Annotated in this window: 83 protein-coding genes and 2 pseudogenes; 27 read left to right on the top strand and 58 right to left on the bottom strand. The window is 72.2% G+C overall.

Going from position 1 to position 86,306, the window contains the following annotated elements; translation table 11 throughout:
• Window positions 1-124: 124 nt before the first annotated feature.
• From V6U90_RS18745 to rfbA, 3 genes are all read right to left on the bottom strand, one after another.
• The gene (locus V6U90_RS18745) at window positions 125-316 is read right to left on the bottom strand and encodes a hypothetical protein (protein ID WP_334438011.1); all 192 of its coding nucleotides are present in this window, start codon (window positions 314-316) and stop codon (window positions 125-127) included.
• A 67-nt stretch (window positions 317-383) separates the two neighbouring features.
• Window positions 384-1,742, bottom strand: coding sequence for a Pup--protein ligase (gene pafA, locus V6U90_RS18740; protein WP_334438008.1), 1,359 nt, complete (start codon window positions 1,740-1,742; stop codon window positions 384-386).
• Between the two features lie 101 nt (window positions 1,743-1,843).
• Window positions 1,844-2,716, bottom strand: a complete 873-nt coding sequence (gene rfbA / locus V6U90_RS18735) for a glucose-1-phosphate thymidylyltransferase RfbA (protein ID WP_334438005.1) — start codon at window positions 2,714-2,716, stop codon at window positions 1,844-1,846.
• Between the two features lie 100 nt (window positions 2,717-2,816).
• On the opposite strand from rfbA, the gene rfbB reads away from it, so the two are divergent.
• Together rfbB and rfbD are read left to right on the top strand one after the other, a co-directional pair.
• Entirely contained in the window at window positions 2,817-3,929 is a 1,113-nt protein-coding gene (gene rfbB, locus V6U90_RS18730; protein ID WP_334438002.1) for a dTDP-glucose 4,6-dehydratase, read from the top strand.
• Window positions 3,926-4,846: a dTDP-4-dehydrorhamnose reductase gene (gene rfbD / locus V6U90_RS18725; protein ID WP_334438000.1), complete on the top strand. Its 921-nt coding sequence runs from the start codon at window positions 3,926-3,928 to the stop codon at window positions 4,844-4,846. The genes rfbB and rfbD overlap by 4 nt, the downstream gene beginning before the upstream one ends.
• 33 nt (window positions 4,847-4,879) lie before the next feature.
• Here the strand turns inward: rfbD and prcA are convergent, their stop codons facing one another.
• From prcA to arc, 6 genes are all read right to left on the bottom strand, one after another.
• Window positions 4,880-5,704 carry a proteasome subunit alpha gene (gene prcA, locus V6U90_RS18720; RefSeq protein ID WP_334437997.1) on the bottom strand — a complete coding sequence of 275 codons (825 nt, stop codon included), beginning with the start codon at window positions 5,702-5,704 and terminating at the stop codon, window positions 4,880-4,882.
• Between the two features lie 61 nt (window positions 5,705-5,765).
• Window positions 5,766-6,521 carry a proteasome subunit beta gene (prcB, locus tag V6U90_RS18715; RefSeq protein ID WP_334438034.1) on the bottom strand — a complete coding sequence of 252 codons (756 nt, stop codon included), beginning with the start codon at window positions 6,519-6,521 and terminating at the stop codon, window positions 5,766-5,768.
• Window positions 6,407-6,760: an endonuclease domain-containing protein gene (locus tag V6U90_RS18710; RefSeq protein ID WP_334438031.1), complete on the bottom strand. Its 354-nt coding sequence runs from the start codon at window positions 6,758-6,760 to the stop codon at window positions 6,407-6,409. Before V6U90_RS18710 ends, prcB begins: the two co-directional genes overlap by 115 nt.
• Before the next feature lie 72 nt (window positions 6,761-6,832).
• Window positions 6,833-7,048, bottom strand: a complete 216-nt coding sequence (locus tag V6U90_RS18705) for a ubiquitin-like protein Pup (RefSeq protein ID WP_074477166.1) — start codon at window positions 7,046-7,048, stop codon at window positions 6,833-6,835.
• A gap of 125 nt (window positions 7,049-7,173) precedes the next feature.
• A complete protein-coding gene (gene dop / locus V6U90_RS18700; RefSeq protein WP_442933619.1) occupies window positions 7,174-8,691 on the bottom strand; it encodes a depupylase/deamidase Dop in 1,518 nt (505 codons plus the stop codon).
• A 165-nt stretch (window positions 8,692-8,856) separates the two neighbouring features.
• Window positions 8,857-10,638, bottom strand: a complete 1,782-nt coding sequence (gene arc / locus V6U90_RS18695) for a proteasome ATPase (protein ID WP_334437988.1) — start codon at window positions 10,636-10,638, stop codon at window positions 8,857-8,859.
• Between the two features lie 166 nt (window positions 10,639-10,804).
• Between arc and V6U90_RS18690 the strand changes: the two genes are divergently transcribed.
• Window positions 10,805-11,110: a ferredoxin gene (locus V6U90_RS18690; RefSeq protein ID WP_442933621.1), complete on the top strand. Its 306-nt coding sequence runs from the start codon at window positions 10,805-10,807 to the stop codon at window positions 11,108-11,110.
• A 165-nt stretch (window positions 11,111-11,275) separates the two neighbouring features.
• Here V6U90_RS18690 and V6U90_RS18685 read toward each other — a convergent pair whose 3' ends face one another.
• From V6U90_RS18685 to V6U90_RS18670, 5 genes are all read right to left on the bottom strand, one after another.
• Window positions 11,276-11,467, bottom strand: coding sequence for a hypothetical protein (locus V6U90_RS18685; protein WP_334437985.1), 192 nt, complete (start codon window positions 11,465-11,467; stop codon window positions 11,276-11,278).
• Between the two features lie 220 nt (window positions 11,468-11,687).
• On the bottom strand, window positions 11,688-12,017 hold the full coding sequence (locus tag V6U90_RS33935) for a recombinase family protein (RefSeq protein WP_442933620.1): 330 nt from the start codon (window positions 12,015-12,017) through the stop codon (window positions 11,688-11,690).
• A gap of 28 nt (window positions 12,018-12,045) precedes the next feature.
• Complete coding sequence (locus V6U90_RS18680) at window positions 12,046-12,618, bottom strand: hypothetical protein (protein ID WP_334437983.1); 573 nt, start codon at window positions 12,616-12,618, stop codon at window positions 12,046-12,048.
• Window positions 12,619-12,637: 19 nt separating this feature from the next.
• Entirely contained in the window at window positions 12,638-13,696 is a 1,059-nt protein-coding gene (locus V6U90_RS18675; protein ID WP_334437981.1) for a tRNA (adenine-N1)-methyltransferase, read from the bottom strand.
• Window positions 13,693-14,781, bottom strand: coding sequence for a M50 family metallopeptidase (locus V6U90_RS18670; RefSeq protein ID WP_334438023.1), 1,089 nt, complete (start codon window positions 14,779-14,781; stop codon window positions 13,693-13,695). Before V6U90_RS18670 ends, V6U90_RS18675 begins: the two co-directional genes overlap by 4 nt.
• 197 nt (window positions 14,782-14,978) lie before the next feature.
• Between V6U90_RS18670 and V6U90_RS18665 the strand changes: the two genes are divergently transcribed.
• From V6U90_RS18665 to V6U90_RS18645, 5 genes are all read left to right on the top strand, one after another.
• Window positions 14,979-15,917 (top strand): RecB family exonuclease, encoded by a 939-nt coding sequence (locus V6U90_RS18665; protein ID WP_334437979.1) that lies wholly within the window; start codon window positions 14,979-14,981, stop codon window positions 15,915-15,917.
• Window positions 15,918-15,994: 77 nt separating this feature from the next.
• The gene (locus V6U90_RS18660; RefSeq protein WP_334437978.1) at window positions 15,995-17,200 is read left to right on the top strand and encodes a sensor histidine kinase; all 1,206 of its coding nucleotides are present in this window, start codon (window positions 15,995-15,997) and stop codon (window positions 17,198-17,200) included.
• A 67-nt stretch (window positions 17,201-17,267) separates the two neighbouring features.
• Window positions 17,268-17,954 carry a response regulator transcription factor gene (locus V6U90_RS18655; RefSeq protein ID WP_334437977.1) on the top strand — a complete coding sequence of 229 codons (687 nt, stop codon included), beginning with the start codon at window positions 17,268-17,270 and terminating at the stop codon, window positions 17,952-17,954.
• 262 nt (window positions 17,955-18,216) lie between these two features.
• The gene (locus tag V6U90_RS18650) at window positions 18,217-18,993 is read left to right on the top strand and encodes an ABC transporter ATP-binding protein (protein ID WP_334437975.1); all 777 of its coding nucleotides are present in this window, start codon (window positions 18,217-18,219) and stop codon (window positions 18,991-18,993) included.
• Window positions 18,993-21,542, top strand: a complete 2,550-nt coding sequence (locus tag V6U90_RS18645) for an ABC transporter permease (protein WP_334437972.1) — start codon at window positions 18,993-18,995, stop codon at window positions 21,540-21,542. Before V6U90_RS18650 ends, V6U90_RS18645 begins: the two co-directional genes overlap by 1 nt.
• 63 nt (window positions 21,543-21,605) lie before the next feature.
• Here the strand turns inward: V6U90_RS18645 and V6U90_RS18640 are convergent, their stop codons facing one another.
• On the bottom strand, window positions 21,606-22,250 hold the full coding sequence (locus tag V6U90_RS18640) for an HAD family hydrolase (RefSeq protein ID WP_334437970.1): 645 nt from the start codon (window positions 22,248-22,250) through the stop codon (window positions 21,606-21,608).
• Window positions 22,251-22,408: 158 nt separating this feature from the next.
• Here V6U90_RS18640 and V6U90_RS18635 point away from each other — a divergent pair, with 158 nt between their 5' ends.
• The gene (locus tag V6U90_RS18635; protein ID WP_334437968.1) at window positions 22,409-22,591 is read left to right on the top strand and encodes a hypothetical protein; all 183 of its coding nucleotides are present in this window, start codon (window positions 22,409-22,411) and stop codon (window positions 22,589-22,591) included.
• A gap of 65 nt (window positions 22,592-22,656) precedes the next feature.
• Here the strand turns inward: V6U90_RS18635 and V6U90_RS18630 are convergent, their stop codons facing one another.
• The 6 genes from V6U90_RS18630 to V6U90_RS18605 all read right to left on the bottom strand — a co-directional run bounded on the left by V6U90_RS18630 (window position 22,657) and on the right by V6U90_RS18605 (window position 27,704).
• Window positions 22,657-23,073 carry a CBS domain-containing protein gene (locus V6U90_RS18630; protein WP_334437966.1) on the bottom strand — a complete coding sequence of 139 codons (417 nt, stop codon included), beginning with the start codon at window positions 23,071-23,073 and terminating at the stop codon, window positions 22,657-22,659.
• Between the two features lie 169 nt (window positions 23,074-23,242).
• Entirely contained in the window at window positions 23,243-23,635 is a 393-nt protein-coding gene (locus V6U90_RS18625) for an STAS domain-containing protein (RefSeq protein WP_334437963.1), read from the bottom strand.
• Complete coding sequence (locus tag V6U90_RS18620) at window positions 23,632-23,829, bottom strand: hypothetical protein (RefSeq protein WP_334437960.1); 198 nt, start codon at window positions 23,827-23,829, stop codon at window positions 23,632-23,634. The genes V6U90_RS18625 and V6U90_RS18620 overlap by 4 nt, the downstream gene beginning before the upstream one ends.
• Window positions 23,830-23,961: 132 nt before the next feature.
• Window positions 23,962-25,629 carry a SpoIIE family protein phosphatase gene (locus V6U90_RS18615; protein ID WP_334437957.1) on the bottom strand — a complete coding sequence of 556 codons (1,668 nt, stop codon included), beginning with the start codon at window positions 25,627-25,629 and terminating at the stop codon, window positions 23,962-23,964.
• Between the two features lie 167 nt (window positions 25,630-25,796).
• The gene (gene rnhA, locus V6U90_RS18610) at window positions 25,797-26,279 is read right to left on the bottom strand and encodes a ribonuclease HI (RefSeq protein ID WP_334437954.1); all 483 of its coding nucleotides are present in this window, start codon (window positions 26,277-26,279) and stop codon (window positions 25,797-25,799) included.
• A 9-nt stretch (window positions 26,280-26,288) separates the two neighbouring features.
• The gene (locus V6U90_RS18605) at window positions 26,289-27,704 is read right to left on the bottom strand and encodes a lycopene cyclase family protein (protein WP_442933618.1); all 1,416 of its coding nucleotides are present in this window, start codon (window positions 27,702-27,704) and stop codon (window positions 26,289-26,291) included.
• A gap of 25 nt (window positions 27,705-27,729) precedes the next feature.
• Between V6U90_RS18605 and V6U90_RS18600 the strand changes: the two genes are divergently transcribed.
• Both V6U90_RS18600 and V6U90_RS18595 read left to right on the top strand, forming a co-directional pair.
• The gene (locus V6U90_RS18600; RefSeq protein WP_334437948.1) at window positions 27,730-28,146 is read left to right on the top strand and encodes a YchJ family protein; all 417 of its coding nucleotides are present in this window, start codon (window positions 27,730-27,732) and stop codon (window positions 28,144-28,146) included.
• A 94-nt stretch (window positions 28,147-28,240) separates the two neighbouring features.
• On the top strand, window positions 28,241-28,762 hold the full coding sequence (locus V6U90_RS18595; protein ID WP_334437946.1) for an NUDIX domain-containing protein: 522 nt from the start codon (window positions 28,241-28,243) through the stop codon (window positions 28,760-28,762).
• Between the two features lie 37 nt (window positions 28,763-28,799).
• Here the strand turns inward: V6U90_RS18595 and V6U90_RS18590 are convergent, their stop codons facing one another.
• Genes V6U90_RS18590 through V6U90_RS18555 form a run of 8 tightly spaced genes read right to left on the bottom strand, consistent with a single transcriptional unit; the run spans window position 28,800 to window position 40,312 of the window.
• Window positions 28,800-31,298, bottom strand: a complete 2,499-nt coding sequence (locus tag V6U90_RS18590) for a lantibiotic dehydratase (RefSeq protein ID WP_334437943.1) — start codon at window positions 31,296-31,298, stop codon at window positions 28,800-28,802.
• Window positions 31,282-33,819 carry a lantibiotic dehydratase gene (locus tag V6U90_RS18585; RefSeq protein WP_334437940.1) on the bottom strand — a complete coding sequence of 846 codons (2,538 nt, stop codon included), beginning with the start codon at window positions 33,817-33,819 and terminating at the stop codon, window positions 31,282-31,284. The genes V6U90_RS18590 and V6U90_RS18585 overlap by 17 nt, the downstream gene beginning before the upstream one ends.
• Complete coding sequence (locus V6U90_RS18580) at window positions 33,816-34,709, bottom strand: phosphotransferase family protein (protein ID WP_334437938.1); 894 nt, start codon at window positions 34,707-34,709, stop codon at window positions 33,816-33,818. The genes V6U90_RS18585 and V6U90_RS18580 overlap by 4 nt, the downstream gene beginning before the upstream one ends.
• The gene (locus tag V6U90_RS18575) at window positions 34,702-35,940 is read right to left on the bottom strand and encodes an MFS transporter (RefSeq protein WP_334437936.1); all 1,239 of its coding nucleotides are present in this window, start codon (window positions 35,938-35,940) and stop codon (window positions 34,702-34,704) included. Before V6U90_RS18575 ends, V6U90_RS18580 begins: the two co-directional genes overlap by 8 nt.
• A 4-nt stretch (window positions 35,941-35,944) precedes the next feature.
• On the bottom strand, window positions 35,945-36,853 hold the full coding sequence (locus tag V6U90_RS18570; RefSeq protein WP_334437934.1) for a PHP domain-containing protein: 909 nt from the start codon (window positions 36,851-36,853) through the stop codon (window positions 35,945-35,947).
• Complete coding sequence (locus tag V6U90_RS18565) at window positions 36,850-37,905, bottom strand: hypothetical protein (RefSeq protein ID WP_334437933.1); 1,056 nt, start codon at window positions 37,903-37,905, stop codon at window positions 36,850-36,852. The genes V6U90_RS18570 and V6U90_RS18565 overlap by 4 nt, the downstream gene beginning before the upstream one ends.
• A gap of 5 nt (window positions 37,906-37,910) precedes the next feature.
• The gene (locus V6U90_RS18560) at window positions 37,911-38,987 is read right to left on the bottom strand and encodes an arginase family protein (RefSeq protein WP_334437931.1); all 1,077 of its coding nucleotides are present in this window, start codon (window positions 38,985-38,987) and stop codon (window positions 37,911-37,913) included.
• Window positions 38,984-40,312 (bottom strand): B12-binding domain-containing radical SAM protein, encoded by a 1,329-nt coding sequence (locus V6U90_RS18555; RefSeq protein WP_334437929.1) that lies wholly within the window; start codon window positions 40,310-40,312, stop codon window positions 38,984-38,986. Before V6U90_RS18555 ends, V6U90_RS18560 begins: the two co-directional genes overlap by 4 nt.
• 446 nt (window positions 40,313-40,758) lie before the next feature.
• On the opposite strand from V6U90_RS18555, the gene V6U90_RS18550 reads away from it, so the two are divergent.
• Window positions 40,759-41,628 carry a PAC2 family protein gene (locus tag V6U90_RS18550; RefSeq protein ID WP_334437926.1) on the top strand — a complete coding sequence of 290 codons (870 nt, stop codon included), beginning with the start codon at window positions 40,759-40,761 and terminating at the stop codon, window positions 41,626-41,628.
• A gap of 167 nt (window positions 41,629-41,795) precedes the next feature.
• Here V6U90_RS18550 and V6U90_RS18545 read toward each other — a convergent pair whose 3' ends face one another.
• Window positions 41,796-42,314 (bottom strand): hypothetical protein, encoded by a 519-nt coding sequence (locus V6U90_RS18545; RefSeq protein ID WP_334437923.1) that lies wholly within the window; start codon window positions 42,312-42,314, stop codon window positions 41,796-41,798.
• 175 nt (window positions 42,315-42,489) lie between these two features.
• Here V6U90_RS18545 and V6U90_RS18540 point away from each other — a divergent pair, with 175 nt between their 5' ends.
• Window positions 42,490-43,281: a GntR family transcriptional regulator gene (locus tag V6U90_RS18540; RefSeq protein WP_334437920.1), complete on the top strand. Its 792-nt coding sequence runs from the start codon at window positions 42,490-42,492 to the stop codon at window positions 43,279-43,281.
• 15 nt (window positions 43,282-43,296) lie between these two features.
• Here the strand turns inward: V6U90_RS18540 and mshC are convergent, their stop codons facing one another.
• From mshC to V6U90_RS18510, 6 genes are all read right to left on the bottom strand, one after another.
• The gene (mshC, locus tag V6U90_RS18535) at window positions 43,297-44,535 is read right to left on the bottom strand and encodes a cysteine--1-D-myo-inosityl 2-amino-2-deoxy-alpha-D-glucopyranoside ligase (protein ID WP_334437917.1); all 1,239 of its coding nucleotides are present in this window, start codon (window positions 44,533-44,535) and stop codon (window positions 43,297-43,299) included.
• Between the two features lie 67 nt (window positions 44,536-44,602).
• On the bottom strand, window positions 44,603-45,421 hold the full coding sequence (locus V6U90_RS18530; protein ID WP_334437915.1) for an SCO1664 family protein: 819 nt from the start codon (window positions 45,419-45,421) through the stop codon (window positions 44,603-44,605).
• Window positions 45,418-45,996 carry a DUF3090 domain-containing protein gene (locus V6U90_RS18525; RefSeq protein ID WP_334437912.1) on the bottom strand — a complete coding sequence of 193 codons (579 nt, stop codon included), beginning with the start codon at window positions 45,994-45,996 and terminating at the stop codon, window positions 45,418-45,420. Before V6U90_RS18525 ends, V6U90_RS18530 begins: the two co-directional genes overlap by 4 nt.
• Window positions 45,997-46,105: 109 nt before the next feature.
• The gene (locus V6U90_RS18520; RefSeq protein WP_442933617.1) at window positions 46,106-46,807 is read right to left on the bottom strand and encodes an MSMEG_4193 family putative phosphomutase; all 702 of its coding nucleotides are present in this window, start codon (window positions 46,805-46,807) and stop codon (window positions 46,106-46,108) included.
• 117 nt (window positions 46,808-46,924) lie between these two features.
• Complete coding sequence (locus V6U90_RS18515; RefSeq protein ID WP_334437906.1) at window positions 46,925-47,761, bottom strand: undecaprenyl-diphosphate phosphatase; 837 nt, start codon at window positions 47,759-47,761, stop codon at window positions 46,925-46,927.
• Window positions 47,758-48,810, bottom strand: coding sequence for an LLM class F420-dependent oxidoreductase (locus tag V6U90_RS18510; RefSeq protein ID WP_334437903.1), 1,053 nt, complete (start codon window positions 48,808-48,810; stop codon window positions 47,758-47,760). Before V6U90_RS18510 ends, V6U90_RS18515 begins: the two co-directional genes overlap by 4 nt.
• Before the next feature lie 191 nt (window positions 48,811-49,001).
• Here V6U90_RS18510 and V6U90_RS18505 point away from each other — a divergent pair, with 191 nt between their 5' ends.
• Window positions 49,002-49,973 (top strand): aldo/keto reductase, encoded by a 972-nt coding sequence (locus tag V6U90_RS18505; protein ID WP_334437900.1) that lies wholly within the window; start codon window positions 49,002-49,004, stop codon window positions 49,971-49,973.
• Between the two features lie 222 nt (window positions 49,974-50,195).
• Window positions 50,196-50,387 carry a DUF5703 family protein gene (locus tag V6U90_RS18500; RefSeq protein ID WP_334437897.1) on the top strand — a complete coding sequence of 64 codons (192 nt, stop codon included), beginning with the start codon at window positions 50,196-50,198 and terminating at the stop codon, window positions 50,385-50,387.
• Between the two features lie 57 nt (window positions 50,388-50,444).
• Here the strand turns inward: V6U90_RS18500 and V6U90_RS18495 are convergent, their stop codons facing one another.
• Together V6U90_RS18495 and V6U90_RS18490 are read right to left on the bottom strand one after the other, a co-directional pair.
• The gene (locus V6U90_RS18495) at window positions 50,445-51,119 is read right to left on the bottom strand and encodes a hypothetical protein (RefSeq protein ID WP_334437895.1); all 675 of its coding nucleotides are present in this window, start codon (window positions 51,117-51,119) and stop codon (window positions 50,445-50,447) included.
• Window positions 51,120-51,192: 73 nt separating this feature from the next.
• Entirely contained in the window at window positions 51,193-52,521 is a 1,329-nt protein-coding gene (locus tag V6U90_RS18490; RefSeq protein WP_334437893.1) for a M20/M25/M40 family metallo-hydrolase, read from the bottom strand.
• A gap of 116 nt (window positions 52,522-52,637) precedes the next feature.
• Here V6U90_RS18490 and V6U90_RS18485 point away from each other — a divergent pair, with 116 nt between their 5' ends.
• From V6U90_RS18485 to V6U90_RS18475, 3 genes are all read left to right on the top strand, one after another.
• Window positions 52,638-53,276, top strand: coding sequence for a hemerythrin domain-containing protein (locus V6U90_RS18485; RefSeq protein ID WP_334437891.1), 639 nt, complete (start codon window positions 52,638-52,640; stop codon window positions 53,274-53,276).
• 76 nt (window positions 53,277-53,352) lie between these two features.
• Complete coding sequence (locus V6U90_RS18480) at window positions 53,353-54,339, top strand: LysR family transcriptional regulator (RefSeq protein ID WP_334437888.1); 987 nt, start codon at window positions 53,353-53,355, stop codon at window positions 54,337-54,339.
• A 45-nt stretch (window positions 54,340-54,384) separates the two neighbouring features.
• Window positions 54,385-54,621 (top strand): hypothetical protein, encoded by a 237-nt coding sequence (locus tag V6U90_RS18475; RefSeq protein WP_334437885.1) that lies wholly within the window; start codon window positions 54,385-54,387, stop codon window positions 54,619-54,621.
• 104 nt (window positions 54,622-54,725) lie between these two features.
• Here V6U90_RS18475 and V6U90_RS18470 read toward each other — a convergent pair whose 3' ends face one another.
• The 3 genes from V6U90_RS18470 to V6U90_RS18460 all read right to left on the bottom strand — a co-directional run bounded on the left by V6U90_RS18470 (window position 54,726) and on the right by V6U90_RS18460 (window position 57,874).
• Window positions 54,726-55,076: a DUF3140 domain-containing protein gene (locus V6U90_RS18470; RefSeq protein ID WP_334437882.1), complete on the bottom strand. Its 351-nt coding sequence runs from the start codon at window positions 55,074-55,076 to the stop codon at window positions 54,726-54,728.
• Window positions 55,076-55,246: a hypothetical protein gene (locus V6U90_RS18465; RefSeq protein WP_334437879.1), complete on the bottom strand. Its 171-nt coding sequence runs from the start codon at window positions 55,244-55,246 to the stop codon at window positions 55,076-55,078. The genes V6U90_RS18470 and V6U90_RS18465 overlap by 1 nt, the downstream gene beginning before the upstream one ends.
• 78 nt (window positions 55,247-55,324) lie before the next feature.
• Window positions 55,325-57,874 carry an ATP-dependent Clp protease ATP-binding subunit gene (locus tag V6U90_RS18460; protein ID WP_334437876.1) on the bottom strand — a complete coding sequence of 850 codons (2,550 nt, stop codon included), beginning with the start codon at window positions 57,872-57,874 and terminating at the stop codon, window positions 55,325-55,327.
• A gap of 87 nt (window positions 57,875-57,961) precedes the next feature.
• On the opposite strand from V6U90_RS18460, the gene V6U90_RS18455 reads away from it, so the two are divergent.
• The 5 genes from V6U90_RS18455 to V6U90_RS18435 all read left to right on the top strand — a co-directional run bounded on the left by V6U90_RS18455 (window position 57,962) and on the right by V6U90_RS18435 (window position 63,108).
• The gene (locus tag V6U90_RS18455; RefSeq protein WP_334437873.1) at window positions 57,962-58,354 is read left to right on the top strand and encodes a hypothetical protein; all 393 of its coding nucleotides are present in this window, start codon (window positions 57,962-57,964) and stop codon (window positions 58,352-58,354) included.
• A 290-nt stretch (window positions 58,355-58,644) separates the two neighbouring features.
• The gene (locus V6U90_RS18450; protein ID WP_334437871.1) at window positions 58,645-58,905 is read left to right on the top strand and encodes a hypothetical protein; all 261 of its coding nucleotides are present in this window, start codon (window positions 58,645-58,647) and stop codon (window positions 58,903-58,905) included.
• 6 nt (window positions 58,906-58,911) lie between these two features.
• Window positions 58,912-59,781 carry a hypothetical protein gene (locus tag V6U90_RS18445; protein WP_334437869.1) on the top strand — a complete coding sequence of 290 codons (870 nt, stop codon included), beginning with the start codon at window positions 58,912-58,914 and terminating at the stop codon, window positions 59,779-59,781.
• Window positions 59,774-62,449, top strand: coding sequence for an FtsK/SpoIIIE domain-containing protein (locus tag V6U90_RS18440; protein ID WP_334437867.1), 2,676 nt, complete (start codon window positions 59,774-59,776; stop codon window positions 62,447-62,449). The genes V6U90_RS18445 and V6U90_RS18440 overlap by 8 nt, the downstream gene beginning before the upstream one ends.
• Complete coding sequence (locus V6U90_RS18435) at window positions 62,446-63,108, top strand: hypothetical protein (protein ID WP_334437864.1); 663 nt, start codon at window positions 62,446-62,448, stop codon at window positions 63,106-63,108. Before V6U90_RS18440 ends, V6U90_RS18435 begins: the two co-directional genes overlap by 4 nt.
• Window positions 63,109-63,282: 174 nt before the next feature.
• Here the strand turns inward: V6U90_RS18435 and V6U90_RS18430 are convergent, their stop codons facing one another.
• The 7 genes and pseudogenes from V6U90_RS18430 to V6U90_RS18400 all read right to left on the bottom strand — a co-directional run bounded on the left by V6U90_RS18430 (window position 63,283) and on the right by V6U90_RS18400 (window position 68,816).
• A complete protein-coding gene (locus V6U90_RS18430; RefSeq protein WP_334437861.1) occupies window positions 63,283-64,605 on the bottom strand; it encodes a cupin domain-containing protein in 1,323 nt (440 codons plus the stop codon).
• Window positions 64,606-64,624: 19 nt separating this feature from the next.
• Window positions 64,625-64,846, bottom strand: a pseudogene (locus V6U90_RS18425) (hypothetical protein); the annotation flags it as partial.
• 267 nt (window positions 64,847-65,113) lie between these two features.
• Window positions 65,114-65,542 (bottom strand): DUF2267 domain-containing protein, encoded by a 429-nt coding sequence (locus V6U90_RS18420; RefSeq protein ID WP_334437857.1) that lies wholly within the window; start codon window positions 65,540-65,542, stop codon window positions 65,114-65,116.
• A 355-nt stretch (window positions 65,543-65,897) separates the two neighbouring features.
• Window positions 65,898-66,770 (bottom strand): DUF72 domain-containing protein, encoded by an 873-nt coding sequence (locus tag V6U90_RS18415; RefSeq protein ID WP_334437856.1) that lies wholly within the window; start codon window positions 66,768-66,770, stop codon window positions 65,898-65,900.
• A gap of 73 nt (window positions 66,771-66,843) precedes the next feature.
• Window positions 66,844-67,242, bottom strand: coding sequence for a TraR/DksA family transcriptional regulator (locus tag V6U90_RS18410; protein ID WP_334437853.1), 399 nt, complete (start codon window positions 67,240-67,242; stop codon window positions 66,844-66,846).
• A 124-nt stretch (window positions 67,243-67,366) separates the two neighbouring features.
• On the bottom strand, window positions 67,367-68,005 hold the full coding sequence (locus V6U90_RS18405) for a uridine kinase (RefSeq protein ID WP_334437851.1): 639 nt from the start codon (window positions 68,003-68,005) through the stop codon (window positions 67,367-67,369).
• A 211-nt stretch (window positions 68,006-68,216) separates the two neighbouring features.
• Window positions 68,217-68,816 (bottom strand): winged helix-turn-helix domain-containing protein, encoded by a 600-nt coding sequence (locus V6U90_RS18400; RefSeq protein WP_334437849.1) that lies wholly within the window; start codon window positions 68,814-68,816, stop codon window positions 68,217-68,219.
• A 193-nt stretch (window positions 68,817-69,009) separates the two neighbouring features.
• Here V6U90_RS18400 and V6U90_RS18395 point away from each other — a divergent pair, with 193 nt between their 5' ends.
• The gene (locus tag V6U90_RS18395; protein ID WP_334437846.1) at window positions 69,010-69,930 is read left to right on the top strand and encodes an AEC family transporter; all 921 of its coding nucleotides are present in this window, start codon (window positions 69,010-69,012) and stop codon (window positions 69,928-69,930) included.
• A 143-nt stretch (window positions 69,931-70,073) separates the two neighbouring features.
• Here V6U90_RS18395 and V6U90_RS18390 read toward each other — a convergent pair whose 3' ends face one another.
• The 9 genes from V6U90_RS18390 to V6U90_RS18350 form a co-directional block, all read right to left on the bottom strand.
• Window positions 70,074-70,685, bottom strand: coding sequence for a winged helix-turn-helix domain-containing protein (locus V6U90_RS18390; RefSeq protein WP_442933616.1), 612 nt, complete (start codon window positions 70,683-70,685; stop codon window positions 70,074-70,076).
• 76 nt (window positions 70,686-70,761) lie between these two features.
• The gene (locus V6U90_RS18385) at window positions 70,762-71,274 is read right to left on the bottom strand and encodes a rhodanese-like domain-containing protein (RefSeq protein WP_442933615.1); all 513 of its coding nucleotides are present in this window, start codon (window positions 71,272-71,274) and stop codon (window positions 70,762-70,764) included.
• A 152-nt stretch (window positions 71,275-71,426) separates the two neighbouring features.
• The gene (locus V6U90_RS18380; protein ID WP_334437843.1) at window positions 71,427-71,885 is read right to left on the bottom strand and encodes a cysteine dioxygenase; all 459 of its coding nucleotides are present in this window, start codon (window positions 71,883-71,885) and stop codon (window positions 71,427-71,429) included.
• A 493-nt stretch (window positions 71,886-72,378) separates the two neighbouring features.
• The gene (locus V6U90_RS18375) at window positions 72,379-74,058 is read right to left on the bottom strand and encodes an endo-1,4-beta-xylanase (protein ID WP_334437840.1); all 1,680 of its coding nucleotides are present in this window, start codon (window positions 74,056-74,058) and stop codon (window positions 72,379-72,381) included.
• A gap of 408 nt (window positions 74,059-74,466) precedes the next feature.
• On the bottom strand, window positions 74,467-75,786 hold the full coding sequence (locus V6U90_RS18370; protein ID WP_334437837.1) for an aminotransferase-like domain-containing protein: 1,320 nt from the start codon (window positions 75,784-75,786) through the stop codon (window positions 74,467-74,469).
• Between the two features lie 38 nt (window positions 75,787-75,824).
• Complete coding sequence (locus V6U90_RS18365; RefSeq protein ID WP_334437834.1) at window positions 75,825-76,967, bottom strand: alpha-hydroxy acid oxidase; 1,143 nt, start codon at window positions 76,965-76,967, stop codon at window positions 75,825-75,827.
• Window positions 76,960-77,904, bottom strand: a complete 945-nt coding sequence (locus V6U90_RS18360) for an alpha/beta hydrolase (protein ID WP_334437831.1) — start codon at window positions 77,902-77,904, stop codon at window positions 76,960-76,962. The genes V6U90_RS18365 and V6U90_RS18360 overlap by 8 nt, the downstream gene beginning before the upstream one ends.
• Before the next feature lie 15 nt (window positions 77,905-77,919).
• On the bottom strand, window positions 77,920-79,134 hold the full coding sequence (locus V6U90_RS18355; protein WP_334437828.1) for a cytochrome P450: 1,215 nt from the start codon (window positions 79,132-79,134) through the stop codon (window positions 77,920-77,922).
• 90 nt (window positions 79,135-79,224) lie between these two features.
• Entirely contained in the window at window positions 79,225-80,514 is a 1,290-nt protein-coding gene (locus V6U90_RS18350; RefSeq protein WP_334438014.1) for an SGNH/GDSL hydrolase family protein, read from the bottom strand.
• A gap of 308 nt (window positions 80,515-80,822) precedes the next feature.
• Between V6U90_RS18350 and V6U90_RS18345 the strand changes: the two genes are divergently transcribed.
• The 3 genes from V6U90_RS18345 to recD2 all read left to right on the top strand — a co-directional run bounded on the left by V6U90_RS18345 (window position 80,823) and on the right by recD2 (window position 86,033).
• Window positions 80,823-82,397: an AMP-binding protein gene (locus tag V6U90_RS18345; protein WP_334437826.1), complete on the top strand. Its 1,575-nt coding sequence runs from the start codon at window positions 80,823-80,825 to the stop codon at window positions 82,395-82,397.
• Window positions 82,394-83,731, top strand: coding sequence for an MFS transporter (locus tag V6U90_RS18340; protein WP_334437823.1), 1,338 nt, complete (start codon window positions 82,394-82,396; stop codon window positions 83,729-83,731). Before V6U90_RS18345 ends, V6U90_RS18340 begins: the two co-directional genes overlap by 4 nt.
• Window positions 83,732-83,798: 67 nt before the next feature.
• Window positions 83,799-86,033: an SF1B family DNA helicase RecD2 gene (recD2, locus tag V6U90_RS18335; protein WP_334437821.1), complete on the top strand. Its 2,235-nt coding sequence runs from the start codon at window positions 83,799-83,801 to the stop codon at window positions 86,031-86,033.
• An 11-nt stretch (window positions 86,034-86,044) separates the two neighbouring features.
• Here recD2 and V6U90_RS18330 read toward each other — a convergent pair.
• Window positions 86,045-86,306: pseudogene (locus tag V6U90_RS18330) on the bottom strand (helix-turn-helix domain-containing protein); the annotation flags it as partial.

Raw genomic sequence — 86,306 nt, 5'->3', positions numbered from 1 at the left:
GCTGTTCGAGCTGGCGGACGCGGTGCTGTGTACCACAGGGCCGGTCGTGTCACTGGCTGAACTTCGCTTTTAACCTTTGCCGGCGGTCGACGGCGCCGGGTGGACCGGCGGTCGACGAGCGGCGTCAGGCCATGAAGATCAGGGCGAGCCAGCCGCCGACCATCAGCACCAGGGCGAGCGCCAGCACCCAGGTGGGCACCTTGTACTCGCCCCGGCGGTTGCGCTCGACCTCTTCGCGGATCTTCTGCCGGCGCCGCTCGATGAAGCTCTGCCGCTCGGTGCGGCCGGAGCGGTCCGATGGTTGCGGGAACGTCATAGCTCCGCCAGCATACCGGTGCGCCGGGAGGGACCGACGGGTACCGCATCCCTCCCGGCACACCGGCTCACATGCTGGCGATCAGCCGCTCGACCCGCTCGTCGTACGCCCGGAACGGGTCCTTGCAGAGCACGGTCCGCTGGGCCTGGTCGTTGAGCTTGAGGTGCACCCAGTCGACGGTGAAATCCCGGCGCTTCTCCTGGGCGTGCCGAATGAACTCGCCGCGTAGCCGGGCCCGGGTGGTCTGCGGCGGGGTCTCCTTGGCCTCGAAGATCTCCAGGTCGGTGGCGATCCGGTCGACCTGGCCACGCCGCTCCAGCAGCCCGTAGAGCCCTCGACCGCGACGCAGGTCGTGGTAGGCGAGGTCCATCTGGGCGATTCGCGGGTGCGACAGTGGCAGGTCGTGCTTGGCCTGGTACTTCTCGATCAGCCGGAGCTTGGTGACCCAGTCGATCTCCCGGGCCACCGGTTCCAGGTCACCGGTCTCCACCGCACGCAGTACCCGGCCCCAGAGCTCCACCACCCGCTTCGCGGTCTGGTCCCCGCCCCGGCGCTCGACGAACTCGACCGCCTTGGCCAGGTACTCCTGCTGGATCTCCAGCGCGCTGACCTCCTTGCCGGAGGCGAGCCGGATCTTGCGCCGGCCGGTGACGTCGTGGGAGACCTCGCGGATGGCCCGGATCGGGTTCTCCAGGGAGAGGTCGCGCATCACCACGCCGGCCTCGATCATGCGCAGCACCAGGTCGGCGGTACCGACCTTGAGCAGCGTGGTGACCTCGTTCATGTTGGAGTCGCCGACGATGACGTGCAGCCGCCGGTAGCGTTCCGCGTCGGCGTGCGGCTCGTCGCGGGTGTTGATGATCGGCCGGCTCCGGGTGGTGGCCGAGGAGACCCCCTCCCAGATGTGCTCGGCCCGCTGCGACAGGCAGTAGACCGCGCCGCGTGGGGTCTGCAGCACCTTTCCGGCGCCACAGATCAACTGGCGGGTGACCAGGAACGGAATCAGCACGTCGGCCAGCCGGCCGAACTCGCCGTGCCGGGAGACGAGGTAGTTCTCATGGCAACCGTAGGAGTTGCCGGCCGAGTCGGTGTTGTTCTTGAACAGGTAGATCTCGCCCGCGATCCCCTCGTCGTGCAGCCGCTTCTCCGCGTCGATGAGCAGCCCCTCCAGGATCCGCTCGCCGGCCCGGTCGTGGGCGACCAGGTCGGCGACCGAGTCGCACTCGGGGGTGGCGTACTCGGGGTGGGACCCGACGTCCAGGTAGAGCCGGGCACCGTTGCGCAGGAAGACGTTGCTCGACCTCCCCCAGGACACCACCCGGCGGAAGAGGTAACGGGCGACCTCGTCGGGGGACAGCCGCCGCTGCCCGCGGTACGTGCAGGTGACGCCGTACTCGGTCTCTAGGCCGAAGATTCGCCGCTCCATGGTCTGACATTAGCCGCCCGGAGGCCTCGTTGGGCAGCGCTCGTCCGGGCGTGCCGGGCGGATCCGGCTCCGGCCCGGAACCGGGAGCGGCCAGCGGCAGGTCATCGACGCCCCTCGGCCAGCAGGTCGAGCAGATAGTTGCCGTAGCCGCTGCGGGTCAGCGGGTCGGCCAACTCAGCCAACTGACGGTCGTCGATGAGCCCGGCTCGCCAGGCCACCTCCTCCAGGCAGCCGATCTTCATACCCTGCCGTTCCTCGATGACCCGGACGAACTCGGCCGCCTGCATCATCGCGTGGAACGTCCCGGTGTCCAGCCAGGCGGTACCCCGGTCCAGCACGGTCACGGTCAACTGCCCCGCCTCCCGGTACGCCTCGTTGACCGCGGTGATCTCCAACTCGCCCCGCTCGCTCGGGGTGAGCCGGGCGGCGATCTCCACCACCCGGTTGTCGTAGAAGTACAGGCCGGGCACCACGTACCGGGACTTCGGCTTCGCCGGTTTTTCCTCAATGGACAGCACCTGCCCGGCGGCGTCGAACTCCACCACCCCGTAGGCCTGCGGGTTGGCCACCGGGTAGGCGAAGATCCGCCCGCCGACCGGCCCGCCCTGCTCGGCGAGCTGCCGGTTCAACCCGACGCCGTGGAAGATGTTGTCGCCGAGGATCAGGGCCACCGGCTCGTCGCCGATGAAGTCGGCGCCGAGCACGAACGCCTGGGCGATCCCCTCCGGTCGGGGTTGCACCGCGTAGGACAGCCGCAGGCCGTACTGGCTGCCGTCGCCGAGCAGCCGCCGGAACTGGGCCTGGTCGTCGGCGGTGGTGACGATGAGGATCTCCCGCACCCCCGACATCACCAGGGTGGAGAGCGGATAGTAGATCATCGGTTTGTCGAAGACCGGCATGAGTTGCTTCGACACGGCCCGGGTCACCGGCCACAGACGAGAGCCGGCGCCGCCGGCCAGCACGATTCCACGCACGACCCAGAGCCTAGAACCTCCCACCGGCGAACACCGCCCAGCGTGTCGAATATTTTACTCAGCGTGATTAGTGCTGTTCAGGGCGTAGACTTCCCGAGCTGTGAGGATCCTCATCACCGGCGGTGCCGGGTTCATCGGTTCGGCGTACGTCCGGATGCTGCTCGACGGCCGGGCAGCCCCCCTCGCCCCGGGCACGGTCACCGTCCTGGACAAGCTCACCTACTGCGGCAACCTGGCCAACCTGGACCCGGTACGCGACGATCCCCGACTACGGTTCGTGCACGGTGACGTCTGCGATGCCGACCTGGTCGACGAGATGGTGGCCGGCCAGGACGTGATCGTCCACTTCGCCGCCGAGTCGCACGTGGACCGGTCCATCGCCGGCGCCGCACCGTTCGTCACCACCAACGTGCTCGGCACCCAGACCCTGCTCGACGCGGCACTACGGCACGGCACCGGCCGGTTCGTGCACATCTCCACCGACGAGGTCTACGGCTCCATCGCGCACGGTTCCTGGACCGAGGAGACCCCCCTCGCACCGAACTCGCCGTACGCCGCCGCGAAGGCCGGCGCCGACCTGCTCGCCCTGGCCTACCACCGCACCCATGGCATGGACGTGGTCGTCACCCGCTGCTCGAACAACTACGGGCCCTACCAGTATCCCGAGAAGATCATCCCGCTCTTCGTCACCCGCCTGCTCGACGGCGGCACCGTCGGCCTCTACGGCGACGGCGGCAACGTCCGCGACTGGCTGCACGTCGACGACCACTGCGCCGGCATCGCCCTGGTGCAGGAGAAGGGGCGCCCCGGCGAGGTCTACCACATCGGCGGCGGCACCGAGCTGACCAACCGCGAGCTCACCGCCCGGCTGCTGGAGGCATGCGGCGCCGGCTGGGAACGGGTCGCCGCGGTCCCCGACCGCAAGGGCCACGACCGGCGCTACTCGCTGGACATCACCAAGATCCGCAACGAGCTGGGGTACGCCCCCCGCATCGATCTCGGTACCGGACTCGCCGGCACGGTCCGCTGGTACCAGGAGAACCGCACCTGGTGGGAGCCCCTGAGCGGCCGGGCCGGGGTACCCGGAGCCGGCGGCGGTACCGGAGCCGGCGGCGGTACCGGAGCCGGCGACATCACCCGGACGGCCGGAGCCGACGACATCACCCGGGCCGCTGAACCGGGCACCGCCGACACGGCCGGATCGGCCTGGTGAGCGTCCCGTCCGGTGCCACCGGCCGCTGGCTGGTCATCGGAGCCGACGGCATGCTCGGACGGGACCTGGTCGCCATCCTCACCGCCACCGGTCGACCGATCACCGCAGCCGGTCGGCGCCGCCTGGACATCACCGACCCCGACGCGGTCCGCGCCGCCGTGCAGGGCCACGAGCTGGTCATCAACGCCGCCGCCTGGACCGACGTCGACGGCGCCGAACAGCAGGAGACCACCGCCACCCGGGTCAACGGCACGGGCGTCGCGCACCTCGCCGAGAGCTGCGCGGCCACCGGTGCCCGACTCATGCACGTCTCCACCGACTACGTCTTCGCCGGTGACGCCACCGAGCCGTATCCGGAACATGCCCCGACCGCTCCGGTCAACGCCTACGGACGCAGCAAGCTCGCCGGCGAACGAGCCGTGCTGGCCCGGCTCCCGGAGCACGGCTACGTGGTCCGTACGGCATGGCTCTACGCCACGCACGGGCGCAACTTCGTCCGCACGGTCCTCCGGCTCGCCGCCGAACGGGAGCACCTCGACGTCGTCGACGACCAGGTCGGCCAGCCCACCTGGTCGTACCTGCTGGCCGGTCGGCTGGTCGAACTGGCCGGCGCTGCGGTCGCCAGCCGGGCGCCGGCCGGGATCTACCACGGCACCTGCACCGGGCAGACCAGCTGGTACGGCCTGGCCCGGGCGGTGTTCACCCTGGCCGGACTCGACCCGGAACGGATCCGGCCGGTCGGATCCGACCGGTTTCCCCGACCCGCACGCCGGCCGGCCTACAGCGTCCTGGCCCACCAGCGGTGGGCGGCCGCCGGGCTGCCGCCGCTACCGCACTGGCAGGACGCCTTGACAGCGGCACTCACCGACCGGCGGAGCGCCACCGAGGCGACCCCGCCGGCCGTGATCCCGGGCTGAGCCCGACCGCGGTGCGACCGTGATCCGAGCGGACTACTCCCCGGTCGACTCGCCGGACTTGTCCTCCAGATCCGCCGAGGCCGCCGAGACGGTGGGCTTCTCCGGACCGGTCGACGGCTGCTTGGGCTCCTCGGCCGGTGCCTCGGCGGCAGCGGTCGAGCCACCGTCCAGCAGCGCGGTCAGCGCCGCACCGGTGATCCGGCGGAACGTCCGCCCCACCCGGCGCCGGTCCAGGACCGCGACCTCCAACTGGTTGGCCGCGATGGTACGGGGTGCGCCACCCTCGCCACCGACGCTGCCCAGCGCCTCCACCGCGACCGCCATCGCCTCGGCGAGGGACATGTCGCTGCGGTGCCTGTTGCGCAGCACCCCGGTGATCGCCTCGGCCTGACCGCCCATGGCCATCCGGCCCGGCTCGTCGTTGACCGAACCGTCGTAGGTCAGCCGGTAGATCTCGTCGTCCTCCGGGGTGGCACCCACCTCGGCGACGCACATCTCCACCTCGAACGGCTTGGACTGCTCGGTGAAGATCGAGCCCAGGTTCTGCGCGTACGCGTTGGCCAGCGCCCGACCGGTCACGTCCCGCCGGTCGTAGCTGAGCCCGTTGAGGTCGGCCATCCGCACCCCGGCCCGGCGCAACGCCTCGAACTCGTTGTACCGGCCGACGGCCGCGAAGCCGATCCGGTCGTAGATCTCACTGACCTTGTGCAGGGCGCTGGAGATGTTCTCCGCGACGAAGAGCACCCCACCGGAATAGCTGAGGACCACCGCGCTACGGCCCCGGGCGATGCCCTTGCGGGCCAGCTCGGAGCGGTCGCGCATGATCTGCTCGGGCGAGGCGTAGAACTGCATGGCCACGACGGCGGTTCTCCTTAGGAGCGCGGTGCTGACGACTGCTGGCAGGTGCTGACGGGACGACTCACCCGCCCGGGTTCTCCATCCGGCCGGAGACCACGGCCTCGGCGACCGCGGCGGTCTCGGCGTCGGTGAGCCGGTGGGTGCCCTCGGCCGTCGCGGTCATCACCACCGGGTAGATCCGGCGGGTCAGGTCCGGCCCTCCGGTGGCGGTGTCATCGTCGGCGGCGTCGTAGAGCGCCTCGACCGCCAGCCGGGCCGCCTCGTCGACGCTCAGACCGGCCCGGAACCGCTTCTTGAGCGCGGACTTGGCGAACAGCGAACCGGAGCCGATCGCGTCGTAGCCGGTCTCCTCGTAGGGACCGCCGGTGACGTCGAAGCTGAAGATCCGGCCGGCGCGCTGCGGGTCGGTCGCGGCCAGGTCGTAACCGGCGAAGAGCGGGATCACCGCGAGGCCCTGCATGGCTGCGCCGAGGTTGCCCCGGATCATCGAGGCGAGCCGGTTGGCCTTGCCGTCGAGGGAGAGCATGGTGCCCTCCATCTTCTCGTAGTGCTCCAGCTCCACCTGGAACAGTCGCATCAGCTCGATGCCGATGCCGGCGGTGCCGGCGATGCCGACCAGCGAGTACGCGTCGGCCGGGTGCACCTTCTCGATGTCCCGCTGGGCGATCAGGTTGCCCATCGTGGCCCGCCGGTCACCGGCCATCACCACGCCACCGGCGGCCGAGATGGCGACAATGGTGGTCGCGTGCGGCGCGATGTCGGCGGCCATCCCCGGCGGCAACGGCCGACGGCCGGGCAGCAGCTCGGGAGCCGCGATGCGCAGAAACTCCGTGAAGGAGGACGTCCTCGCGTTGGTGAACACATCTGGTAGACGCCCGGATGGATCAAAACCCGCTGCCACGTGGTTCCTCTCAGGTACGTGATCGCCCTGGCCAGCCGCGTGTCGCTGTCACGGGACCGACCAAGACCACCGTTGCAGTTGAAGCAGAGTATCCCGCGTACCCACCCGTTGCGATGATCGTGGTCGAGGTGTTGCGGGTCCGCCGCGTCACAGATCGTGCGGACACCGCCCTACCCGGTCACGACATCAACGTGAGACATTCACCCGATCAGAATCGGGCAAAAAGCTCACTGACCGCCCTTCTGGACGTAGCCGCGCACGAACTCCTCGGCGTTCTCCTCCAGCACGGAGTCGATCTCGTCGAGCAGGTCGTCGACGTCCTCGGTGATCTCGGCGTGCCGCTCGGCGACCTCCGGGTTCGCCTCGGTCGTGACGTCCTCGATCTCCTCGCCCTGGCGCGCCTTGCCCGACTGCGACTGACCGCCACTGTCCCGAGTAGCCATCTGGTGCCTCCTCACGATCGCCTGAAAGAAACTTACCTCGCGGGAACGACGAAAACCCGCCACGCGGGTGCTCTTTCCACACGCGTGGCGGGCAGGATCGTCCGGCGGACGCCGCCGGCCGTGGCTCACCGCCCGGTCAACGCCTCCAGCAGGTCCTTGGCGCTGGCACACCGGTCGAACAGCGCGCCGACATGGGCGCGGGTGCCCCGCTCGGGCTCCATCATCGGTACCCGGACCAGCGACTCCCGACCCACGTCGAAGATGACCGAGTCCCAACTCGCGGCGACCACCTCCGAGGCGTACTGGCCCAGGCAGCGGCCCCGGAAGTAGGCCCGGGTGTCCTCTGGCGGGTCGGTCATCGCCGAGCGGACCTGCTCGTCGGTGAGCAACGTCTTCATCGCACCGCGCGCCACCAGCCGATGGTAGAGCCCCTTCTCCGGACGGACGTCGGAGTACTGCAGGTCGACCAGTTGCAGCTTGTGCGAGGCCCAGCCGAGCTTCTCCCGCTCCCGGTAGCCCTCCAACAGCCGCAGCTTCGCCACCCAGTCCAGCTCGTCGGCGCAGGACATCACGTCCCGGCCGAGCCGGTCCAGCACGCCCTCCCAGCGGTCCAGCACGTCGGCGGTGGCGTCGTCGACGTTGACGCCGTACCGCTCGTCCACAAAGGACCGGGCCCGCTCGTAGTACGCCCACTGGAGGTCCAGGGCGGTGAGGCGGCGACCGTCGCGCAGCCGGATCAGGTGGGTCAGCGACGGATCGTGGCTGACCGCGCGCAGCTCGCTGACCGGGTCCGCGATGCCCAGGTCACCGGTGAGCGTCTTTTCCTCGATCATGGTGAGGATGAGCGCGGTGGTGCCCATCTTCAGGTAGGTGGCGGTCTCCGACAGGTTCGCGTCGCCGATGATGACGTGCAGCCGACGGTACTTGTCGGCGTCGGCGTGCGGCTCGTCCCGGGTGTTGATGATCGGCCGCTTGAGGGTGGTCTCCAGACCGACCTCGACCTCGAAGAAGTCCGCCCGCTGGGAGATCTGGAACCCGGGCTGACCGCCGTCCTGTCCCATCCCGACCCGGCCGGCACCGCACACCACCTGCCGGGTGACGAAGAACGGGGTCAGGTAGGCCACGATGTCGGCGAACGGGGTCTGCCGGCGCATCAGGTAGTTCTCGTGGGCGCCGTAGCTGGCACCCTTGTTGTCGGTGTTGTTCTTGTACAGGTGGATGCGCTGCGTACCGGGGATGGTGGCGGCCCGCCGCGCGGCCTCGGCCATCACCCGCTCACCCGCCTTGTCCCAGCGGACCACGTCGAGGGGGTTGGTGACCTCGGGGGTGGAGTACTCCGGGTGGGCGTGGTCCACGTAGAGCCTCGCACCGTTGGTCAGGATGACGTTGGCCAGCCCGAGATCCTCGTCGGCGAGGGCCTCCGCCGGGTCGTACGCCGCCCCGGAGTAGGTGAACCCCCGGGCGTCGCGCAGCGGCGACTCCTCCTCGTAGTCCCAGCGCGCCCGGCCACCCTTGGTCAGCTCCGGGCGGGCTCCGTAGGCGTTGACCACCTGCGATGAGGTGACCATCGGGTTGGCACCTGCCTGGCCGGGCACGGAGATGCCGTACTCCACCTCGGTGCCCATGATCCGTCGTACGCTCACGCCGCCACCTCGCTCCGCTCCCCCACTGCCGTCGAGACTAGTCTGCGCCCGGCCCGCGGTGCCCGCGACGGGCCGCAGGGGATGGCCCGGTACGGGCGGGCGTTGGCCGGGGCTGGAGCAGGCGAGCGGGCGGCGTGGTGCCACGCCGCCCGCTCGCGCTGTCGGTCAGAGGTACTGGCCGGTGTTGCTGGCGGTCTCGATGGAACGACCGGCCTCGGTGCCCTTGCCGCCGGAGACGAGGGTACGGATGTAGACGATCCGCTCCCCCTTCTTGCCGGAGATGCGGGCCCAGTCGTCCGGGTTGGTGGTGTTGGGCAGGTCCTCGTTCTCCCGGAACTCGTCGACGCAGGAGTCGAGCAGGTGCTGCAACCGCAGCCCCTTGCGCCCGGAGGTGAGGAACTCCTTGATGGCCATCTTCTTGCCCCGGTCGACGATGTTCTGGATCATCGCGCCCGAGTTGAAGTCCTTGAAGTACAGGACCTCCTTGTCACCGTTGGCGTAGGTGACCTCCAGGAACCGGTTCTCCTCGGTCTCCGAGTACATCCGCAGCACCACTGCCTCGATCATGGCAGCGACCGTCGCCTTCGGGTCGCCACCGTGCTCGGCCAGGTCGTCCGCGGACAACGGCAGGCCGGTGAGGATGTACTTGGAGAAGATGTCCTTGGCCGCCTCGGCGTCCGGCCGCTCGATCTTGATCTTCACATCGAGCCGACCGGGACGCAGGATGGCCGGGTCGATCATGTCCTCCCGGTTGGAGGCGCCGATGACGATGACGTTCTCCAGACCCTCCACACCGTCGATCTCGCTGAGCAACTGCGGGACGATGGTGTTCTCCACGTCCGAGGAGACACCGGAGCCACGGGTCCGGAAGATGGAGTCCATCTCATCGAAGAAGACGATGACCGGGGTACCCTCCCCCGCCTTCTCCCGCGCCCGCTGGAAGATCAACCGGATGTGCCGCTCGGTCTCGCCGACGTACTTGTTGAGCAGCTCCGGACCCTTGATGTTGAGGAAGAAACTGGTGTGCTTCTCCTCGCCCCGCCGCTCGGCGATCTTCTTGGCCAACGAGTTGGCCACCGCCTTGGCGATCAGGGTCTTACCACAGCCGGGCGGACCGTAGAGCAGGATGCCCTTCGGCGGCCGGAGCTGGTGCTCGCGGAACAGGTCGGCGTGCAGGAACGGCAACTCCACCGCGTCACGGATCTGCTCGATCTGCGACTGGAGGCCACCGATGTCGGAGTAGTCGACGTCGGGCACCTCCTCCAGGACCAGCTCCTCGACCTCACTCTTCGGGATCCGCTCGTACGCGTACGCCGAACGGGGCTCGACCATGAGCGAGTCACCGGCCCGCAGCGGCGCACCGATCAGTGTCTCGGCGAGGTGCACGATGCGCTCCTCGTCGGCGTGCGACACCACCAGCGCCCGGTCACCCGGCCCACCCGAGGGGTTGTCCAGGATCTCCTTGAGCATGACCACCTCGCCGACCCGCTCGTAGCCGAGCGCGTCGACGATGTTGAGCGCGTCGTTGAGCAGGACCTCCTGCCCACGGCGCAACTCGCTGACATCCAACGAGGGCGAGACCGCCACCCGTAGCTTGCGACCACCGGTGAAGACATCCACCGTGCCGTCATCGTGCCGGGCCAGGAAGACACCGTAACCGCTCGGCGGCTGTGCCAACCGGTCGATCTCCTCCTTGAGCGTCACGATCTGCGCCCGAGCCTCCTTGAGGGTGCTCACGAGCCGTTCGTTGTTCTCGGTCAGCCGCGCCAACTGTGCCTGGGTGGCAGCCAGCCGCTCCTCGAGCTGCCGTACGTGTCGGGGGCTCTCGGTCAACTTGCGTCGCACCAGAGCGAGTTCCTCCTGCAGAAACGCGACCTGGGTGGAGAGATCGTTTGCCTCCTTCTCCCACCGTGCGGCGCGCGAATCCGCGTCGTCGCTTCGTGCCACGTCCACCTCCCCGGGGGGCTTGAACACCTCTGCCCTAACACTAGCCGTTGTGACGCCAATTCGGTCCCATGCAATGCCCTCGTCACCGAACCTTGATCGTCTCAGGGGCGCTGCCCGGGGCGGGCCGGCGACGTTCGGGTACCGTCGGTCAGTGGTCCACGAGAGTATGGGGGTGGCGATGTCGGCGCAGGTCGAGACCGATGAACTGCAGGTCTGGGTGGATCAGGACCTCTGCACCGGTGACGGACTGTGCGTGCAGTACGCCCCGGAGGTCTTCGAATTCGACGTGGACGGCCTGGCGTACGTCAAGGACAGCTCGGGCGAGTTGCTCGCCGCCCCGGGCGCCCGGGTGGACGTACCGGCCCATCTCCGGCTCGAGGTGATCGACTCCGCCCGGGAGTGCCCGGGCGAGTGCATCCACGTGGTGCGCCGTACCGACGATGTCGAGGTGGCCGGGCCGGACGCGGACTGACGCCCAACCCGAACCGGCCCCGGCCGGCAGCGCGGCGGGGAGGCCGTGGGCCTGACGACATGGGCGCAGGGCAACCAGCGCGTACAGCCGCTGGCGATCTGACGGGGCTGTCCCCGGTGCGGAACCTTCGCACCGGGGCGCTCTGCGCTCTGACCCCGGTTGACGTCAGTCCTCGTCGGTTGGGCCGGGGCGATTCTTGGCGATCCAAGCTCGAACGACCCTACCCTCCCAGACGCGGCCCATCTTCAAGGTGGCGAGCGGATCGGGGAATCCCTTGCGGCCCACGATGATCGTGGCGCGCTGTTTGCTGATTCCGCCAAGCAAATCACGGATCTCATCCAACCCAAGCAGCTCCACAATCTGACGGCATGGCCCCACGGGCACGCACCAGCCAGTACGGGGTTAGTCAACCCCTGCGGGGGTTGCCCTCGTACAACTACACGTGATGCCATGGTCAGTTGACGGACCACGGACCTGTTCTGCCTGTCTGGACGGCGACCCCGCATCGCGCGCCGTTCGATCGTTTGTCGTTGAGTGGTGTGACACGCCGACCGAAGTGCAGCTGAACTGCAAACGATCAAGGGCAGATGGACGAACTCGGTCGCTCCGGACTCCTTCGCCTCTGCGAGGGCTTCCGACGTGCGCTGGCTGATGACCTCGCGCTCCCACTCGGCAGCCGGTTGAGCTTGGCGACGACCAGGCCGTCAGCATGCCCGGCCGCAAGCTGATCGAGAGCCCACGTCAGGCCAGCACGACGGATGTGGGCACCGGTTGCGCCGTCGTCGGCAGGTGACCACACCAGGCGCCACCTGTTCGCGGCGGCTGCGTCCCGGATAGCCGTGCGCTCTGCCTCGATCCCGTAGGCCGGGCCGGACGCGGACTGACGCGCACCCGGACCGACCCGCAGTCGGCGGGGGCGTCGGCCTCCCGCCGACTCAGAGCACCGGCCGGCCGACCACCGAGGCGACCAGCCGGGCGAACTCCTCCAACCGGGCGATCTGCCCCGCTCCCCCGTCGTCGAGGGTCTTGCCGAAGCGCAGCGCGTCGTGCCGGGGCCCGGTCGGCAGGTCCTCCCCGGAGCCGGACTCGTCCAACGAACTGAGCAGCAGATACACGTCGATGCTGTCCACCCGGATCCGGCCGTTCTCGGTCCGGGTGAGCCGCCGCCGGCAGCCCACCTCGGTGACGGTCGAGACCGGCACCACCCGCAACGACGACGTCAGCGCCCCGGGCGGCCCCTCCTCCGGTGGCACGTCCTCGCCGTGCCAGAGGATCAACCGGCTGCCGTCACAGACCACGACCTCCTGCCACACCCCGTTGACCTCGTTGACGAAGCGTTCCAGAGTGAAACCCAGCACCGACGCGCCGCGCAGCACGCCCCCGAGCGCCTCCAGCGCCACGTCCGGATCCCGCAGATAGGCCCGGGCCGCCGACTCCAGGTCCTGGTAGGGCGACCAGTCCGGGAAGACCGCAGGCAGCTCGTTACCACCGAAGTCCGGCTGGGTCATGCGGGCCCGCCCGCACCGCTCATGGGGCGACCTGTTCGCCGGTCGCCGGGGCAACGGCCGCCCCCTCGGCGGCCTCCAGCGCGGCCTCGGCCGCGTCCAGGGCCGCCTCGGCCGCGTTGCCGGCCGCCTCGGCGGCGCGCCGGGCGGCCTCGGCCTCGCGCAGCACCTGCCGGCGCGCCACGTACGCCTCGGCGCCCTTGCTGGGCTTGCGGCGGCGCGGCGGCGCGGTCACCCCGGGGGCCAGCCGGCGGGTCGAGACCAGGAACGCGGTGTGCGCGATCATGCGGTGGTCGGGGCGTACCGCCAGGCCGTCGGCGTGCCAGTCCCGCACCAGCGACTCCCAGGCCCGGGGCTCGGTGAAGCCGCCCCGCTCCCGCAGCGCCTCCACCAGCTCCGACAGCTGCGGCGTGGTGGCGACATAACCGATGAACACCCCGCCCGGCAGCAACGCCCGCTCGACGAGGTCCAGGGCCTCCCACGGGGTGAGCATGTCCAGGATGATCCGGTCGAAGCCGGTCTCGGGGCAGCCGGTCACGTCCCCGGTGTGCAGGTGCCAGGCGGGGTGCGGACCACCGAAGAACGCCTCGACGTTGCGCCGGGCGATCTCGGCGAAGTCCTCCCGCAGCTCGTAGGAGTGCACCTCACCGCCGGTGCCGACGGCCCGCAGCAGGGAGCAGGTCAGGGCACCGGAGCCGGCACCGGCCTCCAGCACCTTGGCACCGGGGAAGACGTCCCCCATGGCCACGATCTGCGCGGCGTCCTTCGGGTAGATGACCTGGGCGCCCCGGGGCATGGAGAGCACGTAGTCGGCGAGCAGCGGTCGCAGGGCGAGGTACGCCGTGCCGCCGGTGGAGGTCACCACGCTGCCGTCGGGCAGCCCGATCAGGGCGTCGTGCTCCAGGGCACCCCGGTGGGTGTGGAACGCCTTACCCGGTTCCAGGGTGACCGTGTGCATCCGGCCCTTGGGGTCGGTGAGCTGGACCCGGTCACCGGGCTGGAACGGTCCCCGGCGGACCGGCAGCGGCCGGTGGTCAGCCGGTGCCCCGGTGACGGGGGCGGCAGGGGGATGTGCGGTCACGTGTTCATCTTCCGTTTGGGTTCCAGGAGCTGCGCCAGATCCGCGATGTGCAGAACGCCGACGACATCTTCGCCTGCGGTCACGAGGTACTGTGCGCCCGGGTGGGCCTGTACCGCCTCGACCACGCGTTCGCCGTCGAGTCCGACCGGCAGGCGGGGCAGGTCGGTCAGGGAACGGGCCACCGCGTCCACGGCGAGCCAGGGCCGGCGTTCGACCGGGACGGCGGCCTCGGCGACCAGATCGACCAGGGCGACCGGGCGGCCGGCGGCGTCGGCGATGCCCAGCGCGGTGGGCCCCCCGGAGCCGTCCCGCTGCCGCTGCGCCTCGGCCAGCGGGGTGCCGCTGGGCACCAGCAGCACCCGCCGGGCCAGCCGGGCGAGGTCCACCAGCGGGAACCGCCGACTGATCCGGGCGAGCCGGATGGACTGCCCGGCACCGCGCCAGAGGGTGAACGACACCAGCAGCATCAGCGGCAGGGCCAGCGGTGCGAGAACCTTCAGCACGGTCAGCAGCGCCACCACGACGGCACTGCCGACCGCCACGACCCGCCCCACCCAGCCGGCCACCTCGGTACCGAGGTGCCGGTCCCGGGTCGCCGCCCAGACACCGGCACGCAGCGCGCGCCCCCCGTCCAGCGGCAGGCCGGGCAGGCTGTTGAAGACCGCCACGATGACATTGCTCACCGCCAGCTGGAAGGCGAGCTGGTTGGCCAGCGTCCGGTCGGGCAACGCCAGGGTGGCCGCCGTCGCCGCCAGTCCCAGCACGAACGAGACCGCCGGACCGGCGAGGGAGACCAGCAGGTCGATCCGGGGGGTCGGTGCGTCGCGTTCCATCTCGGTGTAGCCGCCGAGCAGTTCCAGGGTGATCCCGCGCACGCCGATGCCGTACCGGCGGGCGGTGAGCGCGTGCCCCAGCTCATGCAGGAGCACCGAGCCGAGCAGGCAGACCACGAACCCGAAGCCGATGACGTACCCGGCGGTCGGGCTGAGGGCGAGCTGGCGGCGGACGAACTCGCCGTAGGTGACGGTGACCAGCAGGGCCAGCAGCAGCATGGAGGCGTTGAGGTACAGCGGCACCCCGAACACCCGGCCCACGGTCAGGCCGGGTCGCGGGGCGCGGTCTCGTCGGTTCCGTGGTGTCTGCTGCACCGGGTCGATGCTACGTACCGTTCCTGGACGGCTGCCGCGTACCGTTTCCCCGGTACCGACTCCGACGGGTTTCTTCGTACCGGCCCCGACGAGGCAACCGGACGGACGTCGTACCCGTGGCTTAGCCTTCGGTCATGACGGCGCAACCGGTGACCAACCAGCAGACCGCGCGGCTCGTTCCGGCCCAGCCCGGTGGGGTCGTGGCGGCGGTGCCGGCGACGGTCCGCGCGTCGCTGTCACCGTCGCGCGCCGCGGACTTCAAGACCTGCCCCCTGCTGTACCGGTTCCGCAGCCTGGACCGGCTGCCCGAGCGACCCAGCGTCGAGCAGGTCCGGGGCACGCTGGTGCACGCGGTGCTGGAGCGGCTGTTCGACCTGCCGGCGGCGCAGCGCACCCCGCAGGCCGCCGCCGACCTGGTCCCCGGGGAGTGGGAGCGCCTGGTCACCGAGCAGCCGGAGCTGGCGGAGCTGTTCACCCCGGACGATCCGGCGGCGGTCACCGAGTTCGTCGGGTCCGCGGCCGGGCTGCTGGACGGCTACTTCGCGGTGGAGGATCCGACCCGGTTGGAGCCGGCCGAGCGGGAGAGCCTGGTCTCCGCCGTGGTCGACGAGGAGTTGCTCATCCGGGGGTACCTGGACCGGCTCGACGTCGCCCCGGACGGCGCCCTGCGGGTGGTCGACTACAAGACCGGTGGCGCGCCACGGGAGGCGTTCGAGGCGCGGGCCCTGTTCCAGCTCAAGTTCTACGCCCTGGTGCTCTGGCGCACCCGGGGGGTGGTGCCCCGGGTGCTGCGGCTGCTCTACCTCAAGGACGCCGAAATCTGTGACTACTCCCCCGACGCCGACGAGTTGCAGCGCTTCGAGCGCACCGTGGTGGCACTGTGGCGGGCCATCGAGCGGGCCACCGCCGACCGGGACTTCCGGCCCCGGCCGAGCCGGCTGTGTGACTGGTGCAACCACCAGGCGCTCTGCCCGAGCTTCGGCGGCACCCCGCCGCCCTTCCCCGAGCTGGTCCCCGGCGACGTGACCCGGGACGCCCGACAGGGAGCGATCGTCCCCGGCGCGGACGAGTGACCTCCTCCCCAGGGAGGAGTGCCGGTTCGTCGGCCACGCCGATCAGGTCGGCCCGATGGTTGCCTACCGTCACTGGTGTGACGGAGAGTCGGGTGGCATGGCTGCGCACACACCCGCCCGCGGTGGACACGCTGTTCGCCGTCGGGCTGGTGCTGCTGGACGCTGTGTTCACCCTGCTGACCCCTCCGGAATACTGGCCCCGGTCGTTACCGGTCTCGTTGGGCTGGAGCGCGCTCTGCGCCGCCCCGGTGGTATTCCGCCGGCTGGCGCCGTGGGTGGCGGTGGGCGTGGCCGTGGCCACCCTCGGTCTGCCGCTGGTGCTCGGCTACGCGCCGACGACCCAGAGCCTGGCCCTCATCGTGCTGACCTACACCATGGCCGCACACCGGTCGCTGCGGGCTGCGGTGCTGGCCGCGCTGGTGCTCTGGGTACCGGTCGCGGTGGCGAACCTCCTCGCCCCGCTCGGCGGGATGCTGGAGGTCAGCCGCGGTCTGGTCCTGCTCAACAACGTGCTGATCACCCTGGTGTCGTTCTTCGTGGGCCGTACGGTGCACGCCCGGCGCGCGTCCGTGGCGGTGCTGCGGGAACGGGCCCGGGTGGCGGAGGAGAACCAGCGTGCCCTGGCCGAGCAGGCGGTGGCCGACGAACGGCGGCGGATCGCCCGGGAGCTGCACGACGTCGTCGCCCACCACCTGAGCGTGATGGGGGTGCTGGCCACCGGGGCCCGACGGGTGCTGCGGAGGGACCCGGACGCCGCCGAGGAGGCGCTGGGCACGATCGAACAAACCAGCCGGACCACCCTGCGGGAGATGCGGCGCCTGCTCGACGTGCTGCGCACCGACGCCGAACCGGCGGCGGAGTTGACCCCGCAGCCCGGCCTGGCCGGCATCGAGGCCCTCGTCGAGCAGGTCCGCGAGGCCGGACTGCCGGTGGTGTTCCGGGTCGACGGGACCCCGGGGCCGCTGGACCCGGGGGTGGCGCTGACCATCTACCGGATCGTGCAGGAGGCGCTGACCAACGCCCTCAAGCACGCCGGTCCGGCCACCGCCGAGGTCCGCCTGGGCTTCGGGGTGTACTCGCTGGTCGTCGAGGTCAGCGACACCGGACGGGGCCCGCTGCCGGCACCCGACCGGGTCGGGCACGGACTGGTCGGGATGCGGGAGCGGGTGGCCCTCTACGGTGGGAGTCTGCGGGCCGGGCCCCGTACCGGCGGCGGTTTCCGGATCCACGTGAAGCTGCCGATGGACCAGGTGGCCCCGACCGGCGAGACGGGGGCGGCGTGAGGCCGGACCGGCGCGGGGAAAGCGGGCAGCCGGGTCGGGACGGCGACGATTGGGCAGGAGATCACAGATGACCGAGGGTGACGTGCGGCAACGGCCGGTACGGCTCCTGCTCGTCGACGACCAGCCGCTGCTGCGTACCGGGTTCCGGATGGTGCTCGGCGCCGAGGAGGACCTGGACATTGTCGCCGAGGCGGGCGACGGGGTGGAGGCGGTCGACCTGGCCCGGCGGCTGCTGCCGGACGTGGTGCTGATGGACATCCGGATGCCCCGGATGGACGGGGTGGCCGCGACCCGGGCGATCGTCGACGCCCGGCTGCCGGTACGGGTGCTCATCCTGACCACCTTCGACCTCGACGAGTACGTGGTGGGCGCGCTGCGGGCGGGAGCGAGCGGGTTCCTGGCCAAGGATGTACCGGCCGAGGACCTGGTGACCGCCATCCGGACGGTGGCGGCTGGCGACGCGGTGGTCGCACCACGGATCCTCAAACGGCTGCTGGACCGGTTCGCCCAGGCGTTGCCGGATCCGGAGGCCACCCTGCCGCACGCGTTGGGCACGCTCACCGAGCGGGAACGGGAGGTCCTGGTGCAGGTCGCCCGGGGCCTGTCGAACGCGGAGATCGCCCGGGCGTTGACGGTGAGCGAGACCACCATCAAGACCCACGTCGGGCATGTGCTGACCAAGCTGGGGCTGCGCGACCGGGTGCAGGCCGTGGTGCTGGCCTACGAGTCGGGGCTGGTCCGCCCCGGCGCCTGACCGTCCGCCGGCCGCCCGTCCGGCGGTTGACCCTGACGGTACGTCAGGTCGTACGGTCGCCCATGCCGTCACGCTGGGTGACGAAAGGTGGGTCGGTTCAGGGGTGACCCTGAGTCGGTATGGGGGCCCACCCGCATGCCGAAATCCGCGTCGTGCTCCCCCGGGAGTCGGACGTTACCGGCCTGAGCAGGGCTGATGATGACACTTGTCGGCCGGCCTCTGGGTCCGGCCGGTCGAACGACGGTTGACAGAGGGGGAGCCAGTGACCGCGACGGTAGGTCGCCCGGTGGGGGCCGCAGCCCGCGCCAGCGACGTGTGGAAGGTGTACGGCAGCGGCGAGGCACAGGTGGTGGCGCTGCGCGGGGTGAGCGCCGAGTTCGAGCGGGGCCGATTCACCGCGATCATGGGTCCGTCCGGTTCCGGCAAGTCGACGCTCATGCACTGCCTGGCCGGGCTCGACACGGTGACCCGGGGCACCGTCATGATCGGCGACACGAAGGTCACCGGGCTCGGGGACGCTGGCCTGACCCGGCTGCGCCGCGACCAGGTGGGCTTCATCTTCCAGCAGTTCAACCTGCTGCCCACGCTGTCGGCGAAGGAGAACATCCTGCTGCCGCTGGCCATCGCCGGGCGCAAGCCCGATCCGGCCTGGTACGACACCGTGATCGACACGGTGGGCCTGCGGGACCGGCTCGACCACCGGCCGAACCAGCTCTCCGGCGGCCAGCAGCAGCGGGTCGCCTGTGCCCGGGCGCTGGTCTCCCGCCCGCAGGTGATCTTCGCCGACGAGCCGACCGGTAACCTCGACTCCCGCTCCGGCGCCGAGGTGCTCGGCTTCCTGCGCAACTCGGTACGCCAGCACGGCCAGACCATCGTGATGGTCACCCACGACCCGACGGCTGCCGCGTACGCCGACCGGGTGGTCTTCCTGGCCGACGGCCAGATCGTCTCCGAGCTGATCGAGCCGACCGCCGACACGGTGCTGGACACCATGAAGAAGCTCGACACGCTGCCGGCCACCACCGAGGTGGGCATCTGATGCTGCGTGCCACGCTCAAGAGCCTGCTGGCCCGCAAGGTCAGGCTGGTCCTGTCCGGGCTGGCGGTGGTCCTCGGCGTCATGTTCGTCTCCGGCGCCTTCGTCCTCACCGACACCCTCGGCCGGTCCTTCGACGCGATCTTCGCCGACGCCTACGAGGGCATCGACGTCCAGGTCGCCGCGAAACCGAAACTCGCGGTCAGCGAGACCGAAGGTGAGCAGGTGTCGCCACCGTTCCCGGCGACAGTGCTGGACCAGGTCCGCACCCTACCGGGAGTGTCCGGGGCCACCGGGTCGGTCAACGCCGCCGGCGCCCGGCTGATCGGCAGCAACGGCAAGGTGGTCACCTCGTTCGGGCCTCCGCAACTGGGCAGCAACTGGACCGGGGAGAGCGGCCTGCTCGAACTCCGCGAGGGCCGGGCCCCGCAGTCCGACGGCGAGATCGTGGTCAACGCCGCGCTCGCCAAGGCCGGCAAGGTCACCGTCGGTGACCGGGTCGGGGTGCTGACCCTGGCGCCGAAGCAGGAGTTCACCCTCGTCGGCATCTTCGGCTACAGCGGCGGCCGGGACAGCATCGGCGGGGCCAACGAGATCCACTTCACCACCCCCGTGGCGCAACGGTTGATGCTCGGCGCACCGAACACCTACAACGGCATCATCCTGACCACCGCCGATGGGGTCAGCCCGGAACAGCTCCGCGACGACGTGGCCGCCACCCTCGGCGACGGGTACGTGGTCAAGACCGGTGAGCAGCTCTCCGCCGACGCCGCCGCCGGCCTGAAGGAAGGGCTGTCGTTCTTCAACCGGATCCTGCTCGGCTTCGCCGGGGTGGCCCTGCTGGTCGGCACCTTCCTGATCCTCAACACCTTCTCGATCATCGTCGCGCAGCGCACCCGGGAACTGGCCCTGATGCGGGCCATCGGCGCCAGCAGCCGGCAGGTCATCGGCTCGGTACTGGTCGAGGCGGTCACCATCGGCCTGCTCGCCTCGGTGCTCGGGCTGGCCGCCGGCATCGGGGTGGGCGCGCTGCTGGCGTACGTCTTCGGGCAGTTCGCTGGCGGCCTCACCCTGGCCGGGCTGGGCGTACCGCCGGTCGCGGTGCTCAGCTCCTTCGGGGTGGGTCTGGTGATCACCGTGGTCGCGGCGCTGCTGCCGGCGCTGCGCGCATCGCGGATCCCGCCGATCGCGGCCATGCAGGACGTGGCCACGCCGGACCGGCCGCTGACCCGGGTCACCCTCTCCGGCGCGGTGGTGACGGCTGCCGGGGCCGGCCTGCTCGCCCTCGGCCTGTCCGGCAACGCCGGGGACAACACGCTGGTCACCATCCTCACCGGGGTGCTGCTGGCGTTCATCGGGGTGGCCCTGCTGACCCCGTTGATCAGCCGGCCGGTGGTCAGCCTGCTCGGTGGCCTGTTCTCCTGGTCGGTGCCGGGCAAGCTGGGCCGGTTGAACTCCGGTCGCAACCCGCGCCGTACCGCGATCACCGCCGCCGCGCTGATGGTCGGCATCGCGCTGGTCACCGGCGTCACCGTGATCCTCGACTCGGCCAAGGCCAGCATCGCCGGTCAGGCCGAGCAGATCATCGACGCCGAACTGGTGATCGCGGGCGAGCAGACCGGCCCGCAGACGCCGACGTTCGACCCGACGGTGGTGGACCGGGCCGCCGCGCTGCCCGGGGTGGCGGCGGTCGCCGGGCTCTACAACGACATGGCGGAGGTGGACGGGGAACGGCGGTTCGTCAACGCGGCCACCGACCTGGCGGCCGTGGGACGGATCTGGGGCGCGAAGGCCACCGCCGGCACCGTCACCACGCTCCGGCCCGACCAGGTGGCGCTGAGCGAGCCGGCCGCCAAGGAGCTGAACAAGTCGGTCGGTGACCGGATCACCGCCCAGTTCGCCCGGGGCGAGCCGCACACCTACACGGTCAGCGCGATCGTGCCGGAGGACCGGCTGCCGGGTTCGATCATGCTGCCGAAGGAGGCCGCCGCCGACTTCACCCAACCCCAGCCGTACCTGGCGCTGGTGCAGCTCACCCCGGGTACCCCGGTGGCGCAGGTGCAGCCACAGCTGGAGGAGCTGGTCAAGGACAGTCCGGAGGTGTCGGTGGCCGACCGGGCCGGATTCATCGCGCAGCAGAACGGCCAGTTCGACACCCTGCTCCAGATGATCCAGATCCTGCTCGCCCTGGCGATCGTGATCGCGGTGCTCGGCATCATCAACACGCTGGCCCTGTCGGTGCTGGAACGCACCCGCGAGCTGGGTCTGCTCCGGGCGATCGGGCTGCGCCGCGCGCAGACCATGCGGATGATCACCGTGGAGGCGGTGGTGATCTCGGTCTTCGGCGCGCTGCTCGGGGTGACCGTCGGCAGCGGGCTGGGCGCGGCCGTGGTCGAGGCGCTCAAGGACGAGGGGATCACCGACCTGGTGCTGCCCTGGGCGCAGATGGGCCTCTTCGTCGGGCTGGCCGCGCTGATCGGGGTGATCGCCGCAGTGCTGCCGGCCATCCGGGCCGCCCGGATCAACGTGCTCGGCGCGATCGCCCACGACTGAGCCGTAAGGAAGGGCCCCTTCTTATCGCTTTCGGTATAGGAGGGGGCCCTTCTTAACAACCGGTCACTGCGGGACGCCGAGCAGCGCGGCCAGCACCTCCAGGTCCACCTCGGTCAGGCTGTCCCGCTGGTGCACCCCCTCGGTCACCGGCACCGGTACCTCCGCCGGTACGGCCAGCACGGTCGCCCCGGCGGCCAGCGCACTGCTCACCCCGGTCGGCGAGTCCTCGATGGCGACACACCGCCCGATCGGTACGCCCAGCAGCCGGGCAGCGGTCAGGTACGGCTCGGGGTGCGGCTTGGCGGCGTCGACCTCGTCGCCGCAGACCACCACGTCGAAGCTGTCCCGGCCGAGGGTGTCCAGGGCCACCTCCACCAGTTGCCGGCCGCTGGAGGTGACCAGGGCGGTCGGGATCCGCGCGGCGCGTACCGCCCGCAGCAGGGCGAGCGCCCCGGGCCGCCAGCGCAGCCCGGCGCGGAACAGTTCCAGGATGCGCCGGTCGATCCAGGCGGCACTGACCGCCGGGTCACGCCACGGCTGCCCCAGGTCGTCGTGGAAAATCCGCATCGAGGCGGCCATGCTGCTGCCGATCATGGCGAGCCGGGCGGCGGTGGAGAGCGTGCCACCGTACTCCCCGGCCAGCTCACGCAACGCGACGTCCCACAGCTTTTCGCTGTCGACCAGGGTGCCGTCCATGTCGAAGAGCACGGCGGCGGGATGATGGCGGCTCAGCGGATCCTCCAGGGGTCGCTCCGGTCAGTACCGCTGATCCTGTCAACCGCACGGCCCCGACGCAGCAGCGACGACCGGCGGATGTGGCGTACGCCTCGCCGATCAGCCCAGGTCGCCGGCGTCCAGGGAGCGCCGTGGCGGGGTTCACCGGCGGCTTCCCGGGTACTGCCCGAACCATCGCGCCCACCCGGGCCGCACCGGACCACCCACCGGCGAACCGGCTACTCGCCCTGGGTACTGGCCTGGTGGACCGGCTGCGAGACGCGTTGCGCGGCCGGCCGACCAGCCGCGAGGAACTGCACGCCCGGCGCTCCTGACCGGTACACGGTGCTGGGGCCGCCCCCGGGCCGGGGGCGGCCCCAGCACCGTGCGCAGCGAACCCTCAGCGTTCGGAGATGGCGTCGATGAGGTCACCGACCGGCTCGTCCGGCAGCGCCCGGGCGACGTCGGCCACCGCCACGATGCCGACCAGGTCATGGCCGTCGATCACCGGCAACCGGCGTACCTGGTACTGGCCCATGGTCCGCAGGATCTCCCGCGCGTCGTCGTCCGCGCCGATGGTCACCGGCTTGCCCTGGGCCAGGTCACCGGCGGTCACCGCAGCCGGGTCGCGCCCCTCGGCAAGCACCTTCACCACGATGTCGCGGTCGGTCAGCATCCCCTTGAGCCGGCTGTCCGTACCGCAGATCGGCATCGAGCCGACCCCGAGCGTGGCCATCGTACGAGCGGCGTCGCGCACCGACTCGTGCTCCCCGACGCAGGTCACGTCGGCGGTCATGATCTCCCGGGCGGTCGTCATGGTATCCACCTCTTTCCCTCGACTGATGTCGTCATGGATCGTCAGCTGGACACCTACCCAGGTCGGTGCGATGAATGCGGACCTGGTGGATGTCGAGGATCCCGGATGGCGGACGTCCACCCGGAACGGACGAGGCCCCGGCGACGGGTGCAACCGCCGGGGCGGCGGTTCAGACCGCGGTCTCCCCGACAGCCCCGGAGCTGGCCTCCGCCGAACCGGTGCCGTCCACACCGGGCACCTGGCCGGCGCCGAGCAGGTCGCGGGTGCCGGTGATCTCCAGTACCCGGGCCAGTTGACCGGTCGCGCCCCGTACCGCGATCTCGCCGCCGCAGGCGGTCACTGCCGAGCGCAGCCCGATCAGCAGCGCCAACCCCACCGAGTCCGACCAGGTGATGCCGGAGACCTCCAGGATGAGCTGCCGGCAACCCGCGTCGATGAGCGCGTGCAACTGCACCCGGGCGTCGTCGACCGTGTCGTAGGTGAGCTCACCGTCCAGGCGGATCTGTGCGGTGCGGTCGCTACGCAGCAGGGGGGTGACGATCAGACCCGTGACGTCGTTCAAAGCATCCTCCGTCCTGCCGTCAGCTGCGTCTGCGTGCGCGGAAAGTCGTACAGGGCCGCAGCGTACGTGTCCAGAACCGCGTGGACGCTGGCAGATGGCACGCTCCTGGTACCCAGGATCCGGACCGTCCACGCCACGAAGTCGGTGTAGAGATCGGCGTCGTCGACGAGCAGGGCCGCGCTGAGGAAGTCCACGAGTTGCCCCGACCTCCGTCGAGAGTGGACTGTGCAGTCCGGGTCAGACCACGTCGTGGCTCGGGGAAACCGCTGTCAACGCGCGACGGAGGTCGTCCGACGTGACCGCCGACGACACGGCGGCCGGTACGGTCACGACGACCCCACCGCCCGCAGGTGCCCACGAGCCCGGCGGGCCGATTCGGCCTGGATCACCAGGGCGGCGATGTCGTCGTGTTCCCGCTCGTCCAGCCACTGCGCGGTCAGTTGCCCGACCCGTTCGGCGATGGCGGTGGGTGGCGTACCAGCGTACCCGTGCAGCCCGCTGATCAGCCGTTCCCGGCCGAAGAAGTCCGTACCGTCCGGCCCACCCCGCGCCTCGGTGACCCCGTCGCTGTGCAGGATGAACGTGTCACCGGGGGTGAGGGTGACGGTGGCCTGACCGAACCGCGCCTCGGGGAACGCGCCGACCAGGGTGCCGGCCATCGGGACCGTCTCGACCGTACCGTCGACGCGCAGCACGATCGGCGCGGGATGCCCGCCGGAGGCGACGTGCAACGCGACACCACCGGTCCGCCACTCGATCCGACCGAGCACCATGGTGGTGAACTGCCCGTCGCCGCTGGTGAGGATCGACTCGTTGAGCAGTCGGAGCAGACCCACCGGGTCCGGTTCCACCAGGCTCAGTGCCCGCATCGCCTGCCGTACCCGCCCGGTCTGCACGGCGGCCTCCACACCCTTGCCGCAGACGTCGCCGAGCACGAACTGCCACGAGTCGGCGGGCCCCGCGGCGCCCCGGGTCGGGTACACGTCGTAGAAGTCACCGCCGATGCGCAGTCGCTCCCGGGCCGACCGGTAGACCGCGCCCAACTGCACCCCGGGGACCTCGGGCAGGGCGGGCGGCATCAGGCTGGCCTGGAGCACGTCTGCGGTGTGCGCCTGTTCGGCGTAGAGCGCGGCGACCGCCAGCGCGGTGCCGGCCCGGCCGGCGAACTGCCGGATGAGGTGCGTCTCGACCGGTTCGAAGCCGGCCCGGCCCATGCCCCGGATCACCGCCAGCGCCCCGACCGGCCGGCCGTGGCCGGGCAACGGGACGAGCACCGCAGAGCCGGGCCGGCCGAAGCCTTCCGGGAGCAGCCAACCGGCCTCGGTGAGCTGGTCGGGCAGGCGTGGATCGTCGTCGGGCTCCAGCCCGGCCAGCGCCTCGGCGAGTGCCGGCACGGCGTCGAGCCCCTCCGCCGGCAGCCGGCCCGACACCGGCTCACCGTCCTCGCCGGAGTAGCGGAACCAACGCACACTGTTACGCGTCCCGGGCCGGACCATCAGGGCGCAGTCCCCGAGCGCCGGCACGGCCAGGGCGACGGCGGTGCGGGCGGTACGGTCACCGTGCAGGGAGGCGCTGAGCCGCCGGCTCGCCTCGGCGAGGAAGGCCGAACGCCACCGCTCGGCCAGCAACGCGTCGGTCCGGATGACCTGCTCGGTGACGTCACGCACATACCAGACGGTGAGCGGCCCCACGGAGACCCGCCGCCCCCGCAACCGGTGCTCATCATGGTCGACGTCGAAGGTGGCGCGGGCGGCCCGCAGCGCCTCGGCCAGCGGCCCGGGTGTCAGCACCACCTCACCCGGCCGCAACTGCGGCAGCATCCGGGTGGCCACCGTGTTGGCGGCCCGCAGCACACCGGCCTCGTCCAGGGCGAGGACCGCCTCGTCCACGCCCTCCAGCATCTCCCGCCAGAACCGCGGCGTCAGGCCGGTGGGCGCCTCCGGTGCAGGCGCCGCCGGAGAGCCCGCCCGGGCACCCTCCGTAACTGGCCGCACCCCGCTCTCCATGCGCTCCTGTCGGCTAACCACGTCCCCACCATCTCACCATCCTCCCAAGATTGCCGAACATGTGTTCCCGGCCGACGCCCGTCCGGTAACCATCCGTGCGCACCAGGTGGAGTGACCGGTCGGTGCGGCGCAGCCTCCGGGCCGGCGACGGCGGGTCAGGATGCGGCGGTGGCGGCCGGCTCGGCCCGGGCCGCCGCCAGACCCCGGTTGGCCAGGGCGTCGGCGCGCTCGTTCTCGGGATGGCCGCTGTGCCCCTTGACCCAGTGCCAGCTCACCTGGTGCGGGGCGCAGGCGGCCTCCAGCCGCTGCCACAGGTCCGCGTTCTTGACCGGCTGCCGGGCAGCGGTCAGCCACCCGTTGCGCTTCCACGCGGCGAGCCAGCCGGTGATGCCGTTGCGCAGGTAGGTGCTGTCGGTGTGCACCTGCACGGTGACCGGCCGGGTCAGGCTCTCCAGGGCCCGGATGGCGGCCATCAGCTCCATCCGGTTGTTGGTGGTCGGACCGGCTTCACCCCCGGACAGTTCCCGCTCGTGCGACCCCCAGCGCAGTACCGCACCCCACCCGCCGGGGCCGGGGTTGCCGCTACACGCCCCGTCGGTCCAGACCTGCACGACCCGAACGGTCGATGTCTCCGCCATGCCGGCAACCTACCGGTCGTCCGCGCCGGCCGGCGCCGGGTCCACGCCGTCGTCCGCGCCGGCCGACGCCGGGTCCACGCCACCCGGCCCGTCAGCGGAAGCCGGAACCGCACCACCCGGCCCGTCGGCGGGAGCCGGAACCGCACCGGAACCGGCGACCGGGCCTGCGACCACATCGGAACCGGCGACCGGGGCGGGGGTCGCACCGGCGGGCACGACGGACCGGCGCAGGCGGCCCCGGAGCCGGCCGACCGCGTCCCCGGCGGTCGCCGCGACCATCGGCAGCAGCCTGGCCGACCGCATCACCGCCAGATCCTCGGCGGGCGTGGTGGCACCGTCGAGGAAACGCAGGACCCGCTCCGCCGGGTTACGGTCGAACAGCCGCTCGAAGAACTCCGGCCCGCCGACCAGGCCCCGGTCCAGGGCACGCAGCGCGACCGCGTCCATCCACAGGTGCCGGCGGGGATAGGCGGGCCCGGGCACCGGCGGTCGCCCCTCGGCCAACGCCCGCGCCACCTGGTCGGCCTGGCGGTACATGGCGGCGAAGGTGAACCCGGTGGACGGGCGGGTGGCACCGCCGGCCGTGCCGAGGCGGACCACCCGGGGTGAGGGGCGACGCGCGAACGGCGCGTCGGTCATCGGGATCACCCCGTTCTCCACCTCCCGCACGGTCAGCGCCGCCGGGTCCAGGCCCAGCAGGTCGCGGTACCTGCCGAGCGCCTCGTCGTACTGCCGGCCGGTCAGCAACGTCGGCGAGAACTCGGTGTACTCGATCAGCGCGTACCGGTGGCTGACCGGCAGCACATAGCCGAACGACACCCCCCGGGCCGGCTGCGCGGTCCGGAAATCCATCAGAACCGCCCGGTCCGGGTCGAACGCGGGCTGCTCCGTCTCGACCCACCAGCCACGGAAGTGCTGCCACCACCTGGTCCGCCCGGGGCGTACCGGCGGGCAGGGCCGGGAGTCCAGCACCCACGAGGCCCGGACCGGCCCACCGCCGGACTCCGTGGTCCCGATGACGACCCGCTCCCCGTCGTCGTCGAGGGACCGGACCGTGGCGTGGATGCGCCGGACCCCGAGTCGCCGTTCCGCCTCGGCGGCGCGGTCGTAGACCGGCGCGGAGCGGAGCATGGCGTACCGCAACGGGTGCAGGTCCAGCACCCGGCGCCCGGCACCGGTGGTCACCTCCACCTGCCGCCAACTCGCACTGAGCACCGGGTCCAGATCGTTGCCGGGCCGGCCCCAGAACGCCCACGTGCGGTCCTGCCCGCGCCGGTGCACCGGATCGATCACCGCGATCCGCCGGCCGGCGACCCCGTGCCGGTGCAGGGCGGCCAGTACGAGGGAGGCGGCACCTCCCCCACCGACCAGGGCAAGGTCGACGTCGACCGGTCCGGAGTTGGCCACCCCGCCACGGTGCCACACCCACCCGGTCGACCAGAATGGGCGGGTGGCGAAGCGGAACCTACGGCGGAGCGACGATCCGGCCCGGCCCTGCCCGTGCGGTCACGGACCGGCGTACCGGGACTGCTGTGGCCCGATGCACCAGGGCGTGACCAGCGCGGCGACGGCCGAGGCGCTGATGCGGTCGCGGTTCAGCGCGTACGCCGTCGGGGACACCTCCTACCTGCTGCGGACCTGGCACCCGGCCACCCGGCCCGGCCGGCTCACCCTCGACGCGCAGCAACGCTGGACCCGACTGGAGATCCTCGACACCGGCCGGGGTGGCCTGTTCGACACCACCGGCACCGTCGAGTTCCGGGCCCACTACCGGGACCGGGGGCAGCCGGGCATGCTGCACGAACGCAGCCGCTTCCAGCGCGCGGACGGGCAGTGGGTCTACGTCGACGGGACGCTGTCGGACTGACCGACCAACCGGCCGGAAAAGTCCTCACCTGTCCGCCGCCCGGCGGCGTGGCGGCCAACGGCGGGCAACCATGGCGGCGGTATCGTCCTGCGGCGTGACCGGCGAACTCCACTCCCACTGTTCGTACTGCGGCGGCGCCTACCCGACCACGGCCGGCTGGCCCCGCGTCTGTTCCTCCTGCGACCAGACCACCTGGCGCAATCCCTCCCCCGTCGCCGTGGCGGTCCTGCCGGTGATCACCGACTCGGGCACCGGCGTGGTGGTGCAGCGCCGCGACATCGAACCGGCCCGGGGTGAACTCGCCCTGCCCGGCGGCTTCATCGAGTACGGCGAGGACTGGCGGGACGCGCTGGTCCGTGAGCTGTGGGAGGAGACCGGCCTGACCGGCGCGGCCGAGCAGGTGCACCTGTTCGCCGTGCGCAGCGCCCCGCACGGCGGCACCATCATGATCTTCGGGGTGCTGCCGCCGCAGCGGGCCGACGACCTGCCCGCCTCGGCACCCACGGCGGAGGCGACCGAGTGGCTGGTACTCACCGAGCCGATCGAGCTGGCCTTCTCCACCCACACCGAGGTGCTCGCCGAGTTCCTGGCCACGGTACGCAGCGACCAGCGCTGACCGGGCCGCCACAGAGGTGACGGCCACCCGGTGGCCGTCACCGGGAGAACACGGTGCAGCGCAGTTCGGCGGTCCGGGCCGCACCGTCGACCCGCAGCCAGAGCTGGTCCGGTCCGGGCAGCATCTCGGAGATCTCCGCCACCCCGTCCGCCCCGGCGCCCCGGAGCAGCCGGTGGAACTGCCGGACCAGCAGCGGAGCCGTCCAGTCGACGTACACCGGCTTGGGTTCCTGCGGGAACTTGACGAAGACGTGCCGGGGCAGCCCCAGCCGCTGCCACAGCAGGGTCGCCGAGACGAACCCCCGCGCGTCGGTGGCCGCCAGTCGACGCGGTGGCCGCCAGGTGTCCAGCTCGGCGACCGGTACCCGCCAGCGGCGCCGGGTGAGCACCACCCGGCCGGTGACGATCCTCGGCAGGTACGGCAGATCCAGCGAGCTGAGCACTCCCCCGCCGAGACTGCGGGGGAAGCTGAACACGGCGGTCGGGTCGTGTCGGATGCTGGCCGCCCCGGACACCGAGGCCATCAGCCGCAGCCGGCCCGGCAACCGGGGGCTGACCAGGTCCACCCGACCGTCGCGGACGGTCAGGTGCAGGTCCCGGGGCAGCAGCACCCCCGACCGGGGGCCGGGTGCCCGGCCGGCCACCTCCAGGCGCGGCAGTGGCAGCTCCATCTGGGCAGACACCTTCGAACTGTGTGCCCGCACCACCTCGACCAGGGTCTCGTCCTGCGCGACGATCCGCCGGTAGCCGTCGAGCACCTCGGCTGCCACCTCCGGCGCGTACCGGGCCAACACCGGGGCGAACGGTCCATGGGTGAGCAGGTCCCGCACCGCGTGACAGTCACCGACCACGCCGAAGAACTCGCCGCGCCCGAACGCCTCGGCCGATTCGGCACCGAGCATCACGTCCGGGTTGCACAGCGCCGCCGGCTGCGCCGGTCCGCCGGCCAGCAGGTCCCGGACCGTGCCGGCGGGCAGGTCGTGCCGGGCGGCCCGACCGTCCCAGCCGCGTAGCAGCGCCGCCGCGAAGTCCCGCTCCGCTGCGGCCACCTCGGCGTCCACCGCGTCGCACCAGGCCGCCACCTGCGCCCGGTCGGCCAGGAACCGCTCGTGCACCGCGCCCAGCGGCACCGACCGGCCGGTACCGAACACGTCCGCCAGCCACCGGGCGAGGATGTCCCGCTCGCGCACCATCCGCAGCCGGGAACCGAGCAGCATGCTGTCGTAGACCTCGGCCAGTTCCGTCTCGACGAAGCGGGTCACCTCGCGGCCGGCCACGACGTCGGCGACCGGGCCGAGGCACTCCTCGAACAGCACCGCCCGGTCGGCGTAGTGGGCACCCGACGCCCGCGTCGCCGGTGTCCCGGTGAGCCCGCTGTACAGCCCTTTCAGCTGCTCCAGAGCGGTCACCCGATGCTCGGGTCGCCCGGTGGCGAACCGGTCCAGCAGCTCCCCCACCCGGTCGGCCGGCGCCGGGTCACCGGCCACGTCGGTCAGCGCCGCCCGCAGCCGGCCCACGGTGTCCGCGTCCCCGGCCGGCAGTTCCGCCACGTCGATCACCAGCCGGTGTGACCGCAGCACCGCCCACGCCGGGTCGAACCCGTCCGGGTCGTACCGCGACCGCCACCGATCCCGCAGCCCGGCAACGGTCACCTCCCCGTCGACCTGCGCGAACAACCACCGCTGCGCCGGGGTCAACGACACCCGGTCCGGCCCGGTCAGCCACCACGGGTACGGCAGACCCGGCGCGTCGGCGTACCCGAACCGGACGAGTGCGTTCCCGTCGGGGAACACCATCGGGTCCGGGCGCGGCCGGACCCGCCCGGCATCCGGGTCACCGGCGGCCAGCAACGCCGACGCGGCCCAGTGCGCAAGGTGAACGAACCGGCGCGGTGCCCCCCGTTGTGCCCAGCGCACCCCGGTGACCTGCTCGTCGAGCCGGCCGAGGGCGAACGGACCGAAGTGGGCGTTCGTCTCGTTCTTCGTGGTGATCCGTTGCAGGTACATGGTCAGCAGGTCGGTCAGCTTCCGGTCCCGGGCCCCACCACCGGTGTCCCCGGACGACCACTGCCCGACCTGGGCGGCCACGGTGTCGTTGGACAGCAGCAGCACCTGCTGCCGCCACGGGTCGGCGAACAGGTCCCGTACCCGCCGCCGGCTGGTCGCCACCGTCGCACCGTGCCCCTGCTCGACTGCGCTGATCAGTTCCTCCAGCGCCACCACCGCCGCCCGGTACCGCCGCACGGGCGCGTCCGGCAGCACGTCGAGCACCGCTGACGACCCGGCCGGCAGCGGCTTCAGCGCGCCGACCGCCGAACCCACCGCACCGGTGTCACCCGGCCGGTACGTCCGCAGCGCCGCCTTCAACCCGCCTGCCGCGTCGGCCAGGTCCCGCCAGGCGGCCAGCAGCCGCTGCGCCGTGTCCGCCAACTCCGGGTCGGCCAGTCCGGCGAGGTCGGACACCGGATAACCGGCGTGCCGCAGCAGCACGGTACGGACCGCGCGCCACCGCCGGTCCGGCTCAGCCGAAGACGGCACAACGCACCTCGCTGGTGTAGCGGCGCCCGTCAACGGTGAGCCAGAGCTGATCCGGTCCGGGCAGCATCTCGGTGAACAGGGTGGTCCCGGTGCGCCCCCGGACCAGCCGGCACAGTTGCCGCACCAGCAGCGGTGACTCGAAGTCCACGAAGACCGGCTTCGGTTCACCGGGCGGCTTGGCGAAGACCAGCCGGGGCAGCCCGTACCGGCGGCGAAGCTGGTGCGCGGCCCGGAAGCCGGCGGCGTCCCCACCGGCGGCCAGCGCGGCGCAGTCGATCCGCCACAGCTCCCGTTGCAGCACCACCCGACCGCACCGCAGGCGCGGCAGGTGGGGATGGTCACCACGGATGGTCACGCCACCGAAGTGCCTCGGGAAGGCGAACCCGGCCAGCGGGTCCCGGGCGATACTCGGACCGGTGGCCGGCGGCGCGAGCAGCCGCAGCCGCCCCGGCCACCCGGACGCCCGCAGTTGCAGCCCACCCGCCCGGTGCGCCACCCGCAGCGCCGCAGCCGGGACCACCCGGTCGCGGTCCTTCGGGGAACGGCCGTGGAACTCCACGTCGGGCGTCGGCAGGAGCACCTGCACGTCGGTCTTGTCGTGGTGGGTACGCACCACGTCGCAGAGCACCTCGTCCGGTTCGAGAATGCCCCGGTAGCCCGCCATGATCCCGGCCACCGTGGCGGGTTGCTCGGCCTCGACCAGCGGCGAGTAGCAGGTGTGGGTGAGCAGTTCCCGCATCGCGTGGCAGTCGCCGACCACGGCGAGGAAGTCCCCGGCGGCCAGCGCCTCCCGGCTGGTCGCCGCGAGCATCAGGTCCGGGTTGCACACCGCACCGGGCACCCGCGGGTACCGGCCGAGGAACTCCACCAACGCCGCCCGGTCCACCTCCACCTCCCGGTCGTCCCGGGACGCGCCCGCCGTCAGCAGCGCCATTAGTTCCCGGTCGATCGCGGCGAGCTCGTCGTCGACCACCGCGCACCGTCGGACGATGTCGGCCCGGTCGGTGAAGTAACCCCGGTAGAACGTCCCCAGGGACACCTCCGCTCCGGCGCCGAACCGGCCGACGAACCAGTCGGCCAGCACCTCCCGTTCGCGGCGCATCCGGTGCCTCGGCCCGACCAGCAGCAGGTCGTAGAGGACGGCCAGGTCGCCGGTGACGAAGTTCCGCAGCGTCGCGTCGGCGCGGACCCGGTCGACCGGCGACAGGGCCTCCTCGTGCAGCAACCCCCGGTCGGCGTAGTGCCGGCCACTGTTGCGGCTCGCCGCCGCGCCGGTCAGTTCCGTGTAGGCGCCCCGCAGCTCGGTGAAGATCCGCGCCCGCGCGTCGTGGTCGGCCACGGCGAAGGCGTCGACCAGCCGTTGCAGGCCGTCCAGGGCCACCCGCGCCCCGGCCGTACCGGGATCGTCGGCCGGTAGCTGCTCCCGCAGCGCACGCAGCGGCTCCGCCGCGCCCACCGGCACCTCGAAATGCGCCACCAACAGCCCGTCGGCGCACAGCCGGTCCACCGTCTCATCCAGCTCCGGGGCCGTACCGCCCCGCTCGGTGGCCCACCGCCGGTGCAGCTCGGCCAGGGTCGCCCAACCGTCGGCCCGCTCGAACAACCAGCGCTGCCCGTCGGTCAGCCGGTACGGCGGGTACTCGACGAAGTCCCAGTCCGCCGGCATCCCGGTCAGCGTGGTGGAGGCGTACCGCCGTACCTGCGCCCCGTCGGGTGCAGCCCACGGGTGCCGGCGGGGACGGACGTGCCGGCGCACCTGCGGCCACCCCGCCAGGGTGCGCCCGATCTCCTCCGCCGCCCAATGGCTGAAGTAGGCGAACCGGCGCAGCGGGGCGCCGTCCGTCCAGGACACCCCCGCCGGTGCGGCCGGATCGAACCGGCCGACGCTGACCGGCCCGAAGTGGGAGTTCGTCTCGTTCTTGGTGGTGACCCGTTGCAGATACCGGGCGAGCATGTCGGCGTGCCGTCGGGTGCGGTGCGTCCACCGTCCTGGCACGAACTCGTCCCACCAGCGCCGGAACATCTCGTACCGGGTGTCGTTGGAGACCAGCAGCACGTCACGCAGCCGTACGTCGTCACGGAACAGCGCCAGCACCCGGCCGCGCTGGTCGTCCAGCCGCCCGTCGTGGGCCCGGGCGAACCGGTCCAGTTCGTCGCGGTAGCCGGCCGCCGCTGCCTGGTAATCGTGCAACGCCCGACGCCCATCCGGGTCCAGACGCGCTTCGGCCCGGTCGCACAACGACTCCGGGAGCAGGTGCCCCTGCCCCAGCCGGGGCCCGATCCGTCCCACGTCGGGAAACACCGTCGCCGCCGGCAACGCGGCGCGCAGCCGCCCGGCGGCCACCGCGACCCGCTCCTCGGCCCGGTCCAACCGGTCCAGCCCGTCCCGCAGGTCGGGTGCGTCCCGACCGGTGACCAGGTCGACGGGGAATCCGGCCTGCCGCAGCAGGAACACCGGGGCCACCGACCAGCCGGAGCCCGCCCGGGCCGCGGCCGGTCCGGGCACCGGACCGGCGCTCACCGTCGTATCTCCCGTAACCAGCGGTCGTGGACCTGCCGCAACCGGTCGACCGCGAGGGGTCCGAGCACGTCGTCCGGCGCCTCGGAAAGGAACACCACCGCCAGCATCACCGCCGCGTCCAACCGGTACGTCCAGAACGCCGCCGGATCGTCCGGCACACCGGCGCCGTAGCCGGACGACACCGCGTCGAAGTCGATGCCGTTCTCCGGCAGCAACGCGAACTCCGCCAGCCGCCCCAACTCCAGCGCCGGATCCCCGATCAGGGCGTTCGACCAGTCCAGCAGCGCCCGGACCCGACCGTCGACGCACCGCAGGTTCGCGGCCCGGACATCCAGGTGCAGCAACCGGTCGTGCGGCCGGTCGACGACCGCCGCCGCGAGCCGGTCCACCGGCGGCGGTGCCGGCAGGTCCGGTACCAGCGCGGCCACCTCCCGCCACCGCCGCACGATGCGTACCGGCACCAGCCGGCCGGTCGGCAGCCCCTCGTCGGCGACCGGCCCGGCGGCCGGCGGCGGCACCTCGTGCAACCGGCGCAGCAGCGCCCCCAGCAGGTACGGCTCGGCACCGCGCCCGTCGTCGGCCACGAAGTCACTGACCAGCACATCCGGGTCACCGAAGGTCAGCTCGCGGGGCGTGGCCACCGGGATGCCGTACCCGGCCAGATGCGCGGTGACCGCGTGCTCCCAGGACAGCAACGCCCGGGTGTCCACATCGGGGTCGTTGGCGTTGGACTGGAACCGGTCCCCGGTGGCGGTACGCAGCACCACCGCCGTCCCCTGCGGCGTCACCGCCCGGAACACCTGGAACTCCAGTCCACTGCCGATCGGCACCAGGTCGGTCAGTCCCCGCTCGGCCGCGAGCCGGACCACACCATGTGGCAGTTCAGACATGTCGACCACCTCCGGTTACCGGATCCTTCCGCAACCGCCGGTCCCCGGCCAGCAACGGCGCGACCACCACCGCCACCAGCAGCACACACCCACCCCCCACACCGAAGGTGACCGCCGTACCCCACGCGTCGGCCAGCGCCCCGAACGCCACCGCGCCCGCCGGCATCGTGCCCCACGCCACCAGCCGGTACGCCCCGATCGTGCGACCCAGCAGGTGCACGGGCACCAGGCTCTGCCGCAGCGACACCGCCACCACGTTCCACAGCATCAGCCCGAACCCCATGGCCGCATAGCCGCCGACGACGGTCACCACACTGCCCGCCGCGAGCCCCAGCCCGGACACCCCCATCAGGGCGAGGCCACCGAGCAGCACGGCGGTCCGCCCGAACGCGGCGACCACCCGGTCGGCCACCAGCCCACCGACCACCCCGCCGAGTGCACCCACCGCCAGGACCATCGCGTACCCGGTCGGCCCGAGGCCGAGCACGTCCCGCACCAGCAGCACCAGGATCGCCACCTGCCCCAGGTAGACGGCGTTGATCACGCCACCGGTCAGGGTGAGCGTGGCCAGCAACCGGTCACCGGCAAGGTGCCGGACCCCCTCGACGATGTCCCGCCACAGACCACCACGCCGGTCGGTCGTCGCGGCCCGGGTGGCCGGCAACCGGTTGAGCAGCGCGGCGGACACGACGAACGACACCGCGTCCACGACCAGGGGCAGCACCCGGCCCACGGTGTAGAGCAACCCGCCCAGCAGGTGCCCGAGCAGGTCACGGCTGACCGTCTGCACGGTGAAGAGCCGCCCGTTGGCGGTCTCCAGCCGGTCGGCGGGTACCAGCGCGGGCAGCACCGCGAACGACGCGCAGTCGAACATCACCTCGCCGACCCCGAGCAGGAACGCCACCACCAGCAGCGGCACGAACCCGAGGGCACCGGTGAGCAGCAGCAGGACCGCCACGACGAGGGTGACCGCGCGCAGCACGTCGGCGACGACCATCATCCGCACCCGGTCGACCCGGTCCGCCCACGCCCCGGCCGGCAACCCGAGCAGCAGCCACGGCACGGTGGTCATCGCGGTCACCGCCGCCACCTGCACCGGCGAGTCGAGCAGCACGGCGGCCAACAGCGGCAGCGCCGCGAACCGCAGCCCGTCACCGAGGGTGGACACCGCCGAGGAGAGCAGCAGGTACCGGTAGGGCGCGCCCAGGCCGGACGGGGCGAGGATGGTCACCTGGTCACCCGGCCCACGCCGGCCGGCGGGCATGCAGCGCCGCCACCATGTCCATCGGCTCCGGCGGCGCCTGCGGCAGCAGACCGGGCCCCCGCGCCCACGACTTGACCCGGGGACCGTGGTAATCCGACCCGGCGGTCGCCACCAGGTCGAGCCGGGCGCACACCTCGGCCAGCCGCCGGCTCTCGGCCGGCGTGTGCCAGGTCGTCCACACCTCCAACCCGGCCAGCCCCGCCGCACGCACCTCACCGAGGGCGGTGACCGGGTCGACGTCGGCCGGCAACAACCGGGCCGGGTGGGCCAGCACCGCCACCCCACCGGCGGCCACCACCCAGCCGATCGCCTCGGGCAACGTCGGCGTCCAGGGCGGCGGAACGTGCAGCGGCCGGCCCGGCGCGCACAACTCCGCCACCAGGCGGCGGGTGTCCCCGGCGTACCGGGCGAACCGCTCGTCGTCACCGGCGACCCGCAGCAGCAGTGCCAGATAGTCGCCCAGGTAGCCGATCCGGTCCGGGCCGATCTCCCGTTCCACCCGCGCCCAGTCCAGCGGCACGCCGTACGCCTGCGCCGCCGCGACCCACCGTCGCCACCAGGCCAACTCGCTGTCCCGGATCCGGCCGATCCGCTCGGCGAACCCGTCACCGGACACCCAGTAGGCCAGCAGGTGCGCCTCGCCCTCCCCCCACCGGGTGGTGACCTCACAGCCGGGTACCACGGTGAACCGGCCGGCCGCGGCGGCCGTGAACGCCGGCACCGACCGCAGCGTGTCGTGGTCGGTGACCGCGGCGACGGTCACACCGGCCTCGACGCACCGCTCGGCCAGCACCGCCGCGCTGTCGTCCCCGTCCGAGGCGCAGGTGTGCAGGTGCAGGTCGACCGGGGTCGGCCGGGTTCCGACAGTCCCGTCGCTCACGCGTGGCCCGGCAGTTCGCGCCGCCAGGACGCGGCCAGCCACCGCTCGTACCGGGACCCGGCCGGCGTGTCCACGACCAGACAGAACGGTTCGATGACCCGGCCGGCACCACCGGCCAGCCCACCGTGCAGCATCGTCAGATTGTGGCCGAACAGCAGATCGAACCGTTCGCTGGGAGCCAGCACCTCCCACCGGCGGCGGCAGTCCCACCAGGTGCGACCGGTGGCGGTGAGCAGCATGTGGCAGTAGAGCCGGGCCATGTCGCCGACGCACTCCCCACACGGGCAACCCGAGGTCAACGGCCCGGCCAGCGGGTAGCTGGCCCGCTGCTGCCCGGACAGCGGCTCCTCGGCGTGGTGGAAGGACAAACCGTGCCACATCGGCTCACCGACGCCGAGCATGGCCCCGATCGACGGATACGGACAGCCGTGCTTGGACTGCTGGTCCAACGCCGACCGCAGGTTGACCCCGAGCCACCGGGCCACCTCCTCGGGCCGGACCTGCTCCGGATCGGCACCGACGCGTTCGGCGTACACGGTGGACAGGATGTCCAGCCAGTCGTAGTAGGTGGTGACGCTCAGGCCGTCACCGGGATCGGCGATGAACACGCCCTGGTACATCTTGTGTGCCGGGGTGGTCGTGTACCCGGACGTGCCGAACTCCCGCCACTGCGGCGCCCAGTCCGGCTCGTCGGCCAGACTCGGTGTCAGGTACGAGCAGTGCTGCCCGTCGTGGTGCGGCAGCAGGGTCCGGGTGGCACAGCCGGCCGGTACGTAGGTCTGCTGGGCCCGGTCCTGTTCGAGGCGCATCTCGTCCGGTGCGCCCCTGGCGATCAGCTCCACCCGCAGCGCCTCGGACAACTCGGCGGCGAGCCGCCGGCTCTGCTCGATACCCAGCCGCAGCCGGCCGATCCGGAACACCACGAACCCGTGCCGGTGCACGGCCTGCGCGGCCCGTGCGGCCAGCTCCCGCAGCGCGTGCCCGGGCACGTCGGCGCCCCCGGTGACCAGCGTGGCGCAGTCGAGGTGCAGTTCGGCAGGGGCGAACCGCATGGCACTCACCTCCCGTCCCCGGGCTGCCACGGGGGCAGCTTGGGGTCGTGTTGTCCGGTACGGAACAGGAACTCGAACAGCAGTCGCGCGGCGATCTGCGCGGTCGCGCCGGTGCTGTCGTAGCGCGGGGCGATCTCCGCGACGTCCAGCGCGGCGATCGGCAACCGGCGCAGTTCCTCGTAGACGTCGAGAAGGTGACCGACCTGCATCCCGCCCATGGTCACGTGGCCGGTACCGGTCGCGGCGCTGGTGTCCAGCACGTCGATGTCCAACGACACGTAGACCACGTCGCACCGGCTGCCCAGCGTGTCGATGGTCGCCGCCAGGGCGGCGGCAGCGCCGTCCCGCACGATCCGGGACGCCGGCACGACCTGGAACCCCTGATCCAGCAGGGACCGGAACTGGTCGAGCTTGGTGACGTCCCCGACACCGACGAAGGCGATGTCCTCCGCCCGCATGCCGGGCAGCTCGCTGATCCGGCGGGAGTTCGACCCGTGGTACAGCGGCCCGTGCAGGATGCTCCAGTTGCCGAAGTCGAAATGATGGTCGATGTTGACGAAGCCGACCCGGCTGGTGGCCGAGCGGTCGAGCCGGGCCGCCCGGAACCCGCTGAAGGTGGGAAACGTCGTCGAATGGTCCCCGTTGAGGAAGATGACCCGCCCGGCCTGCTGGCACAGCAGCCGGCTCTCGCTGGCCACCGCCTGGAAGGTCCGAACCGTGTCGGTCGGATAGACGTGCAGGTCCCCCACGTCGCGGACCTGCGGGGCCAGGTACCGGAACGCCTGCCCGGTCCGGGTGTCCAGCATCTCCCACTCGCCGAGACTGTTCAGCGAGTTGGCGAAGACGACGCTGGCGGTACGCACCGCCCGGGGCCCCTCCGCGGCACCCGGCCGGGAACTGGCCGTACCGTCGAAGGGCACCCCGGCGACCGCCCACCCGTCGAACGCGCCGAGCCCGGCCAGCCCGGCCGACGGCGCACCGAACAGGGTGCCCGGACCGGCCCAACCCGGCAGCGGATCGTCCTCGAAGTCCGCCGGTACCGCCTGGTTCTGCAGGGCGGCGAAATCCGGGAGATGGCTCATACCAACTGTCCTGTCTCCTCGCGCACGATACGGTTGGCCACCGCGACCTTCTCCTGGAACAGTTCCCAACTACGTTCGGGGCTGAGGTTGCGCGGCCGGTAGACCGGCGGCGCGTCCTCCCGCCAGTGGGCGAAGTCCCAGTCGAAGATGCGCGGCTTGATCCTGGCGAATCCGGGGATTAGCGGATACGGCACGAAGCTGTAGAGATTGAACAGCCACAGCAGGGACCGGTGCTCCCACAACCAGTCGACGGTCTGCCGGTGGGACTGTTCGGTCTCCTCGTCCAGGCCACCCATCACATTCAATACGACCTTCAGTCCGCTGCCGGCGAGCATCCCGATCTTCTCGGTGTAGTCGTCCAGCCCCCGGGACAGTTTGTTCAGCCGTTTGAGCATCTCCGAATCGCCCGACTCGAAGCCCAGCTCCACCGCGACCACACCCAGTTCGTGCATCGCCTCGATGACCCAGGGACGGACCTGCATGACGTGGGTCTGCACGATGAACCGGTACCCGGGCCGGGTGGCGAAGACCTCGATGAGGTTGCGTACCGCCTCCTTCGACTGGCCGAACGTCTTGTCCCCGATGTAGATCAGGCGGGTGTCCGGGAACCGCGCGGCGAGCTGGTCCACCTCGGACGCCAGCGCCGCCCGGTCCACCATGACCAACTGCCGGCTCCACGCGTCACCGCAGAAGGAGCACTCGTACAGACAGCCGTGGCTGGCGTTCAACCGCAGCAGCGGCACCTGACCCCGGTAACCGTCCAGGTGCCGGTAGTCCGGCGCCCAGTCGATCAGCCGGTCGGAACGTCCACGTCCCGGTGGGTTCTCGAGCTGCCCGCCGCCGTCGGCCACCAGGCGGACCAGCTTGCCCACCAACGCCGCGTCGAGCTGCCCCCGGTGCAGCAGGTGCACCGCGTCGGGGGGCACCAACGGGGCCATGTTGCCGCCCAGCACGACCCGCCGGTCCTCGGCACGCAGCATCGCCGCGACGTCCGTGGCCAGCCGCAGGTTCTGCGCCAGCGGCGACATCAGGACCAGGTCGCCGGGGGCACTGCCGGCCAGGATGCGCTCGGCGCAGGGCACCGCCTGCGGGCTGGTGCGCGACAGGTCACAGAACCGGGAGTCGAGACCGGCGGCACGGACCAGCGCGGTCAGATGCGCCACCCACAGCGGCATCTCCCACAGACCGTCCTGTGGAATGAAGTACTCCGGGAACTGCGACCGGAAGACCCGGTCGTAGTCGAGGTAGTACCGGGAAAGGTCAGGGTCGGGTGCACCAGTGGACGGGAACGGAAGCTGAACAATGACGGCGCAAGTCAACGGCACCCAACCCCTAGAAAATCAGTTGTTGCCACCGGAACTGGTCGTCTGACATTCCCACCAACACTGGTCGGTACGCCTCAGCATCACCGGGATGCTACAAAAGGCGGAGATATGCAGGAATGGCAGCTGTACGCCTTGGGACATTAACTGCCGCCATCACGGATAGTCAAGAAAACCGTCAGAATCCCACAGGAGCGGCACCATCCGCCCGATCCGGCGGAGCATCGGAATCCAGCCGGAGGCGGCGGCCCCACCCCGCCGGCACCGGCTTCCGGCGTACCGTCCCGGGCCGGTACGCCCGGTGTCCGGCGCGGCCGACGGGCCGCTTCCGCTACCGGCACGTAGGCTGACGACGTGAGGGACAACAGGGACGCCACCACGGGGTACGGCGAGCGGGCGGATGCTGCTCCGTCCGTCGAGGCAGGGCACGAGCATGGCGGGGTGACGGCATGACCGACTTCGACGGCCTGCCCGTGCTGCGCTCGCCGGTGGCCATCGCCGCCTTCGAGGGCTGGAACGACGCGGCTGACGCCTCCACTGCGGCGGTGGAGCACCTCGAACAGGTCTGGCAGGCCCGACAGGTGGCCGAGCTGGACCCGGAGGACTTCTACGACTTCCAGGTCAGCCGGCCCACCATCACCATGGCCGAGGGCGCCACCCGCCGGGTCGAGTGGCCCACCACCCGGTTCATGGTGGCCAGCCCGGAGGGCACCGAACGGGACGTGGTGCTCATCCGGGGCATCGAGCCGAGCATGCGCTGGCGCACCTTCTGCGAGCAGGTGCTGGAGGTCTGCCACAGCCTGGAGGTGAACCGGGTGGTGCTGCTCGGCGCGCTGCTGGCCGACGTGCCGTACACCCGGCCGCTGCCGATCAGCGGCAGCGCCTCGGACGCGGAGGCCGCCCAGCGCTACCAGCTCACCCCGACCCGCTACGACGGTCCGACCGGTATCGTCGGGGTGCTGCACGACGCCTGCATCCGGGCCGAGGTGGATGCCGTCTCGTTCTGGGTGCACGTGCCGCACTACGCCAACAACCCGCCCTGCCCCAAGGCGACCCTGGCCCTGCTGCACCGGGTCGAGGAGGTGCTCGACCTGCCGGTGCCGATGGCCGACCTGGCCGAGGAGGCCGCCGAGTGGGAACAGCGGGTCCGTACCGCCGCCGAGCAGGACGCCGAGCTGGGTGAGTACGTGCGCGAGTTGGAGGAACGCGTCGGTGACGCGGGGATCCAGCCGTTGACCGGGGACGAGATCGCCCAGGAGTTCGAGAAGTACCTGCGCCGCCGGGGCGGCTCGGCCGGGCCGACCGCCGGCTCCTGGTAGCCACCCTCTCCACGCCGTCCGGGCCCGGCATCGTCCACCCGGCCCGGACGGCGTTGCGGGAACCGCAGCCGCTACCTTTCGGCGCATCCCGTCCGGCCGGCAGGCGTCATCCGCCCGATGCGCCGGCCCCGCTCAGTACGCGGACGCACCCGACGGGCGGGGACGTCTCACTTGAGGAACCACTCGTTGGTCTCGTAGTCGGTGCGCCCGTCAGTGAAGTCGGTGCGGGTCAACACGTGCAGGTACGTCAGCCCGTACCAGGACTCGGTACGGGCCCGGACCGACCTCGTCGCCCAGCTGTAGCGGTACGAAACCCAGTGCCAGCCGTCAGTGGTCGTGACGGTCTGCCGCCAGCCCCAGTCGCACAACGTCGGGCTGCACTGGCCGAACGGACGCATCTCCAGGATCGATGGCGGGCGGGTGCAGATCCCGGTCTCCGCGTCGCAGATCACCGTGTCGCTGCAGGTGTAGCGGAACTCGACCTTCGCCACGGCAGGACCGGTCGAATCGATGTTGGACCAGGTACCCACGATCGCCGGGGTGGAGCACAGCGCATGCGCGGGTGCCGCGGTGGTGACGTTCGTCGCGACGGTCATGCCCAGGGTGAGCAGCGTCGCCGCGAGCATCGTGGCAAGCACACGCACCAGCGGCTTGCGCCGGACCGGATGTTCTCTGACAGGTGCCATAGCGTCCACCTCTGTTATCAAGCACTGGTCGAGCAGGTGCGCGCCACTGTAGAGAGTGGCCGCCAGGTAGGGACCTGATCGATCTCCACCGCCACACGCCCGGGTTGTCGGATGGGGTGGCGCCGGCACGTCCCCTCGTGCATCCTAGGAACCTAGCTGTTGCAAGGAGGCAAGGATGCAGATCAATCCGGGGGCGGCCGAGTTCCCGCACCGGCAGATCGCCGCGCAGTTGCACGCCCGGGTCCGGCGGGGCGACTGGGCCCCCGGCGAACGCCTGCCGTCCATCCCGGCCATCGCGGAGATGTTCGGGGTCGCCAAGCAGACCGTCCAACGCGCCATCGACCAGCTACGGGTGGAGGGCATCCTGATCACCAAGCCGGGATCCGGTACCTACGTACGCGGCACCCGGCGGCGGCTCAACCGGCTCTCCCGGGGCCGCTACGGCGGTTTCCGGGGCTACCACGCCGACCTGGCCGCCCGGTACCGGCAGCAGCTGACCGCCGTCGGCCGGGCCCCCGCGCCACCCGAGGTGGCCGACGCCTTCGGGGTACCGGACGGCACCGAACTGCTGGCCCGCCGGCACCTGGTCCGCACCGAGGAGGTGCCGGTGGAGATCGGCGCCTCGTGGTTCCTGCCCACCGATGCCGCCGGCACCTCGCTGGAACGGGCCGAGGCGTTCGGCCGGCCGCTCTACCAGGAGGCCGAGGAGGCCACCGGGCGTCGGTACGTCACCGCGACCGACCAGCTCAGCGCCCGCCAGCCCAGCCGGGAGGAGGCGGAGATGCTGCAGATCCGCCCGGACACCCCGGTGCTGCACCTGCTGCACGTGGCCTACGACGCGGCCCGCAAGCCGATCGAGGTGGCCCAGGCCACCTGGCCCGGCCCGATGACCACGCTGACCGAGGAGTACAAGGTCCCCGCACCGTCCCCCGACCCGGACCCCGATCCCGGACTCGTCCTCGGCTGACGGCGCGGGGCGCGCTCAGAGGCGGATACCGAGCAGGGCGTCGACCGTACGGGTGAACAGGGCCGGCGCCCCGGTGTCGTCACCGGTGCCGGCCAGCGCCGCCTCGGCCCAGGTGTCGGCGACGGCGAGCGCTCCGGGGGCGTCCAGATCGTCGGCGAGCCGGTCCCGTACCCCGGCCATCAGCGCCTCACCCGACGGCCCGGCCGTGGCCGACGCGGCGGCCCGCCAACGCTCCAGCCGGGTCGTCGCGGTGGCCAGCAGCTCGTCGGTCCAGGCCCGGTCGGACCGGTAGTGCCCGGCGATCAGCCCCAGCCGGACCGCCATCGGATCGACCCGGTCGGCCCGCAGTCGGGAGACGAAGACCAGGTTCCCCTTGGACTTGGACATCTTCTCGCCGTCCAGGCCGATCATGCCGGCGTGGACGTAGTGCGTGGCGAACGGCGCGGTGCCGGTGAGCCGCTCGGCGTGCGCCGCCGAACACTCGTGGTGTGGGAAGAGCAGGTCGTTCCCGCCGCCCTGCACGTCGATCCGCTCACCGAGCAGATTGAGCGCGATGACCGCACACTCGATGTGCCAGCCGGGCCGGCCCTGCCCCAGCGCGCCACCCGGCCAGGACGGCTCTCCGTCCCGGGCGCCCCGCCAGAGCAGCGGGTCCAGCGGGTCGCGCTTGCCGGCGCGCTGCGGGTCACCGCCGCGCTCGGCGAACAGCTCCAGCATCTGCTCACGGGACAGGTTGGACTCGTACCCGAACCGGGGTGCTGCGGAGATGTCGAAGTAGACGTCGCCGGTGCCGTCGTCCAGCCGGTACGCCGAGCCGTCCTTGAACAGTGCCTCGACCTTGTCGGCGATGTCCGGGATCGACTCCACCGCACCGACGTAGTGGGTCGGCGGGATGATCCGCAGGGCCTCCATGTCCTCGCGGAACAGGGCGGTCTCCCGCATCGCCAGGACGACCCAGTCCTCACCGTCGCGCTCGGCCCGCTCGAGCAGCGGATCGTCGATGTCGGTGACGTTCTGGACGTAGTTGACCGACCGGCCGTTGTCCCGCCACATCCGCTGCACCAGATCGAAGGTGATCATGGTCGCGGCGTGCCCGAGGTGGGTGGCGTCGTAGGGTGTGATCCCGCAGACGTACATGGTCGCGACACCGGCCGGGGTCGCCGGGGTCACGGCCTGCCGCGCCGAGTCGTACAACGCGAGCGGCTGCCCGGTCCCCGGCAGCCGCGGCACCTCATGTCCCGCCCAAGTGTCCATGCCCGTCAGCCTATCCAGCTCCGCCGGACCCCGGTGTCGGCCCTGAAGTGATCAAGACGACAGCGGGTCAGATCGGCGGCCAGGGCATCGCCGGCCAGCGTACCGGCGGCTGCGGGAACCGCCCGTCGGCATGCAGCCGCCCGATCCGGGAACGCAACGCGGCCACCTCGGAGACGGTCAGGTGCTCGGCCAACTCGTCGGCCAACCCGCCGTCGAACTCGGCGGCCAACTGCGCCAGCATCTCCCGCGCGTCCGGCGGCAGCAGCGCCCCGGACCAACCCCACAGCACCGTCCGCAGCTTCTCCTCGACGTGGAAGCTCACCCCGTGGTCGACGCCGTAGATCCGATCGTCTGCGCCGAGCAGGACGTGCCCACCCTTGCGGTCGGCGTTGTTGATCACGGTGTCCAGCACCGCCAACCGGGCCAGCCGGGGGTCGTCGGCGTGCGCCAGCGTGTAGGCCGCCCCGTCGTCGTCCCGCGCCGCCGCGACCGGGAACCAGCGTGGTGGCAGCGTGTCGGCCGGCACGAACGCGACCAGCGGCTCGGCGCCGGACGGCTCGTCGATCCAGAGCTGACAGGCGCCCGGCCCGAGCGGGCCGTCCCGCAGCACGGTCGGTGGGACCAGGTCCCATCCGGTTGCCCGGGAGACCAGGTACGCCGACACCTCCCGGCCGGCGAGCGTACCGTCCGGGAAGTCCCACAGCGGCCGTTCGCCACGCACCGGTTTGTAGACACAGCGCGCGGTGACCCCGTCCAGGGTCAGGAAGCCCCGCAGGGTGGTGTTGGAGGCGTCCACCAGCCGACCCTCCAGCTCGAACTCCCCGGTCCGCAGCAGGCGCAGCGCGGCGCTCTCGTCGAGCCGGGGTTGCAGCTCGGAGCTGGTCACCGGTGGTAGCCGTTGTGCCGGGGGCAGAGGTGTCCGGCCGGGTCGAGCGGTTGACCGCAGAGCGGACACGGCGGGCGACCGGCGGCCACCACCCGGCGGGCCCGGTCGATGAAGGCCCGGGCCGCCTGTGGGGTCAGCCGCACCCGCAACCGGTCGAGGTCGTCGTCGGGCTCGTCGTCGGACTCCTCGGCGTCGTCGAGGTCGTCGTCGCCGAGCTCGCCCTCGGCCGTCTCCCCGGCCGCGATCGCCTCGATCACCACGGTGGCCGTGTCGACGTCGTAGGCCAGGCCCAGGGTGCCCACCCGGAACTCCTCGTCGACCGGGGTCTCCAGGGGCTCGTTGTCGGACACCACGGCCGGGGCGTCCGGCAGTTCCACCCCGAACCGGCGGGTCGCCTCGGCGAGCAGCTCCTCGAGCTTCTCGGCGAGCAGGGACACCTGGACCTTCTCCAACGCGACACTGACCAGTCGGCCGTCGCCACGCGCCTGGAGGAAGAAGGTCCGCTCACCGGGCGGGCCCACGGTCCCTGCGACGAACCGCTCGGGCGGTTCGAAAGCGTGCACCTGGTGGCTCATACCCACGACCCTATCCGGCCCGCTGAGCCGGCGCGTAGCCCACCGAGGGGGAATCGTGGCGCCGCCCCGGCCACCCGGCCGCGTCCGCAGGTCAACGGTGGAACCCCGGTCACCGGGTCACTCCCGCGCCACCGCCCACCGCCGCGTCCGAGTCGGCCCCCCGGGACCGGCGACGACGCTTGCGGGCCGGCGGGACCAGCCCGGTCAGCTCCCCGCCGGTGTCGTTGAGCCGCACCAGGAACGGCCGCACCGGCGTGTACCGGATGACGGTGACCGAGGCCGGATCCACCACGATCCGCTGGAACAGGTCGAGGTGCAGCCCGAGCGCGTCGGCCACGATCGCCTTGATCACGTCGCCGTGGCCGCAGGCCAACCAGAGCGCGTCCGGGCCGTGCTCTGCGCTGACCCGGGCGTCCCAGTCGCGTACCGCGGCCACCGAGCGGGCCGCCATCGCGGCCATCGGCTCGCCGTCGGGGAACACCACCGCGCTCGGATGCTGCTGCACCACCGGCCAGAGCGGGTCCTTGGCGAGCTTACGCAGCGGCTGCCCCTCCCAGGCCCCGTAGCCGCACTCGATCAGCCGCTCCTCGGCGACCGGTTCGGCGCCGGGAACGGCCAGCTCCAGCGTCTGCCGGCAGCGGATCAGTGGACTGGTCACCACGGCCGCGAGGGGCAGCCCGGTGAGCCGGGCGCCCGCCGCGACCGCCTGGGCCCGGCCGGTCTCGTCCAGCTCGACCGGCTGCCGGCCGGCCAGGCCGCCGTCGGCGTTGGCCGTCGTGCGGCCGTGTCGCAGAAGCAGAAGGGTCGCCACGCCCTCCACCCTAGGCGGTGGGCGTGGCGACCCCCAGCGACAGGCTGCCGGCCGGATCAGCCGGCAGCCTGTCCAGGCCGGGTCGGCGGTCAGCCGGCGCTGACCACGCCGTCGGCGTCAGGTCGCGCTGATCGCGCCGGTCAGCAGCAGGGCCAGCACCAGACTGCCCAGCGCCACCCGGTAGAGCACGAACACGTACAGGGTGTGGTGCGCCACGTAACGCAGCAGCCAGGCGATGGCCGCGTAGCCGACCCCACCGGCGATCAGCGTGGCGACGACCATCTGCGCCACGGTCGGTACCGAGGTGCCGGGGGCGGCCGGCTCGAAGACGTCCCCGATGCTGAAGATGCCGGACATCACCACCGCCGGGATGGCCAGCAGGAAGGAGTACCGGGTGGCCGTCTCACGGGTGAGGCTGAGGAAGAGCCCGGCGGTGAGCGTACCGCCGGAGCGGGACACCCCGGGGATCAGCGCCATCGCCTGGGCGAAGCCCATCACGACGCCGTCGCGCATCCGGAAGTCGTTGAGCGTCCGGGTCTGCCGGCCCCAGTACTCGGCGAAGGCGAGCACGAAGGCGAAGACGATCAACGTGGTCGCCACCACCCAGAGATTCCGGGCGGTCTCCCGGATCTGGTCCTTGAACAGGTACCCGAACACCCCGATCGGGATCGAGCCGACGATGACGTACCAGCCCATCCGGTAGTCGAGGCTGGCCCGCACCGAGGAGTCCCAGATGCCCACGATCCAGATCCGGGCGATCCGGAAGATGTCCTTGGCGAAGTAGATCAGTACCGCCGCCTCGGTGCCGAGCTGGGTGACCGCAGTGAACGACGCCCCGGCGTCGCGCTCGAAGAAGATCGCGGAGGTGATCCGCAGGTGCCCTGACGAACTCACCGGGAGGAACTCGGTGAGGCCCTGGACGATGCCCAGGACGATCGCCTCGATCCAGCTCACTCCCCCACCCCGGCCAGTTCCAGTGCCTCGGCGCAGGTCCGCAGGGTGGCGATACCGCTGTCCCGGTCGGCGACGAAGAGGGTCACCGACAGGGTGGTCACGCCGGCGGCGGCGTACTCCCGCATCCGCTCGGCGATGCGCTCCTTCGGCCCGAGCAGGGAGGTGCGGTCGATGAACTCCATCGGCACCGCCGCCGCCGCGTCCCGCTGCCGCTTGGCCAGGTAGAGGTCCTGCACCTCGCGGGCGGCGTCACCGTAGCCCATCCGGGTGGCGAGCTGGTTGTAGAAGTTCTGCTCACGACTGCCCATACCGCCGACGTAGAGCGCGGCGTACCAGCGGACCAGCTCGGCGCAGGACGCCACGTCGTCACCGACCACCACCGGCACGCTCGGCACCACGTCGAACCCGGCCAGCTCCTTGCCGACCTTCGCCCGGCCGGCGGCGACCGAGGCGAGCTGGTCGGCGGCGAACTCCGGGGCGTAGAACACGGCCAGCCAGCCGTCGGCGATCTCCCCGGCCAGCTCCAGGTTCTTCGGGCCGACCGCGGCCAGGTAGATCGGGATGTGCTCGCGGGGCGGGTGGAACCCGAGCCGCAGCGCCTTGCCCGGGCCGTCCGGCAGCGGCAGCGTGTAGTGGGCGCCGTCGTAGGCGACCTCCTTGCGGGCGATCGCCAGCCTGACGATGTCGACGAACTCCCGGGTGCGGGCCAGCGGCTTGCCGAACCGGACACCGTGCCAGCCCTCGGAGACCTGCGGACCGGAGACGCCCAGACCGAGCCGGAACCGGCCGCCGGAGATCGCGTCGATGGTCGCCGCGGTCATCGCGGTCGCCGCCGGGGTACGCGCCGGAATCTGCATGACCGCGCTGCCCACGTCGATCCGCTCGGTCTGCCCCGCGATCCAGGCCAGCATGCTCGGCGAGTCCGAGCCGTACGCCTCCGCCGCCCAGACCACCGAATAGCCGAGCCGGTCGGCCTCCTGGGCAAGGGCGAGATGGTCGGCGGGTGTACTCCACGCCGTCTGATAGCCGAGGCTGAGCCCGAGTCGCACTGGTCCTCCCCATTCCGCAGCACAGGTCGCATCAGGTTACGCAACACGACTCACGGGCCGGACGGCGGTCGTCAGGGGCGACACGGCGGTCGGGACGGGCCCACCGGCCCCACGCTGCTGTCGGGAACCGGTCGAGTGATCGGCGCCGACCGAGGATATCCGTAGGGCAGTGTTCGAAATAAGGTTCACCCATGCAACAGCGACCGCTCGGCCGAAGCGGGCTGGCGGTTTCGCGGCTCGCGCTCGGCACCATGACCTGGGGCCGGGACACCGACGCCGACGACGCTGCCGCCCAATTGAAGAGCTACCTCGACGCCGGGGGCAACCTGATCGACACCGCCGACGTCTACGGTGACGGGGACGCCGAGGCGGTCATCGGTTCCCTGCTGGGCAGCCTGGTACCCCGCGACGATGTGCTGATCGCCACAAAGGCCGGACTGCGTCCCGGCTCCCCCCGCCGCCGGGACGGCTCCCGGGGGCATCTGCTGCGTACCCTCGACGCCTCGCTGCGCCGGCTCGGCACCGACCACGTCGACCTCTGGCAGGTGCACGGCTACGACCCGGACACCCCGCTGGAGGAGACCCTCGCCGCCCTCGACCACGCGGTGGGCAGCGGGCGGGTCCGCTACATCGGGGTGTCGAACTTCTCCGGCTGGCAGACGGCCCGGGCCGCCACCTGGCAGGCCGCCTATCCCGGTCGCGCCCCGGTGGTGGCCGCGCAGATGGAGTACTCCCTGCTGGAGCGGGGCATCGAGCGGGAGGTGCTGCCGGCCTGCGCCGAACTGGGACTCGGCCTGCTGCCCTGGTCGCCGCTCGGCCGGGGGGTGCTCACCGGCAAGTACCGGCACGGCCGGCCGGCGGACTCCCGGGCCTCCTCGGCCCACTTCGAGCGGTTCGTGGCCCGGTACCTGGAACCGCGCTGCTCCAGCATCGTCGAGGCGGTGGCCACCGCGGCCGGCGGTCTGGGCGTCTCCCCGATGGAGGTGGCGCTGGCCTGGGTGCGCGACCGGCCGGGGGTGGTCGCCCCGATTCTCGGTGCCCGTACCGTGGGCCAGCTGATCGGCGCGTTGCAGGTGGAACGGATGAACCTGCCGGCGGAGATCACCATCGCGCTCGACGACGTCTCCGCGGTGCCGGTGGGCTACCCGGAACGCGACGGCTGATCGCGGCAGCGGTCACCGGGCCGGGGCCGCCGCTGCGTGCCCGGCCGGTCGGTCTCCGGCTCTGCTCCTGTCGAGCTGCTCCGTCTGTGCGCGCAGCTCGACAGGAATCCCTCGGAACGGCAGGACCTGCTGCACCGGCGGCGGCACCATCCGCCACGCTGGGTATGCCGACGGCGTACCGGGGGTGGTGCCCGACCGGCAGTAGTGGGCAGGATAGAGGGCATGGACTACGAATACGCGCCGCTGCGGCTGCCCTCGAACGTCGACCGGCTGACCGCCGCGGCGCAGTTGGCGATCCAGGCGGAGTACTCGGGTTGGGAACTGGCCCGGGTGCGGCTGTTCCGGGACGGCACGCGGCAGGTGGTGCTGCGTCGCCGGCTGGTCAACACGTCGCAACCGGGGCTGTCCTACTGACCGTCACCAACGGCGCCCCGGGGCCCGGCGAGCCGGCCAGGCCCCGGGGTGGGCCGATCAGTGCGTGTGCCCGACCTCGTCGTGGTCATGGTCGTGGTCGAGGAACGGGTGCTCGTCGAGCCGGCCGACGAGGCGGTCGTCGGCGGCCGGCTGGAACGGCCCGGCCGCGTCGTCGTCGTCGAACGACTCCAGGTCGACCGGCGTGCCCACCTCGCTGACCATCACCACGCCGTCCAGCGGCTCCAGCTCGGGAATGTCGAGGGCACCGAGCGAACCGTCACCGCTCTGCAGCAGCTCCAGCACCGCCTCACCGACCCCCTCGACCGGCGCCGACTCGTCGTCCTCGGGCGTTGCCGCCCGGCGGGCCGCCTCGGCGACCCGGATCAGCGCGGCGACACTGGGCACCCGGTAGTCGCGACGCTGACGGACCGACAGCACCCGGGGGTGCGGGTCACCGGGCTCGACGCCGTCCGCCCCACCCAGACCGACCCCGAACCGCTCGTCGGCCTCGTCCGGGTCGATCGAGTCGACGTCCCACGGCGTCACCTCACCGAACGCGTCGAGCAGCAGCTCGTCGTAGGCGAACGAGGCGTTGTTCAGCGCGACGTACGCCTGCCAGACGTTGTCGTCGTCGACCCGGCCCTGGGCGGCCTTGACCGCGGCCAGGTGCCCCCGGGCGGCCTCGATCACGCGCTCCAGGGCAGCGTCCAGCTGGGCGTGCTGGTCGGTCATGTGTGGCAGTCCCTTCGTCATGGATCCCGCGGGCCGGTTGGGCGGCGTCCGCGTGAGCGGGTGGTGGTGCGGATCAGCAGTCGCGCAGGAACCGGTCGAGCACCCGCACGCCGAACTGTAGCCCGTCGACCGGCACCCGCTCGTCGATGCCATGGAACAACGCCGAGAAGTTCAGGTCCGCCGGCAGCCGCAGCGGGGCGAACCCGAAGCACCGGATGCCGAGCCGGGAGAACGCCTTGGCGTCGGTGCCACCGGAGAGCATGTACGGCACCGGCCGGGCCCCCGGGTCCTCGGCCAGCAGCGCCGACGACATCGCCTCCACCAGCGCGCCGTCGAAGGTGGTCTCCAGGGCCGGCTGGCGCTGGACGTACTCGATCTCGATGTCCGGGCCGACCAGCTCGCGTAGCTGCTGCTCCAGCAGCGCCGACTGACCGGGCAGGCTGCGGCAGTCGATGGTGGCGGTGGCCCGGCCGGGGATGACGTTGTCCTTGTAGCCGGCGGCCAGCCGGGTCGGGTTGGCGGTGTTGCGGATGGTCGCCCCGATGATGTTCGCGATCGGCCCGAGCTTGGCGATCGCCGCTTCCGGGTTGTCCGGATCCAGCTCGATGCCGAGCAGGTCGGAAACCGCGTCGAGGAAGGCCCGCACGGTCGGGGTGACCACCACCGGGAAGCGGTGCCGGCCCACCCGGGCGACCGCCTCGGCGAGCGCGGTCACCGCGTTGTCGTCGTGCACCATCGACCCGTGCCCGGGCCGGCCCTTGGCGTGCAGCCGCAGCCAGTCGATGCCCTTCTCGGCCGTCTCGATCAGATAGAGCCGCTGCTCGGCGTTGATCGAGTAGGAGAAGCCACCCACCTCGCCGATCGCCTCGGTGCACCCGTCGAAGAGGTCCCGGTGCTGCTCGACCAGGTAGTGCGCCCCGTAGTCGCTGCCGGCCTCCTCGTCGGCGGTGTAGCAGAGCACGATGTCCCGGGCCGGCCGCACGCCGGTGCGTTGCCAACCGCGCACCACGGCCAGCACCATCGCGTCGAAGTCCTTCATGTCGATCGCGCCCCGGCCCCACAGGTAGCCGTCGCGGACCTCCCCGGAGAACGGGTGCACCGACCACTCGTCGGCGTCGGCGGGCACCACGTCCAGGTGGCCGTGCACCAGCAGCGCGTCCCGGCCCGGGTCGGTGCCGGGGATGCGGACCACCAGGTTGGCCCGGCCGGGCGCGGACTCGTGGACCTCCGGGGCGAGGCCCACCTCGTGCAGCCGTTCCGCGACGTACTCCGCCGCCCGGCGCTCCCCGGCACTGGTGGCGTTGTCGCCGGTGTTGGTGGTGTCGATGCGGAGCAGGTCGCGGCAGAGTTCGACGACCTCGTCGGTCGGACTGGGCGGGGCGGAGGCGGCGTCGGCAGTCATGGGTCGTTCATACCAGCCGGAACAGATCGACGGAGTGCCCGGCAGGCCGGTCCGGGTTTCGTGGGGCCGGAGTCCGGGTACCGGCGGGTGCACCACCGTCAGCCCTGGAGGGTCCCGTGAGCGTCCCCCTGCCACCCCTGCCGCCCACCGACGACTCCGGCTACCGGCCAGGTGGCCGCAGCGTGGTGGAGATCGTGTCCGAGGAGCACCGGCAGCTCACCGGCCTCTGCGCAGAGCTGACCGACCCGGGCACCGACCCGCAGCGGCGCCGGGAGGTCGGTGAGGTGTTCACCGCCGCGCTGTCCCGGCACCTCTCGGCCGAGGAGCAGTACCTCATCCCGGCCGCCCGGTCCGCCCTGCCCGCCGGGGACGAGGTGGCCGACGGGGAACTGGCCACCGACGACGCCCTGCTGCGCGGGCTGGCGGCACTGTCCGGGACGGAGGTGACCGACCCGGCGCACGCCGGGCTGGCCGGCGAGATCGCCGAGCTACTCGGCCGGCACGTCCGGTGGGTGGACGACACGGTGCTGCCCCGGTTACGGAGGGCGGCCCGCACCGAGGAGCTGATCCGGCTCGGCAACCGGCTGGAGATCGCCGAGGAGGCGGCGCCGACCCGACCGCACCCGGACACCCCGGCGACCCCGCCGTGGAACCGGGTGGTCGAGCCGGCGCTGGGCGTGGTCGACAAGGTCCGGGACGCGGTGACCGGCCGGCGGACGTACCCGAGCGACCTGGACGACCCGCCCCGACAGTGACCGGATCGGGCTGGTAACGGTCGACTTAACATCGAAGGTCTTCCCCTTTATCGCTTCGCAGCCCTACCGTCACGCTATGAATCTGGAGCTGCGACACCTCAAGGTGGTCTGCGCGATCGCGGAGACCGGCAGCGTGACGAAGGCGGCATCGGCCCTGGGTCTGGCCCAGCCCGCCCTGACCGCACAGCTCCAGCGCATCGAGCGCGCCCTGGGCGGTCCGCTGTTCGAGCGGGACCGGCGTGGCGCACGCCCGACCGCGCTGGGCGAACTGGTACTGGACCGGGCCCGGGTCCTGCTGCCGGCGATGAAGGGACTACAGGACGAGGCGGCCCGGCTGGCCGAGGCGGGCAGCGCGCTGAGCCGGTACCGCTTCGGCGGGGTGAACAGCCCGATCCTGGGCCGGCTGGTGCACCGGCTGGCCAGTACCCGGCCGGCGGCGCAGATCAGCACCTACGCGTCCTGGTCGGTGGACGAGCTGGCCCGGTTGGTCCGCACCGGCCGGCTGGACTACGCGCTGACCGGGGTGTGCGGGGACGCCACACCGTCGGCGGAGTACGCGTTGAGCTGGCGGGAGGTGGCCTGCGACCCGGTCTTCGTGCTGTTGCCCGAGCGGCACCCGATGGCCGCGCGGGAGGAGGTGCCGTTGCGTGCCCTGGCCGGGGAGCAGTGGGTGGCCGCACCGGGTGACGGCTGCTTCGGGGACTGCTTCGCCGCCGCCTGCGCCCGGGCCGGCTTCACCCCCCGCAAGCTCTACGAGACCGACGTACGGGGCTGCGTGGACCTGGTCGAGGCGGGTGAGGCGGTGGCGCTGTGCCAGGCGATGTTCCGGCCGGTGCCGGGTCTGGTCACCCGACCGTTGGCCGAGGCGCCGTTGCGCTGGCGGTTGCTGCTGGGTTGGCATCCGGACGCCCCGGCGGCCCGCTTCGCCGACGAGGTGCTGGAGCTGGCCCGGGCCGCGTACACCGACTCGCTGAGCCCGCACCCGCACTATCTGGCCTGGTTGCTGCGCAACCCGTCGTTCGGGGCGTACCCGGGGACGGTCAGCCACCTGGTGGACCGGTGAGGCGGATGGGGTGCGAACCGGCCCGAACGGGGTAGTCACCGCCCCATGACCGATCCGCACCAGCCCGCCGACGACCGGGACACCGCCCGGCAGGCCGCCGCCGCGCACACCGCCGCCTCCCGGGACATCGAGGCCTTCCTGCGCCGGGTGCCGGCGGTGCCAGGGACGGACGACATCGCCGAGTACGCCACCCTGCTGGCCCGCGAGGAACAGGTGCGGGCCGAGCGGCAGGCCATGGTGGACGCGATGGGCCTGCCGATCGGCAGCGTGGGCACGGAGTGAGCAGCGTGGGCACGGAGTGACCCGGGCACCGGCCGGTGTCCGGGTCACTCCGCGGGTGTCCGGGTCACCGCCCGGGTGCAGGTCTCCTCCGTGCCGCCGGTCGGTCAGCGTTCCCGGAGCGGATCGTGCCCGAGGTCGAGCAGGGCGTGCCGCCACTGGTCCTCGGCGTTGCCGCGCGGCGGTCGCTCGTCCAGCAGGGCGTCGATCCCCTCCACCGCCGCCCGCATGACGTCGATGTCCACCCGGGTCAGGTCGACCTTGCGCTTGCCCAGCACGGCGAGGATCTGCCGGCCCGGTTCGGGCAGCGCCAGGTCCGGGTCCGCCGGGAAGGTCTCCTCACCCGACCCCCGGGTGAGCAGCCAGCTACGCAGCTGCTCCGAGGTGACGTTGACGTGCTCGTGGAAGTCCTGCCAGATCGTTTCGACCTCGGGGTCGGTACGCGTCTCGCGTGCCATCAGCGGTCCTCCTCCTCCGGCGTGCGGCCGGGCCGGCCCGGCTCGCCCTCCTCCGACATGCCGCCCAACCCCTCCGGCGGCACCCGCACCCGGTCCGGGTTGGCCGTGGGCGGGGCGAGGATCGGGTCGGTCTTCGGGCTCTTCTCCTCGGCTTCCTCGGGCTGGCTCACGGTTGGCTCCCCCTCACGCTCCCCCACGGCCGGCTCCCTGCTCGGCCCGTGCCCCACAGACCGCTGGACCAGCCGGTGTCACCGGGGGTTGGTGGTGACCGCCGGGGCGTACCGGTCCCCCGCCGCCACGTCGATGTGGAGCTGCCCGTCGCGGGCGTCCACCGTGATCCGCTGCCCCGGCGAGATGCTGCCGTCGAGCAGCATCCGGGAGAGCCGGTTGTCCAGCTCCCGCTGGATGACCCGGCGCAGTGGTCGGGCGCCGAACTCCGGTTGGTAGCCGTGCTCGGCGAGCCAGTCCACCCCGGCGGTGGTGACCTCGATCGTGATGTCCTGGGCGTGCAGGCGGCGGCGGGTCTCGGCCAGCAGCAGCTCGGTGATCTGGCGGAGTTGGGCGGTCTCCAACCGGCGGAAGATGATGATCTCGTCGATTCGGTTCAGGAACTCCGGGCGGAACTGTTCCTGCAACCGGCGCATCAGCCGTTCCCGCAGGTCGGCGGCTTCCTGATCGACCCCGGTGTCGGCGCCGGCGAAGCCCACGCTGCGCTGACTTCCGGTGATCAGCTCCGAACCCAGGTTGCTCGTCATGATCATCACGGTGTTCTTGAAGTTCACCGTCCGCCCCTGGCTGTCGGTCAGCCGCCCGTCGTCGAGCACCTGGAGCAGGATGTTGAACACGTCCGGGTGGGCCTTCTCGATCTCGTCGAGCAGCACCACCGCGTACGGGCGACGGCGGACCACCTCGGTCAACTGCCCGGCCTCCTCGTAGCCGACGTACCCGGGCGGGGCGCCGACGAGCCGGCTGACCGTGTGCTTCTCCTGGAACTCGCTCATGTCCAGCCGGACCATCCGGTCGACATCACCGAAGAGCGCCTCGGCCAGCGCCCGGCCCAGCTCGGTCTTGCCCACCCCGGTCGGGCCGAGGAAGAGGAAACTACCCATCGGCCGGTTCGGATCGGCCAGCCCGGTACGCGAACGGCGTACCGCCTCGGCGACCGCCGCCACCGCGTCGTCCTGGCCGATGACCTTCTCGTGCAGATGCGCTTCCAGCCGCAGCAGCCGGTCGCGTTCCTCCTCCGTGAGCTGGTTGACCGGGATGCCGGTGGCCCGGGAGACCACCTCGGCGATCTCGGCCTGGCCGACCTGGGGCACCCGATGCGGGTCGCTGTCCGTACCCCGGGCCGCCTCGATCTGCTCGCGCAGCTCCTGCAACCGGTCACGCAGCGCCGACGCCCGTTCGTACTGCTCGTCGGCGACCGCCTGCTCCTTGTCCCGCCGGACGTCGTCGAGCTGCCGCTCCAACTCCCGGACGTCCGCCGCCGGGGTGCGGGTACGCAGCCGTACCCGGGCACCGGCCTGGTCGATCAGGTCGATCGCCTTGTCCGGCAGGAACCGGTCGGTGACGTACCGGTCGGAGAGCTCGGCCGCCGCGACCAGCGCCTCGTCGGTGAACCGGACCTGATGGTGGGCCTCGTACCGGTCCCGCAGCCCGCGCAGGATGGCCACCGTGTTCTCCACCGACGGCTCCGGTACGAACACCGGCTGGAACCGCCGGGCCAGGGCGGCGTCCTTCTCGATGGTGCGCCGGTACTCGTTGAGCGTGGTGGCACCGATGACCCGCAGCTCACCGCGGGCCAGGGCGGGCTTGAGCATGTTGCTGGCGTCCAGGCCGCCCTCGCTGCCGGCGCCGCCCGCGCCGACCAGGGTGTGGATCTCGTCGAGGAAGACGATCAGTTCCTCGCGGTGCGCGCGGATCTCCTCGATGACCTTCTTCAGCCGTTCCTCGAAGTCACCCCGGTAGCGGGTACCGGCCACCAGACCGGCCAGGTCGAGCTGGATCACCCGCTTGTTGAGCAGGGTACGGGGCACGTCGCCGTCGCAGATCCGCTCGGCCAGTCCCTCGACGATCGCGGTCTTGCCGACGCCGGCCTCACCGATGAGCACCGGGTTGTTCTTGGTCCGCCGGGACAGGATCTCGACGGCCTGCTCGATCTCGTCGGCCCGACCGATCACCGGGTCGATCTGGTCGGCCCGGGCCAGGTCGGTGAGATCCTGGCCGTACTGGTCGAGGGTGGGTGTCCCCCGGTCCGGCCGGGCCTCCGGGGCGGCCCCGCGCTCCTGCCCGGCGGCCTGCAACGACTCGGGTTGGATCCGACCGGCGGCGAGCATCCGGCCGGCCGGCGACTCGGGGTTGAGCGGCAGCGCCATCAGGATGTGTTCCGGGCCGATGTAGTTCGCCCCCATCGCCCGGGAGAGCTGGTGGGCGTCGAGCAGTGCCCGCTTGGCCGCCGGGGTGAGCGACAGGTTCGGCGGAACCTCCCCCCGGGGAGCGCCGTCGCCCCGCCCACCGAGGGCGTTGACCAGCGCGTCGGGGTCGGCGCCGGCCCGGGAGACCAGGTCGCGCAGCGGTTCGCGTTGCAGTCCCGCCCAGAGCAGATGGTCGGTGTCCAGGTCGTTGCTGCGCTTCTGGGCCGCCCGCCGGGCCGCGTCGGCGAGCATCTCCCGGGCGTCGGCGGTCATCAGTCGGGTGATGTCCACGCGGTGCGGCCGGCGGCCCTCGGCCCGGCCGAAGTACCGGGCCAGGAACTCGTCCCAGGGGTCGGAGCCGAAGTCCTCGGGTCCCTGCGTCATGGTGTGTCCCCCCATCCGCGCGGCACGGTCGGCGTGGGCTACCCGGCGGTCGGGGAGACAAACGTGCCCGGGTGGCACGCTGGGGGGATGGGTGGGATACCGATGGTGGTGGTGGACGGCGCGAACGTCGTCGGGTCACGGCCGGACGGCTGGTGGCGGGACCGGGCCGGGGCGGCGGCCCGGCTGCGGGACCGGCTGGTGCCGCTGACCGGGATGGGCCGGCCGGATTTGCCACCGCCGGTCGAGGTGGTGCTGGTGCTGGAGGGGGCCGCCCGGCGGGTGCCCGCAGTGCCGGGGGTCGCCGTGGTGGCCGCGTCGGGTTCCGGGGACGACGCCCTGGTGGCGCTGGTGGCGGCCGCCGGCAACCGGCCGTGCGTGGTGGTCACCGCCGACCGGCAGCTCCGGGACCGGGTGTCCGCGCTGGGCGCCCAGGTGCGGGGCCCACGGTGGCTGGACGACCGCGCTCCGGCGCCGGACTGACACCCGGGCGGATCACCGACCGGGGGCCACGGCGCAGGACTGACACCCGGGCGGATCACCGATCGGGGCCACTGCGCAGGATGGCAACTCGGGGTGCCTGATTGCGCACTGTCAGTCATCTGACCGCCCGTTCGGTGGCGGCGCGTTGGCGCAACGGGCAACGACCTATATCGTGCGGGGCGCCGTCTCACCGGGATCGGACAGTCGGGCAGCAAAGCGACAGGGCGGTTGTCCGCCCCCGGACAGGTTAGGCTCTAATGGAGCCCTCCCCGCCCCCAGGAGGTTTCACCGTGGCGAGCGTCGCCGAGCTGAAGGCCGCCATCGACATCGCGCTCCAACAGATCGGTGACGGCCAGGCCGCCGTCCAGGCCGCCAGCGAGAAGCTGGCCGAGGCCCAGCAGACCCTGGCCGGGGCGTTGGAGGGCAGCGGGCACGAGACGGTTGAGGCAGCCCAGGCGTCGCTCACCCAGGCCAGCCAGGAGCTGGAGGAGTGCCTCGCGGCCACCCTGACTGCGGTGGAGCAGGCAGAGCTCTACGTCTCCAGCCTCTGAGCCGCCATGTCCATCGTCGAGGATCTGGGCGCACAGATCCGGGCCACCTCCGAGGAACTGCCGGTGGCCCTGATCCTGCAGGCACTGGAGAAGCTGGGACTCGCCGCCGAGCGGCTGCGCTGGGTACGCCAGGAGTCCAGCAACCCGATGGGGGTGCCGGAGCTGTCCGCCGCCACCGAACACGCCGAGAGCGCCGGCCACGCGCTGCGGGTGGCGCAGGAACAACTGTCGTCCTACCTGGCGGCGATCGGGCTCGCCCCGGACACCGGCCGGCAGCCGGCGGGTGACCGGCGCCAACCGAAGCACGACGCACCGCGACCGGACGCCGCACCGGAGACCCCGGTGGAGAGCGAACCACGCGAGACACCGTCGGTGCGCCGCTGGTGGTCGGTGCGGGTCGCGGAGCTGACCGGGCACGCCGAGGGTCCGCCGGGTGAGCCGGACGAGCAGGTCACCGACGCCGGGGAGCTGCTGCGCCGGGTGGCCGAGGGGGTCCGCTCGGGTGACCGGGACCGGCTGCACCGGGAACTCGACCGGGCCCACGCCGACGTCGGCCTGGGCATGGCGGCGGTCACCCCGCCGCTGCTGCGGGACCTGGCCACCGACCTGCTCGGCCACCCGCCCCGGGCGCAGGATCTGGACCGGCTGCGCAGCGACCTGGACCCGAAGGTCCGCGACCTGCTCCCCGGGCTGCCCCCGGCGGCGCTGGAGATGCTGCTCACCCGGATCTGCCGGATGCCACCGCCTAAGCAGCCCGACAAACCCGAGGAACGCCCGCACCCGGCCGACGCGGCGGTGACCTCCGGGGTGCTCACCGGCCTGCTGCTCGACCGGCTCGGTCGGGACCTGCCGGAACGACAGGAGTCCGATGGCTGATCTACGGGCCCAGCTCACCCAACGGGTCCGGACCATGCTGTCGCACGCCCTCGGCGCGGCACAGGCCCGGCAGGACGCGGCGCGAACCGACCTGGACGCCGGACGCCACCGGCTGGCGCGTACCCGCCAGGCGGCCGAGCGCGTCCCACCACGGGTCGGCGCGGACCGCGACCAGCGACTCGCCGAGATCGACGCACAGCACGCGGCCCGGATCGTGGACCTGGCCCACCGCGCCCTCCGGGCCGCGCACCGGGAGGCCCCCGGCGCCGCCGGGGCGGACTGGTCGGGCTGGCAGCCCACCCCGGTGGACCGCATCGAGTCCCCCGGTGTGCTGCGCATCGGCGAGATACCGCTGCCTGGCACCGTGGCCGTCCCGGCGCTGGTACCGCTGCTCGACACCGGGCACGTGCACGTCTCCGGCACCGACCGGGACGGCTGCGACGCGGTGGTCACCACCCTGCTGCTGCGCGCCCTGGGTCGGGGCCGCCCCGGCGGGGTCCGGCTGGTCGGGTACGACCCGGAGCATCTCGGTGGCGGGCTGGCCGGCTTCGCCCCGCTGTCCACCGCCGGGCTGCTCACCTTCGTCGGCCCGGGTGGACTGGGTCGACTCCTCGACGACCTGGTGGACCAGATCCGCCGGATCAACGAGACCGTGCTCGCCGGGGAGTACGGCTCCCTGCGCGAGCTGGCCACCGCCACCGGCCGCCGTCCGGAGCCGTGGCGGGTGGCGGTGCTGCTCGGCGGCGACGAGCTGAACCGGCACGAACGCGGCCAGCTCGACCGGGTGGTCCGGACCGGTGCCGCCTGCGGGGTGCACCTGGTGGTGCGGGGCATCGAGCTGCCGGACGAGCCGTCGGTACGCCGGATCGTGGTCGACCCCGACGCCACCCGGATCGCCCACGCGGCCAGCCTGACCGTCCGGCTCGACCCGCCACCCGCAGCGGCGCTGGTCAACGCCACCTGCCGGCAGGTGGCCGCCGAAGTCAACGCCGGCCCGGCCCCGGCGCCCTTCACCGATCTGCTGCCGGATCCCGAGCAGATGTGGCAGGAGGATTCGTCCGAGGCGCTGCACGCGCCGATCGGTGAGGATCCACTCGGCCGGCCGGTGCTGCTCACCCTCGGCGACTACCCGCCGCACGCGCTGATCGGCGGCCCGTCCGGCACCGGCAAGACCAACCTGATCTTCGCCTGGATCGGTGCGCTGGCGTCCCGCTACTCCCCCGCCGAGCTGGAGTTCTACCTGCTCGACTTCAAGGAGGGGGTGTCCTTCGCCCGGTTCGCCCAGGGCCGGCGCGACCCGAGCTGGCTGCCGCACATGCGACTGGTCGGAATCAACGTCAACACCGACCGGGAGTTCGGACTGGCGCTGCTGCGGTTCCTCGCCGAGGAGCTGCGCCGCCGGGCCGACGCGGCCAAGAAGCACGAGGTGACCAAGCTCGCCGAGCTGCGCGCGGTCGACCCGACCGGGCACTGGCCGCGCATCGTGGCGGTGGTCGACGAGTTCCAGATGCTGCTCGCCGGTCGGGACGTGGTGGCCCGCGAGGCCGCCGACCTGCTGGAGGACCTGGCCCGGCGGGGCCGCTCGCAGGGCATCCACCTGGTACTCGCCTCGCAGGACGTGCGGGGCATCGAGGCGCTGTGGGGCAGGCCGGCCCTGGTGGCCCAGTTCACCCTGCGGATCGCCCTGCCCAAGGCGCTGCGCATCCTGGCCGAACGCAACGACGCGGCGCAGAGCCTGCCCCGCTACCACGCCGTGGTCAACGCCGAGTCGGGCATGGTCGAGGGCAACCAGATCGCCCGCATCCCCTCGGCCAGCGACTGGGGCACCTGGAGCGAGTTGCAGCACCGGCTGTGGCGGATGCGCCCGGCCGACGCCGCACCCGCCCGACTGTTCGACGGTGATGCCATCCCCCGGCTCGCCGAGGCGCCGGACTTCCGGGCGCTGGACCCGGCCCAGGAGACCGGCTCCCGGGGACCGGTCGCGCTGCTCGGCGAGATCATCGACGTCCAGGCCCGCTCGGCAGGGCTACGGCTGCCCCGGGCACCGGGCCGCAACCTCGCGGTGCTCGGTACCCGGGTGGACGAGGCCTGCGCGGTGCTGGACGCCGCCGCCCGGTCGCTGGCCCGCCAGCACCGTCCCGGCACCGCCCGGTTCTCCATCGCCTGTCTCGACCCCGACGCGGACGCCCCGGCCCGCGCGCTCTACGAGGAGCTGGCCGACGACGCCGCCTGGTACGACGAGGAGACCGTCCCCGAGCTGGTCGCCGAGACCGCCGACGGGCTGGGGCACGGCACCGGACAGCCGCACTATCTGCTGCTCTACGCCGTCGACGCGGCCTCCGGTCAGCTCGCCGGGCGGGTCGGCAAGCGGACCGGGCTGGAGCACCTGCGCCGGATCCTGCACGACGGGCCGGAACGGCGTACCCATGTCCTGGCCTGGTGGCGCGGGGTGGCCCGGATGCGGGCCGACCTCGGCGGCCCGGCGTCACGGACCGACCAGATCGGAGCCTGGGTGGCGTTGGACGTGCAGGGCGGGGAGCTGTCGTCCTCGCTGTACCCGGGCACCGGCGGCCCGGACTGGTACCCGCGTCCGTGGCGGGGGTTGTTCTTCGACCGGGCGGTACACCGCACCGGACAGGTGATCATTCCCTACGGGCTGACCCGATGAGCGGCGCCGACCTGGACCGGGCGTCCTACCAGTCGCTGCTGCGCGAACTGGCCGGGCTCAGCGCGGCCAGCGACGCCCAGCGCGCCGAGGCGCACGACTGGTACGCGCGGCAGTGCGCCGCCGCGAAGCGCGCCGTACGCACCGCCGAGGAGCAGGTACGCGCCGCCGAGGTGGAGTACGCGGCGGCGACCGAGCAGGCCGAGCAGGTGGAGACCGAGGCCGCCCACCTGTGGCAGGTGCTCGCCGGCCGGATCGGCGCCCGCCGGGTGGGCCCGCCACCCTCCCCCGTGCCGGGCGCCTCCGACGATCCGGACCGGCTGATCGACGGGGTACGGGAGCTGCTGAACCGGGTACGCCGCCCCGGCGAGCTGCCCGGCTCGGCCAACCCGCTGCTGGTGGCGTGCGGGGTGCTCGCCGCTGCCGTGGCGTACGGCCTGGGTGCGGCGATCCGGGCGTTCGGGGTGAGCAAGGGCGGTGACCTGGCGGTCGGCATGCCGGTGCTGGCGCTGGTGGTGACCCTGCTCGGTCCGGTGGCCGGACTGGGCCCGGCGAAGCTGCTCGCCGACCGGCGGCACGCGACGTTGGGCCCACGACCGATGGCCCTGGTGCTGATCGGCGGCGTGGTCACCACGGTCACCCTGCTGGCCCTGGCCCGCTGAGTCCCCTCCCCGGCCCTCCAAGGACCTCTCCGCTCCCCGGACCTCCCAACCCCCGAACCTCCCCGCCCGCGCCGGACCGCCTCGGTTGATCATGAAGTTGTTGTCGCACGCCCCGGCGTGTCGCGGCAACAACTTCATGATCAACGGATGTCGGGTGGTGCGGGAAGTGTGGAGTCAGGCCGGTACGGCCACCGCCTCGCGGAGCAGCCGGCGGGCCAGCACCACCCGGTCGGCGTCGTCGTCGAGGCCGGGCAGGTCGCCGACCCGGGACACCGTGCCGGTGAGCAGCGCCCGCAGCGCCGGCGCGCACTGACCGGGGAAGGTGATGCTCCGGTCGAAGATCCACAGCGTCACGGTCGCCGTGCCAGCACCACCGGACCCGTCAACGTCCTCGTTGGACGACGCGTCGCGCCGTCCGTCGTCGGTGAGCTGCCACCGCAGTCCGGATCGGACGGTGAGCCGGGTGTCGGCGTCGACCCCGGCGAACAGCGCAGCCTGGGCGAGCGGCCGGATCGGCGCCGGCCGCGACGCCGGCCAGAGCCTCGTCCGCAACCGGTCGGCGACCTCGGCCGGGTCGGCCCGCAGCAGCCAGTCGCGCAATGCGTCGACCGTCTCGGTCAGCTCCGGCTCCACCTCGTCGGGATCCGCCAGGTCGATGCCGAACGGTAGCGAGGTGCGCAGCCGCTGATCGGCGGCGGCGAGCGTGAGGAGTTCCTCGACGAGCGCGTACCGGGTCAACGCCCGGATCCCGACGGTCAGGTGCAACGACGGGGACTGCTGCGCCTGCGCGCTGTGCAGCCAGCCGCGCGGCAGGTAGAGGGCGTCACCGGGGCCGAGGACCACGTCCAGCGCGGGTGGTCCGTCGGCGACCGCACCCACCTCGTCGGCCCGGCCGCCCCACGGCTGCCGCTCCAGCGGGTCGGGCAGCACCGGGGCGTGGATCCGCCAGTGCTTGTGCCCGTCGACCTGGAGCACGAGGACGTCGTGGGTGTCGTAGTGGGTGGCGAAGCCCTGGCTGCCGGCCGGCGTGAGGTAGGCGTTGATCTGGAGCGGCTGGCCCAGGGCGGCGCCGAGTTCGCGGGCGAAGTCGACCAGCGGCGGCCAGGTGCGGTGCAGGCCCTGGAGGACCAGCGTGGCCCCGGAGGCGTACAACTCCAGCACCCGCTCGTCGAGTACCTGGTCACCGATCTCGGCGCCGGCACCACCGCCGCCGGTGTACCGCGCCGCCGGCACGAGCTGGCCGTCCCTGGCCACCCGCAGGAACGGGGTACGCAGGCCGCGTCGGCTGAGCAGTTCGTCAGCGTCAGCGGGGCTGAACAGGTCGGTGAACCCGGCCGGGTTGGGTAGCTCGGCGGCGCGGGACAGCAACGGGCCTCGGCCCCAGTGTGCGGCGGCGAACTTCTCCGGCTCCACGGCGATGCACCGGTGGAGCACCGTGGTCGGGTCCGGGAACGCCGCCGGGCGGCCGGGTGGGCCGCCCGGCGATCGGGTCGTCATCGGTCAGGCCGTTCTACCGGGCACCACGGTCGGCACCACGGTCGGCGCCACGGTCGGCACCACGGTCAGCACCGCCGTCGGCACCGCCGTCCTGCTGACCCGGGGTCGCCCCACCGTCCGCCGGACCCTCGGCACCACCATCCGCGCCACCGTCCTGCTGACCCGGGGTCGCCCCACCGTCCGCAGGGCCTTCTAGGCCGGCGGTGCCACTGGTCCGGATGTCGTCGTCGTTGAGTCTCATCGGTGCTCCCTCGGTCCGCATCCCCGCCCTACGCCGGGGTTCGTGGTGCAGCGGTGGTACCCCCCGCGCGATCTTCTCTAACCCGACCGTAGAGAAGACGGGGCCCGTGCACGGGCGTTTCCGTGTAGGTGGCCCCGTCCGGGGGACGATGTCCGTACCGGGCCACCGCACCGATCGTCGACGCGGTCGCCCTCGGCACGCTGGCGCGGCGCCGGGGTGATCCGGTGACCCGGACCCCCGGCACCGCGTCATGACCGGGTCATCCGGTCACGGGATCATGCGGTCCAGGTCCTTGGGCATGTTCGACTTCACGTCGGACCACTCGCCCTGGGTGACATGTCGGCGCAGGGTGTCCAGCACCACCTGCACCACCCGTGCCGGGCCGCCCTCCACGTCGTACGGGAAGCCCTGCCGGACCTCGTAGAGGAAGTCGTCCCGGTTCAGTTTGACCGGTACGTTGGCCGGGTCCCACCCATCGAAGTAGACCCCCCGGACCAGCACCGGCAGCTGCGCGGAGAACTCCACGCACTCCTGCACCGGCATCCGGTCGCGCAGCAGGTGCAGGACCGTACGCAGCGCCGCGTAGGACTGGTTGCGCCGGTCCTTCGACCACCCGTACGCCTGCTCGATGTCCTTCAGGATGAGATTGGTCTTGTCCAACGACGACTCGAACACGGAAATCGGTTCCCTAGCCATCGGCACACCCCCGTCCGTCGGTTTCCAACCGTCGATCGTCGCGCGGCGGCGGTCCTGCGCTGCCCCGTACGATCCGGGTCGGGCTGACCCGGCCGGGACGCACCACGCACCGGTGCGGACCGTTGCGGTCCCCCGGCGGCGCGACCCGCGTCACCGTGGCCTGCCCGCCCCGACTGCGTACCACCCGAGATGCCACACCGAACCTCCCGTCCCTGGATTTCGTCCGGCGCCCGCGACAGCCGGTCTCCCGCGACAGCCTGCGCCGGGGCTGTCGTCGACGCTGGTCCGGCCGGGGGTGAGTCGGCCTCACCCGGCCCGGGTGAACCCGTCGACGGGCGGCCCACAGTCGCTCCGGTCAGTCCGCGCCGAGCAGGGTGGCCAGGGTCGCCGCGTTGGTCTGGGCATAATCGCGGAAGCAGTTGTTGAGGAGCACGTGGGTCTGCCCGGCGTCGGCGGCCAGTTCCCGCAGTTTCGGCGCCCACTCGCGCAACTCCCGATCGGAGTAGCGGTACCCGAACTTCTCGTGGATGTCCCGGCTGGTCCACCGTGCACTGTGTCCGTGGAACCGCACCACGGCCAGGTCGGCGGTGGCGGCCAGCACCGGCGGCACCGACGACCGGTGTCCCTGCGGCATGTCCACGCAGACGTACGGCAGCTCGTGCCGGCGCAGGAAGTCCAGCGTCTCGGCACGGTTGTCACCGGCGAACCAGGACGCATGGCGGAACTCGAAGACCGCACGCAGCGGGGCGCAGCGGCGCCGCACCTCCAGCAGGTACTGCTTGTTGTCCCGCCGGAGGGTGAACCAGGGCGGGAACTGGAACAGCACCGCGCCGAGCTTGCCCGCGGCCACCAGTGGGTCGAGCGCGCTCAGGAACCGGCTCCAGACCTCCTCGTAGGCGGCGGCGGGCAGGTCGGCCGGGTAGATGGTGTGCTTGTCGGTGGCCGGGCGTAGGTCGGCGTAGAGCGCGGACACCCGGGTGGGATGTCCGGTGAGCAGGCTGAAAGCCTTGATGTTGAAGGTGAAGTCCGGCGGGGTACGGGCCACCCAGAGCGCCGCCGTGCGCTCTGCGGGCGGGGCGTAGTAGGTGGCGTCCACCTCGACCAGCGGGAACCGGCTGGCGTAGTGGGCGAGCCGCTTCTCCGGGGTGTCCGCCTCCGGCGGATACCACCCCGATTCGAGCAGCGTACGGTCGGTCCAGGAGGCCGTACCGACCTTGATCCCGCCCATCCCCGCCCATCCCCGGCCTCCCCGGTGCCGGCCGTCGCGCCCCGCGCCCCCGCCCGGTCCCCGCGTCGGGGCCTCAGGCCGCCCGACGTTCCCGGTGCTGCTTGCAGGACACGCAGGAGGTCGCCGACGGGAAGATCTCCAGCCGTTCCACCGGGATCGGCGCCTGGCAGCCCTCGCACCAGCCGTAGGTGCCCTCCTGGAGACGGGCCAGCGCGTGCTCGTACTGCGCCCGACGGTCGAGGATGGTGCGCAGCAGCGACTGGGCGGTGTCCCGCTCGGCGGTCTTGGTACCGCTGTCGGCCTGGTCGTCACCGGCGGTGTCACCGACCTCGACCAGCCGCAGGATCTGGCTCTGCTGGACCGCCTGCTCGTACTCCGCGCTCAGTTCGTCGTAACGGGCCTGCAGGGAGAGCCGGATCTGGTCGACATCCGCCTCGGACCGCCCCGTGCTGACCGTGTCGTGGACGAGCATGGTGCCCTGCCTTTCCTCGCAAGCCGGAGGCCCGGACTCCCGGCATTCGCCGTGGGTGCGGGCCGCTGTTGAGCCGGGCGAATACCCCACCCTCTGGCGGGCCAAACCGGCTATTTTCCGTACCTCAGCTGTGCCGCCCGGACTCCACCAGAGCGGGATGCCGGGGATCGTCGACCCGGACCACCACGTCGGCGAAGGTGTCCGGGGCGACCTCCTCGGCGTACCGGGCGAAGGCCGGCAGGGTCCACCGCTGGTCGGGCCCGGTACGCCGGGCCAACGCGGCCGGGGAGAGCACCAGGTGGACGGTCACGTCGAAGGGCAGTCCACCGCCGAGCAGGAACGCGCCGCTGACCAGTACCACGCCACCGGGCGGCAGGGTGACGTACTCGGCGCGGGTGGCCCGGTCGGTGCGGGCGTCCCAGAACGCCGGCAGCAGTCGACCCGAGCCCGCAGGAGCGGCCGGGTCGAGCACCTCGCGACGCAGCGCCGACTCGTCCAGCCAGCCGGTGTAGTAGGCGTCGGGGTTGGTCCGGCCGTATTCGAGACGCAGCGAGGCCGGGCGGAGGAAGTCGTCGGTGCAGACCCGCAGGACCGGCCGGCCCCGGGCACGCAGCGGGTCGACGAGGGCGTCGGCGAGTAGCTCCGGCCCGGCGGCGGGCGGGCCGTCCACGGCGACCCGCAGTCGGCGGGCCGGTTCGGTACCGGTCAGCCGGTCGACGAGTTCGGTGACGAGCCGCTCGGGTGAGATGGGACGGATGTGCATCCGACCATGGTGCCTGCCGGCGCCGGGCCGCGACGGCGGTCGCACCCCGCCGCCGGGCGCCGGGCCGGTCAGCCCGTGCGGGCGGTCAGCCCGTGCGGGCGGTCAGCCCGTGCGGGCGGTCAGCCCGTGCGGGCGGTCAGCCCGTGCGGGCGGTCAGCCCGTGCGGGCGGTCAGCCCGTGCGGGCGGTCAGCCCGTGCGGGCCGGGCCCGGTCAGCCCGTGCGGTCGATGGTCACCCGGGCCTCGTCGGCGAGCCGGTAGCCCACGCCGTAGACGGTGGTGACCAGGGGGACGTCCACGCCGACCTTGCCGCGCAGCCGGCGTACGTGCACGTCGACGGTGCGGACCCCGGCGTGTTCGTACCCCCAGACGGCGGCGAGCAGCTGCAACCGGGTGAAGACCCGCCGGGGATGGGCGACCAGGTGCATCAGCAGGTCGAACTCCAGCCTGGTCAACGGCAACGGCTCCCCGTCCCGCAACACGGAGCGGGAGGCGGCGAGGATGTGCAGGGCCGGCGCGGCGGGCGTCGGCACCGGGCGGGCCGGTGCCCGGGGCACCGGTACCGGTTCGGCGCGCTGCGGGCCGGCGGTGATCGTGGCCTCGCCACGCTCCAGCAGCTCGCGGGCGGCCTCCAGCAACCGCCGGGCAGGCGGGGTCAGCGCCTCCTCGTTGGTCAGCGGAATGCAGAGTGTCACGGTCAGCGAGGGGGTGCCGGTGCTGGTCGGACGACGCTGACCGCTCGGCGGACGACCCGGTCCCGCTGGTTGGGACGGATGCCATCCGGCGCGCGACGACGCGGGGCTCACCGACATGGTCCTCCTTGGCTGATCCGGGTGACTCCCGACGGCCCGAGAGCGCGCACGAATCGATGCTTCCGGTCACCACGACGGGGGTCAAGGGGCAGCTACGTTGCATGAATGTGACAATTGACAAACGGATCGAAGCCGGATGCTCGCTCTGAGTGCCAGATACTGATGATTCAAGCAGAACCGGGAAGCTGACCGGATGCGGGGGGTCTTCGCCAGCTTCACCACGATCTGGATACTGACCGTGGCCGGTTACCTCATCGGCCGGTACGGCCTGCTCGGGCCGCACGGCACGACGGTCACCGCACGGCTGGTCTTCTTCATCGCCGCGCCGGCGCTGCTGTTCACCACGCTGGCCCGGGCCGGTCTGGACCGGATATTCACCCCAGCCCTGGCCACCTTCGTCGTCTCCACCGTGCTGGTGGCCACCGGCTACCTGTTACTGGCCGGCCGGGAGGTGCGCGCGGACCCGGGGCGGGCGACGGTGGGGGCGCTCGGCGCGTCGTACGTCAACGCGGCGAACCTGGGGCTGCCCGTCGCGGCGTACGTCCTCGGTGACGTCTCTCTCGTCGCACCGGTCCTGCTGTTCCAGGTCCTGCTCGCCGCCCCACTGGCCCTGGCGGTGCTGGACCGGGCGTCCGGCCGGTCCGGATCGGCGGGGCGGCTGGTCGCGCTGCCGTTGCGTAACCCGATCATGCTCGGCTGCGCGGCAGGGCTGGCCGTCGCGGTCAGCGGCTGGCAGCCCCCGGTCGAGGTGTTCCGTCCGTTCGAGCTGGTCGGATCGGCAGCCGTGCCCCTGGCTCTGCTCGCCCTCGGCATGTCGCTGCCGGGCAGCCGGCCGCTGGCCCGGGGAGCGGATCTGCGGGAGCGCTGGTTGGCGGTCGGGTTGAAGGTGCTGGGACAGCCGCTGGTGGCGTACGCGGTCGGCCGGTGGGGGTTCGGACTGACCGGCCCGGCCCTGCTCGCCGCGGTGGTCACCGCCGCCCTGCCCACCGCCCAGAACATCTTCGTCTACGCCACCCGGTACGACCGTGGCACCGGACTGGCCCGCGACACGATCGTACTGTCCACAGTGGCCGCAGCGGTGTCACTGACGGTGATCACCCTCTGGCTGGGTTGACCGTCCGGACGGACGGCTACCCGACCCGGATTCCGGCGATGACGCGAAGGCACGGAGGTTACCGGCGGGTGACCGGCAGGTAGCGGCGGCCGGATCACCCGCCTGACGCACCGGGTTGAACGGGACCGGATCTCCCGGTGCGGTCAGCGGGTCGGGTCGACGGTCACCGGCGCGTCGTCGGCGAGCCGGTACCCGACCCCGTGGACGGTGGTGACCAGGGCGAGGTCGGCCCCGATCTTGACGCGTAGCCGGCGTACGTGCACGTCGACGGTGCGTTCCAGGGCGTGCCGGTGACCCCAGACGCTGGTGAGCAGTCTGGACCGGGTGAACACCCGGCGGGGGTTCTCGGCCAGGAAGAGCAGCAGATCGAACTCGCGGCGGGTCAGTGGGAGGACATGCCGGCCCCGGCGGACCACCCGGGACGCCGCCTGGATGAGGACCCGGTCACCACCCGCCGACGGTACGGCCACCGGGTCGGGACCGGTCGGGACGGCGAGGGAGAGCCCGACGCCCGAGCGCGGTACCGGTGACCAGCGGTCGGAACCGGTCACGGTGATCTCACCGGCACCGTCGGAGACCAGTTCGCCGAGGAGATCCAGCAACCGGACCAGCGCCGGGCCGGGGGGTTCGGTGCCCAGCGCGATGTCGATGCTCACGGTCACCTCCGGAGCGTCCGGAGTGGACCGGCGCGGGCCGGTGGACGGACGGGCGGGCTTCGGCGGGTACGGGCGGGACGGGATCGCGATGACGGACATGGGTGTCTCCTTCGCGGTTCGGCGAGGGCGGGACGCGGAAACCGGCGGGTGCTCGTGGCACCACGACCGGCCATGGTCACCGGCGGTCGGGGATCGACCGGCGTTCCGGTTCGGACAGGTGGGACGGAAGGTCGGGCCGGGTGGCGTAGACCCCGGACGGCCCGAGGACGGGCAGACCGGCGAGGGTCCAGGCGGCGAAGCCGCCGATCAGGTCGGTGGCCCGGTACAGACCGATCTGCTGCAACGCGGCGGCCGCGAGCGAGGAGGTGTAACCCTCCTGGCAGAAGATCACCACCGGCAGGTCGTACCGGCCCGCGAGCGGCAGCCGCGCGGCACTGCGCGGGTCGAACCGCCACTCCAGCACGTTGCGCTCGACGATGAGCGCCCCGGGGATGGTGCCGTACGCCGCCCGCTGGGCGGCGGGCCGGATGTCCACCAGCACCGCGCCCGTACGGTGGGCGACGTGGGCCCGTTCCGGGTCGAGCCGGTGCAGTGCGCGGCGGGCCTCGGCCAGGATCTCGTCGATGCCCCGGGATCCGGCCGGGGCCAGGGTCTCCGGACAGCTCCGGCCCGGGTGCGTCAGTTCCACGGAATCACTCCTCCGATCATGTGGTCCGGTCGGGTGCGACCGGTCCAGGGCGGGGTCGGACCGGGTGCGGTCGGACCGGGGTGGGGTCGGACCCAATGCGGTCGGACCGGGTGCGGTCCGGCCGTGCGGCGTCCGGCCGGATGCGGTCCGGCTCACCAGGCGGTACCCGCCTCGGCCACCTCGGCGGCCCGCAGCCGGCCCGCGTCAAGGTGGTAGCGGGTCATCCGGCGCAACGCGGGCCGGTAGACGTGGACGCTGACGGCAGGGATGGTCCCGAGGTTGGTCACCTGATGGACGTGCCGGGGGCCGAACCGGCGCCCGGTGCCGGCGGACAGCCTCGTCGGGCGCAGCCGGCCCCGGTCCACCGTCTCCTCGGTCAACTCCCCCGCGACGACCAGGAAGGCACCCGCGCAGCCGCCATGGTCGTGCAGGTCCGTGCCCTGGCCCGGTAGCCAGCTGAGGAGCCAGACCTCGTGCCCGGGTCCGGTGGCGAGCCGGGCGTACCACCGGTCGACCGGGTCGAAGTGGACGCCGGTGGGCCAGGTGGCCGGGGTGGCGTGCTGCCGGGCGATGGCGAGCAGGTCGTCCGCCGGCTGTCGAATGGTGATCATGTCGGTTCTTTCCTGTCGGTCCGTCCCGACCAGGATAGACGCTATAACCTATAGGCTTAGTAGGTATTCCCAGAATCCGGGAGACCGCGATCGGCCTCGGAGCCCGGGTCGAGGTCAAAGTCGGGGTCGACCACTGGACGAGCGAATCTTGTTTCATGAATCTGGAGCGCAACATCCGAGGGGAGCACCCACCCACCGGACGTGCCACCATCAGCACGGGCCGCCGCGCCGGCGGTCCGAGGGTGCGCCGGCGGCCTCCGTCGCCCTGCCAGAGCCAGAGCATCACACCGAAGGCCAGCCCGGCGGCGATTCGCCGGACCAGACGACGGTCGGGGCCACCCAGGTCCACCACGGTACGGACACGGGCGCCGTGCGCTCCCTTCGACCGCCCGACGGGAAGCCGTCGGGCGGTGGCCGAAGGTCTCCTACGCGGGCTAACCGGCAGATACGCCAGTGGGTTCCCGGCCGCCGGGCCGGGAACCCACTGCGACGGTCAGCCCAGGGTGCAGGCCGCGCCGTTGAGGCTGAACGCGGTCGGCGCGGGGTTGCTGCCGCTGTGCGAGCCGTTGAAGCCGAGGCTCACCGAGCCGCCCGGCGCGACCTGACCGTTCCAGGTCTCGTTGCGCAGGGTCACCTGGCTACCGGACTGGGTGTAGGTGGAACTCCACGACTGGGTGACGGTCTGACCGGCGGAGAAGGCGAAGGCGAGCGCCCAGCCGTTCACCGCGCTGGTACCGGTGTTGGTGACCGTCACGTTCGCGGTGAACCCGTTGTTCCACTGGTTGGCGACGGTGTAGCCGACCCGGCAGGCACCGCCGCCGGTGTCGTTGCCGGTGGTGGCCGTGACCGTCGGCGAGGCGGCCGAAACGTTGCCGGCGGCGTCCCGGGCCACCACGTAGAACGTGTAGGCGGTGGCGGCGGCCAGACCGGTGACCGTCGCCGAGGTGCCGGACGGGCTGGCCACCGCGACGTCGGTCGCCCCGTTCTCGCGGTAGACGGTGTAGCCGGTGACACCGACGTTGTCGGTGGCCGCCGACCAGGACAGCGCGACGCTGCTGCTGGTGACCGTACCCACGACCGGTCGACCCGGGGCGGTCGGCGCGGTGGTGTCACCGCCGCCCCCGCCGAGCGCCTCGGTCAGCGCGGCGTACGCGGGCTTCGCCTGGTAGTTCTCGTCCCACACCAGAGCCGCACCCTGACCGGGGAAGACGTCCGGGATCCAGGAGTAGCGGTCGGTGATGCCCCAGATGGTGACGCCCTGGCAGCGGGGGAGGTTGAGGCAGATCTGCATGACCTTCTTGTAGTCGGCGGCCTGCTGGGCGAGCTTGGCCGCGTCGGCCGGCAGTTGCATCCGGATGTCCAGCTCGGTGACCCGCACGTCGACCCCGAGGTCGATGAAGCGCTGGAGGTTGGCCTGCATGTCACCGGGGACCTGGCCGACGATCAGGTGGGCCTGGAAGCCCACGCAGTCGATCGGTACGCCCTGCGTCTTGAGGCTCCGGACCAGGTTGTACAGCCCGGTGCTCTTCGCGTTGACCCCTTCGATGCTGTAGTCGTTGATGCAGAGCCTGGCGTTCGGGTCGGCGGCCCGGGCGGTCCGGAGCGCCTCGGCGATGTAGCCGTCCCCGAGCTTCTGTTGGAACACCGAGTTGCTCCGCCGGGAGCCGTCGCCGTTGTCGGAGAACGCCTCGTTGACCACGTCCCAGGACGTGACCTTGCCCTTGTAGCGGGTGACCACGGTGGTGATGTGGTTGTTCATGGCCGACCGGAGCTGGTCGGCGCTGAGATTGCCGACCCAGCCGGGCAGCTGGCTGTGCCAGACCAGGGTGTGGCCGTAGAGCTCCTTGCCGGTGCTGGCGGCGTAGGTGGCCACCGTGTCGGCGTCGGTCCAGCGGAACTGGCCCTGGGTGGGCTCGGTCGCGTCCCACTTCATCGCGTTCTCCGCGACGACCAGGTTGAACTCGTTGTCGGCGATGGTCTTGTAGGCGGCCTCACTCATCCGGTTCGGGGCCAGGGCGAAGCCGATGTCCTTGCCCTTGGCGGTGGCCAGACCGGCCAGGGTGGTGGCGGCCGTCGCCGGTGCGGCCACCGCCAGGCTGCCGGCGACCAGCGCGGCGACCGCCAGGCCGGCGAGGACGGCATGCCTGCGCCGGTGCGGGGATCCGGGGACCATGGTGACGCTCCTTCCAGCCGGCCAACGCGGCCGGCAGGTGGTGGGGGTGGGTCGACCGGTGCCGGGAGGGGACGGGCGCACAGTCAACCTTCGATGGAAGCGCTCCCAGTATGCCATTACCGAAACCAGTGGCAAGAATTCTCGGAAAAGATTTCGGTCCGCTATCGGCCCCACCATCGACGCCCGCCGCCGGCACCCACCGCGTGACCCCAGAGGTACGACAGACCGGCCACCGCCGCCCGCCGGCCGGACCGCCGACGACGTGGGCCGGACCGCCGACGACGTGGGCCGGGCCGGCAGGCACCGCCCGCCGCGCACGCGGCAGCCACTACACCGGCGGCCTCCCCGCGCTACGGTCGGACACCGATAGTTTCGGTGCCCGGTGCACCCTGGCCACCGGCAGCCCGGTCAGGCGGATCCGGGACGGCGGGCCGCCGGGGGACGCTCCAGTGCGTCGCGGATCAACGCCGCCAGCCGGTCCAGCCCGGCGTCGATCTGGTCGGCGGTCACCGCACTGATCGACAGCCGCAGCGCGTCGACCGGGGTACTCCCGTCGTAGAAGTGGTGCATCGGGGTCCAGAGCACCCCGTACCGGCGGGCCGACCGTTCCAGCAGGACGTCGTCGACCGGGAACGGCACGGTCACCACCATGAAGAAGCCACCGGCCGGCACGTTCCAGTCGATGACCCGGCGCCCGTCGGCGAAGCGGGGGAACCGGGCCGCAAGGCCCGCGTCGAGCAGGCGCAGGTTCCGGGCGTACGCGGCCCGCTCCCGCTGGTTGGCCGCCAACAGGCTGCACCCGTGCGCCAGCAGTCGGCCACCGACGACAGCCTGGGCGATCGCCGACGTGTTCACCGTGACCATGCTCTTGATCTTGGCCAGCTCGTCGGCGAACAGGCTCACCGTCCCGCCCGGACCGGTCACCCGCTGGTCGGCGACCAGGTAACCGACCCGCGCACCGGGCAGGGCGGTCTTGGCGAACGAACCGAGGTAGACCACCTGTGCCCGCTCGTCGAGCGCCTTGAGCGTCGGCACCCGGACCGCCCCGTCGGCCGGGAAGAGGCCGTACGGGTTGTCCTCCAGCAGCAGCAGGTCCTCCGCCGCCGCCACGTCGAGCAGCCGGCGCCGGGCGGCCAGGTCCAGGCTGAGCCCGGAGGGGTTCGCGAAGTCCGGCATGACGTAACAGGCCCGGGGGCGCAGCCCGGCGGCCCGGGCCCGGTGGATCTGCGCGACGAGATCGGCCAGGTCCACCCCGTCCGGTCCGGTCGCCACCGGCAGCACCGGGAGGTCCACCAGCCGGGCCGCCCCGGTCAGGCCGACATAGGTCGGGCTGACCGCGAGCAGCACGTCCCGGTCGTCGGCCCGCAGTGCCCGCAGCACCAGGAACATCGCCTCCTGGCAGCCCACGGTCACCACGATCGACTCCGGGTCGACGGTGATCTGCTCGTCCACCGCGAGATTGCGGGCCACCAGATGGTGGATGATCCCCTTGGTCCGCCCGTACTGGAACAGGGTGCGGGTCACCCGCTGCTGGTCGTACCCGAGGTCGTCGCGCAGGTGCGCGGTGAACCGGTCAAGGTACCCGGCGAGCTGCGCGACGTCGAAGAACTCCTCGTACGGCCGCCCGGCGGCGAACGAGATCGCATCCGGATAGTGCTGGGCGATCTCGTTGAGGAAGTTCATCGAGTTGAGCGAGGGGTCGGCGAGGGCCGGATGCAGACCGGTCATGCCCGGCTCAACGGTTTCCGGCAGTGGTGGGGCATCGGTCACCGGCTCTCTCCGATCGTCAGCGCGCGCAGGTCCCGGGCCGCCGCGACGTCCGGGCAGCCGGCCAGGGTCAGCGCGTCGGACAACTCGACCCGCAGCAGGTCGAACGCGCGCCGCGCACCCCGCTCACCCCCGGCGGCCAGCGACCAGAGCAGCGGCCGGCCGATCAGCACGCCGGCCGCCCCGACGGCCAGTGCCCGCAGCACGTCGGTGCCGCTGGACACCCCACTGTCCAGCAGCACCTGGGCCCGACCGGCCACCGCGTCGACCACGGCTGGCAGCGCCACGATGCTCGGCGGCGCCCCGTCGAACTGGCGACCACCGTGGTTGGAGACCACCACCGCGTCGGCCCCGGCCTCCACCGCCAGCGCCGCGTCGCGGGGGTCGAGCAGTCCCTTCACCACCAGCGGCAGGTCGCTCTGCCCCCGCAGCCACTCGATGTCCTGCCAGGTCAGGGCGGGGGCGAAGACGTCTGCGGTATGCGCGGCAACCGCCGAGACACCGGCCGTGGCCAGGTGCGCCCGGTCGTCCGGACCGGCGGCGAGACCCGCGGCCCGGTCCGGGGTCAGGTTCGCCGCGACCACCGTCTCCGGCAGGGTGAAGGCGTTGCGCACGTCGCGCAGCCGGCGGGCCATCAGCGGTACGTCCACCGTGACCATCAGGGCGGTCGCGCCGGCGGCCTCGGCCCGGGCCAGCAACGCCCGGACCAGCGACCGGTCCCGCAGCCAGTAGAGCTGGAACCACAGCGGCCCGGCGACCGCCGCGATCTCCTCGATCGGGTAGCTGCTCAGGGTGCTGGCGATGAACGGCACCCCGGCCGCGCCGGACGCCCGGGCCAGCGCGAGTTCCCCGTCCGGGTGCACCAGGCGCTGGTACGCCATCGGCGCCGCCGCGACCGGCAGCGCCGCCATCCCACCGGGCAGGTGCGCGGACAGGCCAGGATCGGCCGTGCCGGTGAGCACCCGGGGCAGCACGGCCACCCGGTCCAGCGACGCCCGGTTCCCGGTCAGGGTCGTCTCCGCCCCGCTCCCCCCGGCGACGAAGTCGTACACCTCAGGCGGGAGCACCCGGCGGGCCAGCGCCGCGAAGTCCGCCAGGCAGACGGCGGTGTCGCAGTCCACGGGTACGCCGGGGTCAGCCATCACGGCGCTCGAACCGGTTCCGCAGCCAGTCGGCCACCTGGGCGACCGCCCGCGCCCCGCCGTCCAGGACGCCCGACATGGCGAAGAAGCCGTGGATCATGCCGTCGTACCGGGTCAGCTCGGTCGGTACGCCCGCCCCGGCCAGCCGCTGCGCGTACTGCTCCCCCTCGTCGCGCAACGGGTCGTACTCGGCGGTGATGACCAGCGCCGGGGGCAGCCCGGTCAGCTCCCCGGCCAGCAGCGGCGAGGCCAGCGGGTTCCGTCCGTCGGCCGGGTCGGCCAGGTAGTGACCCCAGTACCAGTCGACGGAGTGCCGGTTGAACAGCCACGGATCGGCGTCGGCCTGCATCGAGGGGGTCTCGGCGCCGTACCGGGTGTTCGGGTAGACCATGACCTGCCCGGCCAGCGCCGGACCACCCCGCTCCCGGGCCAGCAGCGCGACGGCGGCGGTCAGGTTGCCGCCGGCGCTGTCCCCGGCGACCGCGATCCGGTCCGGGTCGACGCCGAGTTCCCCGGCGTTCGCGGCGACCCACTCGGCCGCCGCGTAGCAGTCGTACACCGCGGCCGGGAACGTGTGCTCGGGCGCGAGCCGGTAGCCGACGGTGACCACGGTGCAGGGCACCGCGTTGGCCAGCCGGCGGCAGATCCCGTCGGCGGTGTCGATGCTGCCCAGGGTCCAGCCACCGCCGAAGAAGTAGACCAGCGCCGGCTGCGGGTCGGCACCGGCCGGCCGGTAGATGCGGACCGGGAGGTCCCCGTCCGGGCCGGGCAGGGTCCGGTCGACCACCTGGTACACCGGTTCGCCGGCACCGGCGGCGGCCCGGATCGCGGCGAGGTCGGCGGCCCGGGCGTCGGCCAGCGACTGGGTGTAGAGCGGCTTGACACCGGCCAGCTTGCGGCTGGTGCGGTAGCGGGCGACCTGCGGGTCGAGAGGCACGGTAATCAGCTCCGATCAGCCGGTGGTGACGGGCAGGACGTCGATGCCGCGGAGGAAGAGGCTTCCGGTGTACACCGGCGGGCCGGCGACCGCCAGCCCCGGGAAGCGGGCGAAGAGCCGGGGCAGGGCGATCCGTCCCTCGATCCGGGAGACCGCCGCGCCGAGGCAGAAGTGGGCGCCGGCGCCGAAGGCCAGCGACGCCGGGCCCCGGCGTGCCGGGTCGAACCGGTCCGGCTCGGGGAACCTGGCCGGGTCCCGGTTGGCGGCGCCGACCATCAGCAGCACCACCTGGTCCCGGCCGACCGGTACGCCGGCCAACTCGGTGTCCCGGGGCGCCTGCCGGGTGAGGAACTGCACCGGGCTCTCGCAGCGCAGGATCTCGTGACAGCAGTCGAGGGCCAGGTCCTGGTCGCCGGGGAGTTTGGCCACCACGTCCGGCTGTGCCAGCAGCAGCGGCAGGCCGCTGCCGAGCAGGTAGATGGTGGTGACGAAGCTGGCGTTGAAGAGCACGATCAAGTTGCTGATCAGCTCCTGCTCGGTGATGCCGGCCGCACCGGCGTCGACTGCGGCGACCAGGCTGCTGATCAGGTCCTCACCGGGCGCCCTGCGCCGGTGGGCGATCAGGTCGGTGTAGTACCCCCGCAGCTCGCTGGCCGCGTCGTCGGCGGCCCGGATCAGCTCCGGGGTCTTGCCGGAGACGTCCAGGAAGTCGTCGATGCGCTTGACCCGGGCCCGGTACCACTCCAGGTCCGTTTCCGGGATTCCGATGAACTCGGCCATCACCAGGGCCGGCATCGGGTACGCGAACTCCGCGACGTAGTCGAAGCTCGCCCCGCCGGCCCCCTGCTCGGCCATCCGGTCGAGCAGTTGTTCCGTCACCCGGACCACCACGGGTTCGAGGGCGTCGAGCCGGCGGGGGGTGAACACCCGGGCGAAGACCTGCCGCATCCGGCCGTGGGTGGGCGGGTTGGTGAACATCATCGAGGTCTCGAAGGTGTTCAGGATCGGATGTTCACCCTCGCTCGGCAGGGTGTTCTTGAACCACTCCGGGTCGCGTAGCACCTGGTCGACCACGTCGTAGCCACAGGCGATCGCGACCGGCGCCCCGACCTGCTGCCGGGGTGGCAGTGCCGACACCGGGCCGAGCCGGTGCAGGGCCGCATAGTGCGGGTACGGGTCCCTACGCCCATCGGAGCTGTAGAGACCGGCCAGTACAGAGGTTATGTCCACCGCGTTGTCCTCCCCAGAACTCGCGCCGGGAGCGGCGGGGGTACTCCCCCGCCGCTCCCGGCTCTCCCATCGCTTGGCGCAACCTGGTGACTACAGGTCGAGCATCCTCAGCGGCACCGCGTCGGCCATCGCCTGGTTACCGGCGTCGTTCGGGTGGATGTGGTCCCCCGAGTCGAATTCCGGCTTCAGCCGGCTCGGCCGCTCCGGGTCCCGCAGCACCAGGTCGAAGTCGATCAGGCCGTCGAACTCGGCGGCGTTGTTGCGCAGCCACGCGTTGACCGCCTGACGGGTCGCCTCCTTCTCCGGCGTCCAGACCCCCGGGTTGCCGTGCCCCTCGTATGGGGCCAGGGTGCTGACCAGGCTGGTCAGGCCGCGCTGCTTCACCTGCTGGTTGATCTGCCGCAGGCTGGCGATGATCGCCTCGGCGGAGTCCCCGGTCATCCAGATGTCGTTGATGCCGATGTGGGTGATGACGGTACGCGCACCGGTCTGGGCGAGGACGTCCTCGTTCAACCGGGCGAGCGCGTTCGGGCCGAGCTGGTGGTAGCCGGGGAAGCCCCCGGCGCCCGGCTCGGGGCCCTCGTGGTTGAGCCGGTTACCGGCGAGACTCGCGTTGAGCACGCCGGGGGTACGCACGTCCGGCCGGTCGTCGATCAGCCGGTCGGCGAGCAGGTCCGGCCAGCGCCGGTTGGCGTTGACCGTGCTGCCGTTGCTGTCGCCCATCGAGTCGCTGAACACCACGACCGAACCCGGGTTGTGCCGGCGCTCCACGTCCACACCGGACAGGAAGAACCAGCAGCAGTTCGGGCGGATGGTGAACCCGGCACCGTCGGCGGCGGTGGTCAGGTCGGTGGCGCCGATGAAGTTGGTCTGCTGCGACTGGCCGTGGAACGTCGTCGGGCCGGTCGCGGTGGGGAAGTAGAGCGTGACGACCAGGTCCTGCTGGTCGCCGATCGGCAGGTTGACCGGGTCGCTGAGCAGCTCACCGCCGCGCGCCATGTTCGCCGACGACACGCCGTTGAAGGTCAGCTCCCGGACGCTGGCCGGGTCGATGTCGGACACGTCGTCCGGGGTGGCGGTGTTCGGCAGGGCGACGGTGGCCTTGCCGACCTTCACCGCCTGCTCACCGAAGATGTTGGACAGTCGGATGCGCAGCCGGTCGCCACCCAGCGAGGTGTGCACGACCATCCGCACGCTCTGGTTGTTGAAGCCGGTGTTGGTCAGGCCGGTGGAGTTACCTCGGGTCACCGCCGCTGCCCAGCTACCGGCCCAGGTCCCCTTCGGCCGGATGTACCGCTCGGCCTCGGCCTCGGCCGTCGGGCCGGCGCTCGCGACGACCGCGGGGGTGCCCGCGATCGTCAGCGTCGCGACGGCCGCCACGACCTGCCATCGTTTCGGGGTCGACATTGAACCTCCATGATGTCCCAGCCCAGGGCCGCCCACTGACGGCACCGCTGGATGATGGTCATGAAACGTAACCGGGCCTCCAACAGGCGTCAATCGACCGGACCGTCATGATCAATTAATCGCCGGACAGGTCGGCGCACCGTTTGGCTCTGGCCCCGGTCTCCCACAGGCGAATAGGCTCTGACCCCGCGGCGGGACGGCCGCCGATCCGGCGTGCCAGCGAGTCGAGTGCCGGGGCGGTCCCGGACGACCGCCGCCGCGACGCCGATGGGAGCTGCCGCATGGCTGTCGGGCCCGAGCACCGACCGAACTACGTACACACCGCACTGGAGCGCTTCGCCTCCTTCGGGGACCGGGAGGCCCTGGTGGGCGGTGGCCGCCGGCTGACCTATCCGCAGGCCGCCGACCAGGTACGGGCGATGGCCACGACCCTGGTCCGGCACGGCGTGGCACCGGGCAGCGCGGTGCTGGTCATGGTGGCCAACGCGGTCGAGGGTCCGTTGCTCCAGCTGGCATTGCACCTGCTGGGCTGCCGTTCGATGTGGATCGCCCCGGTCACCGCCCGGCGGGAGATCGACGAGTTCGTCCGGCTCGCCGCGCCGGACGTGTTCGTCTACGACGCCCGCGCGGCCGACAGCCTGGGTGCGCAGCTACACGCCGACCTGCCGGAGGTACCCGTGTTCTGCCTCGGTCCCGGCGGCGCCGGACCGGACCTGACCGCAGCCGGCGACGCGGACCCTACGACACTCCCGGTCGACGTGCCGGAGCCGGAGTCGTTCCTACAGACCAGCGGCACCACCGGTACCCCGAAACTGGTGCACCACCGGCAGGGCTTCTACGCCCAGATCCTGACCCTGGCGCAGAATTTCATCGACGCCGGAATGCCGGTGCTGCGGCACCTTTCCCATTCACCGATGTGGCTGGCCAGTGGTCAGATCACCACACTGTTCAACCTGTTCACCGGCGGTGTGCTGGTCCTGCGCGACGACTGGGACCCGGTACGGTTCATCGAGACCGTCGAGCAGGAGCAGATCAATTCCACCTTCGTCACCCCGCCGATGCTCTACGAGGTGCTCGATCATCCGGCACTCGACGGTGCGGACTTCTCCCGCATGTTCATGTTCAACGTCGGCGCCGGGCCGGCGGCACCCGCCCGGTTACGGCAGGCCATCGACCGGTTCGGACCGGTGCTGCGGATCGTCTACGGGCTCAGCGAGGCGGTGGTGATCTGCGCCCAGCCACAGCTGACGTACGACCCGGAGCACCCCGAGCGGCTGCGTTCCTGCGGCCGACCGTACGGCGATGTGCAGGTCGAGGTCCGTGGACCGGACGGCACGGTGCTCGACCCCGGGGTGGACGGTGAGGTCTGGGTACGCACCCGGCTCAGTTTCTCCGGCTACTACGGGCAACCGGAGCTGACCGCCGAGACCATCGTCGACGGCTGGGTCCGCACCCGCGACGTCGGTCACCTCGACGCCGACGGTTACCTCTACCTGGTCGACCGGGTGCACGACATGATCGTCACGCACCGGCGGAACTGGGCCATCTTCTGCCGGCCGATCGAGGACGCCATCGCCGCCCATCCCGAGGTTCGCGCCGCCGCGGTGATCGGGGTACCGAGCGACACCGTCGGCGAGGTGCCGCACGCGTACGTGGTGACCGCCCCGGGCGCCACGGCGACCGCAGACGAGCTGATCGACCTGGTCGCCTCGACCCTCAACGAGATGTGGGCACCGGCGTCGGTGGAGTTCATCGACCGGCTGCCGCTGAACCGGTCGGCCAAGGTGGACAAGCGGGCGCTGCGCGACCGGTACGCCGTTGACCACCCGGCCGTACCGATCGGCAGCGCCACGTGACGCCGCGCGGACGGCTGGCCACGCTGGTCGGCGCGGACATCATCTCCACCCTGGGCACCCGGGTCTCCATCGTGGCGATCCCGTGGCTGGTGCTGGAGACCACCGGCAGCCCGACCCGGATGGGCATCGTCGCGGCGGCCGAAACGGTGCCGTACATCCTCTCCAGCGCGCTGGCCGCGCCACTGGCCGACCGGGTCGGCCTGCGCCGGACCTCGGTGGTGGCGGACGCGGGCAGCGCACTGGTGATGGCCGCGGTGGCGCTCGCCCCGCAGCTCGGCTTCACCGCGCTGGTACTGCTGGTCGCGGTGGCCGGCGGGCTGCGCGGCATCGGTGACCGGGTCAAGCACGTCATGCTGCGTCCGGTCGCCGAGTCGGCCGGGGTACGGCTGATCCGGTTGACCTCCGCCTACGACGGGCTGAGCCGGGGCGCCACCCTGCTCGGCGCGGCCCTGGCCGGACTGCTGGTGCTCTGGTTCGGCAGCACCGGCGCGATCGTGATCGACGCGGTCAGCTTCGCGGTCTGCGCACTGCTGATCGCTGTGTTCGTCCGGCTACCCGCCCCGGCCGCACCCGCACCCGCGACGGCGACCGCGACCGGGACGGCAACGGCGACGGCGACGGAGGCACCCGGGACGGCGACGGACGACAGCGCGACGGCGGGAACGGACGACGGGCCGGCGAAGGCGCCCCGGGAGAGCTACCTCGACGCCCTGCGGGGCGGGTTCCGCTATCTGCGCGGGGACAACGTCCTGTTGACCATGCTGCTGGTGATCTTCGGGCTGAACATGGTGGCGAACGCGAGTGTCGCCGTCTTCATCCCGCTCTGGGTCGCCGAGGTGCTCGGTTCCCCGGCCGGTCTCGGTCTGGTGCTCGGCGCGTTCGCCGCCGGGGGCCTGGTCGGCAACCTGCTCTTCACCTGGCTCGCGCCCCGGCTGCCGCGCTACCTGACCTTCGTCGCGGGTGCGGCGATCAGCGGTACCCCGCGCCTGCTGGCCCTGGCCCTCAGTGACGAACTGGTCATCGTCCTGGTCGTCACCTTCGTGTCCGCGCTCGGGATCGCGGCGGTGAACCCGCTGCTCGGAGTCGCCCTCTACGAGCGGGTCCCGGACGCGTTGCAGACCCGGGTGATCGGCATCGCCGGTGCGGTCGGCTTCACCGGGTTGCCGATCGGGGCGCTGCTCGGCGGTTGGCTGACCACCGCGTTCGGACTGACCACGGCGCTGCTGGTGTTCGTCGCCGTGTGCCTGGTCTTCACCGCGCTGCCGCTGTTGCGGGGCCGGCCCGACGACCGCTCCCCCGAGGTGGCCCCGACCCCGGCGCCCGCGCTGCGCTGATGCGGGGCTGGCCGTCCCGGGCGGGTCGCCTTTCCCCGCCGCGGACCGGGTTGCCATGATTCACCCGGTGAGCACCACCTCCGTCACCTCCAGCCCGTCCCGCCCGCCCGGCACCGTGCTGGAGGCGGTCCTGGAGCGGATAACCTACGCCAACGAGGAGACCGGCTACACCATCGCCCGGGTGGCCACCCGGCGCAGCAGTGACGACCTGCTGACCGTGGTCGGCGCGCTGCTCGGCGTGCAGCCCGGAGAGAGCCTGCGACTGGTCGGTCGGTGGGGATCGCACCCGAAGTACGGACGGCAGTTCGAGGTGCACTCGTACACGACCGTGCTGCCGGCGACGGTGCAGGGCATCGAGCGCTACCTCGGTTCCGGGCTGATCAAGGGGGTCGGCCCGAAGACCGCGGCCCGGATCGTGGAAACCTTCGGCGTGGACACCCTGCGGGTCATCGAGGAGGAACCCGGCCGGCTGACCGAGGTGCACGGCCTGGGCAAGAAACGCAGCGCAGCGATCGGCGCGGCCTGGGAGGAACAGAAGGCGATCAAGGAGGTGATGGTCTTCCTCCAGGGCGTCGGGGTCTCCACCTCGCTGGCGGTCCGCATCTACAAGAAGTACGGCGACTCGTCGATCTCGGTGGTGCGCAACGAGCCGTACCGGCTGGCCGCCGACGTCTGGGGCATCGGCTTCAAGACCGCCGACACCATCGCGCAGGCCGTGGGCATCCCGCACGACAGCCCGCAACGGGTCCGGGCCGGCATCCAGTACACCCTCTCCGAGGCCGCCGACGGCGGACACTGCTACCTGCCGGAACCGAACCTGCTCACCGACGCGGCCACCATCCTCGGCGTACCCGCCGAACTGGTCCGGGACTGCCTGACCGGACTCGCCGCCGAGGAGGGGGTGGTCCGGGAAGCGGTCCCGAACCCGACCAGCGAGGGCGGCACCATCCCGGCGGTCTACCTGGTCCCCTTCCACCGGGCGGAGCAGTCGCTGGCCGGCGGCCTGCTGCGGCTGTCCCGGACCAGCGCGGACCGGATGCCCGCGTTCGCCGACGTGGACTGGGCACGGGCGCTGGCCTGGCTGCGTGCCCGCACCGGCGCCGAACTCGCCGACGAGCAGGAGCAGGCGGTCCGGCTGGCGCTGACCGAGAAGGTCGCCGTGCTGACCGGTGGGCCGGGCTGCGGCAAGTCGTTCACCGTGAAGTCGATCATCGAGCTGGCCGCGGCCAAGAAGGCGAAGATCGTGCTGGCCGCGCCGACCGGCCGGGCCGCCAAGCGGATGACCGAGCTGACCGGCCATCCGGCCGCCACCGTGCACCGGCTGTTGCAGCTACGCCCCGGCGGCGACCCGACCCACGACCGGGACAACCCGATCGACGCCGACCTGATCGTGGTCGACGAGTCGTCGATGCTGGACCTGATCCTGGCGAACAAGCTGGTCAAGGCGGTACCCACCGGTGCACACCTGCTGCTGGTCGGCGATGTCGACCAGTTGCCCTCGGTGGGCGCGGGTGAGGTGCTGCGGGACATCCTGGCCGCCGACACCATCCCCCGGGTCCGGCTGACCCGGATCTTCCGGCAGGCCCAGCAGTCCGGCGTGGTGGTCAACGCGCACCGGATCAACGCCGGCCAGCCGCCGACGCTCGGCGAGTACCCGGACTTCTTCCTGTTCCCCAGCGACGAACCGGAGAGCACCGCCGAGCAGGTGGTGGAGATCGTGTCCCGGCGGATCCCCCGCCGGTTCGGGCTGCACCCGCGCGACATCCAGGTGCTCACGCCGATGCACCGGGGTCCGGCCGGCTCGGCGAACCTGAACGTCACCCTCCAGCAGGCGCTCGCCCCGCACCGGGAGGGTATGCCCGAACGGCGGCACGGCGCCCGGGTGTTCCGGGTCGGCGACAAGGTCATCCAGATCCGCAACAACTACGACAAGGGCACCACCGGTGTCTTCAACGGCACGGTCGGGGTGGTCACCGCACTCGACCCGGACGAGCAGCGGCTCACCGTCCGCACCGACGAGGACGAGGAGGTGGGGTACGACTTCGACGAGCTGGACGAGTTGCAGCACGCGTACGCCATCACGGTGCACCGCTCGCAGGGGAGCGAGTACCCGGCCGTGGTCATTCCGGTGACGATGGGGTCGTACACGATGTTGCAACGCAACCTGCTCTACACGGCGGTGACCCGGGCCCGGAAGCTGGTCGTGCTGGCTGGCAGCCGCAAGGCGATCGCGATCGCGGTCCGTACCGCCGGCACCGGCCGCCGGCACACCGCGCTGACCCACCGGCTCTCCCGCACCTGAGGTGCTCCTGCTCAGCCCAGGCCGAGGGTGGTGGCGAGTGGGATGACCGTCGCCGGGGCGTGCGGGTCACGGGCGACCTGGGCGAGTACCTCCCGTGCTGTGGGGCGGTGGCGGATCTCGGCCGGTCCGGTCCGCTCGGCGTCGATGAGGAGGCGGCCGGCGTTGGCCGGGTCGCCGGTCAGCAGGTACGCCCGGGCCGCGTCGACCAGATGCGCGGCGCGGTGCTCGGCGGCAAGCCACCGCCAGCCGTCCCGCCCGATCGCCTTCTCGTGC

Source organism: Micromonospora sp. CPCC 206060, assembly GCF_036906895.1.
In the GTDB taxonomy this organism is placed as follows: Bacteria; Actinomycetota; Actinomycetes; order Mycobacteriales; family Micromonosporaceae; genus Micromonospora.
Note: the sequence above shows the minus strand (reverse complement) of the source record. Positions and strands in the feature narration are given on the sequence as shown.

Excerpts from the sequence above, each read along its gene's own strand:
- V6U90_RS18540 (WP_334437920.1), top strand. The coding sequence starts at position 42,490 with ATGCAGATCAATCCGGGGGCGGCCGAGTTCCCGCACCGGCAGATCGCC.
- V6U90_RS18580 (WP_334437938.1), bottom strand. The coding sequence starts at position 34,709 with ATGTCTGAACTGCCACATGGTGTGGTCCGGCTCGCGGCCGAGCGGGGA.
- V6U90_RS18665 (WP_334437979.1), top strand. The coding sequence starts at position 14,979 with ATGACGGCGCAACCGGTGACCAACCAGCAGACCGCGCGGCTCGTTCCG.
- V6U90_RS18645 (WP_334437972.1), top strand. The coding sequence starts at position 18,993 with ATGCTGCGTGCCACGCTCAAGAGCCTGCTGGCCCGCAAGGTCAGGCTG.
- V6U90_RS18545 (WP_334437923.1), bottom strand. The coding sequence starts at position 42,314 with ATGGCACCTGTCAGAGAACATCCGGTCCGGCGCAAGCCGCTGGTGCGT.
- V6U90_RS18745 (WP_334438011.1), bottom strand. The coding sequence starts at position 316 with ATGACGTTCCCGCAACCATCGGACCGCTCCGGCCGCACCGAGCGGCAG.
- V6U90_RS18705 (WP_074477166.1), bottom strand. The coding sequence starts at position 7,048 with ATGGCTACTCGGGACAGTGGCGGTCAGTCGCAGTCGGGCAAGGCGCGC.
- mshC (WP_334437917.1), bottom strand. The coding sequence starts at position 44,535 with ATGGACACTTGGGCGGGACATGAGGTGCCGCGGCTGCCGGGGACCGGG.
- V6U90_RS18365 (WP_334437834.1), bottom strand. The coding sequence starts at position 76,967 with ATGGCTGACCCCGGCGTACCCGTGGACTGCGACACCGCCGTCTGCCTG.
- V6U90_RS18445 (WP_334437869.1), top strand. The coding sequence starts at position 58,912 with ATGTCCATCGTCGAGGATCTGGGCGCACAGATCCGGGCCACCTCCGAG.
- V6U90_RS18410 (WP_334437853.1), bottom strand. The coding sequence starts at position 67,242 with ATGCTCGTCCACGACACGGTCAGCACGGGGCGGTCCGAGGCGGATGTC.
- V6U90_RS18455 (WP_334437873.1), top strand. The coding sequence starts at position 57,962 with ATGGGTGGGATACCGATGGTGGTGGTGGACGGCGCGAACGTCGTCGGG.
- V6U90_RS18415 (WP_334437856.1), bottom strand. The coding sequence starts at position 66,770 with ATGGGCGGGATCAAGGTCGGTACGGCCTCCTGGACCGACCGTACGCTG.
- V6U90_RS18480 (WP_334437888.1), top strand. The coding sequence starts at position 53,353 with ATGAATCTGGAGCTGCGACACCTCAAGGTGGTCTGCGCGATCGCGGAG.
- V6U90_RS18680 (WP_334437983.1), bottom strand. The coding sequence starts at position 12,618 with ATGACCCAGCCGGACTTCGGTGGTAACGAGCTGCCTGCGGTCTTCCCG.
- V6U90_RS18400 (WP_334437849.1), bottom strand. The coding sequence starts at position 68,816 with ATGTCGGTGAGCCCCGCGTCGTCGCGCGCCGGATGGCATCCGTCCCAA.
- V6U90_RS18375 (WP_334437840.1), bottom strand. The coding sequence starts at position 74,058 with ATGGTCCCCGGATCCCCGCACCGGCGCAGGCATGCCGTCCTCGCCGGC.
- V6U90_RS18435 (WP_334437864.1), top strand. The coding sequence starts at position 62,446 with ATGAGCGGCGCCGACCTGGACCGGGCGTCCTACCAGTCGCTGCTGCGC.
- V6U90_RS18430 (WP_334437861.1), bottom strand. The coding sequence starts at position 64,605 with ATGACGACCCGATCGCCGGGCGGCCCACCCGGCCGCCCGGCGGCGTTC.
- V6U90_RS18505 (WP_334437900.1), top strand. The coding sequence starts at position 49,002 with ATGCAACAGCGACCGCTCGGCCGAAGCGGGCTGGCGGTTTCGCGGCTC.
- V6U90_RS18460 (WP_334437876.1), bottom strand. The coding sequence starts at position 57,874 with ATGACGCAGGGACCCGAGGACTTCGGCTCCGACCCCTGGGACGAGTTC.
- pafA (WP_334438008.1), bottom strand. The coding sequence starts at position 1,742 with ATGGAGCGGCGAATCTTCGGCCTAGAGACCGAGTACGGCGTCACCTGC.
- V6U90_RS18345 (WP_334437826.1), top strand. The coding sequence starts at position 80,823 with ATGGCTGTCGGGCCCGAGCACCGACCGAACTACGTACACACCGCACTG.
- V6U90_RS18420 (WP_334437857.1), bottom strand. The coding sequence starts at position 65,542 with ATGGCTAGGGAACCGATTTCCGTGTTCGAGTCGTCGTTGGACAAGACC.
- V6U90_RS18500 (WP_334437897.1), top strand. The coding sequence starts at position 50,196 with ATGGACTACGAATACGCGCCGCTGCGGCTGCCCTCGAACGTCGACCGG.
- V6U90_RS18560 (WP_334437931.1), bottom strand. The coding sequence starts at position 38,987 with ATGAGCCATCTCCCGGATTTCGCCGCCCTGCAGAACCAGGCGGTACCG.
- V6U90_RS18390 (WP_442933616.1), bottom strand. The coding sequence starts at position 70,685 with ATGTCCGTCATCGCGATCCCGTCCCGCCCGTACCCGCCGAAGCCCGCC.
- V6U90_RS18630 (WP_334437966.1), bottom strand. The coding sequence starts at position 23,073 with ATGACGACCGCCCGGGAGATCATGACCGCCGACGTGACCTGCGTCGGG.
- V6U90_RS18440 (WP_334437867.1), top strand. The coding sequence starts at position 59,774 with ATGGCTGATCTACGGGCCCAGCTCACCCAACGGGTCCGGACCATGCTG.
- V6U90_RS18690 (WP_442933621.1), top strand. The coding sequence starts at position 10,805 with ATGGGGGTGGCGATGTCGGCGCAGGTCGAGACCGATGAACTGCAGGTC.
- V6U90_RS18475 (WP_334437885.1), top strand. The coding sequence starts at position 54,385 with ATGACCGATCCGCACCAGCCCGCCGACGACCGGGACACCGCCCGGCAG.
- V6U90_RS18655 (WP_334437977.1), top strand. The coding sequence starts at position 17,268 with ATGACCGAGGGTGACGTGCGGCAACGGCCGGTACGGCTCCTGCTCGTC.
- V6U90_RS18495 (WP_334437895.1), bottom strand. The coding sequence starts at position 51,119 with ATGACCGACCAGCACGCCCAGCTGGACGCTGCCCTGGAGCGCGTGATC.
- V6U90_RS18525 (WP_334437912.1), bottom strand. The coding sequence starts at position 45,996 with ATGAGCCACCAGGTGCACGCTTTCGAACCGCCCGAGCGGTTCGTCGCA.
- V6U90_RS18405 (WP_334437851.1), bottom strand. The coding sequence starts at position 68,005 with ATGCACATCCGTCCCATCTCACCCGAGCGGCTCGTCACCGAACTCGTC.
- V6U90_RS18490 (WP_334437893.1), bottom strand. The coding sequence starts at position 52,521 with ATGACTGCCGACGCCGCCTCCGCCCCGCCCAGTCCGACCGACGAGGTC.
- V6U90_RS18370 (WP_334437837.1), bottom strand. The coding sequence starts at position 75,786 with ATGACCGGTCTGCATCCGGCCCTCGCCGACCCCTCGCTCAACTCGATG.
- V6U90_RS18380 (WP_334437843.1), bottom strand. The coding sequence starts at position 71,885 with ATGATCACCATTCGACAGCCGGCGGACGACCTGCTCGCCATCGCCCGG.
- rnhA (WP_334437954.1), bottom strand. The coding sequence starts at position 26,279 with ATGGCGGAGACATCGACCGTTCGGGTCGTGCAGGTCTGGACCGACGGG.
- V6U90_RS18470 (WP_334437882.1), bottom strand. The coding sequence starts at position 55,076 with ATGGCACGCGAGACGCGTACCGACCCCGAGGTCGAAACGATCTGGCAG.
- V6U90_RS18565 (WP_334437933.1), bottom strand. The coding sequence starts at position 37,905 with ATGCGGTTCGCCCCTGCCGAACTGCACCTCGACTGCGCCACGCTGGTC.
- V6U90_RS18395 (WP_334437846.1), top strand. The coding sequence starts at position 69,010 with ATGCGGGGGGTCTTCGCCAGCTTCACCACGATCTGGATACTGACCGTG.
- V6U90_RS18550 (WP_334437926.1), top strand. The coding sequence starts at position 40,759 with ATGACCGACTTCGACGGCCTGCCCGTGCTGCGCTCGCCGGTGGCCATC.